The sequence below is a fragment of the Aquabacterium sp. OR-4 genome (assembly GCF_025290835.2).
Taxonomy (GTDB): domain Bacteria; phylum Pseudomonadota; class Gammaproteobacteria; order Burkholderiales; family Burkholderiaceae_C; genus Pseudaquabacterium.
In genome coordinates this window covers 794310-909652 of record NZ_JAOCQD020000001.1, presented here as the reverse complement: position 1 = coordinate 909652, position 115343 = coordinate 794310, and the positions used below count along the sequence as shown (strand labels likewise).

Genomic DNA, 115343 nt, shown 5'->3' with positions numbered 1-115343 from the left:
ACGCCGTTGGCCTGGGCGGTCGACTCCATGTAGATCATGCCCGGCGCGCCGTTGAGCTCCTGCTCCAGCACCGACAGCACGCTGTCTTCGAGCACCTTGGCCGAGGCGCCGGGGTAGACCACCGCCACCTGCAGCGCCGGCGGCGCCACCGAGGGGTACTGCGACACCGGCAGCTGGGTGATGGCCGCGGCGCCCAGCACCGCGATGAAGAGCGCGATCACCCAGGCGAAGACCGGGCGATCGATGAAGTATTTCGAGAACATGGTGTGTGCGGCTCCGGGCGATCAGCGGCTGGCCGCGGCCGTGGCCGAGGCGGCGGCCGGGGCGGCCGTGGCGGCGCCACCCGCCCCGGAAGCCCCCCCGGGGCCCGCGGCAGGCTTGGCCGCAGCCGGCGCCCAGGGCACCGGCGTCACCGGCGCGCCGGGCACGAACATCTTCTGGAAGCCGTCGACGATGACCCGCTCGCCGGCCTTCAGGCCGCCGGTCACCACCCAGTCGGCGCCCATGGCGCCGGCGATCTGGATCGGGCGCTTCATCGGCTTGTTGCCCTCGCCCACCACCAGCACGGTGTCGCCCGAGGTTTCGCGCGTGACGGCCTGCTGCGGCAGGCGGATGGCCTGCTCGCTCACCGCCTGCGTGACCCGCACCTTGACGAACAGGCCCGGCAGCAGCACGCCGTTGGGGTTGGGCAATTCGGCGCGCAGGCTCACCTGGCCGGTGGCGGCATCCACCGTCGGGTCGGCAAACAGCAGCTTGCCGGGCAGCGGGTACTCGCTGCCATCGTCGAGCACCACGCGCACCTCGGCGGCAGCGCCGGCGGCGGCGCGCTTGAGCTGCCCGCCGTCGAAGGCGCGGCGCAGGCGCAGCGCCTCGGCGGCCGACTGGGTGAAGTTCACGTACAGCGGATGGGTCTGCTGCACCACGGCCAGCGCGGTGGCGTCGGTGGGGCCCACCAGCGCGCCCTCGCTCACCTGGGCACGGCCGATGCGGCCGGCGATCGGCGACTTGATCGCCGTGTAGTCGAGGTTCACGCGCGCCGCCTGCACCGCGGCCTTGGCCGCCGCCACATCGGCCACGGCGGCCTTGGCGGTGGTCTGCGTGGCCAGCCACTCCTGCGCGCTGATGGCCTTGCCCTCGGCCAGCGGCCGGTTGCGCTCGAGCTGGGCGTTGGCCTGGGCCAGCGCGGCCTCGGCGCGGGCCTGGCTGGCCTCGGCACTGGCCAGCGCGGCGCGGAAGGCATCGGCATCCAGCGTGAACAGCGGCTCGTTGGCCTTCACGGTGCCGCCTTCGGTGAACTGGCGCTTCTGCACGATGCCGGCCACGCGGGCGCGCACCTGGGCCACGCGCCAGGCCTCCAGCCGGCCGGGCAGCTCGGTGGGCAGGGCCACGGCGCCGGGCTGCACGGTGAACACGCCCACCTGCGGCGGCGGCGGCATGCCGCCGGCCCCGGCGCCGGCCTTGGCGCCGGCGTCACCGCCGCCGCAGCCGGCCAGCGTCAACACCGTGGCGGCGGCCAGGGCGGTCAGGGCCACCGAAGGAAACATGAACAGGGGACGAGGGTTGTGCAGCGGCATGGCAGATCGTGCGCGTGGAAGGTTTCTGCGGGGCGGGCGCAACGCCGGATCACGGCGCCGGCCCGCACGGGCGGGGCAAGGCGGGTTGGGGTGGCGTCCGGCGCAAGCGGGTGGCCCGGCGCGCCGGAACCGCCCGGCGCGGCCGGACAAACGGACAACGAAGCACAGGGGCTCGTTTCGACGCGATCTTACATACAATCGCGAATGTATGTTTTGAACCGCCATGCCCTCCAGCGAATACAGGGTTATGCCTTGCATTCGCTGCGCCGATACTGACATCAGTCCCGCCCTCCCACGTTTCCAGCCACCATGCGACGCACCAAGGAAGAAGCCCAGGCCACGCGCGAGCAGCTGCTCGAGGCGGCCGAGCGCCTGTTCCTCGAGCGCGGGCTGGCCGCCACCTCGCTGCAGGACATCGCCCGCGCGGCCGGCGTCACCCGCGGTGCGGTGTACTGGCACTTTGCCGACAAGGTGGCGCTGGCCGAGGCGTTGTTCGAGCGCGTGGACCTGCCGATGGAGCAGGTGATGGCCGAGGCCGAGCGCGATGGGGCGGCCGATCCGCTGGCCCAGCTGCGCAACCTGGCCGGCTCGGCCATCCGCCTGATCCGCGACGACGCGCCGGCGCGCCGGGCCTTCACCATCTTGCTGCACAGCGGCCCGTTCATCGGCGAGCTGGCGCCGCTGGCGCAGCGCCACGATGAATCGCTCAACGACTGCAGCGGCCGCATGGAGCGGCTGTTTGCCGCCGCCATGGCCGCCGGCCAGCTGCGCCGCGACATCACGCCGCGCCAGGCCGTGACCGCGCTGTTCGGCCTGGTGGACGGCCTGCTGCGCCTGTGCACCCTGAACGAGGCCGGCGTGAGCCGCTGCGCCGAGGCCGAGCGCGCCATCGAGCTGCTGTTCGACGGCCTGCTGCCGCGCGCCGCCGCCAGCGGCGCTTGATTCAGCCCAAGCTCGGTGCTGGCACGCTTGCGCGCCGGCGCCGTCCGGCATAGGCTGCCAGCCACCCAAAGCCACACGACGCCCGGCCGCCTCCCGGCCGGTGCTGGGCGCCATGGCCTGTTTGACCGGGGCTCGCCAACAGCCTGAGGAGAACAGCCATGCCAAGCCCACAATCAGCCGGCGCGGTGCCGGTGCACGCCATTCGCACCCTGGCCCTGGTGGGGCCCGCCGCCGCCGGCAAGACCACCTTGGCCGAGCAGCTGCTGCTGGCCAGTGGCGCCATCGCCAGCGCCGGCAGCCTCGAGCGCGGCAGCACGGTGAGCGACTTCGACCCGCTCGAGCGCCGGCTGCAGCACTCGCTCAACTCGGCCGTGATGCACACGCGCTGGCGCGACAGCCGCATCCACTTCATCGACACCCCGGGCGCGGCCGATTTTGTCGGCCAGAGCCTGCCGCCGATCGAGGCGGTGGAAACCGCCGCGGTGGTGATCAGCGCGGTCAACGGCATCGAGCCGATGGCCGTGCGCATGATGCAGTACGCCGCCGACCGCGGCCTCGACCGCCTCATCATCGTCAACAAGATCGACGCGCAGGGCGTCGACCTGGCCGGCCTGCTGGCCCAGATCCAGGCCACCTTCGGCAAGGAGTGCCTGCCGCTGAACCTGCCCGATGCCGGTGGCAGCCAGGTGGTCGACTGCTTCTTCGCGCGCAGCGGCCACAGCGACTTCGGCAGCGTCGAGGCCGCCCACCGCGCGCTGGTGGAGCAGGTGGTGGAGGTGGATGCCGCGTTCGTCGAGCGTTACCTGAACGACGGCGACATCGACGCCACCGAGCTGCACGCCCCGCTCGAGCAGGCGCTGCGCGAGGGCCACCTGATCCCGGTGTGCTTCGTCTCGGCGCGCACCGGCGCCGGCGTGGGCGAGCTGCTCGACATCATCGACCGCCTGCTGCCCCACCCCGGCGAGGGCAACCCACCCGACTTTCTGCGCGGCGAGGGTGACGCCGCGGTGCGCATGCACGCCACGCCCGACCCCGCCCTGCATGTGCTGGCCCATGTGTTCAAGGTGACGGTCGACCCCTATGTGGGCAAGCTGGGCGTGATGCGCGTGCACCAGGGCAGCATCACACCCGGCACCCTGCTGTACGTGGGCGACGCGCGCAAGCCCTTCAAGGTGCAGCACCTGTACATGCTGCAGGGCAAGGAGCATGTCGAGGTGCCGCGCGCGGTGCCCGGCGACATCTGCGCCATCGCCAAGGTGGACGAGCTGCACTACGACGCGGTGCTGCACGACGCGGCCGAGGACGACCACATCCACCTCGCCCCGCTGGCCCTGCCGCGGCCGGTGCACGGCCTGGCCATCGCGCCCAAGCGCCGCGGCGACGAGCAGCGCATGTGGGAGATCCTGGCCAAGCTGGTGGACGAAGACCCCTGCCTGCGCGTCGAGCAGGACGCGGGCACGCACGAATCGGTGGTGTACGGCCTGGGTGAGCTGCACCTGCGCATCCTGCTCGAGCGGCTGCGCGAGCTGCACCGCTTCGAGGTCGAGACGCAGCCGCCGCGCGTGGCCTACCGCGAGACCGTCACCGCCAGCGCCGAGGGCCACTACCGCCACAAGAAGCAGACCGGCGGCGCGGGCCAGTTCGGCGAGGTGTATCTGCGGGTCGAGCCGCTGCCGCGCGGCGCCGGCTTCGAGTTCGTGGACGCGGTCAAGGGCGGCACCATTCCGGGCCAGTTCATGCCGGCGGTCGAGAAGGGCGTGCGCGAGGTGCTGGCGCTGGGCGCCATCTCGGGCCACCCGGTGGTGGATGTGCGGGTGGTGGTCTACGACGGCAAGCACCACAGCGTGGACAGCAAGGAGATCGCCTTCGTCACCGCCGCACGCATGGCCTTTCTGGGCGCAGTGCGCGAGGCCCGGCCAGTGGTGCTGGAACCGATCGTCGAGGTCGAGATCCAGGCGCCCACGCCGGCCATCGGCGACATCACCGGCGATCTGTCGGCGCGCCGCGGCCATGTGGTGGGCACCTCGGGCGCCGGCTCGGGTGGTGCCGCCGGCCCGGGCGTGACCGGGCTGTCGCTGGTGCGGGGCCTGGCCCCGCTGGCCGAGCTGACCAGCTACCAGAACCGCCTCAATGCCCTAACCAGCGGCCAGGGCCGCTTTGCGCTGGCGCTGTCGCACTACGAGCCGGCGCCGCCGGCCGTGCAGCAGCAGCTGATGGCCGCCTGGCGGCCTGCCGAAGACCACTGAGCCGCTGAGTCGCCCCGTGCGGGGCAGGGCCGCTGCCACGGCACGCGGCGCCCCCCCCCCCCCGCGCCCGTTGCCCCCCGCCCGTTGGCACCGGCGCACGCTGCTCTGGCGCTGCCCGGGCGCCACCAGGGCTGGCGCCGCACACCTCGCAACACGTTTCACGCCCGGCGCAGCCACATCGGCACGCCGGGCGTTTTTTCCTCCGCGCAAACCCGACTAAAAAACAACAAATGTCGGAATTATTGCGAATTACTCGCATTCACTCTAGCATTCAGTTGTCGTTGGATACAGCCGCCCACCACCATGAACAGCCCCGCCCTGCCCTTGCCGTCCGGCCAGATGCTGGGTTCGCGCCGCAGCGATGCCCGGCGCAACGCCGCGCCCGCAGGTGCGCCGCCACGGCCACCCGAAGCGCACTCGCGTGCGGACGCGGCCGGCTCGCGGCTGGGCATGACGCCCTACCAGGGCAGCACCCAGCGTCCGCTGGGCCTGGTGGTGGTGGCCCTGCACGTGGCGGCGCTGTGGGGCCTGACGCAGATGGCGCCGGTGCGCCAGGCGCTGCTGAAGGTGGCCCCGGTGGTGGTCAGTCTGGTCGAGGCGCCGGCCACCACGCCCGCCGCGCCACCGCCCATGCCGGCACCGCCCAAGCCGGCCCGCCCCGAACCCATGCCCCTGATGCCGCCGCCCCCGGTGGTGATCCAGACCGCGCCACCGGCGCCCGCGCCGCCGCCGGTGCTGCCATCGGTGCAGCCTGCGGTGGCGGCCGCGCCCACGACGGCTGCGGTCACCGCCACGGCCGCGGCGCCCGCCGCGGTGGCGGTGGCCAATGTGGCGCCGGCCCCCACCGGGCCGCGCATGCTGCCCAGCGCGGCCGTGCAGTACCTGGTGGCGCCGGTGGTGGAGTACCCACGCGCCTCGCGCCGCCTGCAGGAGACCGGCCGCGTGATCGTGCGGGTGCTGATCAGCGAGACCGGCATGCCCGAACGCCTGTCGATCGAACGCTCCTCGGGCCATCCACGGCTTGACGAGGCGGCCCTGGCCGCCGTGCGCCAGGCGCGCTTTCGCCCGTATGTCGAAAACGGCCAGGCGCAATCGGGTTGGGCGCAGGTGCCGGTGAGCTTCGAACTCGATCCCTGACGCCGCGGCGCACGGCGCCCGCCCCTCCAACAAGGCGCTTCGGCGCAACAGGCCGCCCCCCGGCGTGCGCCAGGCCATGCCGGGGGAGCGGCAGGCGCCGCCCCGATCCAGTTACCAATTCCAACAACCCCACTGACTGAGGAAGTTCCCGCCATGAGCAAGCCCACCCAAGACGCCGGCATTCGACGCCCGGCCAGCCTGCGCACCCTGGCCACGCCGGCCGCAAGCCCGGCCCTGCGCAGCGGCCTGGCCCTGGGCCTGAGCGCGGCCATGCTGGCTCCGCTGGCCGCCACCGCGCAGACCGCCGCGGCCACGCCCGGCGCCGCCACGGCCAAGAAGGACGAGACCCAGCTGCCCGAGGTGAAGACCCGCGCCCAGGTGATCGACCCCAACCCGAATGCCCAGACCGGCGTGCCCTACAAGGCCCGCACCTCGGGCGATTCGCGCCACACCCGCCCGCTGGCCGAGACGCCGCAGACCATCACGGTGATCACCAAGGCGGCGATCGACGAGTCGGGCGTGTCCGACCTGCGCAGCCTGCTCGACGCCCAGCCGGGCATCACGCTGGGCACCGGTGAAAACGGCAACGCCTTCGGCGACCGCTACATCATCCGCGGCCAGGAGGCACGCAGCGACGTGTTCGTCGACGGCCTGCGCGACCCCGGCATGACCACCCGCGAAAGCTTCGCGCTGGAGCAGATCGAAGTCTCCAAGGGCCCGAACTCGAGCTTTGCCGGCCGCGGCACGGTGGGTGGCGCGGTCAACGCGATCACCAAGCAGGCCACGCTCGACTATGACTTCAAGCGCCTGTCGGCCAGCGTCGGCAGCGACGGCGCCCTGCGCGGCACGCTCGACCTGAACCACATCTTCAGCGACCAGATGGCACTGCGCATCAACGCGCTGCATGGCCAGGAAGACGTGCCCGGCCGCGCCCCGTCGGAGCGCCGCCGCCAGGGTCTGGCGCTGTCGGGCGTCTACGAGTTTGGCAAGGACCGCCAGGTCACGCTCGACTACTACGGCCTGCGCGCCTACGACCGCCTCGATCTGGGCAGCTACCTGGTGGGCACGGTGCCCAACCGCGGCCCCGCCAACCCGGTGCCGCCGGCGTATGCGCAGGAGCAGGACTTCCTCAACTCCAAGGTCGACACAGTGACCGCCCGCGTCAAGTGGCGCCTGGACGACAACCGCGTCATCACCAGCCTGACCCGCTACGGCACCACCGACAACGGCTACATCGTGACCGGTGCGCGCAGCGCCACGGCCTACAGCGGCACCGGCACCACGGGCGCCTACACCACCGCCAGCCTGAGCACGCACAACGCCTGGCAAGAGGTGGAGTACTTTGCCCACCAGACCAATCTGCAGTGGAACAACCAGCTCTTCGGCCTGAAGAACGAGCTGATCCTGGGCGCCGAACTGAGCGACCACAAGGTGGAGCGCGGCACCTACGCCATCACCAACAGCGGCGCGTTCAACTGCCGCACCAGCGGCACCGCCACGGCCAACAACGGCTACTGCATCTACGACAGCACCGGTGCCGTGGTCAGCGGCCTGAGCAACCTGATGGGCCGCGGCTACACGCAAAACATCTGGGCCTCGCATTGGCAGGTCAAGACCCTGGCGCTGTCGGCCATGGACACGATGGACTTCACCGACAAGCTGTCGGGCTTTGCCGGCCTGCGCGTTGACCGGTTCGACTTCGACTTCACCACGCGCAACATCACCACGCTGGCGGTGGTGGACTACCGCTACAACGACACGCTGTTCAACGGCCACCTCGGCCTGACCTACAAGCTCAAGCCCAACCTGATTGTCTACGGCACCGTGTCCAGCGCGTCCGACATCAACGGTGGTGAATCCGACGTGGGCACCAACAGCGGCTACGGCGGCCTGATCATCGACCCCAGCAACGGCGCCATCAACGCCCAGCCCGAGAAGTCGACCAACCTCGAGGTCGGCACCAAGTGGGACCTGATGGACGGCAAGCTGCTGGCCAGCGCGGCGGTGTTCCACACCGTCAAGCGCGGCGTCATGGAAGGCAGCGGCTACGCCAGCGCGGGCACGGCCAACAGCGGCAAGAACCGGGTCTACGGCCTCGAGCTGAGCCTGGTGGGGGCCCTCACCGACAAGCTCAGCGGCCAGCTGGGCCTGACGACGATGAAGTCCACCGTGCTGGCCTCGGCCACCGCGGCCAACGTGGGCCTGCCGCTGAGCAACTTTGCCGACCATTCGGCCAGCGCCCAGCTGAAGTACCAGGCCAATGACGCCATCGCCTTTGGCGGCATGGTCAAGTACGAGAGCGCGCGCTGTGCCGGCCAGCCCGACACCGCGGCCGGCTACACCAATGGCACCTGCGGCCAGCCGGTGCCCGACTACACCACGCTCGACCTGTTTGCCAGCTACCGCTTCAACCGCGCGCTGGAGGCCCGCGTGAACGTGCTCAACGTCACCGACAAGGACTACTACCTGGCGGCCTACCGCTCGGGTTCGTTCCTGTACAAGGGTGACGCACGTGCCGTGCGCGTGACGGTCGACTACAAGTTCTGACCTGCAGCGCCCCGGCCCCGGGGCTGCTCGTTCGCGGGCGGCCCCGGGGCCGGCAGGCCGATCATGGCCTGCCCCCCCCCGCCACGGCCCAGCCCGACGCCAACCCACCGTGCGCCAAGAATCCAGCCCCGCCAGCGTGCAGCCGCCGCTGAGCCAACTGCCCGCCGGCCTGTGCGCGGCGGCCGACTACGCGCGCCTGGCGCCGCAGTTCATCGCCGCGCCGCTGCTGGCCCACATTGACGGCGGCAGCGGCCGCGACCGCACCGCCACCGCCAACCTGGCCGCGTTCGAACGCTGGCAGATCCTGCCGCGCCTGCTGCGCGACCTGCGCCACGGCCACACCCGGCGCACCCTGGCCGGCACCGCACTGCGCCACCCGCTGATGCTGGCCGCCGTGGCCCAGCTGGGCGCGGTGCATCCGCAGGCCGAGCGCGCGGTGGCCCAGGCGGCCGAAGCCACGCAGACCCCGATGGTGCTGAGCACGCTCTCCAGCCTGTCGCTGGAAGACGTGGCCGCAGCCGGTGGCGCCACGCGCTGGTTCCAGCTCTACCTGCAACCGCAACGCGCGGCCACGCTGCAGCTGGTGCGGCGTGCCGAGCAGGCCGGCTACCAGGCCCTGGTGCTGACCCTCGACACCCCGGTGCAAACGCCCAGCCACCGCGCCCTGCGGGCCGGCTACCGCGCGCCGCAGGCACTGCCGCCCAATCTGCAGCCGATGGCCGGGCTGCCCGCGGCACCCACGGCGCCTGCGCCGGCCCTGGGCGCCGATGACAGCCGCATCTTCCAGGGCGCGATGCAGGCCGCACCGCGGCCTGAAGACCTCGACTGGCTGCTCGGCCAGACCCGGCTGCCGCTGTGGATCAAGGGCGTGCTGCATCCCGACGATGCGCGCCTGCTGGCCGGGCACGGCGTGGCCGGCCTGGTGGTCTCCAACCATGGCGGCCGCAGCCTGGACGGCGCGCCCGCCAGCCTCGACTGCCTGCCCGCCGTGCGCGCCGCCGTCGGCCCCGCCCTGCCGCTGCTGCTGGATGGCGGCATCCGCAGCGGCGACGACGCGTTCAAGGCCCTGGCCCTGGGCGCCGACGCGGTGATGCTGGGCCGCCTGCAGGCCCATGCGCTGGCGGTGGCCGGCGCGCTGGGCGTGGCCCACATGCTCAAGCTGCTGCGCGAGGAGCTTGAGCTCACGATGGCCCTGGCCGGCTGCGCCACGCTGGCCGACATCGGCCCGCACTGCCTGGTGGCCGCGCCCGGTCAGGCCCACTCCAGCCCTGTTGTCTGAGTTTTTCTCATCATGCTGATCATTCTGGAATCCGTGCTCGACGGCGCCACGCTGGCCCAGTTTCGGCAGTTGCTGGCCGACGCCCGCTGGCAGGACGGCAGCGCCACCGCCGGTACGCTGGCGCGCAGCGTCAAGCGCAACCACCAGCTGGCCGACAGCGACCCGCTGGCCGTGCGCCTGGGCGAGCAGATCCTGCAGGCCCTGGGCCGCAACCCGCGCTTCATCTCGGCCGCGCTGCCGCGCCGCATCTACCCGCCCAAGTTCAACCGCTACGCCGAACAGGGCAGCTACGGCGTGCACGTCGACAGCGCCATCATGGGCGTGCCCGGCAGCGGCCAGAGCCTGCGCACCGACCTGTCGGCCACGCTGTTTCTGGCCGAGCCGGCCGAGTACGAAGGCGGCGAGCTCGAGATCGAGACGCCCTTCGGCGCCCAGGTGGTCAAGCTGGCGGCCGGTGACATGGTGCTCTACCCGTCCACCAGCCTGCACCGCGTGGCGCCGGTCACGCGCGGCGCGCGCGTGGCCTCGTTCTTCTGGATCGAGAGCATGGTGGCCGACGAGGCCGCCCGCAGCCTGCTGTTCGACCTCGACCAGGCCATCCAGGGCCTGACCCCCGGCCTGGCCGCCGATGACGACCGCCTGCTCAAGCTCACCAGCGTTTATCACAACCTGCTGCGGCGCTGGGCGCAGGCCTGACGCGCCGGCTCAGGCCACCCGCACCGGCCCCGCATCCATCCATCCTCGCTACAAGGAGCCTCTCGATGACCCGCACCCCCATGCTGCGCGCAGCCGCACCGCTGCTGCTGCTGACCCTGGCCACCTGGCTGCTGCTGGTGCCGCTGGGCGCGCGCGCCCATGGCGACGTGAAATGCGCCCCGGTGCCCAAGGCCGAATGGCGGCCGCACACCGAGCTGGAGCGCAAGCTCACCGGCGAAGGCTGGGTGGTGCGCCGCATGGTGGCCACCGACACCTGCTACGAGGTGTATGCCAAAGACCCGCAAGGCAAGCGCATCGAGGCCTTCTTTCACCCCAAGACCTTCGAGCGCGTCGACCCGAAATGACCGCCGACGCCAGACCCGCCACCGTGCCCGTATGGGACCGCGCGGTGCGCGGCCTGCACCTGGCGCTGGCCGGCGGCACGCTGGCCACCTGGGCCACCGGCCAGTGGTGGCACGACAGCCACGAATGGCTGGGCTACGGCGTGGGCGGCGTGATCCTGCTGCGCCTGGCATGGGGCTTTGTCGGCAGCCCGCCGGCGCGGTTTGCGCGCTTCGTGCGCGGCCCGCGCAGCACCTGGGCCTATGCCCGCGCGGTGGCCGGCGGGCAGGCCCTGCGCCATCTGGGCCACAACCCCCTGGGCGGCTGGATGGTGCTGGCCCTGCTGGGGTGCGCCGCGGCCACCGTGGCCACCGGCATCCTCTACACCACCGACTGGCTGTGGGGCTTCGAGTGGCTGCACCGCCTGCACCAGGCGCTGGCCTGGACGATGCTGCTGCTGGTGCTGCTGCATGTGGCCGGCGTGGTCTTCACCAGCCTGCAGCACCGTGAGTCCCTGGTGGCCGCCATGTGGCACGGCCGCAAGCGCGCACCTGCCGAGCACGACCTGCCGGCCTGAGGCCGCTCGGGCCGCCCAGGCCGCCCAGGCCGCCAAGGCCGCCAAGGCTGCGATACGGCCCGTCGGCCTGGGCCTGACTCGGGCGGCGGCGAGGCTGTACCTGGGTTGCGCCTGGGCAGCACCTGGGCAAGACCGGGCGCCTGGGCGGCAAGGGGCCACCCGGGCCACAACCAGCCGGCATCCGGTGCGGCTTCGGGCCGCGCGCAAATCCCGCCAGGCCCCGCTGCTGGCCGAGCCGGCGCGATGGCCCTGCGTCACTCGTGCGGGGCATCGAAGCTTTACCATGCCGCATGTCCGAACCTGTCGATCTGGCGCGCGTCCGCCATGACAACGCGCTGCGCCTGTTCGACGAATTCGTGCATGCGCATGTGCGCTCGGCCGATGCCGCCACCTTGCGTGGTCTCGAACGCCGTTTCGCCGAACGCCTGCAGATCCAGCCCAGCTACTGGAGCCAGATCAAGGCCCGATCACGACAAATCGGCGAGCGCCTGGCGCGCCAGTTCGAGCAACTGTGCCGCAAGCCGCCAGGCTGGATGGACCAGCCGCACGGCGAACCCGCCGCAGCAACGTCAGACAGGCGATCCAGTGCGACGGTCGGCAGCACCGTCTCGCCGTCGTTGCCCCTCGCCATCCCCATGCCCGGCGCGGGCCTTGCCGAGCCGCTTCCCGACAATGCCCCGATCGACGACGACGAGCGCTTCATTGTCGGCCTGGTGCTCACCTACTACCGCCGCCATCCGCAGCGCGCACGCGTCAGACTGCTCGACCTGCTGGGCGAGGTGCTGTCACCGGCGGCCGCCCCGCCGCCGGCCCCGGCCGCGGCACTGTCTGGCAAGCCCAGACCGGTGCCCGGTGCCGGGTCATCCAGCGCTGCCGCCAAGGCCCCGGCCGGTAGCAAGCCGGCCCCGGCCGACGACGACCTGGCCCTCTGGCAACGCAGTCAGGCCGGCGTCGCCCCACTGCCGCGCAAGCGCTGAGCGTGCGCTCCGTCGGGCGTGCGCACGGACGTGCGGCGGTCGGAGATGCGGCGTGCGGCGTGCGGCGTGCGGCGTGCGGCGTGCGGCGTGCAGCGTGCAGCGTGCGGTGTGGTGCGTGGGGCGTGCCGCGTAAGGCGCACGGCGAAGGGCGCAGGACGCAGGACGCAGGACGCAGGACTCAGGACTCAGGACTCAGAGCCTGCGGACGTTAGGCGCTAGACGTTCGGCTTTCCGCGCTCGGCGCTCGGCGCTCGGCGCTCGGCGCTTGGCATGCGGCGAGGGACACGGGCATACCCCATCCCTAGATTGCGGTACTTGCCTTTGATAAACAATTGTTTATCATCGCACCCAAGCAAGCTGATTCAAGCGTCCGCCGCGGGCGGCCACCTTCGGATCCCGCGCTTGCGACACCCTGCGTTTCAACCCCAACGATCGCGCCGTACCTGCCATGTTCCGCTCCGCTCACCTACGCACCACCGCCCGGCCAGTTGGCCTGGCGCCGCTGCACATCGGTGGTTCGGCGTTGAATTCGCTGCCGGTGCTGCACGCCCCATTCGCAGGTGCTCCGCCCGGCACCGCGGCAGGTTGAGGCTCTCGCCCGTCGAGCCAGCCTCTTCCCACCCGGCCCGGAGCGCGCACCGCACTCCGGGCCGTTTTGTTTTGTGGCGCTGCCTTGGCGCCAAGGAGATCTCTGATGACCCATCGCCCCATGTCCCTCAAGCCGCGCAACCCGCTGGTGGCCGCAGCCCTGCATCGCCAGGCGGGCGCCCATCGCAAGAGCCCAGGTGCGCTGCGTCAGCAAGCGCACCGCACACTGCGCCGCGAACTGCGACACGAACACCCCCCCTCGCCCTGAACGCGCCGAGGGCGAGTACCGGCCTGGTCCGGTGACGTCCTCCCGGAGAAGAACATGTCCGACAGCCTCCTGGGCTTCCACGGCCCTCTCGCCGACCGCTACAGCCATCCGCTGCTGGCCGCCGCCGCCCTTCGTCAACTCAGCCGCTTGCTGGCGCGCCTGGCACGCCGGCTTGAATCCCGCCACCGCTCGCGCGCACGCCGCGCATCCGAGCTCGAGTTCTACGCCGACTCCTGCGCCCCCGAAGGCGCGCTGTACGCCGATGGTGAGTTGGTCGGCTACCTGCCGGGCATCAGGCGCCTTTGAAGCGGAAGACCGGCGCTTCGGCGCCGGTCTCTCCTCAAAAGAGAAGCGGTCAAGCACTGTCATCGTTTGGCTGCTCGCTTCCGGGCGAAGAATCTTCCGGTTGCCTTGCCCCCACCGCATCACCGCCCGCCGTTGGTTCTCCTGCGCATTGCGCGCTGCGGTGGGCGGATTTGCACGACCGGCAGCGCGCATCGGCAGCGCGCATCGGCAAGCATGCGGCGGGGCAGGAGCAGACCAGCTCAAGCACCGCCGATCTGCGTCCGATATGCCTTAGGACGACACAGCGGGAGCCAGCCGATGCAGCCCTCCACCACCAGCGCCGCAGCGCCGCCCTTTCTTACTCGTGCACCAGTGGACGTGGCCGGGTGGGTGCGCGCGTTCGACAGCCGAGAACTGCCCGTTCTGGCTGACAGCGCGCGATTGCTCGACGACCTGCGCAGCATCGAGGACGACGTCGACGCGCACATGATTGCCGAAGGCATCGCCGAGGATCCGTTGATGATCCTGAAGCTGCTGCGCCACGTGGCGCTCCTGCGCCGCACGACCACACGCGAACACACCGACGCAGAGACTGCCACCGAGGCACTGGTGATGCTGGGCATCACCCCGTTCTTTCGCGACTTCGGGCCTCAACCCACACTGGAAGATGGCCTGGCCGGCCATCCCCTGGCCATGCTCGGACTGCGTGAGGTCATCCGCCGGGCGCGCCGCTCCGCCCGCTTCGCACTGGCGTTCGCGGTCCATCGGCAAGACCATGACGCTGCAGTCATCCACGAAGCCGCGCTGCTGCATGACTTTGCCGAGATGCTGCTGTGGGTCCACGCGCCCGCCATGGCGCTTGACATCGCCCGCTACCAGCACCAAGACCCGAACCTCCGATCAGTCGACGCTCAACGCGCAGTCTTGAACGTGCCCTTGTCCGAAGTGCAGCAAGCCTTGATGAAGGCCTGGCGCCTGCCTGAACTGCTGGTGCGCATCAGCGACGACCAGGCCAGCGATCAAACCCAGGTGCGCAATGTGCAGCTCGCCATCCGCGTCGCCCGGCACAGTGCCCACGGCTGGGCCAACCCTGCACTGCCAGACGATGTCGACGAAATTGCGTCGCTGCTTACCCTCGGCACCACCCCCACCTGGACATTGCTGCACGAAATTGACGGCTGAGTACAGCACCATATCCCGAACATCCCACTGGGCACGGATTCACTGCCTCACACCGTCATCACGTCCGCAGGCCCTGCGCCCGGCTGGCGACTGAATAGCGCTGAAACCAACACACACCTGCGCTGACTAACACGCGAAGACGGAAAACAAAAAGCCCCTGTTGAACAAATCAACAGGGGCTTTTTTTATTAGCCTGACAATGTCCTACTTTCACACGGGAATCCGCACTATCATCGGCGCAGAGGCGTTTCACGGTCCTGTTCGGGATGGGAAGGAGTGGGACCACCTCGCTATGGTCATCAGGCTTAACTTGTTGCCGAACTGACTTTGCCTTTGCGGCGTCAGCCCGACCAATTCACAGAGTATCGAATCAGCTTTTTGATTGCGTTTGCCAGATACGGCACAACGTCGTTTGACGTATTGTACAGCATATTTGCTGTACCGTCAAAATTATAGGGTCAAGCCTCACGAGCAATTAGTACTGGTTAGCTTAACGCATTACTGCGCTTCCACACCCAGCCTATCAACGTCCTGGTCTTGAACGACTCTTCAGGGGGCTCAAGGCCCCGGCAAGACTCATCTTGAGACGAGTTTCCCGCTTAGATGCTTTCAGCGGTTATCTCTTCCGCACTTAGCTACTCGGCAATGCCACTGGCGTGACAACCGATACACCAGAGGTGCGTCCACTCCGGTCCTCTCGTACTAGGAGCAGGCTCTCTCAATCTTGCAGCGCCCACGGAAGATAGGGACCAAACTGTCTCACGACGTTTTAAACCCAGCTCACGTACCTCTTTAAATGGCGAACAGCCATACCCTTGGGACCGGCTACAGCCCCAGGATGAGATGAGCCGACATCGAGGTGCCAAACACCGCCGTCGATATGAACTCTTGGGCGGTATCAGCCTGTTATCCCCAGAGTACCTTTTATCCGTTGAGCGATGGCCCTTCCATACAGAACCACCGGATCACTTTGTCCTACTTTCGTACCTGCTCGACTTGTCAGTCTCGCAGTCAAGCACGCTTATGCCAATGCACTATCACCACGATTTCCGACCGTGGCTAGCGTACCTTCGAACTCCTCCGTTACGCTTTGGGAGGAGACCGCCCCAGTCAAACTGCCTACCATACACTGTCCCCATCCCGGATAACGGGACAAGGTTAGAACCTCAAACACACCAGGGTGGTATTTCAACGTTGGCTCCACCAGAACTAGCGTCCTGGCTTCAAAGCCTCCCACCTATCCTACACAGATCTGTTCAAAGTCCAATGTAAAGCTACAGTAAAGGTTCATGGGGTCTTTCCGTCTTTCCGCGGGGAGATTGCATCATCACAAACATTTCAACTTCGCTGAGTCTCTGGAGGAGACAGTGTGGCCATCGTTACGCCATTCGTGCAGGTCGGAACTTACCCGACAAGGAATTTCGCTACCTTAGGACCGTTATAGTTACGGCCGCCGTTTACTGGGACTTCAATCAAGAGCTTGCACCCCATCATTTAATCTTCCAGCACCGGGCAGGCGTCACACCCTATACGTCGACTTTCGTCTTTGCAGAGTGCTGTGTTTTTATTAAACAGTCGCAGCCACCGATTCTCTGCGGCCTCATTGGGCTCCCCCTGTACGGGTTCACCTACTAAAGGCACACCTTCTTCCGAAGTTACGGTGTCAATTTGCCGAGTTCCTTCTCCAGAGTTCTCTCAAGCGCCTGAGAATACTCATCACGCGCACCAGTGTCGGTTTGCGGTACGGTCGTCTATAGCTGAAGCTTAGTGGCTTTTCCTGGAAGCAGGGTATCACTCACTTCGACGGCAAGCCGTCTCGTTATCACCCCTCATCTAAGCCTGGCGGATTTGCCTACCAGGCACGACTACAGGCTTGAACCGGGACATCCAACACCCGGCTGAGCTAACCTTCTCCGTCCCCACATCGCACTATAGATCGGTACAGGAATATTGACCTGTTTCCCATCAGCTACGCATCTCTGCCTCGCCTTAGGGGCCGACTCACCCTACGCCGATGAACGTTGCGTAGGAAACCTTGCGCTTACGGCGAGGGGGCTTTTCACCCCCTTTAACGCTACTCATGTCAGCATTCGCACTTCTGATACCTCCAGCAGACCTCACGATCCACCTTCACAGGCGTACAGAACGCTCTCCTACCACTCACACTTGCGTGTGAATCCGCAGCTTCGGTTACTGGCTTAGCCCCGTTACATCTTCCGCGCAGGACGACTCGATCAGTGAGCTATTACGCTTTCTTTAAATGGTGGCTGCTTCTAAGCCAACATCCTGACTGTTTTAGCCTTCCCACTTCGTTTCCCACTTAGCCAATATTAGGGACCTTAGCTGGCGGTCTGGGTTGTTTCCCTCTTGTGTCCGGACGTTAGCACCCGGTGCACTGTCTCCCAAGCTGTACTCATCGGTATTCGGAGTTTGCAATGGTTTGGTAAGTCGCCATGACCCCCTAGCCATAACAGTGCTCTACCCCCGATGGTAATACTTGAGGCACTACCTAAATAGTTTTCGGAGAGAACCAGCTATCTCCAGGTTTGTTTAGCCTTTCACCCCTATCCACAGCTCATCCGCTAGTTTTGCAACACTAGTCGGTTCGGACCTCCAGTGCGTGTTACCGCACCTTCATCCTGGCCATGGATAGATCACCTGGTTTCGGGTCTACACCCAGCGACTGAAACGCCCTATTCGGACTCGGTTTCCCTGCGCCTTCCCTATTCGGTTAAGCTTGCCACTGAATGTAAGTCGCTGACCCATTATACAAAAGGTACGCCGTCACCCTTTCGGGCTCCGACTTTTTGTATGCATGCGGTTTCAGGATCTATTTCACTCCCCTCCCGGGGTTCTTTTCGCCTTTCCCTCACGGTACTTGTTCGCTATCGGTCGATTACGAGTATTTAGCCTTGGAGGATGGTCCCCCCATGTTCAGACAAGGTTTCACGTGCCCCGCCCTACTTGTTCCGCACCTAGTACCACCACCGACTTTTTCCATACGGGACTATCACCCTCTTTGGTCGGCCTTTCCATGCCGTTTTGATGAATCGATGGCTATCTTGCGCAGGCTGTTCCGATTTCGCTCGCCACTACTTTCGGAATCTCGGTTGATGTCTTTTCCTCGAGGTACTGAGATGTTTCAGTTCTCCCGGTTCGCCTCGCACACCTATGTATTCAGTGTGCGATACCCTTGCGGGTGGGTTTCCCCATTCGGAAATCTTCGGATCAAAGCTAATTTGCCAGCTCCCCGAAGCTTATCGCAGGCTATCACGTCCTTCATCGCCTGTAATCGCCAAGGCATCCACCACATGCACTTAGTCACTTGACCCTATAATTTTGACGCCTTCTGACAAAGGCATCGTCAAGGACTGCATTTGATCTTTCGATCAATTGAGTATTTACGCGTTATGCCGTTCTTCAATCTTCCCAATCTTGCGATTGCGATATTGAATATCTGGTGACGCAATCAAAATGTTGCCGACGGCACGGTTCCTGCGACCCCTATACGAGCCTCAAGATTTCCGTCGACAACGCTGATTCGACTCTATGAATTGTTAAAGAACAACAGCCGACTTACGACGACTGACTCAAGCACCCGCACATGGCAGATGCTTGAGTCAGTATCGAACAAATGGATTGGTGGAGGATGACGGGATCGAACCGACGACCCCCTGCTTGCAAAGCAGGTGCTCTCCCAGCTGAGCTAATCCCCCAACGAATAGTGCCTTCGAATGGTTGGTGGGTCTGGTTGGATTCGAACCAACGACCCCCGCCTTATCAAGACGGTGCTCTAACCGACTGAGCTACAGACCCGCGCATTCGCTGTGGAAGCGCCAGGCCATCAATGCAGCGTCACTGGCGATGCACATCGCTTGTCGACGCTCACCAGACTCACGCTCCACTTGTCACTGTTGCCAAGATACAGCCGATAAGTGTGGGTGCGAGAATTTGAGTGCTTTTTCCAGAAAGGAGGTGATCCAGCCGCACCTTCCGATACGGCTACCTTGTTACGACTTCACCCCAGTCACGAACCCTGCCGTGGTAATCGCCCCCCTTGCGGTTAGGCTAACTACTTCTGGCAGAACCCGCTCCCATGGTGTGACGGGCGGTGTGTACAAGACCCGGGAACGTATTCACCGCGGCAAGCTGATCCGCGATTACTAGCGATTCCGACTTCACGCAGTCGAGTTGCAGACTGCGATCCGGACTACGACCGGTTTTCTGGGATTGGCTCCCCCTCGCGGGTTGGCAGCCCTCTGTACCGGCCATTGTATGACGTGTGTAGCCCTACCCATAAGGGCCATGAGGACCTGACGTCATCCCCACCTTCCTCCGGTTTGTCACCGGCAGTCTCATTAGAGTGCCCTTTCGTAGCAACTAATGACAAGGGTTGCGCTCGTTGCGGGACTTAACCCAACATCTCACGACACGAGCTGACGACGGCCATGCAGCACCTGTGTCCAGGTTCTCTTTCGAGCACTCCCACATCTCTGCAGGATTCCTGGCATGTCAAGGGTAGGTAAGGTTTTTCGCGTTGCATCGAATTAAACCACATCATCCACCGCTTGTGCGGGTCCCCGTCAATTCCTTTGAGTTTCAACCTTGCGGCCGTACTCCCCAGGCGGTCAACTTCACGCGTTAGCTACGTTACTGAACAGCAAGCCGTCCAACAACCAGTTGACATCGTTTAGGGCGTGGACTACCAGGGTATCTAATCCTGTTTGCTCCCCACGCTTTCGTGCATGAGCGTCAGTACAGGCCCAGGGGATTGCCTTCGCCATCGGTGTTCCTCCGCATATCTACGCATTTCACTGCTACACGCGGAATTCCATCCCCCTCTGCCGTACTCCAGCTGTGCAGTCACAAGTGCAGTTCCCAGGTTAAGCCCGGGGATTTCACACCTGTCTTGCACAACCGCCTGCGCACGCTTTACGCCCAGTAATTCCGATTAACGCTTGCACCCTACGTATTACCGCGGCTGCTGGCACGTAGTTAGCCGGTGCTTATTCTTCAGGTACCGTCATCCTCCCGAGGTATTAACCCAGAAGATTTCTTCCCTGACAAAAGCGGTTTACAACCCGAAGGCCTTCTTCCCGCACGCGGCATGGCTGGATCAGGCTTTCGCCCATTGTCCAAAATTCCCCACTGCTGCCTCCCGTAGGAGTCTGGGCCGTGTCTCAGTCCCAGTGTGGCTGGTCGTCCTCTCAGACCAGCTACAGATCGTCGGCTTGGTAGGCCTTTACCCCACCAACTACCTAATCTGACATCGGCCGCTCCAATAGCGAGAGGTCTTGCGATCCCCCCCTTTCACCCGTAGGTCGTATGCGGTATTAATCCGGCTTTCGCCGGGCTATCCCCCACTACTGGGCACGTTCCGATGCATTACTCACCCGTTCGCCACTCGTCGCCAGGTTGCCCCGCGTTACCGTTCGACTTGCATGTGTAAGGCATGCCGCCAGCGTTCAATCTGAGCCAGGATCAAACTCTTCAGTTCGATCTTGAAATTTTGCTCAAAACGGAATTGAAGTGAACATTTCACTTCTCTTACCGTGAGCATCTGATAAGCCTTGCGGCCTCGCTAAATGACTTTCGCCATCCAGCAAATTCGCACTCGCCTTCAAACACCCACGCTTATCGGCTGTATGTTGTTAAAGAACTCGAGCAATCAGCTCGCTTAGCTTTCGCTAAAGGCTGCAATCCAAAACAAGGATCACACTCTTTAGAGAAGAAAACGCCCGGCGATCACCGGGCGTTTCTCACTCAATATTAGCCTGACAATGTCCTACTTTCACACGGGAATCCGCACTATCATCGGCGCAGAGGCGTTTCACGGTCCTGTTCGGGATGGGAAGGAGTGGGACCACCTCGCTATGGTCATCAGGCTTAACTTGTTGCCGAACTGACTTTGCCTTTGCGGCGTCAGCCCGACCAATTCACAGAGTATCGAATCAGCTTTTTGATTGCGTTTGCCAGATACGGCACAACGTCGTTTGACGTATTGTACAGCATATTTGCTGTACCGTCAAAATTATAGGGTCAAGCCTCACGAGCAATTAGTACTGGTTAGCTTAACGCATTACTGCGCTTCCACACCCAGCCTATCAACGTCCTGGTCTTGAACGACTCTTCAGGGGGCTCAAGGCCCCGGCAAGACTCATCTTGAGACGAGTTTCCCGCTTAGATGCTTTCAGCGGTTATCTCTTCCGCACTTAGCTACTCGGCAATGCCACTGGCGTGACAACCGATACACCAGAGGTGCGTCCACTCCGGTCCTCTCGTACTAGGAGCAGGCTCTCTCAATCTTGCAGCGCCCACGGAAGATAGGGACCAAACTGTCTCACGACGTTTTAAACCCAGCTCACGTACCTCTTTAAATGGCGAACAGCCATACCCTTGGGACCGGCTACAGCCCCAGGATGAGATGAGCCGACATCGAGGTGCCAAACACCGCCGTCGATATGAACTCTTGGGCGGTATCAGCCTGTTATCCCCAGAGTACCTTTTATCCGTTGAGCGATGGCCCTTCCATACAGAACCACCGGATCACTTTGTCCTACTTTCGTACCTGCTCGACTTGTCAGTCTCGCAGTCAAGCACGCTTATGCCAATGCACTATCACCACGATTTCCGACCGTGGCTAGCGTACCTTCGAACTCCTCCGTTACGCTTTGGGAGGAGACCGCCCCAGTCAAACTGCCTACCATACACTGTCCCCATCCCGGATAACGGGACAAGGTTAGAACCTCAAACACACCAGGGTGGTATTTCAACGTTGGCTCCACCAGAACTAGCGTCCTGGCTTCAAAGCCTCCCACCTATCCTACACAGATCTGTTCAAAGTCCAATGTAAAGCTACAGTAAAGGTTCATGGGGTCTTTCCGTCTTTCCGCGGGGAGATTGCATCATCACAAACATTTCAACTTCGCTGAGTCTCTGGAGGAGACAGTGTGGCCATCGTTACGCCATTCGTGCAGGTCGGAACTTACCCGACAAGGAATTTCGCTACCTTAGGACCGTTATAGTTACGGCCGCCGTTTACTGGGACTTCAATCAAGAGCTTGCACCCCATCATTTAATCTTCCAGCACCGGGCAGGCGTCACACCCTATACGTCGACTTTCGTCTTTGCAGAGTGCTGTGTTTTTATTAAACAGTCGCAGCCACCGATTCTCTGCGGCCTCATTGGGCTCCCCCTGTACGGGTTCACCTACTAAAGGCACACCTTCTTCCGAAGTTACGGTGTCAATTTGCCGAGTTCCTTCTCCAGAGTTCTCTCAAGCGCCTGAGAATACTCATCACGCGCACCAGTGTCGGTTTGCGGTACGGTCGTCTATAGCTGAAGCTTAGTGGCTTTTCCTGGAAGCAGGGTATCACTCACTTCGACGGCAAGCCGTCTCGTTATCACCCCTCATCTAAGCCTGGCGGATTTGCCTACCAGGCACGACTACAGGCTTGAACCGGGACATCCAACACCCGGCTGAGCTAACCTTCTCCGTCCCCACATCGCACTATAGATCGGTACAGGAATATTGACCTGTTTCCCATCAGCTACGCATCTCTGCCTCGCCTTAGGGGCCGACTCACCCTACGCCGATGAACGTTGCGTAGGAAACCTTGCGCTTACGGCGAGGGGGCTTTTCACCCCCTTTAACGCTACTCATGTCAGCATTCGCACTTCTGATACCTCCAGCAGACCTCACGATCCACCTTCACAGGCGTACAGAACGCTCTCCTACCACTCACACTTGCGTGTGAATCCGCAGCTTCGGTTACTGGCTTAGCCCCGTTACATCTTCCGCGCAGGACGACTCGATCAGTGAGCTATTACGCTTTCTTTAAATGGTGGCTGCTTCTAAGCCAACATCCTGACTGTTTTAGCCTTCCCACTTCGTTTCCCACTTAGCCAATATTAGGGACCTTAGCTGGCGGTCTGGGTTGTTTCCCTCTTGTGTCCGGACGTTAGCACCCGGTGCACTGTCTCCCAAGCTGTACTCATCGGTATTCGGAGTTTGCAATGGTTTGGTAAGTCGCCATGACCCCCTAGCCATAACAGTGCTCTACCCCCGATGGTAATACTTGAGGCACTACCTAAATAGTTTTCGGAGAGAACCAGCTATCTCCAGGTTTGTTTAGCCTTTCACCCCTATCCACAGCTCATCCGCTAGTTTTGCAACACTAGTCGGTTCGGACCTCCAGTGCGTGTTACCGCACCTTCATCCTGGCCATGGATAGATCACCTGGTTTCGGGTCTACACCCAGCGACTGAAACGCCCTATTCGGACTCGGTTTCCCTGCGCCTTCCCTATTCGGTTAAGCTTGCCACTGAATGTAAGTCGCTGACCCATTATACAAAAGGTACGCCGTCACCCTTTCGGGCTCCGACTTTTTGTATGCATGCGGTTTCAGGATCTATTTCACTCCCCTCCCGGGGTTCTTTTCGCCTTTCCCTCACGGTACTTGTTCGCTATCGGTCGATTACGAGTATTTAGCCTTGGAGGATGGTCCCCCCATGTTCAGACAAGGTTTCACGTGCCCCGCCCTACTTGTTCCGCACCTAGTACCACCACCGACTTTTTCCATACGGGACTATCACCCTCTTTGGTCGGCCTTTCCATGCCGTTTTGATGAATCGATGGCTATCTTGCGCAGGCTGTTCCGATTTCGCTCGCCACTACTTTCGGAATCTCGGTTGATGTCTTTTCCTCGAGGTACTGAGATGTTTCAGTTCTCCCGGTTCGCCTCGCACACCTATGTATTCAGTGTGCGATACCCTTGCGGGTGGGTTTCCCCATTCGGAAATCTTCGGATCAAAGCTAATTTGCCAGCTCCCCGAAGCTTATCGCAGGCTATCACGTCCTTCATCGCCTGTAATCGCCAAGGCATCCACCACATGCACTTAGTCACTTGACCCTATAATTTTGACGCCTTCTGACAAAGGCATCGTCAAGGACTGCATTTGATCTTTCGATCAATTGAGTATTTACGCGTTATGCCGTTCTTCAATCTTCCCAATCTTGCGATTGCGATATTGAATATCTGGTGACGCAATCAAAATGTTGCCGACGGCACGGTTCCTGCGACCCCTATACGAGCCTCAAGATTTCCGTCGACAACGCTGATTCGACTCTATGAATTGTTAAAGAACAACAGCCGACTTACGACGACTGACTCAAGCACCCGCACATGGCAGATGCTTGAGTCAGTATCGAACAAATGGATTGGTGGAGGATGACGGGATCGAACCGACGACCCCCTGCTTGCAAAGCAGGTGCTCTCCCAGCTGAGCTAATCCCCCAACGAATAGTGCCTTCGAATGGTTGGTGGGTCTGGTTGGATTCGAACCAACGACCCCCGCCTTATCAAGACGGTGCTCTAACCGACTGAGCTACAGACCCGCGCATTCGCTGTGGAAGCGCCAGGCCATCAATGCAGCGTCACTGGCGATGCACATCGCTTGTCGACGCTCACCAGACTCACGCTCCACTTGTCACTGTTGCCAAGATACAGCCGATAAGTGTGGGTGCGAGAATTTGAGTGCTTTTTCCAGAAAGGAGGTGATCCAGCCGCACCTTCCGATACGGCTACCTTGTTACGACTTCACCCCAGTCACGAACCCTGCCGTGGTAATCGCCCCCCTTGCGGTTAGGCTAACTACTTCTGGCAGAACCCGCTCCCATGGTGTGACGGGCGGTGTGTACAAGACCCGGGAACGTATTCACCGCGGCAAGCTGATCCGCGATTACTAGCGATTCCGACTTCACGCAGTCGAGTTGCAGACTGCGATCCGGACTACGACCGGTTTTCTGGGATTGGCTCCCCCTCGCGGGTTGGCAGCCCTCTGTACCGGCCATTGTATGACGTGTGTAGCCCTACCCATAAGGGCCATGAGGACCTGACGTCATCCCCACCTTCCTCCGGTTTGTCACCGGCAGTCTCATTAGAGTGCCCTTTCGTAGCAACTAATGACAAGGGTTGCGCTCGTTGCGGGACTTAACCCAACATCTCACGACACGAGCTGACGACGGCCATGCAGCACCTGTGTCCAGGTTCTCTTTCGAGCACTCCCACATCTCTGCAGGATTCCTGGCATGTCAAGGGTAGGTAAGGTTTTTCGCGTTGCATCGAATTAAACCACATCATCCACCGCTTGTGCGGGTCCCCGTCAATTCCTTTGAGTTTCAACCTTGCGGCCGTACTCCCCAGGCGGTCAACTTCACGCGTTAGCTACGTTACTGAACAGCAAGCCGTCCAACAACCAGTTGACATCGTTTAGGGCGTGGACTACCAGGGTATCTAATCCTGTTTGCTCCCCACGCTTTCGTGCATGAGCGTCAGTACAGGCCCAGGGGATTGCCTTCGCCATCGGTGTTCCTCCGCATATCTACGCATTTCACTGCTACACGCGGAATTCCATCCCCCTCTGCCGTACTCCAGCTGTGCAGTCACAAGTGCAGTTCCCAGGTTAAGCCCGGGGATTTCACACCTGTCTTGCACAACCGCCTGCGCACGCTTTACGCCCAGTAATTCCGATTAACGCTTGCACCCTACGTATTACCGCGGCTGCTGGCACGTAGTTAGCCGGTGCTTATTCTTCAGGTACCGTCATCCTCCCGAGGTATTAACCCAGAAGATTTCTTCCCTGACAAAAGCGGTTTACAACCCGAAGGCCTTCTTCCCGCACGCGGCATGGCTGGATCAGGCTTTCGCCCATTGTCCAAAATTCCCCACTGCTGCCTCCCGTAGGAGTCTGGGCCGTGTCTCAGTCCCAGTGTGGCTGGTCGTCCTCTCAGACCAGCTACAGATCGTCGGCTTGGTAGGCCTTTACCCCACCAACTACCTAATCTGACATCGGCCGCTCCAATAGCGAGAGGTCTTGCGATCCCCCCCTTTCACCCGTAGGTCGTATGCGGTATTAATCCGGCTTTCGCCGGGCTATCCCCCACTACTGGGCACGTTCCGATGCATTACTCACCCGTTCGCCACTCGTCGCCAGGTTGCCCCGCGTTACCGTTCGACTTGCATGTGTAAGGCATGCCGCCAGCGTTCAATCTGAGCCAGGATCAAACTCTTCAGTTCGATCTTGAAATTTTGCTCAAAACGGAATTGAAGTGAACATTTCACTTCTCTTACCGTGAGCATCTGATAAGCCTTGCGGCCTCGCTAAATGACTTTCGCCATCCAGCAAATTCGCACTCGCCTTCAAACACCCACGCTTATCGGCTGTATGTTGTTAAAGAACTCGAGCAATCAGCTCGCTTAGCTTTCGCTAAAGGCTGCAATCCAAAACAAGGATCACACTCTTTAGAGAAGAAAACGCCCGGCGATCACCGGGCGTTTCTCACTCAATATTAGCCTGACAATGTCCTACTTTCACACGGGAATCCGCACTATCATCGGCGCAGAGGCGTTTCACGGTCCTGTTCGGGATGGGAAGGAGTGGGACCACCTCGCTATGGTCATCAGGCTTAACTTGTTGCCGAACTGACTTTGCCTTTGCGGCGTCAGCCCGACCAATTCACAGAGTATCGAATCAGCTTTTTGATTGCGTTTGCCAGATACGGCACAACGTCGTTTGACGTATTGTACAGCATATTTGCTGTACCGTCAAAATTATAGGGTCAAGCCTCACGAGCAATTAGTACTGGTTAGCTTAACGCATTACTGCGCTTCCACACCCAGCCTATCAACGTCCTGGTCTTGAACGACTCTTCAGGGGGCTCAAGGCCCCGGCAAGACTCATCTTGAGACGAGTTTCCCGCTTAGATGCTTTCAGCGGTTATCTCTTCCGCACTTAGCTACTCGGCAATGCCACTGGCGTGACAACCGATACACCAGAGGTGCGTCCACTCCGGTCCTCTCGTACTAGGAGCAGGCTCTCTCAATCTTGCAGCGCCCACGGAAGATAGGGACCAAACTGTCTCACGACGTTTTAAACCCAGCTCACGTACCTCTTTAAATGGCGAACAGCCATACCCTTGGGACCGGCTACAGCCCCAGGATGAGATGAGCCGACATCGAGGTGCCAAACACCGCCGTCGATATGAACTCTTGGGCGGTATCAGCCTGTTATCCCCAGAGTACCTTTTATCCGTTGAGCGATGGCCCTTCCATACAGAACCACCGGATCACTTTGTCCTACTTTCGTACCTGCTCGACTTGTCAGTCTCGCAGTCAAGCACGCTTATGCCAATGCACTATCACCACGATTTCCGACCGTGGCTAGCGTACCTTCGAACTCCTCCGTTACGCTTTGGGAGGAGACCGCCCCAGTCAAACTGCCTACCATACACTGTCCCCATCCCGGATAACGGGACAAGGTTAGAACCTCAAACACACCAGGGTGGTATTTCAACGTTGGCTCCACCAGAACTAGCGTCCTGGCTTCAAAGCCTCCCACCTATCCTACACAGATCTGTTCAAAGTCCAATGTAAAGCTACAGTAAAGGTTCATGGGGTCTTTCCGTCTTTCCGCGGGGAGATTGCATCATCACAAACATTTCAACTTCGCTGAGTCTCTGGAGGAGACAGTGTGGCCATCGTTACGCCATTCGTGCAGGTCGGAACTTACCCGACAAGGAATTTCGCTACCTTAGGACCGTTATAGTTACGGCCGCCGTTTACTGGGACTTCAATCAAGAGCTTGCACCCCATCATTTAATCTTCCAGCACCGGGCAGGCGTCACACCCTATACGTCGACTTTCGTCTTTGCAGAGTGCTGTGTTTTTATTAAACAGTCGCAGCCACCGATTCTCTGCGGCCTCATTGGGCTCCCCCTGTACGGGTTCACCTACTAAAGGCACACCTTCTTCCGAAGTTACGGTGTCAATTTGCCGAGTTCCTTCTCCAGAGTTCTCTCAAGCGCCTGAGAATACTCATCACGCGCACCAGTGTCGGTTTGCGGTACGGTCGTCTATAGCTGAAGCTTAGTGGCTTTTCCTGGAAGCAGGGTATCACTCACTTCGACGGCAAGCCGTCTCGTTATCACCCCTCATCTAAGCCTGGCGGATTTGCCTACCAGGCACGACTACAGGCTTGAACCGGGACATCCAACACCCGGCTGAGCTAACCTTCTCCGTCCCCACATCGCACTATAGATCGGTACAGGAATATTGACCTGTTTCCCATCAGCTACGCATCTCTGCCTCGCCTTAGGGGCCGACTCACCCTACGCCGATGAACGTTGCGTAGGAAACCTTGCGCTTACGGCGAGGGGGCTTTTCACCCCCTTTAACGCTACTCATGTCAGCATTCGCACTTCTGATACCTCCAGCAGACCTCACGATCCACCTTCACAGGCGTACAGAACGCTCTCCTACCACTCACACTTGCGTGTGAATCCGCAGCTTCGGTTACTGGCTTAGCCCCGTTACATCTTCCGCGCAGGACGACTCGATCAGTGAGCTATTACGCTTTCTTTAAATGGTGGCTGCTTCTAAGCCAACATCCTGACTGTTTTAGCCTTCCCACTTCGTTTCCCACTTAGCCAATATTAGGGACCTTAGCTGGCGGTCTGGGTTGTTTCCCTCTTGTGTCCGGACGTTAGCACCCGGTGCACTGTCTCCCAAGCTGTACTCATCGGTATTCGGAGTTTGCAATGGTTTGGTAAGTCGCCATGACCCCCTAGCCATAACAGTGCTCTACCCCCGATGGTAATACTTGAGGCACTACCTAAATAGTTTTCGGAGAGAACCAGCTATCTCCAGGTTTGTTTAGCCTTTCACCCCTATCCACAGCTCATCCGCTAGTTTTGCAACACTAGTCGGTTCGGACCTCCAGTGCGTGTTACCGCACCTTCATCCTGGCCATGGATAGATCACCTGGTTTCGGGTCTACACCCAGCGACTGAAACGCCCTATTCGGACTCGGTTTCCCTGCGCCTTCCCTATTCGGTTAAGCTTGCCACTGAATGTAAGTCGCTGACCCATTATACAAAAGGTACGCCGTCACCCTTTCGGGCTCCGACTTTTTGTATGCATGCGGTTTCAGGATCTATTTCACTCCCCTCCCGGGGTTCTTTTCGCCTTTCCCTCACGGTACTTGTTCGCTATCGGTCGATTACGAGTATTTAGCCTTGGAGGATGGTCCCCCCATGTTCAGACAAGGTTTCACGTGCCCCGCCCTACTTGTTCCGCACCTAGTACCACCACCGACTTTTTCCATACGGGACTATCACCCTCTTTGGTCGGCCTTTCCATGCCGTTTTGATGAATCGATGGCTATCTTGCGCAGGCTGTTCCGATTTCGCTCGCCACTACTTTCGGAATCTCGGTTGATGTCTTTTCCTCGAGGTACTGAGATGTTTCAGTTCTCCCGGTTCGCCTCGCACACCTATGTATTCAGTGTGCGATACCCTTGCGGGTGGGTTTCCCCATTCGGAAATCTTCGGATCAAAGCTAATTTGCCAGCTCCCCGAAGCTTATCGCAGGCTATCACGTCCTTCATCGCCTGTAATCGCCAAGGCATCCACCACATGCACTTAGTCACTTGACCCTATAATTTTGACGCCTTCTGACAAAGGCATCGTCAAGGACTGCATTTGATCTTTCGATCAATTGAGTATTTACGCGTTATGCCGTTCTTCAATCTTCCCAATCTTGCGATTGCGATATTGAATATCTGGTGACGCAATCAAAATGTTGCCGACGGCACGGTTCCTGCGACCCCTATACGAGCCTCAAGATTTCCGTCGACAACGCTGATTCGACTCTATGAATTGTTAAAGAACAACAGCCGACTTACGACGACTGACTCAAGCACCCGCACATGGCAGATGCTTGAGTCAGTATCGAACAAATGGATTGGTGGAGGATGACGGGATCGAACCGACGACCCCCTGCTTGCAAAGCAGGTGCTCTCCCAGCTGAGCTAATCCCCCAACGAATAGTGCCTTCGAATGGTTGGTGGGTCTGGTTGGATTCGAACCAACGACCCCCGCCTTATCAAGACGGTGCTCTAACCGACTGAGCTACAGACCCGCGCATTCGCTGTGGAAGCGCCAGGCCATCAATGCAGCGTCACTGGCGATGCACATCGCTTGTCGACGCTCACCAGACTCACGCTCCACTTGTCACTGTTGCCAAGATACAGCCGATAAGTGTGGGTGCGAGAATTTGAGTGCTTTTTCCAGAAAGGAGGTGATCCAGCCGCACCTTCCGATACGGCTACCTTGTTACGACTTCACCCCAGTCACGAACCCTGCCGTGGTAATCGCCCCCCTTGCGGTTAGGCTAACTACTTCTGGCAGAACCCGCTCCCATGGTGTGACGGGCGGTGTGTACAAGACCCGGGAACGTATTCACCGCGGCAAGCTGATCCGCGATTACTAGCGATTCCGACTTCACGCAGTCGAGTTGCAGACTGCGATCCGGACTACGACCGGTTTTCTGGGATTGGCTCCCCCTCGCGGGTTGGCAGCCCTCTGTACCGGCCATTGTATGACGTGTGTAGCCCTACCCATAAGGGCCATGAGGACCTGACGTCATCCCCACCTTCCTCCGGTTTGTCACCGGCAGTCTCATTAGAGTGCCCTTTCGTAGCAACTAATGACAAGGGTTGCGCTCGTTGCGGGACTTAACCCAACATCTCACGACACGAGCTGACGACGGCCATGCAGCACCTGTGTCCAGGTTCTCTTTCGAGCACTCCCACATCTCTGCAGGATTCCTGGCATGTCAAGGGTAGGTAAGGTTTTTCGCGTTGCATCGAATTAAACCACATCATCCACCGCTTGTGCGGGTCCCCGTCAATTCCTTTGAGTTTCAACCTTGCGGCCGTACTCCCCAGGCGGTCAACTTCACGCGTTAGCTACGTTACTGAACAGCAAGCCGTCCAACAACCAGTTGACATCGTTTAGGGCGTGGACTACCAGGGTATCTAATCCTGTTTGCTCCCCACGCTTTCGTGCATGAGCGTCAGTACAGGCCCAGGGGATTGCCTTCGCCATCGGTGTTCCTCCGCATATCTACGCATTTCACTGCTACACGCGGAATTCCATCCCCCTCTGCCGTACTCCAGCTGTGCAGTCACAAGTGCAGTTCCCAGGTTAAGCCCGGGGATTTCACACCTGTCTTGCACAACCGCCTGCGCACGCTTTACGCCCAGTAATTCCGATTAACGCTTGCACCCTACGTATTACCGCGGCTGCTGGCACGTAGTTAGCCGGTGCTTATTCTTCAGGTACCGTCATCCTCCCGAGGTATTAACCCAGAAGATTTCTTCCCTGACAAAAGCGGTTTACAACCCGAAGGCCTTCTTCCCGCACGCGGCATGGCTGGATCAGGCTTTCGCCCATTGTCCAAAATTCCCCACTGCTGCCTCCCGTAGGAGTCTGGGCCGTGTCTCAGTCCCAGTGTGGCTGGTCGTCCTCTCAGACCAGCTACAGATCGTCGGCTTGGTAGGCCTTTACCCCACCAACTACCTAATCTGACATCGGCCGCTCCAATAGCGAGAGGTCTTGCGATCCCCCCCTTTCACCCGTAGGTCGTATGCGGTATTAATCCGGCTTTCGCCGGGCTATCCCCCACTACTGGGCACGTTCCGATGCATTACTCACCCGTTCGCCACTCGTCGCCAGGTTGCCCCGCGTTACCGTTCGACTTGCATGTGTAAGGCATGCCGCCAGCGTTCAATCTGAGCCAGGATCAAACTCTTCAGTTCGATCTTGAAATTTTGCTCAAAACGGAATTGAAGTGAACATTTCACTTCTCTTACCGTGAGCATCTGATAAGCCTTGCGGCCTCGCTAAATGACTTTCGCCATCCAGCAAATTCGCACTCGCCTTCAAACACCCACGCTTATCGGCTGTATGTTGTTAAAGAACTTCGCTTTGCAGCGCGCTGACTTGTTATCAGCAAAGAAGCGGGATTATGCGTCGAAATAAAGACCCTGTCAACCGCTTGGTTTCTTCCGGCTGCTGCGCTGTTTGCTTTCGCGGTTTGCGCTGCGTCCTGAAGAGCCTTCTATTCTGGCATGCGTTTTGGGCGGTGTAAACCCTTGCCTGGAAAAAAGTTGTCATGGGCCTGTCATCACATCCGCCCGCCTACCGCCTACCGCCTACCGCCTACCGCCTACCGCCTACCGCCTGTGCACTGAAAGGCATGCCTGGGCATCTTGAACGCGCTTCTGGTTCCTACGTCTTCCGCCCGCAACCGCCGTGGGCCTCGTCACGGGTGACTGTCAGGGGCATGGAGCCCGGCTTTGCCCGCGGGCTGGTGTCGCGTTTGGGCAGGCGGTGGCCGGTGGTACTGGAATCGCCGTCAGCACGCAGCGGTGTGGCGCTTGCTGAGTGGTGGCCCGCAGTTGTCGTGCAGGCACAGCACTCTGGTCGCGCTTCAGTGCGTGCTGCTTTTGGGGTTGGGGCCGGTCATCGCGGCTTGCCAGGCCTGAGCAGGATCCTCGGCCTGCAGCGCGCTGGGCAGCAATCGCGCAACGCGCTGGCTGTCGGTGCGCAGTACCCGCTGCTTGACCGATGCCATCTGGCTGGGGTGCATGGACAGGCTGCGCAGGCCCATCGCCACCAGCATCTCGGTGAAGGCGGTGTCGCCCGCCATCTCGCCGCACACCGAGACATGCTTGCCAGCGCTGTTGGCGGCGCTGATGACGTTGGCGATCATGGTCAGCACCGCGGGGTGCCAGGGGTCGTAGAGATGGGCCACGCTCTCGTCGGCGCGGTCGATGGCCAGCGTGTACTGGATCAGATCGTTGGTGCCGATCGAGACGAAGTCGAAGTGCTGCATCAGCATCGGCATGGCCAGCGCGGCGGCCGGTACTTCGACCATCGCCCCCAGCTCGACGTTGTTGAAGGGCACTGCGTGGTCTTGCAGGTGCTGCTTGGCGCGGTTCAGTGCGTCGACGATAGCCAGCACCTCGCGCCGGTGCGCCACCATGGGCACCAGCACCCGCACCTTGCCGTAGGCGCTGGCGCGCAGGATGGCGCGCAGCTGCTGGCGGAACATCGCCGGCTCGGACAGGCTCCAGCGGATCGCCCGCAGGCCAAGCGCCGGGTTGAGGGCGTGCTCGTGGCGCAGCTCATTCACCGACATGCGGTCCAGCGGCTTGTCGGCGCCGATGTCGACCGTGCGGATGGTGACCGGCAGGCCCTTCATTGCCTCGACGGCGCTGCGGTAGGCCTCGAACTGCTCATCTTCGTCGGGCAGGTCGCCGCCGCGGTTCATGAACAGGAACTCGGTGCGGAACAGGCCGACCCCGACCGCTCCGGCTTCTAGCGCGGCCGGTGCGTCGCCCGGCAGCTCGATGTTGGCCAGCAGCTCGACCTGCACGCCATCGAGCGTGACGGCCGGCGTGTGGCGCAGCCGGTGCAGGCGCGCCCGCTCGAGCTCGCTCTGGCGTTGGCGGAAGCGGTATTCCTCGAGCACGATCGGCGACGGGTTGATGAGCACCGCGCCGGTGTCGCCATCGATGATCAGCCAATCGTCCTGGCGCACCAGCCGGCTGGCTTCGCGCGCGCCCACGACGGCCGGGATGTCCATGCTGCGCGCCACGATGGCCGTGTGCGAGGTGCGTCCGCCCACATCGGTGACGAAGCCGGTGAAGACGCTGCCCTTGAACTGCAGCATGTCGGCCGGGGCGATGTCGTTGGCCACCAGCACCAGCGGGTCTTCGCCGGCAAAGTCGCGCGGGTGAGCCACCACCGGCAGGGTGTTGCCCTCGCGGGCCAGCGCGCGCAGCAGGCGTTCGGCCACCTGCTCGATGTCGGCCTTGCGTTCGCGCAGATAGGGATCGTCCATCTCGTCGAACTGCCGCACCAGCACCTCGGTCTGGGCGCTGACGGCCCATTCGGCGTTGTAGTGCCGCACGTCGATCCACTGGCGCAGCGCGTCGGTGATCATCGGATCGTGCAGCAGCATCAGGTGCACATCGAGCAGGGCTGCCAGCTCGGACGGCGCCTCGGCGGGCAGGTCGCGCTTGAGCGTACCCAGCTCCTCGGCCACCGTGTTGCGCGCCTGGCGCAGCCGGTCGATCTCGCCGGACAGGCGCTCGGGTTCGACGAAGTAGTGCGCCACGTCGACCCGGCTGGAATCAACCAGCACGGCGCGGCCGATGGCCACGCCGCGTGAGACGGGAAGCCCGAACATCTGGATGCTCATGCTGGCAATGTAGCAGCGCGGCCCCGTCGCCGCGCGGCGGTGGCCTTGGGGGCTTTCGCGGGGGGCTGGCCGTCCGGCCATCACGCAATGGTCATGCAGGGGTCATGGGTCGGTCACAGCGCGGCCGCAGCATTCGCGGCGAGTCCAACACCTGATCGACCGCGCCATGGAACTGATGCTGCACGCCCCGGTGATGCCCAGCCACGCCAAGCCCGCCGCGCTGGCCGAGCCGGCCCAGCCCGTGCCGGCCCGGATGCCGACGCCGGATGCCGAGCCCGCCATCGAGGTGACCTGGGCCCGCCATGACGAGGATGTGCGCGCCGCGCAGCGTCTGCGTTACCGGGTGTTTGCCGAAGAACTGGGCGCGCGCCTGTCGCCGCCCAGCGGCACGCCGGCCGGGCACGATGCCGACGCGTTCGATGCCCATTGCGAGCACCTGCTGGTGCGCTCGGTCGGCAGCGAGACCCGCGCGCCCGAGGTCATCGGCACCTACCGTGTGCTGACGCCCGCCGCCGCGCGCCGCGCCGGTGGCCTGTACAGCGAGTCAGAGTTCGACCTGGCGCCGTTGGCCCATCTGCGCAACGACATGGTGGAGCTGGGCCGCTCCTGCGTGCACCCCGACTGGCGCGCCGGCGGCGTGATCATCGCGCTGTGGGCCGCATTGGCGGCCTTCATGCAGCGCAACGCGCTGGGCACGATGGTGGGTTGCGCCAGCATCGGCATGCGCGATGGCGGCCACGCCGCGGCCAGCCTGTGGGATCAGCTGCGCCAGCGCCACCTGGCCGCCCCGGAGCTGCAGGTCAGCGCCAGGCTGCCGCTGCCGGTGGCGCAACTGGCGCAGGATGGCCATGCGGCCGACATGCCGCCGCTGATCAAGGGCTACCTGCGCTGCGGCGCCCATGTGCTGGGCGCGCCCGCCTGGGACCCCGACTTCAACACCGCCGACCTGCCGATGATGATGCAGCTGGCCAACCTGCCAGCGCGTTATCGCCGCCACTTCCTGGGCTGAGCCGCGGCTGCCGCGGCGGCACCCCTTGGCCCGATGCGCGCCGCGGGACGCCTGGCGTTTATTCGCCTTCGCCGAACTTGTCGTTGATCAGCGCCAGCAGGCCATCGATGGCGGCCTGTTCGTCGGCGCCGTCGGCTTCGATCTCAACCTCGCTGCCCAGTCCGGCGGCCAGCATCATCACGCCCATGATGCTCTTGGCGTTGATGCGCCGGCCATTGCGGCTGAGGTGGATTTCGCAGCGAAAGCTGCCGGCCAGCTTGGTGAGCTTGGCCGAGGCCCGGGCGTGCAGCCCGAGCTTATTGCTGATGGTGACGGTCGTTCGGAGCATGGGCGCTGGCCTTCTGGGCCTGGTTCTGGGGCGGCGGGGTGCTCACCGGCTGCACGGCGGCCAGGGCGCCGTCGCGCGCCTTCGACCACAGTTCGTCCAGTGGCAGGTGGGCATTGGCATGGGCGCGCCACACCATGGGCACGTTGACGCCGGCCAGGGCGCGGCGGCGGCCCTGCTTGACCAGCTGCGCGGCCAGGTTGGCCGGTGTGGCGCCAACCACATCGGTGAGGATCAGCGTTTCGGGCCAGGGCATCGCGGCCACCAGCGCCTCGGCTTCACCCAGGTAACGCTCGGTATCGCAGCCGGCCGGCACGTCGTAGACCGCGATCGCGGCGGCGCTGTCGGGAAACGCATGCAGGGCCGTTGACCGCAGCGCAGTGGCCAGCGGCTGGTGAGCGATGATGAACAGACCGGTGGGCATGCGGGGTGTCGGGTTGCCGGCCATTATCGGCCGGCGATCCCTGCCGTGGCGGCCCGATCCGCACGCCAACGCAACAGGTTGAGCCACAAGCCGGCCAGCACGCACAACACCAGGAACACGCCAAACGCCAGGCGGTGGGCCTGCGCCACCGGCCAGCCGGCGGCACGCAGCGCGTCGATGAGCAGGCCGATGCCCCATTGCACGGCGAACACGCCGCTGAAGATCATCAGGTTGAAGGCCGACAGCGCGCGCCCGGCCAGCGCCGCAGCAAAGGCCTGGCCCACGGCCGGCTGGCTGAGCGAGATGACGCTGGTCGACACGCACCACAGCGCCCACGAGAACGCGCCCGCCTCGCTGCCGCGCCACAGGATCCAGGCCAGGCACAGCGGGCCCAGCGGCCAGGCCCAGGCGATCAGGCGCTCGCCGGCCCAGCCCGCGCGGGTCAGGCGTGGCATCGCCAGGCCCCAGCACAAGAAGGCCAGCAGCATGGCCAGGTTGACGATGAACAGGCCCCGCGCCGCGTCGCCCGGCGACTGGCCGCCCACCTGGGTGAGCCACGGGCCGATCCACAGCGACTGCATGGCCACCATGCCGCCATACACCACCAGGCCCAGCGGCGCCACGCGCACGAAGGCCGGATGACCGAACACCGTGCGGTAGCCCGCCGTGGCGGGCGGGGGCGAGCCCGGGGTCGCGGGTTCCGGTGCGCTGCGCGGCGCATCGGCCGGCACGGCCAACGCCAGCGCCGCCATGGCCAGCAGCAGCAGCAGCCCGACGATGGCGAACAGCCCGCGCCAGCCGATGAGCGGCAGCAGCCACTGCACCGGCAGGGTCGAGGCCAGCATGCCCAGCGAGCCGGTCATCAGCATCCATGAATTGGCGCGCAGCTGGGCCGCCGTCGACATGCGGTGGCGAAAGCAGGTCAGCGGCGCCATCAGGCAGGCCGCGACGCCCACGCCGATCAGCAGCCGCGCGAGCAGCAGCTCGACAAAGCCGCGGGCCAGCGCGAAGGCCCCGCAACCCAGCACGGCCACGGCCAGAAAGCACAGCAGCACCCGCCGAGGGCCCCAGCGGTCCAGCGCGCTGCCCAGCGGCAGCTGCATGCTCGAAAAGCCCAGGAAGTAGGCACCGGCCAGCAGGCCCAGCTGGCCGGCCGCCAGCTGCAGCTCGGCACTGAACACCGGCGCCAGCGTGGCCGTGACGGCACGCAGCAGGGCCGAGAAGAAGTAGGCGAACGCAAAGGCCAGGAACATGGCCACGGCGGCACCCGGGCCCATCGGACGCACCGGGTGCGCCACGCCGGCAGCCAGGGCAGCTGCGCTCAACGCCGCACCTGCAGTGCATCAAACAAGGGGCGCGCCAATGCCGGGCTGGCCTGCGGGCCGAGCACCGTGGCCTGATAGACCCGCGTGCCATACGCAAACACCAGCACCTCGGCGCGCAGCGGCTGGCCGTCGGGCCGGCGCCCGGCCAGTTGCAGCTGGCGCGCGGCGGCATGCGGGGTCATGCCGGGCACGCTGGCCGCCAGGCCGGGCTCGGCCGGGGCTGCGAGGTTGGCGCTGGCCGCAGCGGCCAGCGCCTGCAGCGCGGGGCCCACGCGGGTCGGATCGGCCAGCTCGGCCGACGCGATGGCGTACAGGTGGCCATCGACGCTGCACGACCACAGCATCAACAGCACCGGTGCGCCGGCCAACGGCACCGGGCGCTCGGCGGTGTCGGGCCGGCAGGGCAGCGCGGCCACCAGCGACCAGCCGGGCGGCTGCACCTGGCGCCAGTCAAGCGCCGGCGAGCAGGCCATCAGCCCGACCGGCAGGGCCAGCCACAGGGCGCTGCGGCGGGTGGCGCGCCCGCCGCGTTGCAGGATGTCAGAGAGCATCGCCCGGATTATCCCGGCCTGGCTTCAGCGCCCAGGGTGTGACAGGCATCACGGTCTGCGGCACCCCGCTCGCCCCGCCTTCGCCCTCGCCTTCACCGTCACCTGCCAAGGTAACCGTAAATAAGCTTTTACCTCGTCGACACCAGCCCCCGCCGGTGGCGTGCTAGTGTCATTGGTTGGTGATTCCCGCAGCCGCCGCAGACCGGGTCTGGAGGTGCTGCACCCGACGCTGCACCGAGCTTCTGCCGATCCCGGACCCTGCCGACATGACTGCCGCCCCCCGCCCTGCCGTCGAATCCGCCAACCCCGCCACCGCGGCGCATGACACGCCCACACTGGGCGATGTGGTGGCGCGCCTGGCGGCCGAGGTGGCCGTGCCGCTGACCCAGGCGCTCGAGCGCGTGATGCAGCTGGCCCACAGCGGCAAGATCGACCGGCTGGGCGTGCAGGCGCTGCGCGACGAAATCGACCTGGCGCGCACTGCCGGCCTGCGCGGGCAGCAGATCGCGCGCTTCATCGATGGCCAGGCGCATCCCTCGGTCGAGCGCGTGTCGCTCACCGAGGTGCTGGGCGCAGTGATTGCCGAACGCGCCAGCGACGCCGGCCCGCAAGGCCCCGGGCAGCGCCAGCTGCTGGCCGACCTGCAGGTGATGGGCGACGCCACGCTGATCCACCGCCTGCTGCGCGCAGCGGCCGACTGGGCCGGCGGAGCCACGCGCTCGGCGCTTGACTGGCGGCTCGACCTCAAGTCCTGGCCGGTGCGCGCGCGCGTCACCTGCCAGTTCGACCACCGCCCGGTCGACCACGCCGAGATGGCCGCCACGGCGCAGGAGCTTGAGGCGCTGGACACTCTCGACTGGCTCTTGCTGCAGTACGCCGCCCATGTGGCGGGCGTGCTCGTGCTGCGCGAGCTGGGCGCGGTGCATTGCACGCTGACGCTCGAGTTTCCGCACACGGTGGGCGACACGGTCGAGCACAGCGAGGCCCAGCCCGCGGCCCGCACCAGCCACGCCACGTTGACGGCCGGTGGCCAGGTGCTGGTGCTGGCGGCCCGGCGCGAGGCGCGCCAGCTGGTGCGCGAGGCCTTGCGCGGCCACGACCTGTTCATCGACTACGTGGCCACCGTGCTGGCGGCGCGCGAGTACTGCGCCGACGGCACGCCGCAGGTGCTGATCTACGAGGCCGGTTTTGCCGGCGACGGGCTCAAGACCCTGCTGGGCGCGCTGGCCGCCGCCCCCCGGCCGGTGGCCCTGGTGGAAATTGCGCCGGACGGCCAGGACTACGAGATGGGCGCCCAGGGCGCGCGCGTGGGCGCCGACGGCCTGCGCCACACCCTGCCGGCAGTGCTGATGATGGAGCTGGCCCGCGCCCGCTGAACACCGCTCAGCCTCTCAGCCGAACACCTTCTTGAGGATCGCGCTGCCGGTGCCGGTCGGGTCGCGGCGGATCTTCTTCTCCTCCTCGCCGATCAGCCGGTACAGGCCATCCAGCGCCTTGCCGGTGACATAGCGCTGGATGTTGGTGTCGTCGCCCTTCAGCAAGCCCAGCTGGCTGGCCTTGCCGGCCACCGCGTTGTACTTGTCGGCCAGCGAAACCTTCTCGGTGGCCTGGGTGACGATGGGCAGGAACTGCTCGCCCAGCGGCGTGCGCGTCTTGCCCGAGAAATAGTCGGTGACCGAGGTCTCGCCGCCGCGCACGATGCGGATCGCATCCTCCACCGACACCGCCTTGGCGGTGTTCACCAGCAGGGTCTTGGCCTTGGGCACGGCCTGCTCGGCAGCGCGGTTCATCGCGGTGACCAGTTCGTCCACGCGCTTTTGCTGGCCGGTGGCCTTGAGCAGCTTGGCCGCGTCGTGAAGGATACCCGGCAGCGGAATCTTCACCAGCGGGTTGCCCAGAAAGCCGTCGGGCTTGCCCAGCGAGGCCACGGCCAGCTCGGCGCCGCGCTGCAGCGCACTGCGGATGCCTTGTGCCGCCTCCGATTCACTGAACCCGCCGGCCCGGGCGGGATCCCACAGCAACACACCGGGCAGCACCAGCCCAACCGTAAACTCACGCCGTTTCATACGAGGCCTCCCATGTCGATTGCCCGCCGCCATCTTGCCACCGCTGCCTTGCTGGCCACCGCTGCCGTTGCCGGCTGGCTGGTCTGGGGCGGCAGCGCCGGCGAACGCCAGCCCGCGCCCGCCGTGAGCTACACCCTGCTCGATGGCCAGCAGCAGGCGCTGTCGCAGCTCAAGGGCCAGGTGGTGCTGGTGAACTTCTGGGCCACCAGCTGCAGCACCTGCGTGGCCGAGATGCCCGAGATCGTGGCCACCTTCGAGAAGTACAAGGGCCGCGGTTACCAGACCGTGGCCGTGGCCATGAGCTACGACCCGCCGGCCTACGTGGCCAACTTCGCCAGCTCGCGCAAGCTGCCCTTCGGCGTGGCCATCGACAACACCGGCGCGGTGGCGCAGGGCTTCGGCCAGGTGCAGCTCACGCCCACCACCTTCTTGATCAACAAGCGCGGCGAGATCGTCAAGCGCTACGTGGGCAAGCCCGACTTCGAGGCGCTGCATGCGCTGGTGGAGAAGCTGCTGGCCGAAGCCGCCTGAGCGGGCGCGGGCCACCCGCGGGCCTGGCAGCGGGCCTGGCAGCAAAAAAGCCGGCACCCCTTGGCGGGGTGGCCGGCTTTTGTCATGGCGGGTGGCGGGTGACTCAGCCGGCGTCGCCCACGCCGGCCTGGGCCGCCTGCTTGTCGGCGTGGTAGCTGCTGCGCACCATGGCGCCCACGGCGGCATGGGTAAAGCCCATGGCCTGCGCCTCGGCCTCGAACATCTTGAAGGTGTCGGGGTGCACATAGCGCCGCACCGGCAGGTGGTGGCCGCTGGGCGCCAGGTACTGGCCGATGGTGAGCATGTCGATGTCGTGCGCGCGCATGTCGCGCATCACCGCCAGGATCTCGTCGTCGGTCTCGCCCAGGCCCAGCATCAGGCCACTCTTGGTGGGCACGTCGGGGTGCAGGGCCTTGAACTTCTTCAGCAGGCTCAGGCTGAACTGGTAGTCGCTGCCCGGGCGCGCCTCTTTGTACAGGCGCGGCACGGTCTCGAGGTTGTGGTTCATCACATCGGGCGGTGCGGCCTTCAGGATCTCGAGCGCGCGGTCGTCGCGGCCGCGGAAGTCGGGCACCAGGATCTCGATGCGCGTGGCCGGTGACTGCGCGCGCACCTGGCGGATGCACTCGACAAAGTGGCCGGCGCCACCGTCGCGCAGGTCGTCGCGATCGACGCTGGTGATGACCACGTACTTGAGCTTCAGTGCGGCAATCGTCTTGGCCAGGTTGGCCGGCTCGTCCACGTCCAGCGGGTCGGGGCGGCCATGGCCCACGTCGCAGAACGGGCAGCGCCGCGTGCACTTGTCGCCCATGATCATGAAGGTGGCCGTGCCGTGGCCGAAGCACTCGCCGATGTTGGGGCACGAGGCTTCCTCGCACACCGTGTGCAGCTTGTGCTCGCGCAGGATCTGCTTGATCTCGTAAAAGCGCGTGCTGGGGCTGCCGGCCTTGACGCGGATCCACTCGGGCTTTTTCAGCACCTCGGCAGGCACCACCTTGATCGGGATGCGCGCCGTCTTGGCCTGCGCCTTCTGCTTGGCGCTGGCGTCGTAGGTGGCGCTGTCCTGCGCCTGGTGCACGACCTTGTCGGTGGCCATCGGATTGCTCTCGGGGATGAACGGAAGGCGCGGCGGGCTCAGGCGCTGCGCGGCAGGAACTGCGTGGCCAGCCGCTCGCCCAGCAGGGTGGCAACCGCCGCCCAGTCCGCGGGGACGCCGAGTGTAGCGAGGTCGACCGTGACCAGCCCGGCATAGCCGCAGGGGTTGATGCGCGAAAAGGGCGACAGGTCCATGGCCACGTTCAGCGACACGCCGTGGTAGGTGCAGTGCCGGCTCACCTTGATGCCCAGCGCGGCAATCTTGCCCAGCCCGCGAAACGGGTCGGTCGCCGGCATCGGCCCGCTCAGCGCGGCATGGCCGAAGGGGTCGTCCAGGCGCACATAGATGCCCGGCGCGCCGGCCAGGCGGTGGCCGGTGACGCCCTGAGCCTGCAGCACCTTGAGCACCGCGCTCTCGAGCCGGTAGACGTATTCCTTGACGTAGATGCCCAGGCGCTTGAGGTCGATCAGCGGATAGGCCACCACCTGGCCGGGGCCGTGGTACGTGACCTGGCCACCGCGGTTGGTGGGCACCACCGCGATGCCGCCGGCATCCAGCACATGCTCGGCCTTGCCCGACAGGCCCTGCGTGAACACCGGCGGGTGCTCGACCAGCCAGATTTCGTCGGGCGTGTCCGGCGTGCGGGCCTCGGTGAAGGCGCGCATGGCGTCCAGCGTGTGGGCATAGGGCTGGCGGCCCAGGTTCTGGATCAGCATGGGCCGGCCGACGGGCGCCGCCGCCCCGAGGGCATGGCGCCGCCGGTGCTTCGGGGCGGGGTCATAGGACGATCTTGACCATCGGGTGCGTGGACAGCGTGCGGTACAGCTCGTCAAGCTGCTCGCGGCTGGTGGCGGTGATGGTGATGGTCAGGCCCAGGTACTTGCCGCTGCTGCTGGGCCGGTGCTCGATGGTGGCGGGGTCGAAGCCGGGGTCGAAATGCAGCGCCACCGCGGTGATGGCCTCGACATAGCCTTCGACATGCGGGCCCATCACCTTGATCGGAAAGGCGCTGGGGTACTCGATCAGCGATTGTTCGGGCGGGATGTCGGGCATGGGGCACCTGGGCTTGTTCTGGCGGGGCAAGCGGCGCAGATCGGGGCGGCTGGGCCGATCTCAAGCCGGCAGCACCTAGATGGACTGTTCACGCTTGGCGCGCTGGTAGGCCTCGTACAGGCGGCCGTACACCGGGCCGGGCTTGCCGCGCAGCGCGCCGTGGCCCACCTGCTCGCCGTCCAGCCGGGTGACGGGCAGCACCTCCTTGCTGGCCGAGCTGAGCAGCAGCTCGTCGGCGGCCCGCACATCGGCCTCGGCGATGGGGCGGCGGTTGAAGGCGATGCCGACCTCCTCGCACAGCTCGCGCAGCAGCTCGGCCCGAATGCCTTCGAGCAGCAGCTCGCTCCTGGGCGGGCCGAGCAGCGCGCCTTCGTGCACCACCCACACATTGCTTTGCGAGGCCTCGGTGAGCCAGCCGTCGCGCAGCATCACGGTTTCCACCGCGCCATGGTCGGCGGCTTGCTGGCGCGCCAGCACATTGCCCAGCAGGCTGGTGCTCTTGATGTCGCCATGCTGCCAGCGCAGGTCGCGCGCGGTGATGCAGACCACGCCATGGTGGCGCTGCTCGGCTGTGGGGGCCTTCAGCGGGTTGGCCATCGCAAACACCGTGGGCACCAGGCCCTCGGGCATCACATGGTCGCGCAGGGCCACGCCGCGCGTGACCTGCAGGTAAACCATCTGGTCGTCGGCCGGCTGCGCCGCCACCAGCTCACGCAGCAGGGCCAGCCACTGCTCGGGCGTGTGCGGGTTGGGGATGCGCAGTTTCTCGAGGCTGCGCGCCAGCCGCGCCATGTGCTCGTCAAAACGAAAGAAGCGCCGGCCATAGACCGGCAGGCCCTCGTAGGCGCCGTCGCCGAAGATGAAACCGCGGTCGAGCACCGACACGGTGGCCTCGCGCAGCGGCAGCAGCCGGCCGTTCAGGTGGCACAGGGTGGCGGGCAGTTCGGTCATGGCGATCCTCTGGGCAGCATCCGGACGGATGCAGGCAGATTAGCCCAAGCCGGCAGCACGCGGCTTGATCCGCCTGCAACTCGGCATAAGGTGGGCAGAAACCGTCGCGAGCGGGCTCAGGTTGGGTCGAGCAGCGCCGCCGTACACCCGTACGGCGAGCAGCGCAGGCCCGAGATGTGCCCGCGCAGCAGGTTCATGCCCGCCTTGTCATTTGATCCACAGACGGATCGCATCCCAGGCGCGGCCGACGATGCCGGCCTCGGGCACGCTGTCCATCACCACCAGCGGCACGCTGGCCACCTTGGCGCCGCCGGCGGTGCTGACCTCGAGCGTGCCCACGCGCTGGCCCTTGGCCAGGGGGGCCACCAGCGGGTCGGTGCGCTGCACCACGGTCTTGAGCTTGTCGCCCTCGCCCTTGGGCACGGCCACCACCACGCCCTGCGCCGCCCCCAGCGCGGCGGTGGGCGCCTTGCCCTTCCACACCGGCACGCTGGCCGCGGCCTTGCCGGGCTCGAACAGGCGCACCGCGTCCCAGGCGGTCCAGCCCCAGTTCAGCAGCTTCTGGCTCTCGGCGGCCCGCGCTTCGCGCGAGACCGTGCCCAGCACCACGCTGACCAGCCGGCGCTTGCCGTTGGTCATGTCGCGCTGGGCGCTGGCCACCAGGCAATAGCCGGCGGCATCGGTGTAGCCGGTCTTCATGCCGTCGACCGTGGGGTCGCGGCCGAGCAGCATGTTGCGGTTGTCCTGCTTGATGTTGTTGAAGCTGTAGTTGCGCTGCGCATAGTAGGCGGCGTACTGCTCGGGAAAGTCGCGCACGATGTGCGAAGCGATCGTGGCCAGGTCGCGTGCGCTGCTGTGGTGGCCGGCCTCGCTGAGGCCGGTGACGTTCTTGAACTGGGTGTTCTTCAGGCCCCAGGCCTGGGCCTGGCGGTTCATCATCGCGACAAACTGCTCCAGCGAGCCGCCCACGCCCTCGGCCAGCGCCACCGCGGCGTCGTTGCCCGAGACGATGATCATGCCGCGCAGCAGCTCGTCGACCGTGGGCGACATGGTGGTGTCGATGAACATCAGCGAGCCGCCGCCCTTGCGCTCGGCCCAGGCGCGCAGCGAGACCGGCAGCGTCTGCGTGGGCGACAGCTTCTTGGCCTTGATCGCGTCAAAGGCCAGCCAGGCGGTCATCAGCTTGGTCAGCGAGGCCGGGTCGACGCGGGCATCGGCATCGCGCTCGCCCAGCACCTGGTTGGCGGTGACATCCAGCAGCAGCCAGTTCTTGGCCGCCACCTCGGGCGGGGCGGGGGTCTGCGCCTGTGCGCAGGCCATGCCCAGGCAGGCCAGCAGGGTGACGAGGAAACGTTTCATCGGGATCGGCAGCAAGAAGAGGAAAAAAAGACGAAGCGGGCCGCCGGTGTGCGGCCGCCCGTCCTGGAGTGATCCGCCGCGGCGGCGGGAAGTTCAGCGCAGCGCCTGCACCAGCACGTGTTTCAGCAAACCGAGCTGGCCGTGGAAAAAATGGCCGACGCCCGGCAGCACGGTGACCGGCAGGGTCTGCGGCCGCGCCCAGTCGAAGGTGGCCTGCAGCGGCACCACCTCGTCGGCCTCGCCATGCACCACCACCGTGTCGGGCGGCACGGCGGGCAGCGCAAAGCGGCTGGTGGCCGGCCCCACCAGCACCAGCCGGTCGGCCGGCGTGCCGGCCTCGGCCAGGCGGGCAGCGGCCTGCGCCGCGCAATAGCTGCCGAACGAGAAGCCGGCCAGCCACAACGGCAGCGCGGCGTCGCGGTGGGCGGCCACCGCGGCCAGCGCGTCGTCGGTCTCGCCGCGGCCGTCGTCGTAGGTGCCGGCGGATTCACCCACGCCGCGGAAGTTGAAGCGCACGGTGCGAAAACCCAGCTGCAGCGCCGCCCGTGCCAAGGTGTGCACCACCTTGTTGTCCATCGTGCCGCCATGCAGCGGGTGCGGATGGCAGATCACCGCCACGCCGCGCGGCGCGCCGGCGGGGGTTGCGCTGGCCGGCGGCTCGTCGATGGCGCAGGCCAGCGCGCCGGCCGGGCCGGCAATGCTCAGCAGTTGGGTGTCGCGGTTCATTGCACCGGGTGCCGCCTCAGCGCCCCACCTCGGCGGGCAGCACCAGGCGCTCGACGATGCGGCCGTTCTTGAGGTGCGACTCGACGATCTCGTCGATGTCGGCGTTGTCGACGAAGGTGTACCAGACCGCCTCGGGATAGACCACCGCCACCGGGCCGCCGGCGCAGCGATCCAGGCAGCCGGCCTTGTTGACGCGCACGCCGCCGGGGCCGGCCAGGCCCTCGGCCTTGACCTTGGCCTTGCAATGATCGAACGCCGCCTGGGCGCCCATCTGGGCGCAGCATGATTCGCCGTTGCTGCGCTGGTTCAGGCAGACGAACAGATGGTGGCGGTAATAGCTCATCGCCTGATTTTAGGCGGCCCCGGCCGCCGCGCCGGCGGCTGGCCGAGGTTCAGGGCCGCCTCACACCCGCCGCGTGCCGCCCAGGCGCACCAGCAACCAGGCCAGCGCGCCATAGGGCCACAGCCAGCCCAGCCACTGCGCCAACCCGTGAAAGCGGATGAAGCGGCCCTGCTCCCAGCCCTGCAGGCTTTGCGCAAAGTACGGATCGCTGGGCGCCTGGTGCACCAGCATCACCAGGCCGGTGAACGCCACCAGGGCCAGCGCCGCGGCCGCGCGGGCCCCCAGCCAGGCCAGCATCAGCGCCAGCACCAGGCCCACGGCCATCGGCACCAGCGTGTCGGGCACGGCCCAGGCCAGCGCATGGTCGGGGCCGAAGTTCAGCGTGGTCGACAGCGTGGTGGCCAGCAGGGCCAGCAGCGTGGCCCCCAGGGCCAGACCCAGGCGCCGCCAGCCGCGGCGCGAGGCGGCATAGGCCAGCAGGCACGGCGCCAGCAGGCCCAGCGCCACGGCCAGGCCCTCGGCCAGCGGCGACAGCCGCTCGCTGGGCACCGGGGCTGAATCAAGCCACAGCGTCACCGACTGCGCCCAGGGCACGTCCAGCAGCAGCACGAACAGCCAGTCGCGCAGCGCGCCACCCACCTGGCCCAGCCCCAGCGGCACCGGGGTGGGAAACAGCAGCGCCACCGGCCACAGCAGCAGCAAGGCCACCGCGCCCGACTGCCCACCCTCCAGCCAGCGCTCGCGCGTGGCCTGCCAGCCGCGCAGCAGGCCCAGCAGGGCCGCCAGCACCGCCAGCAGCGCGCCGGCCAGCGCGCCCAGGCTGTTGAGCAGCCAGTCCAGCAGCGAGGGCACGCGCTGCGACAGCAGATGCTGGCTCACTTCGAGCCCGTACGACAGGGCCGCTCCGGCCAGCACGCCCCCGGCCAGCGCCGACCAGCGCCCCGCGCCATGGCGCAGCCGCGCCAGCGCCACCAGCAGGCCCAGCGGCAGGTAGCCGCCCAGGTTGCTGGTGATGTCAAAGGGGATGAAGTACTGGGGCCAGGGCAGGCGCAGCATCTCGGCCACACCCAGGCCCACCGGCCAGCGCCAGCCGGTGAACGGAAACAGGCTGGCGTAGACGATGGTGGCCGCCCAGGCCAGGGCCAGCGGCACCGCCGTGCTGGCATGGCGGCCACGCGGGCCTGGCACGGCGGGCACGCTAGAACGGCCGCACCACCGCCAGCACCACGATGGCGGCAAACAACAGCACCGTCAGCTCGTTGAACACCCGGTACCAGCGGTGGCTGCGGCGGTTGTTCATGGCCTCGAACTGGCGCAGGTGCGCGCGGCACATGTGCTGGTAGCCGATGGCGCCCAGCACCAGCAGCAGCTTGGCATGCAGCCAGTACTGCCCGGCCAGGCGCTGAACGCCGAAGCCCAGCCACAGCCACACGCCCAGCAGCAGCGCGGCAACCATCAGCAGGTTGGAGAAGCGGTAGAGCTTGCGCCCCATCAGCAGCAGGCGTTCGCGCTCGGCGTGGCTGTCGGCCGGCACCATGGCCAGGTTCACGAAGATGCGCGGCAGGTAGAACAGACCGGCAAACCAGCTGGCAACAAAAACGATGTGGAAGGCCTTGACCCAGAGCAGCGCAGAACTCATCGCGCGATTATGGCGGCCACAAAAAAAAGAACCCCGGCCAGGGGCCGGGGTGGTAAGCCTTGTCATTGTGTTCAACGCCAAGGCACCTGCTCAGGGAGGAAAAGCAGGGAGACGACACCTCGCGGCATCGCCTCGCTTTCAATATTAGCAAATTGAAACGTCGCGCGAGCACGAGACCCTGAAAAGTTCGTGTCATCTGCACGACGCGTGCGGCCCGCCCGGCCGGCCATGCGCCACGGCAACGGCCGGAAAGCGCCCGATTTGCCGCTACGCTGCGCGCCTGAACAAGACCTGCCTGGAGCGCCCGCCATGCACACCCCGCCGCCCTTTCCGGCCAGCCGGCCGCGCCGCCTGCGCCGCGACGCCTTCACCCGTGAGCTGGTGCGCGAGCATCGCCTGCACCCGTCGGACCTGATCTACCCGGTGTTCATCCTGGATGGCCACAACCAGGTGCAGGATGTGGCCAGCATGCCCGGCGTGCAGCGCCTGTCGATCGACCGCCTGCTGGGCGTGGCCGAGCAGTGCGTGGCACTCGGTGTGCCGGTGATCGCGCTGTTTCCGGTGATCGACACCGGCCTGAAGACGCCCGACGGCATCGAGGCCACCAACCCCGACGGCCTGGTGCCGCGCGCCGTGCGGGCACTGAAGGACCGCTTTCCGCAGCTGGGCGTGCTCACCGACGTGGCGCTCGACCCCTTCACCAGCCACGGCCAGGACGGCCTGCTGGACGACAGCGGCTACATCCTCAACGACGCCACCGTGGCCATGCTGACGCGCCAGGCCCTGGTGCAGGCCGCCGCCGGCGTGGACATCGTGGCGCCCAGCGACATGATGGACGGCAGGATCGGGGCGATCCGCTCGGCGCTCGAATCGCAGGGCGCCATCCACACCCGCATCATGGCTTACAGCGCCAAGTACGCCAGCGCCTTCTACGGCCCCTTCCGCGACGCCGTGGGTTCGGCCAAGAACCTGGGCAAGGCCGACAAGAAGGTCTACCAGATGGACCCCGGCAACAGCGACGAGGCGCTGCGCGAGGTGGCGCTCGACCTGGCCGAGGGCGCCGACATGGTGATGGTCAAGCCCGGCATGCCCTACCTCGACATCGTGCGCCGCGTGAAGACCGAGTTCCGCGTACCCACCTTCGCCTACCAGGTGAGCGGCGAGTACGCCATGCTCAAGGCCGCCGCCGCCAACGGCTGGCTCGACCACGACGCGGTGATGATGGAAAGCCTGCTGGCCTTCAAGCGCGCCGGCGCCGATGGCGTGCTGACCTACTTCGCGCTCGACGTCGCGCGGCTGCTGCGCCAGGGCTGACCGGCCGCCGCCAGCCATGCGCATCTTCCACATCCACGGCGAACGCTTCACCGAGCTGCCGCACCTGCCCGAGGCCCTGCCCGACGAAGGCTTCATCTGGGTGGGCAGCTCGCGCCGGGTGTTCGAGCTGTCGGTGCCCAAGCTGCAGCAGGCGCTGCAGCGCTGGGGCGCCGGCACGCTGGTGGATCTGCATGTCTCCGATCTGCTGAACAACCAGCTGCCCAGCCAGTTCGACTACACCTCTTGGTACGACCTGCTGGTGTTTCGCCGTCTGGCCGCCAGCCCCGGCAGCGCCGACCTGTTTGTCGACGAGCACCACGGCACGCTGGCCGGCGCCCGGCGGGCGCTGGCCGCCATCGACACCAGCCCGGTGGGCTTTGCGGTGTTCGACCGCATCCTGATCACCGTGCACCCCGCCGACTGCGCGGTGCGCGACCACTTCGCGCAGCGCCTGTCGGCGCTGGCCCAGGGCGCCGGCACCGGCACCGACGCCCGCGGCGCGCGCCTGCCCAGCAACCCGGCCGACCTGATGCTGCGCATGGCCAACCACATGGTCGACAGCTACCTCGACCTGCGCCGCCTGCTCACCCGCCAGCTCGGCTACCTGCAGCAGCTGCTGCTCGACCCGCACAGCCGCTTCACCGACTGGCAGGTGCTGCTGGATTCGCGCAACAGCCTGCACCTGCTGGAAGACACCTGCGAAGACCAGCGCAGCGCGGTGCAGGAGTGGATCGACGCCCTCGACGACTGGCCCGACGAAGGCGGTGCCGCGGCGCGGCGCGAGCGCGAGCTGCTGCGCGTGCGCTCGCGCGACGTGCTCGAGCACATCGAGCGCGTGCTGAGCCATGTGCGGCGGCTCGAGCACTCGGCCGAAACCGCCGTGCAGCTGCACTTCTCGGCACTGGGCCACCGCACCAACGACATCATGCGCACGCTCACCGTGCTGACCGCGGTGTTCATGCCGCTGAACCTGATCACCGGCTTCTTCGGCATGAACTTCGAAGGCCTGCCGCTGATCCACTCGGCCACCGGCGTGTGGTTTGCCGCCGGCATGATGGCCGTGGTGGCCCTGGCGCTGGGCGCGTTTTTCTGGCGCCGGCGCTACATCGACACTTCGCGACGGTAAGCAGAGCATCCGGCCCCGCAGCGCCGCCCTGCGCTGCTCGATCAGCCGGCGTCGAACAGCCCGCCGGCCGATTGCGGCGGCGCCACGCCCAGGTGGCGGTAGGCGGCCAGTGTGGCCACGCGGCCGCGCGGCGTGCGCTGCAGAAAGCCCTGCTGGATCAGGTAGGGCTCGATCACGTCCTCGATGGTGCCGGGCTCCTCGCCGATGGCGGCAGCCACGTTGTCCAGGCCCACCGGGCCACCGTCGAAGCGGTGCACCACGGCCTCGAGAAACTTGCGGTCCATCAGGTCGAAACCCTCGGGGTCGACATCCAGCATCTTCAGCGCCAGGTCGGCGATCTGGCGCGTGATGACGCCGTCGCCCTTGACCTCGGCGTAGTCGCGCACCCGGCGCAGCAACCGGTTGGCGATGCGCGGCGTACCGCGCGAACGGCGTGCGATCTCGAACGCGCCCTCGGCCTGGATCGGCACGCTGAGCAGGCCGGCCGAGCGCTTGACGATGGTGCCCAGCTCGGCCGGCGTGTAGAACTCGAGCCGCGCGACGATGCCGAAACGGTCGCGCAGCGGGTTGGTGAGCATGCCCGCGCGCGTGGTGGCGCCCACCAGCGTGAAGGGCTGCAGATCGAGCTTGATGCTGCGCGCGGCCGGGCCCTCGCCGATCATGATGTCGATCTGGTAGTCCTCGAGCGCCGGGTACAGGATCTCCTCGACCACCGGTGAGAGCCGGTGGATCTCGTCGATGAAGAGCACATCGTTCTTCTCGAGGTTGGTCAGCAGCGCGGCCAGGTCCTTGGGCTTCTCGAGCACCGGGCCGCTGGTCTGGCGCAGGTTCACGCCCAGTTCGGCGGCGATGATGTGGCTCAGCGTGGTCTTGCCCAGGCCCGGCGGGCCGAACAGCAGCACGTGGTCGAGCGCCTCCTCGCGCTTGCGCGCCGCGCCGATGAAGATCTCGAGCTGCTCGCGCGCCTTGGCCTGGCCGATGTACTCCTGCAGCAGCTTGGGCCGCAGCGCGCGCTCCAGCGCTTCTTCCTGCGGCGAGGCGCGGCTGGCACTCACCACGCGCGGTGCGGGCGGTGCGGCAAAGTCGTCGGTCTGGATGCCCATCCAGTCATTGTGGCTCAAACCACCCGCCCTGACCCCAGCCCGCGCCGGGTCGCCTCAGGCGGCTGGAGGCCGGCCGTACAGACGGCTGGCGGCCGGCCGCTCAGGTGGCTGGCGGCGCGCACCGGTCATGGCGGGCGCGCCGCTGCGTCAGGACAAGGCCTTCAGCGCGGCCTTGATGCCCTCGGACACGCCAATGTCGGGCGGCAGGGTCTTGAGCACGGCGCCGGCCTCCTTCTCGCTGTAGCCCAGCGCGATCAGCGCCTGCACGATGTCGGCCTGGGCATCGCTGGCCGCCGCGGCGCCACCGGCCAGGGCCAGCTCGGGGCCCAGCTTGCCCTTCAGCTCGAGCAGCAGGCGCTCGGCGGTCTTCTTGCCGATGCCCGGCACCTTAACCAGCCGCCCGGCCTGCTGCTGGGCCACGGCCTGGGTGAGCTCGGCCACGCTCAGGCCCGACAGCAGGCTGAGCGCCATCTTGGGCCCGACGCCGGTGATGCGGATCAGCTGGCGAAAGGCCGCGCGCTCTTCATGCGTGAGAAAGCCGTAGAGCAGCTGCGCGTCCTCGCGCACCACCTGGTGCGTGAGCAGCACCACGCGCTCGCCCAGCGGCGGCAGGTTGTAAAAGCTCGACATCGGCACGTCGACCTCGTAGCCGACACCGTTGACATCGATGAGTACCTGGGGCGGAGCCTTCTCCGCCAGCGTGCCGCTGAGCCGTCCGATCATGGACGGCGATTGTGGCCTATCGCCTGAACAGACCCAGGCGCTGCGCTTCGAGCGCGGCCTCGGCGCGCGAACTCACGTTGAGCTTGCGGTAGATCTGCTTGACGTAGTCGGCGATGGTGTGGCGGCTCAGGCCCAGCTGCACGCCGATCTCGGGCAGCGTGAAGCCCTTGGCCACGCGCAGCAGCACCTCGCTCTCGCGCTCGGTGAGCTGCACGTCGGGCATGGCATTGGCCTGCGGCTTGGCCTGGGCGGCAAAGTACTTGATGACCTTGCGTGCGATCGACGGCGACAGCGGCGGCTCGCCCTGGCTGATGCGCTGCAGCTGCTCGGTGATCAGTTCGCGCGGCTGCTCCTTCAGGATGTAGCCGTAGGCGCCGGCCTGCAGGGCCGGGAACAGGTGCTCGTCGTCATCGTGGATCGTGACCACCACGCTTTGCGCGTCGGGCTGCAGGTCGCGCAGGCGGGCCACCACATCGGTGTCGCTGCCATCGGGCAGGCCCAGGTCGATCAGCGCGAGGTCGAAGCGCAGCTGCTGCACCTGCTGCAGCGCGTCGTGCACGCGCGAGCATTCGGTGATGCGCCCGGCAGGAAACACCTGCAGCACCAGGCTCTTGAGCCAGGCGCGGATTTCAGGCAGGTCTTCGAGCAGCAGGATCTGATTCATGACGGGTCCGTCGGCAACATCTCAACACGGGATCCCGCAGGCGGGAATCCCATCGTAACAGCGGGTTCACACGGACGCGAGCTGGCGCTCCAGCGGCAATGTGAGGCGTATCACGGTTCCATAGCCGGGGCTCGACTCGACCAGGCACTGGCCCTGCAGCTGCTTGGCGCGGCCCTTCATGCTGGCCATGCCGTGGCCCTTGTCGAGCCGGCCGTCCAGTTCGACCGGAATGCCCTGGCCGTTGTCCTGGATCAGCAGCTGGAAGTCGCCGTCGGCGATGGCGCAGCGCACGCTGCACTGCGAGGCGCCGCTGTGCTTGATGATGTTGCTGATGGCCTCGCGCAGGATGCGGGTGGTCTGCACATAGGCGCGCGACGACAGCGTCTGCGGTGTCTCGTCGTCGGTGGGGGCGCTCCATTCACCCTGGATGCCCGACTGGGTGAGCCGCGACATGACCTCGGCGCGCCAGTCGCCAAAGGCATCGGCCAGCTTCACCGGCTTGCCGGTGAGGCCGCGCACCGACAGGCGCATTTCTTCCAGCGCCTCGCGGGCCAGCGTGCTGATGCGGTCGTTGTCGCTGGTGTGCACGATGGTCAGCAGCTTGGCGCCCAGGTCGTCGTGCAGGTCGGCGGCGATGCGCTTGCGCTCGCGGTCGGTGACCTGCTCGACCTTCAGCTCGGCCAGCTGCGAGAAGTTGCGCTCGATCTGCGCGGTGGCCTCGCGGATGCGCACCTCGAGCTCGGCGCGGCTTTGCTCGCTGGTCTGGAAGGCGCGGCCGAACTGTTGCACCAGACGCAGGCCCATGGCGATGAAGGCCAGCGGCGGCACCAGCTCGGCCACGTAGCCGATGCGGCTGTCCAGCTGCGCCAGGATGGTGGTGGCCTGCACCAGCAGGGCCAGGCCCACCACCACCAGCAGCCCGGCCATGGGCCACAGCTGGCGGCTGCGCTGGCGCCGCGCGCGGGTGAGGTAGAACACCGCCGCGGCCACCGCCTGGGCCGCCAGCAGCACGAACCACAGGCCCGACACCCAGTGCAGGTGCCGGGCGTCGGCGGCCAGCATCGAGCCCAGCATCACCAGCAGCTGCAAGGGCAGTGCCAGGCTCACCCACGGCAGCTTGCGGTTGGCGTGGCGCAGCAGGAACTGCACCGCGGCCCAGGTGAGAAAGCCCACCAGCGCGGCCAGCGTGACCTCGGTCAGGCGGTTGCTGACCGGCAGCTCCGAGGCCCACAGCCGCGCCAGCAGCACCGCCCAGCCGACCATCAGCGCCCCGAAATAGGCCAGGTAGCTCTGCGCGCGGTTGAACCAGCCCATCACGAACATCAGCCCGCCCATCAGCAGCAGCGTGCCGCTCATCACCTCGGGCAGGCGCACCGCAAACAAGGCACGCCGGGCGTGGTGATCGGCCAGCACCGCATGGCTGCCGAACTCGACCACCGACAGCCCGCCCACCCGCTGGCGCGAGCTGACCAGCGGCAGGTCGTAGCCCTTGACGCGCAGCTCGACGATGTTGGTGCCCGGCAGCAGCAGCGCATCGGGCACGGCCACCAGCTGGGGGTGGTGGCACAGGCGGCTGACCGGCTCGGCAAACTGGCCGCCGTCGTGCACCAGCTGGCCGTTCACGCGCACCTGCAGCACGCTGCAGGCCCGCTCGACATACAGCGCATGCAGCGCGCCACTGCCGGGCACGCTGGCCGCTGCATTGGTGGCACTGGCGGCACTGGCGGCACTGGCGGCACTGGCGGCACTGGCGGCACTGGCTGCACTGGCTGCAGCCGCTGCGCTGGCGGCACTGGCTGGGCTGGCCGCCGGCGCTGCGACGGGCACGGGCCGCTGCAGGCGGGCGCCGCTGAAGCTCAGCCGGTACCAGCGCTCGCCGGCCGCGCCCACCGGGTGCACGGCCCAGTCGTCGGGCAGCACCACGGTCTTGGCGCCGGTCCAGTCGGGCGGGCGCTCGCCCTGCCCCGGCGCGGCCAGGGCCTCGCGCAGCACCAGCACCTCGGCACGCAGGCCGGGCGTGGCCAGCAGGCCCAACAGGCACAGCAGCAGCAGGGCCAGCGCAGGCCACGGCCTGGTGGCGATGCGGCGCGCACGCGCCGCGGTTCCAATGTCAGACAGGCACGGGGCGGGCGCCCGGTGCGGCAGGGGCACGGCGAACATGCACCGATTGTGGGGCCGGCCTGCCGGGCCTCCGGCGCAGCCCGGGCTGCCGGCGCGGCCGGTTCGTTGGAGAATCCGCAACCCGGCGCGCCCGCCCGGCCCACCCGCCCCCAGCCTGCCCCACTGCACCGTGATCCTGCGCCACGTCTTCGAACCCACCGACAACGCCCGCCTGGCCCATCTGAGCGGCGCCTTCGACGAGCACCTGCGCGCCATCGAAGACGCGCTGACGGTGCGCATCAGCCGCCGCGGCGGCGCGTTCCGCGTCGAAGGCGACAAGGCGGCCGCCGGCCGCGCACTGGCGCTGCTGCAGGCACTGTACGAGCGTGCGGCGCGGCCGATCGCGGTCGAGGCCCTGCAGCTGGCGCTGGTGGAGGCGCATGCGCAGGGTCTGGCGCCGCGCGCCGGGGGCAGCGCCGCGGCCGACACGCCGGTGGTGACCACACCCGACGCCGAGGCCATCGTGCTGCACACCCGGCGCAGCGACCTGCGCGGCCGCACACCCAACCAGGTGCAGTACCTGCGCAACATCCTCAGCCACGACATCACGCTGGGCCTGGGCCCGGCCGGCACCGGCAAGACCTTTCTGGCCGTGGCCTGCGCGGTGGATGCGCTCGAGCGCAGCGGCGTGCAGCGCATCGTGCTCACCCGCCCGGCGGTGGAGGCCGGCGAACGCCTGGGGTTTCTGCCCGGCGATCTGGCGCAGAAGGTCGACCCCTACCTGCGCCCGCTGTACGACGCGCTGTACGACCTGATGGGCTTCGAGCGCGTGCAGGCGGCGTTCGAGAAGGGCCAGCTCGAGATCGCGCCGCTGGCCTTCATGCGCGGGCGCACGCTCAACCATGCCTTCGTGATCCTCGACGAGGCCCAGAACACCACGCCCGAGCAGATGAAGATGTTTCTCACCCGCATCGGCTTCGGCAGCCGCGCGGTGGTCACCGGCGACACCAGCCAGGTCGATCTGCCCAAGGGCGTGACCAGCGGCCTGAGCGACGCCGCGCGGGTGCTGGACGGCGTGCGCGGCATCGCGTTCTCGCGCTTCACCGCCGCCGATGTGGTGCGCCACCCGCTGGTGGCCCGCATCGTCGAGGCCTACGAGGCCGCCAAGCCCGGCGCCGGCGATCGGGGTGCGGCATGACGCGCACGCCCCGGCCCGAGCTGAGCCTGTCGCTGCAGTTTGCCGATGCCAGCCTGCGCGCCCTGCTGCCGCGGCACAAGGTGATGCGCTGGATTCGCGCGGCACTGGACGCGCCGGCCGAAATGACGGTGCGTTTTGTCGGCGATGAGGAAGGCCGCGCGCTCAACCGCGACTACCGCGGCAAGGACTACGCCACCAACGTGCTCACCTTCGACTACGCGCAAGAGCCGCTGGTGATGGCCGACCTGGTGCTGGCCGCCGGCGTGGTGGCGCGCGAGGCGGCCGAGCTAGGCCTGTCGCCCGCCGATCACGTGGCCCACCTGCTGGTGCACGGCACCCTGCACGCCCAGGGCTGGGACCACGAGACCAGCGACGAAGACGCCACCGAGATGGAAGCGCACGAGTCGCAGATCCTCCTCGGCCTGGGACTGCACGACCCCTACACGCGCTGACCGCCCGGGGCCGCGCCGACAGCGGTGCCCGTGGGCCCGGCCTTGAGCTTGCCGGCCACCAGCACCGCAGCCCAGGCCTGGGCCTCGGCCAGCAGGGCCTGGCGGTAGCCCTCGGGTGTGCCGCCGGACGCCGGCTGGCGCATGCCGATGCGCTGCAGCAGCTCGCGCAGCCGGCCTTCGGTCTGCAGCGCGCGCACGGCGGCGGCCAGCGCCTCGAGCTGGCCGGGCGCGGTATCGCCATGCATGAACAGGCCCAGGGTCTCGACCACCGGCACCTCGAACAGACCCAGTTCGGCCAGCGTGGGCCAGTCGGGCACCGAGGGCCAGCGCGCCTCGCTGGTCACCGCCAGGCCGCGCAGGCGGCCTGAGGCAAAGGCCTCCGGCGCCGCGCCCACGATGACCAGCGCACTGGCGATCGCGCCCGACAGCAGATCAGCCACCAGCGGTCCGGTGCCCTGGAAGGTGACGAAGTTGAAGGTTGCGCCCGCGCGCCGGCCGATCGCGCTGGCCAGCACATGCGCGCCGGTGTTGAGGCCCGGCACGCCCACGGTGGCCTGGTCGGGGTTGGCCTGCATCCAGGCCAGGTAGTCGGCCATGCTGCGCACACTGGCCGGCACCCGGGGCCCGACCGCCACGCAGAAGGTGATGGCGGCCACCGACGCCACCGGCGCCAGCTCACGCAGCACGCCCTCGCCCTTGCTGCCGCCCAGCTGCGGCAGCAGGGTCAGCAGCGAGCTGGGCAACAAGATCATCTGGCTGCCGTCGGCCGGGCCGCGGCGCAGCGCGTCGATGGCCACCCGCCCGGCGTTGCCCGGCAGGTAGCGAACGGGGCCCTTCAGCTCGGGCTGGTAGCGGCCCGCCAGGCCGGCCACCAGGGCGTCAAGCACCGGCGAGATCGGCCCGCCGTTCGGAAAGCCGTACAGCAGCGAGGCCGGCCCGCCGGCCGGGGCCTGCGCCCAGGCCGGGCCGCCGCCCAGCAGGCCGCCCAGGCCGCCCAGGCCCAGGGCACCCAGCAGGCGGCGACGGCTGGGGCTGTTGCGCCGGCGCGCCGGCGTGGCAGTGTCGGTTGCGGCCATGGCTCACTCCTGTGCCGAGAAGCGGGTCTTCTGCACCACCTGGGCCCAGCGGGCCGAGTCGCTCTGGATGTACTGCTGGAAGGCCTCTGGCGCCAGCGCGATCACCTTCAGCGATTGCGCCGTGGCCTCGCGCTGCATCGCCTCGCTGGCCATGAAGCGCGCCACGCGTTGCTGCAGCGCCTGAGCCACCGGCAGCGGCAGGGCCGCGGGGCCTAGCAGGCCATGCCACTCGACGATGGCGCAGTCGGCAACGCCCTGCTCCAGCAGCGTGGGCACGCCCGGCAGCGAGGGCCAGCGCTCGGCGCTGGACACGCCCAGGCTGCGCAGCCGGCCGCTGCGGAAGTCGTCCAGGTTCTGGCCCACGATGGTCAGGCCGGCCGCCAGGCTGCCGCTGACCAGGTCCTTGATCAGCGTGGCCGAGCCACGGTAGGGCGTGGGGCGCAGCGTGACATCGCGGGCCCGGGCCACCAGCATGCCGGCCAGGTGCGCCGCCGAGCCGATGGCCGGCACGCCGTAGGCGGCCTGCGCCGGGTCCTGCATCACCCAGCGCACATAGTCGTCCAGCGTGCGCACCGCCTCGGGCACCCGCGGCCCCACCGTGAACGAGCGCGTGAACTCGTACAGCGGCGACACCGCGCGGTAGTCGTCCAGCGCATAGCCCAGCTTGCGGTACAGGTGCGGCATCAGCGTCAGCGAACTCGATGAGGCATACAGCAGCGTGCGCCCGTCGGGCGCGGCGCGGCGCACCTGGTCATGGGCCAGCTTGCCGCCCGAGCCCGGGGTGTGGCGAAACACCATGCGCCCCTGCGACGTGCCCGACAGGGCCTCGGCCAGGGCCAGGCCCACGGTGGTGGCCACGCCACCCTCGCTGAACCCGTAGATGATTTGTCCGGCCTCGCTGCCGGCGGCGGCCTGGGCAGCCGCCCAGCCTGGACAGGTGCCCGCGGCCAATGCCGCCAGGCGACCCAGCAGGCTGCGCCGATCTGTGTCGGTCATGCCTCGTCTCCATCAAAAAAAGGGGTTTGGCAGGTCCTGGGCTAGATGCGGCTGAGCCGTGCCTGCCGCACGGCTTGCGCGTACTGCGTCGTCTCGGTGGCGATGCGCTCCCGCAGTTGCTCGGGCGTCTCGCGCAAGGGGCGCATCGACAGGCGCTCGAGCGCCTGGGTCAGTTCGGGCGTGGCCATGGCCTCGCCGATGGCCGCGCGCAGGCGCTGCACCACCGGCTCGGCCATGCCGGCCGGGCCGAACCAGCCGTACCAGCCGGTCATGGCCATGCCGCTCAGGCCGATCTCGTCGAAGCAGGGCGTGTCGGGCAGGCCCAGCCAGCGCTGGGGGCTGCTGACCGCCAGCGCACGCAGGCGGCCGTCGGCCAGGGCCTCGCGCGCATTGCCGGTGACCACGATGCCGGCCGCCAGGCCGCCGCCCAGCAGCTCGTTGACCACCGGCGTGGTGCCGGCATAGGCCACCGGCTGCAGCGGCGCGTCGCGGTCGCGCACCAGGTGCTGCGCCATCAGCCAGCCCTGCGAGCCCTTCAGCACCACCCCCACCTGGCGTGCCGCGGGGTTGTCGCCCACCCAGCGCAGGAAGTCGTCGAGCGTCCTGACGCTGGCCGGCACGCGCGGCCCCACCAGCAGCATGAAGGCGTACTCGGACAGCGAGGCCAGCGGCGTGAAGTCGGCCTGCGGCGCATAGCCCAGCTCGCGGTAGACGGACGGAAACAGCGTGATCAGCGCCGACTGCGCATGCAGCAGGGTGTTGCCGTCGGGCAGCGCCGACTTCACCACCTCGGCCGAGCGGCGGGCTTCACGGCCCAACACATGCTCGATCTTGATCGGCGGCGTGTAGCGCGACACCATCTGCCCGATCAGGGCCTGGGCCAGCGTGGTGCCGGCCGCGCCGGGCGGAATGCCGAACAGCAGGCGCGCCGAACCATCGGCCGCCGAGGCCGCCGCCGACGGGACCTGCTGGGCCAAGGCCGCCGGCACGCCCGAGGCGCCCAGGGCGCCCAGGCCGATCCGGCGCAAGGCCTGCCGTCTCGCCAAATGTGTCATCGCCCATCCTCTCGTCGGTTGAACACCGCCCGCCGGGCGGCATCGGTCACAGGCCGGCTGGCCTAGCCCTGCAGTTCGCGCAGCAACAGCTGCCACATGCGCCGGCCCGACTGCACCGCCAGACTCTCGGGCTCGGCCTCGATCTGCACCTGCCCGCGCAACAGCCGCGACGCCAGTGGCGCCCCGGCCTGCATCACCTCGAAGCGCGCCCGGTGCACCGGCTGCTGCGGCACGGCACGGCCGCGCTTGTCCAGCACCGTGGGCACGCTGCCGCCGTGCACCGAGGCCAGCAGCTCGGGCGTGACCTGCTCGGCCGTGGCCTGCTCCACCGCGCTCAGGCGCAGCGTGACGGGCGCCAGGCTCAGGTCGTCGGCCAGAAACACCGCCGGCGCGCCGGCCTGCAGGCGCCGCAGCGCGGCGTCGTCGACATAGCCCTGCACCTCGAGCCGCTGGCCCAGCAGCACGCGGCCCAGGGTGCGCTCGGGCCGCACCCACTGGCCCGGCTGCAGCCAGGCCGGCATGTCGACCAGGTGGCCGTCGGCCTGGGCGCGCAGCTCGAGCTGCGCCACGCGCAGACGCAGGCCCTGCACCGCGGCATCGGCCTCGGCGCGCTGCTGCTCGAGCACCAGCAGGTCGTTGCGGTCGCGCGCGTCGCCGGCAATGCGCGCCAGGCGCTCGAGGGTCAGCACGCGCTGGTTCTCGGCCTCGGCCAGGCGGCGTTGCAGCTCGGGCGAGCGCAGGCGCAGCAGCAGCTGGCCGGCGCGCACCGGCTGGCCATCGCGCACCAGCAGCGCATCCACCGTGGCCACCTCGGGCGCCTGCAGCAGCTGCTCGTGCTGCCAGCCCAGCACGGCGGCGCCGCGCACCCGCTGGTCCAGCGGCGCCTGCACGACCCAGCCCAGGCCGGCCAGCAGCAGCGCCAGGCCCAGCCAGCGGCCCATGCCCACCGCGCCGCGCAACTGCCACCAGGCGGCCAGCTGGCGCAGCAGCGGCGCCAGCAGCAGCCACCACAGCGTGGCCGCGGCCAGCACCAGGCCGGCCAGCTGGAACAGCAGCGCATACGCCAGCCCAGCCGCGGCCAGGCCCAGCGACAGCCGGAACAGCCACACCCCCGCGCCAAACACGATCAGGCCGGCGCGCCGCGCGGGCCCGGCCGGCTCGGGCGCGGCCATCACCGGCCCCAGCAGCAGGCGCCCGGCGGCCCAGCCGGCGTGGTCGAGCGCACGCTGCTGCAGATTGGCCAGGCCCAGCGCGTCGGACAGCATGTAGTAGCCGTCAAAGCGCCCCAGCGGGTTGAGGTTGATGGCCAGCGTGGTGAGCCAGCTCGAGGTGGCCACGACGAAGCAGGCCGAGCGCAGCGGCCCGTCGGCCAGCAGCGCCCAGGCCAGCGTGCACAGGCCGGCCAGCATTGATTCGGCCAGCATGCCGGCGCCGCCGATCCACAGCCGCGCAGCGCGCCGCGGCAGGCGCACGGCGCCGCTGGTGTCGGTGTAGAACATCGGCACGCCCATGGCCACCGACAGGCCCATGCTGGGCACCTGCACGCCGTGCTGCACGGCGGCATAGGCATGGCCCAGCTCGTGCAGCAGCTTCAGCGCCAGCAGCACCAGCGCATAGGCCAGCCAGCCCTCGGGCTGGTTGAACTGCGCAAAACTGCCGATGAAGGCATCCCACTGGCGCGACACCAGGTACAGGCCCAGCAGCGTGCACAGCGCCCACAGCAGCAGCGCCGGCCAGGTCCACAGGCCGCGCACCAGCGGCAGGGTGGCCTCCAGGAAACCCTGAGGCCGCAGCAGCGGCAGCTGCCAGCCCATCCAGCGGCCGAACCAGCCGCGCAGGCCCGGGTGGGCCTGGCGTGCGGCCTGCTCGGCCAGCGCCGTGCTGTCGCGCCCCGGCTGTGCCACCAGCAGGTGGTGCTGGCGCAGAAAATCCATCAGGCCGCCCAGCTGCTGCTCGAACTGGCTGTCGGGCCCGGCCAGGCTGCGCTGCCAGGCCGCACGCAGCGCCCCCACGCGGCCCAGCGGCCACAGCGCCAGCAGGCGCAGATCGCCCTCGGCGAGCAAGAAGCTGCGCTGGCGCAGCGGATCGTCGAGCCGCCAGCGGGCCGCACCGCCGGGCTCGGGCGGCGCCTCGGCCAGCTGCAGCTCGGGGCGCAGCGGCGGCAGCGGCAGGGCGTCGTCCAGCGCTTGCATCTCGGGCTCTGTGGCGTCAGACGCCGACGAACTGGCGCACCGCCGACAGCGGCCGGCGCAGCAGCTGCACCACCAGCGGCACCTCGTCGCCGTACAGCCGCGCGGTGCCGCGCGCGCCGATGCGCGGCAGATGGCCCGGTTCGGCCGCCAGCATCACGGTATAGGCGGTGTCGCCACCCGGCAGCGTGCGCGGCGTGTACGAGGCATGGCGCACCCGGGCCGGAATGCCGCCGAAGGGCACGTTGTCGAGGTACACGTCACCGCGCCCGCCGGTGGCCAGCGGCAGGCTGTTGCCGGTGGGCACCTCCACGCGCAGGGCAATGCGCTGCGGATCGGCCACCTGCACGATCTCCTCGCCCACCTGCACGGCGCGGCCCTCCCAGTCGCGCCGGTCGGTGTAGATCACCACGCCGGCCTGCGGCGCGCGCACCGCGGTGCGGGCCAGCACCTCGACCGCATAGTCGTGGTTGACGCGCGCCAGCTCGTACTCGGCGCGTGCGGTGGCCAGCTCGTGCGCGGCCTCGGGGTTCTGGAAGGCGGCCGCCGCGGTGCGCGCGTCGCGCGCCTGGGCCACCGCCAGACGCTGCTGCGCCAGCAGCATCTCGTTGCGCGGCTGGATGTCGTCGAACTGCACCACCACCTCGCCCGCCGCCACCGTGGCGCTGGGCGCCACGTTGATGCGGCGCACCACGCCGTTGATCGGCGCGGTCAGCACCTGCGGCTCGGCGGCCACCACCTCCACCGGCGCCATCACGCTCAGGCGCACCGGCATGGCACCCAGCGCGGTGAGCAGCAGCAGCGCCGCCAGCACCAGCCAGGGCGTGCGCGCCTGGCCCAGGGTGCGCCGGCGCGGGCCCGACAAGGCCGTCCACGCATGGGCATAGGTCTGGCCCAGGCGGCGCAGCAGCACCGTGGCGCCGGGGTTGAAGGGCGCCTCGCGCAGGAACAGCACGCCGGCATCCACCCGGTCGGCCGCATCGGGCAGCGGCACCCACAGGCCCTGCGGCAGCGCAAAGCCGCGCAGCGTGCCGCGGCTGCGCTCGTCCAGGCCCGGCCAAGCGCTGGCCGACTGCAGGTCGAGCGACTTCATGTCCTGCAGCGTGCTGCCGGTCTGCCGCGCCAGGCCGCGGCCCAGCGCCACCAGCAGCGGCGAGTTGGCATCCACCGAGGGCAGGCCCGACACCGCCACCGGGCGCCAGCCGCGGCCGCCGCCACGGCGCCGGAAGACGATGGCCTGGCCATAGGGCACCAGGCTGCGGGCCTCGTTGACCAGGTGCATCAGCAAGGCCTGCTCGCCCTGCACGCGGCGCACCTCGGCCTCGTACTGCAACAGGCGCAGCGCCGACGAGGACGAGCCCGGCGGCGGCGACGGCGCCGCCGTGCCCGAGCGCGGCAGGCTGCCGGGCGGCGCGGGCTCGGCCGCCGCTGCCGCGGCGCTGCGCGCCAGCAGATCGGCGGCCAGCGCGCCGGGCGACCGCTCGAGCGTCAGCTCATCGCTGCCGCTCATCGTGGCACCCGCCAGCCGGCACCGGTGCCGCTCATGCCGGGCAATACGCGCGCGGCGGCATCGTCAAAGCTGGCGGTGATCTTCATCGTGCGGCTGACCGGATCGACCGTGGCCGACAGGCGCTGCACCTTGGCCGGCAGCTGGGCGCCGGTTTCGTCGATGCGGAACACGAAGGCGGTGCCGGGTCGCAGCCAGGCCAGCCACTGCGAGGGCACGATCAGGTCGACCTCGATGGCGCTGGTGTCGACGATGCGCAGCAGCGGCGCGCCGGCCTGCACCGATTCATGCTGGCGCGCCTGGCGCGTCATCACCCGGCCGGCAAACGGCGCCTGCAGGCGGCACTCGCGCAGCTGGGTGTTCAGCGCATCGGCCTCGGCCTGCGCCTTGTCGAGCTGCGACTTCGACACCAGCAGGTCGTTCTTGCCGATGGCGTTGAAGCGGTCGAGCTCCTCGTTGGTCTCGACCTGCTTGCGCTGGGCGGCCAGGGCCGCTGCCGCGGCGCGGGCCTCGGCCTGCGGCCGCTCGCACTCGAAGGCCACCAGCAGATCGCCCTTGGCAAAGGTGGCGCCCTCGGCCAGCGGCATCTCGGTGATGCGCGCCGACAGGCGGGCGGTGAGCGTGGCCTCGGCCGTGGCGCGCACCACGCCGCGGGCGATGCCGCTGCTGCTGCCCGGGTGGCTGCGCACCACGGCGGCGCCGCTGCCCACCGGGGCGGGTGCAGGGCTGGCCACCACCGCCGCCGCTGCGGCCGCCGGCGTGGGTGCCGGGCGGGTCTGCGCCTGGCTGAGCGTGGCGGCGCAGGCCAGCAGCAAGGCCAGCGCGCCGGCCGGCCGGGGCTTGGATTGGCGTGGGATGCTCATGAAGTCAGGGGTTCAGGACAGTTTTGTCAGGAGCTCTTGTCCGGCATGGCCGGCAAGCTCAGGGCACGTTCCGTCCAGTGTTCTTCGAGCGTTTCGGTCAGCTTCTTGAGCGGCACTTCGGCCCCGGCGTCGATGTCGAAGTTGTCCAGGCCCATGGACGCGTACAAATTCGCATAGGCGTTCTGAAGATCGGAGTAGGCGACGTCGTAGCGCACCTCGGACAGCACGCCGTTCATCTCTTCGCGAACCAGCTGCTGCTGGCTGATCGCGCGGGCCTTGAAGGCGCCGCGGGCCTGGGCCAGCAGGCGCTCCTGCACCCCCTGCGAGCGCTGCACCGTGCTCAGCTCCTGCGACAGGCGCACGAAGCGCACGCGCGCCACGTAGACCTGGGTCATCACCGCCATGGTGAGGGCCAGGTCGCGCTGATCGAGCGTGGCCACCTCGGCGTCGAGCGCACGCTTGTTGGCCGGGTAGCGGAACACGTCCAGCAGGTTCCAGCTGAGCCGCGCGCTCAGGTTCAGCCACTGCGGGTTGTAGAGGAACTCGTTGCTGTCGTGGTTGAGGCCCAGCACGGTGCGCACCGTGGGCAGCGCGCGCAGGAAGGCGGCATCGAACTCGCCGCGCAGGATGCGCTGGCGGTAGGCCGCCTCGCGCACCTCGGGCCGGAAGCGCAGGCCGGTGAGCACCATCTCGTCGGCCGAGCCCGGCAGCTCGGGCACCACGTCGGTCCGGTCGGGCAGCACCAGGCGGAACGCGGCATCGGGGCGCAGGTTCATCAGCGCGGCCAGCTGGCTCTTGGCCAGCGACAGCTCGCGCTGCAGCTTCTGCACATCGGCCTGCACCTGCAGCAGGTCGCGCTGGTAGGCCAGCACCATGTTGGGCGAGGCCACGCGGCGCTGCTCCAGCTCCTCGGCCTGGCGCATCGCGCGGCCGGCCAGCACCTCCAGGTCGGCCAGCTTCTTGGCGGTGCGGTCGGCACTGACCGCGCGCCAGTAGGCGGTGCGCACATCCTCGAGGATGCGGTTGATGACCTTGCGCCGGCGCTCGGCCGAGATCAGGCGCTCGTCGGCCTGCTGGCGGTGGCGCACCCGGGCCAGGCCGAAGTCGAGCACGTCCCAGCTCAGCGCCAGCTCGGAGGTGGTGCTCTGCCGCTCACTCGAGCTGGAAGGTTCCAGCGATTCGCGGCCGGTGAGCAGCGAGCGGCTGCGCGAGCCGGCGTCGTTGTTGCGGGCACTGAAGCCCGAGCCGGCCACCAGGGTGGGCAGCTGGTCGGCGCTGCGGGCCTCGAACTGGCGCTCGCGCAGCACCACTTCCATCATCTCGATCTTCTGGTCGAGGTTGTACTTCAGCGCCCGCGCCATGGCCTCGTACAGCGAGATCGGGCCTTCGACCCGGTCTTCGCCGGAGATCTGGCGTTCGAGCTGGCCGCGCAGCTTCACCGCGTTGGCCGGGGCGTCGATGGCCTGCGGGCGCGAGGCGCAGCCGCCCAGGCCCAGGGCAGCGCCCAGCGCCGAGGCGCCGGCCAGGCCGCCCAGGCACTGGCGGCGCGTCATGCTCGGGATTTCTGGGCGCTCGTCTTGCAGGTTGGGTTTTGACATCGCCAGGGGCTCCCTGATGCTGCGGGCCACGGGCATCAGCCCAGTGCGCGGCCCAGTTCGTCGACTTCGGCGGCGCGGCGCTGCAGCGCGTCCAGCAGTTGCTGCTGCACCGGCTGCGGTGCCAGGCCGGCATCGGCCACCACGCGCGGCAGGGCGCGGTTGTCGGGCAGGCCGGCCAGGGTGTCGGTGCCGCCCAGCATGCCGGGCGGCAGGGCCGCGCCGGCCGAGATGCCGAACGGGCCGCTGCCGATCTCGTCGAGCCGGGTGGGCTCGCGAAAGCCGGCGCTGAGGTCGCCCACGGCGGTGGCCATGGGCGGGGCATCGGCCGCGATCTCGGCCGGCCGGCCCAGCGACTGCACGCCGCCGATGGCCGCCACCAGGGGCGAGTCGCCACTGATGTCGGCCACGCTCTCGAGCGACTTCACGGCATTGATGGCCTTCAGCAGCACCGGCTCGATATCGCGCTCGGTGGGCGGCTCGCCCGGATCGCTGCCGAGCTGGCCCAGCAGGCCATTGCCATCGCGGTCGGCCAGGGCGGCATCGGCCTGGGTGAAGCCACCGGTGTCGAACACCGGCGGCGCCAGCGGCTCTTCGGCCGGCGTGCTGGGCTCGGCCACGCTGGCGGCGGCCACCTCGATGCGCAGCGCCACGTCCACCACCGCGCCGGCGGGGTCGGTGGCGCGCACCACCACGTCAAAGCTGCCGGGCTGCGTGGGCGTGCCGCTGATCTCACCGCTGACCGGGTCGATCACCAGGCCCGGCGGCAGGTTGATGGCGCCAAAGCCGAGCGCGTCGCCGTCGGCGTCCTGCACCAGCGGCGCCATGGCCAGCGGCGTGGCGGCGCTGCCGGCGGTCAGGCTGGCCGGCGGGCTGGCACTGGCGGTGGGGGCGTCGTTGCCGGGCGTGACGGTGAGCGTGACCGTGGCCGTGCTGCTGCCGCCGTCGGCATCGAGCACGCGGTAGCTGAAGCTGTCGCTGCCGGCAAAGTTGGCGTCGGGCGTGTAGGTGAAGCTGCCGTCGGCATTGAGCACCAGGCTGCCGTTGGCCGGGCCGGCCACCGGCGTGGTGTCGACGCGCAGCGCGTCGCCATCGGCATCGCGGTCGTTGGCCAGCACGTTGCCGCTGGCGGCGCTGTCTTCGGCCAGGGTCAGGCGGTCGTCGGCGGCGGCCGGGCCGACATTGCCCACGCTCAGCGTGAAAGCCTGGCTGACCTGGCCGCCGCGGCCGTCGCTGGCGGTGACGGTGACGGTGTACACGCCGCCCGGCACGGCGGCCGAGGCGCCGCTGCCCAGCGTGCCGCTGATCACGCCGGTGGCGGCATCGATGGCCAGGCCGGCCGGCAGGCCGCTGGCGCTGTAGGCCAGGGCGTCGCCATCGGCATCGCTGAAACCGCCGGCGGTGGCCAGGCTGATCGTCTGGCCGTCGCTGGCCGTGCCGGTGGGCAGGCTGCCCACGGTGTCGGGGCCGTTGTTGGCGGCGGCGGCCACGCTCCACTGGAAGCTCTGGCTCACGCTGCCGCCGTTGCCATCGGCCGCGCTGAGGGTCACCGCAAAGCTGCCGGCGGTGCTGGGCGTGCCGCTGATCAGGCCGGTGGCCGCGTCCAGGCTCAGGCCCGGCGGCAGGCCGGTGGCGCTGTACTGCAGTGCGTCGCCATCGGCATCGGCAAACACCGCGCCGGCATTGAAGTTCACCGCCGCGCCGATGGCATTGCTGCGGTCGGCCAGCGCCGCGGCGCTGGGGGCGTCGTTGCCCGGCGCGACGCTGATGTTGACCGTGGCCACGCTGCTGCCGCCGTCGGCATCGATCACGCGGTAGCGGAAGCTGTCGCTGCCCGAAAAGTTGGCCTCGGGCGTGTAGACGAAGCTGCCGTCGGCGTTGAGCACCAGCGTGCCGTGCGCCGGGGCAGCCACCGGCGTGGTGTCGACCCGCAGCGCGTCGCCGTCGGCGTCGCTGTCGTTGGCCAGCACGTTGCCGCTGGCGCTGGTGTCTTCGGTCAGGCTCAGGCTGTCGTCGGCCGCCTGCGGGCCGAGATTGCCCACGCTCAGCGTGAAGGCCTGGCTGACCTGGCCGCCGCGGCCATCGTCGGCCGTGACGGTGACGGTGTACACCCCACCCGCCACGGCGCCCGAGGCGCCGCTGCCCACGGTGCCGCTGATCACGCCGGTGGCGGCATCGATGGCCAGGCCGGCCGGCAGGCCGCTGGCGCTGTAGGCCAGGCCGTCGCCATCGGGGTCGTTGAAGCCGGCGGCGGTGGGCAGGCTCACGGCCTGGCCGTCGCTGGCCACGGCCAGCGGCAGGCTGCCCACGGTGTTGGGGCCGTTGTTGGCCGCCACGGCCACGGCCCACACAAAGCTCTGGCTGACGCTGCCGCCGTTGCCGTCGGCCGCGCTGAGCGTCACCGCAAAGCTGCCCGGGGTGCTGGGCGTGCCGCTGATCAGGCCGGTGGCGGCATCCAGGCTCAGGCCCGGCGGCAGGCCGGTGGCGCTGTACTGCAGGGCATCGCCATCGGCATCGGCAAACACGGTGCCGGCGTTGAAGTTGACCGGCACGCCGGTGGTGTTGCTGCGGTCGGCAATGGCGCCGGCACTGGGGCCGTCGTTGCTGGCCTGCACCGTGACATTGACGGTGGCGGTGCTGCTGCCGCCATCGGCATCGACCACGCGGTAGCTGAAGCTGTCGCTGCCCGAGAAGTTGGCGTCGGGCGTGTAGACGAAGCTGCCGTCGGCGTTGAGCACCAGCGTGCCGTGCGCCGGGGCGGCCACCGGCGTGGTGTCGACCCGCAGCGCATCGCCATCGGCGTCGCTGTCGTTGAGCAGCACATTGCCGCTGGCGCTGGCGTCTTCGGCCAGCGTCAGGTTGTCGTTGGCGGCGCTGGGGCCGACATTGCCCACGCTCAGCGTGAAGGCCTGGCTGACCTGGCCGCCGCGGCCGTCGCTGGCGGTGACGGTGACGGTGTACACGCCGTCGGGCACGAGCGCCGAGGCGCCGGCCGCCACGGTGCCGCTGATCACGCCGGTGGCGGCGTCGATGGCCAGGCCGGCCGGCAGGCCGCTGGCGCTGTAGGCCAGGGCATCGCCATCCGGATCGCTGAAACCGCCGGCGGTGGCCACGCTGAACGTCTGGCCATCGCTGGCGCTGGCGGTGGCCAGGCTGCCCACGGTGTTGGGGCCATTGTTGGCGGCCGCCGCCACGGCCCACTGGAAGCTCTGGCTCACCGTGCCGCCATTGCCGTCGGCGGCGCTCACCGTCACGCTGTAGCTGCCGGGCGTGCTGGGCGTGCCGCTGATCAGGCCGGTGGCCGCGTCCAGGCTCAGGCCCGGCGGCAGGCCGGTGGCGCTGAACTGCAGCGCGTCGCCATCGGCATCGGCAAAGGCCGCCGCGGCGTTGAAGCTCACCGCCGCGCCGGTGGCGTTGCTGCGGTCGGCCAGCGCGCTGGCGGTGGGGGCGTCGTTGGCGGCGTTGACCGAGAGGTTCACCGTGGCGGTGCTGCTGCCGCCATCGGCATCGATCAAGCGGTAGCTGAAGCTGTCGCTGCCCGAGAAGTTGGCATCGGGCGTGTAGACGAAGCTGCCATCGGCGTTGAGCACCAGCGTGCCGTGGGCCGGGGCGGCCACGGGCGTGGTGTCGACGGTCAGCGCGTCGCCATCGGCGTCGCTGTCGTTGGCGCGCACATTGCCGCTGAGGCTGCCGTCTTCGGCCAGGCTGGCGCTGTCGTTGACGGCACTGGGGCCGACATTGCCCACGCTCAGCGTGAAGGCCTGGCTGACCTGGCCGCCGCGGCCGTCGCTGGCCGTGACCATCACGGTGTACACGCCGCCGGGCACCGCGGCCGAGGCGCCGCTGCCCAGCGTGCCGCTGATCACGCCGGTGCCGGCATCGATGGCCAGGCCGGCCGGCAGGCCGCTGGCGCTGTAGGCCAGGGCGTCGCCATCGGCATCGCTGAAACCGCCGGCGGTGGCCGTGCCGGTGGGCAGGCTGCCCACGGTGTCGGGGCCGTTGTTGGCGGCGGCGGCCACGCTCCACTGGAAGCTCTGGCTCACGCTGCCGCCGTTGCCATCGGCCGCGCTGAGGGTCACCGCAAAGCTGCCGGCGGTGCTGGGCGTGCCGCTGATCAGGCCGGTGGCCGCGTCCAGGCTCAGGCCCGGCGGCAGGCCGCTGGCGCTGAACTGCAGCGCATCGCCATCGGCATCGGCAAACACCGCGCCGGCATTGAAGTTCACCGTCGCGCCGATGGCATTGCTGCGGTCGGCCAAAGCGGCGGCGCTGGGGGCGTCGTTGGCGGCGGTGACGGTGAGGGTCACGGTGGCCGTGCTGCTGGCACCGTCGGCATCGACGATGCGGTAGCTGAAGCTGTCGGTGCCCGAGAAGTTGGCGTCGGGCGTGTAGACGAAGCTGCCGTCGGTGTTGAGCACCAGGCTGCCATGCGCCGGGCCGCTGAGCGCGGGCGTGTCCACGGCCAGCGCATCGCCATCGGCGTCGCTGTCGTTGGCCAGCACATTGCCGCTGACGCTGCCGTCTTCGGCCAGGCTCAGGTTGTCGTTGGCGGCCTGCGGGCCGACATTGCCCACGCTCAGCGTGAAGGCCTGGCTGACCTGGCCGCCGCGGCCATCGCTGGCCGTGACGGTGACGGTGTACACCCCACCCGCCACCGCGCCCGAGGCGCCGCTGCCCAGCGTGCCGCTGATCACCCCGGTGGCGGCGTCGATGGCCAGGCCGGCCGGCAGGCCGCTGGCGCTGTAGGCCAGGGCATCGCCATCGGCATCGCTGAAGCCGCCGGCGGTGGCCAGGCTGAGCGTCTGGCCATCGCTGGCGCTGGCGGTGGCCAGGCTGCCCACGGTGTTGGGGCCGTTGTTGGGCGCGGCAGCCACGGTCCACACAAAGCTCTGGCTGACGCTGCCGCCGTTGCCGTCGGCCGCGCTGACCGTCACCGCAAAGCTGCCCGGGGTGCTGGGCGTGCCGCTGATCAGGCCGGTGGCAGCATCCAGGCTCAGGCCCGGCGGCAGGCCGGTGGCGCTGAACTGCAGCGCGTCGCCATCGGCATCGGCAAACACCGCGCCGGCATTGAAGCTGACCGGCGTGCCCACGGCGTTGCTGTGGTCGGCCAGCGGGCCGGCGGTGGGCGCGTCGTTGCTGGGCGCCACGCTGAGCGTGACGGTGGCGGTGCTGCTGCCGCCATCGGCATCGACCACGCGGTAGCTGAAGCTGTCGCTGCCCGAGAAGTTGGCGTCGGGCGTGTAGACAAAGCTGCCGTCGGCGTTGAGCACCAGCGTGCCGTGCGCCGGGGCGGCCACCGGCGTGGTGTCCACGCGCAGCGCATCGCCGTCGGCGTCGCTGTCGTTGAGCAGCACATTGCCGCTGGCGCTGGCGTCTTCGGCCAGCGTCACGTTGTCGTTGGCCGCGCTGGGGCCGACATTGCCCACGCTCAGCGTGAAGGCCTGGCTGACCTGGCCGCCGCGGCCGTCGCTGGCGGTGACGGTGACGGTGTACACGCCGTCGGGCACGAGCGCCGAGGCGCCGCTGCCCAGCGTGCCGCTGATCACGCCGGTGGCGGCATCGATGGCCAGGCCGGCCGGCAGGCCGCTGGCGCTGTAGGTCAGGGCATCGCCATCCGGATCGCTGAAACCACCGGCAGTGGCCAGGCTGAATGTCTGGCCATCGCTGGCGTTGGCGGTGGCCAGGCTGCCCACGGTGTTGGGGCCGTTGTTGGCGGCCGCCGCCACGGTCCACTGGAAGCTCTGGCTCACCGTGCCGCCGTTGCCGTCGGCGGCGCTCACCGTCACGCTGTAGCTGCCGGGCGTGCTGGGCGTGCCGCTGATCAGGCCGGTGGCCGCGTCCAGGCTCAGGCCCGGCGGCAGGCCGGTGGCGCTGAACTGCAGCGCGTCGCCATCGGCATCGGCAAAGGCCGCGCCCGCCTGCAGGCTGACCGCCGTGCCCACGGTGTTGGCATGGTCGGCCAGGGGCCCGGCGGTGGGCGCATCGTTGACGGCCACGACCGTGACGCTGACCTGCGCCGTGCTGCTGCCGCCCTGGCCGTCGCTGACCGTGTAGGTGATCGTGTCGCTGCCGTGGAAGTGGGCCGCCGGGGTGTACTGCAGCACACCGCCCGGGCCGATGCTGACGCTGCCATGGCCGGCACTGGCGGCGCTGACGCTGAGCGTGTCGCCATCGGCGTCGCTGTCGTTGGCCAGCACCGCGATGCTGACGGCGGTGTCCTCCTGCGTGCTGACGCCGTCGTTCACCGCCACCGGCGCATCGTTGACCGGGCTCACGGTGATGTGCACCGTGGCCACGGTGACGCCGCCATCGGCGTCGATCAGGCGGTAGCTGAAGCTGTCGCTGCCGTGGAAGTTGGCCACCGGCGTGTAGGTGTAGCTGCCATCGGCGCGCAGCACCAGGCCGCCATGCGCCGGGCCGCTGACCGGCGTGGTGTCCACGCGCAGGCTGTCGCCGTCGGGGTCGCTGTCGTTGGCCAGCAGCTGGTCGTTCAGCACGCCGTCTTCGGCCACCGTGGCGCTGTCGTCGCCGGCCAGCGGCGGCGGGTTGGCCACGGTCAGCTCGAAGGCCCGGGTCACCGTGCCGCCGCGGCCGTCGCTGGCGGTGATGACCACGGTGTACACGCCGCCCGGCACGGCGCTGGAGGCATGGCGGTCGAGCGTGCCGCTGATCACGCCGCTGGCGCTGTCGATCTGCAGCCCGGCCGGCAGGCCGCTGGCGCTGAACTGCAGCGCGTCGCCATCGGCATCGGCAAAGGCGGCAGAGAGGTTCAGCGACACGCTGGCGCCGTCGTTGCGCTGCAGGTCGGACAGGCTGGCACCGGTGGGGGCCTGGTTGGGCGCCGCGCCGATGCTCACCGTGACCGTGGCGGTCTCGGTGGTGCCGTTGCTGGTGACGGTGTAGGTGAAGCTGTCGGTGCCCACATAACCCGCCACCGGCGTGTACACCGCCTGGCCCTGGGCATTGATGCTCACCGTGCCGTGCGCCGGCGTCTGGTAGGCGCTGACCACGCGCCCGGCGTGCTCGAAGCTGTCGTTGTCCAGCACATTGAAGCCCACCGCCTGGCCGGCCACGGTGCTGACGCTGTCGGCCACGATGTCGGCCACCGCCACGATGCCCAGCGGCAGCGTGGCACTGACCCCCAGCGTCTGCCCCAGCGGGCCGAGCGAGACGCTCAGCGTGAGCGGGCCGTTGTAGTCGGCCCCGGGCAGCAGCTGCAGCTGCTCGAGCGCGGCCTGCAGGTTCACCGCCGTGCCCGACATGCGGATCAGGCTGTCGTCCACGCCATCGCCCTGGCTGATGTTGACGCCGGCCGTCTGCCCCAGCGTGAGCAGGCCGCCGGGCACCGAGAGCTCGATCTCGAGCACCTGACCGTCCACATCGCCGACCGCGATCTGGGTGCCCAGCAGCGAGGCAAAGATGATCGGCGTGTCTTCGACAAAAACCGGGATCGTGGGCAGCTGCAGCGTGGGCAGATCGGCCACCGCGGCCACCGTGACGGCGATGCTGCCGGTGGCGGTGCCGCCATCGGCGTCGAGCACCGTGTAGGTGATGGTGTCCAGGCCGTTGAAGTGCGCCGCCGGCGTGTAGCTCAGCGACCCGTCGGGGTTGATCGTCACCGTGCCGTTGAGCGCTGCCGCGGCGGCGATGCTCAGCGCGTCGCCGTCGGCGTCGCTGGCATTGAGCAGCGCCTCCACGCGCAGGTTGCTGTCTTCCTGGCCCGCGGCCACGCCGGCCACCACCAGCGGCGCCGGGTTGCTGACGTTGATCTGCAGCGTGGCGGTGGCGCTGAGGCCGCCGCTGTCGGTGGCCGTGACCTGCACCGCATAGCTGCCGCCCTGGGCCTGCGAGGCATGGCCGCCCAGCTGGCCCGAGATCAGGCCGGTGGCCGCATGGATCGACAGCCCGGCCGGCAGGCCGGTGGCCGAGAAGCTGAGCGTGTCGACCAGGTCGCTGTCGCTGAAGCCGGCGGCCACCGAGGCCGAGACCAGGGCCGCATCCTGCGTGCTGATGCCGCCCAGCGAGCCGCTCAGCACCGGTGCATGGTTGATGCCCACGGTGACGGCCACGGTCTGCGTCTCGATCACGCCGCCGGCGCTCACCGCCACGGTGAAGCTGTCGCTGCCGCGGTAGCCGGCATCGGGGGTGTAGGTCACCGCGCCGCCCAGGCCCAGCAGCAGCGTGCCATGCGCGGCACCGGTGGCCGAGACGATGCTGGCGGCACCGTCGAAACCGTCGTTGGCCAGCGGGTAGAGGGTGACCGGCGTGAGCACGTCGGTGATCACGCTGTCGGCCACGGCATCGGCCTGGGCGCCCAGCGTGATGGCCACGCTGGCCGACTGGCTGGCCTGGCCGTCGCTGGCCGCCAGGCTGAGCGTGGCGCTGCCGTGGTAATCGGCCGTGGGCGTGTAGCGCAGACCTTCCAGCGCCTGGTTGATGGCCGCCGCGCTGCCGCTGAACACCAAGCTGGCATCGGCCGTGCCGTCGCCGCTGCTGAAGCTCAGGCCGCTGGTGCCGGCCAGCGACAGCGTGCCCTGGCTGACCGACAACGTGGCGGTGAGCGTGCCGCCGTCCACATCGGCCACGCTCAGCGCATTGCCCTGGGCGCTGGCAAACACCAGGTCCTGGTCTTCGCTGCCGCTGGCGGTGGCGGGGGCCCCCACGCTGGGCGGCGTGTTGGGCACGGCCACGGTCAGCGCCACGGTGGTGGTCTCGCTGACCGAGCCACTGGTCACGGTGTAGCTGAAGCTGTCGGCGCCGGTGTAGCCGGCCGCCGGCGTGTAGGTGGCCACGTTGCCGACCAGGGCCACCGTGCCATGCGCCGGCTGGGTGACGCTGCTGACCGCGGCGCTGCCACGCTCGAAATGGTCGTTGGCCATCAGGTTGACGGCCACCGCCTGGTCGCGCAGCGTGCTGGCGCTGTCGGCCACGATGTCGGCCACCGCGCCGATCTGCAGCCCGAGGTTGATCGGCGCCGAGATGCTCAGGATGCCCAGCACAGTCTGGCGCACCACCAGCTGCAGCGTGTCGCTGCCGTGGTAATCGGGGTCGGCGTTGTAGAGCAGGCCGCTGAGCACGCTGTTGATCGCCGTGGCGCTGCCGCGCAGGGTCACGGCGGTGTCGGCGCTGCCATCGCCCTCGGTGACCGTGACACCGGCGATCGAGCCGAAGCTCACCGTGCCGTGCTGCACCGTCAGCCGCACCTCGGTGCTGGTGGCCAGGATGTTGGACAGCGAGATCTGCAGCAGGTTGCTGCCGGTGAAGGCCAGCGTCGAATCCTCGGCCACGGTGAGCGGGGTGTTGACGTTCAGGCTGATGCCCACCGATAGCAGCGCCAGCGTGCCGAACCAGTCGCCGCCCTCCAGCACCATGGCCTCGATGGCGCCGCTGCGCTGCTCGAGCTGCCAGTCGGCACCCAGCGCCGCGGCGCCGGTGGCGTCGTCCGAGGCGGCCAGGTCGGCATCCAGCGCCAGCGCCAGGCGCTCCATGCCGGCCACCGCGGCGGCCGAGCCGGCCGCCTGGCAGCCATACAGCAGCACATCGGCGCCGCTGGCCAGGTGCTGGCCCAGCGTGGCCAGGGCCTGGGCATGGTCCTCGGCGGCGCTGGCCAGGTCGAGCCGGGTGCTGCCCAGCATCACCGCGCCCAGTTCGCCATGGGTGATCAGGTGGATGGCCTGCACCTCGGTCTGGCCGGCCAGCGCCTCGTTGACCTGGGCCAGCCCGTCGCGCGCGGGGTCCAGCAGCACCAGCTGGGCGCCCGGCGGCAGCTGCTGCAGCAGTTGCGGCAGCTGCGGCAGGTCGCGGTCGACAAACGCGAACTCGCGCACGGCGGGTGCGGCATCGGCGCCATCGCCCGCGCGCAGCGGGTCGGCCTCGCCCAGGCCGTGGGCGGTGGCCCCGTCGGCCGGCACGTTGTCACTGCCTTGCGGGCCCGGGCCGTTGGTGCCGGCGCCGTCCGGCGTGCAGGCCGCTGCGGCGGATTCAGCGGTGGTGGTGGCGGTTGGGGTGGCCGCGGCGGCCGTGGCCGCCTGGCCGATGCCGGCGGCCAGCGCCGCATCGGCCAGCATGGCGCCATCGAACATGATGCGTGGCTCGAGCGCCAGACGGGGTTCGCGGGGCAGGGGCAGGGGCGCCCGACGCGGTGTGCGTCGGCGGAGCAGCGAGAACATGGTGCGTCCTGGACAGGTTGCGACTGCCGCGAAACTGCTCGGCAACCGGCATGGCAGGGCCATTCCGGTACGGGTTGTCACAGTCTTCGGACGCGCCCCGCGCCGCTTGAGGGACTTGAGTCGGGGAGTTCTTGACCCGCCGCGTCAGGGCTTCTGGATACCGGCGTGTCCGGCCCGGCGCAGCAGGCTCACGGGCGTTCGCCCGGCAGGGCGGCGTCGGCCCCGGCCCGCTCGCCGGTGAGCCAGCCGGCCAGCACCAGCAGCAGCAGCACCACCGCCGCGCCGGCCAGCAGCCGCGGCGTGGACAGGCCGTGCGCCTGCCACAGCAGCGCCGCCACCAGCGCCAGCGCGCCCAGCCACAGCAGCAGCGCGCCGGCCTGGGCGCCGGGCGACGGCTGCGGGTTCCAGCGCCGCACCTGGGCCAGCGCAAAGGCCGGCCGCGGCAACCGCGCCGCCACATCGGCCGGCCGCCAGCCCGGCGGCTTGAGCCACACGCGCAGCTTGTCGGCCCAGTGGCGGGTGTGCCAGCTGTCGTGGGCCAGCGCGGCATACACCTGCAGGTTGGCGCGCAGCGGGTTCCAGCTGCGCAGCGGCAGGCGCGTGCCGTAGACGCAGGGCTCGTCGTCGCGCTCGTCGGCAAAGCTGCCGAACAGGTGATCCCACAGCATCAGGATGCCGCCGTAGTTGCGGTCGACATAGGCGTCGTTGACGGCATGGTGCACGCGGTGGTTCGACGGGCTGCAGAACCAGCGGTCAAACCAGCCCAGCCGCCCCACCTGCCGGGTGTGCACCCAGAACTGGTACAGCAGATCGACCAGCGCCACCGTGCCCACCACCAGCGGCGGGTAGCCCAGCAGCGCCAGCGGCAGGTAGAACAGCCAGCCCAGCAGCCAGTTGCTGCCGGTCTGGCGCAGCGCGGTGGAGAGGTTGTAGTCCTCGCTCTGGTGGTGCACGGCATGCGCCGCCCACAGCACCGCCACGCGGTGGCCCAGGCGGTGGTGCCAGTAGTAGGCCAGGTCGTACAGCAGCAGCGCGCTCAGCCACACCCAGGCGGCGTCGGCGGCCAGGCGCCACGGCGCCCAGCGCTCGAACACCAGGATGTACAGGCCCATGCCGCCCAGCGTGGCGATCACCCCGGCCAGCTGGTTGAGCATGCCCAGGCCGATGCTGGCCATGGCGTCGTGCAGGCGGTAGGTGTCGCGGCCGCGGCGCCGGCCCAGCCACCATTCAAAGGCGATCAGGCCCAGGAACACGGGCGTGGCCAGGACGATGATCTGGGCGGGCTGCAGCATGCGGTGGAGGGCTCCTCGCGCGATGCTGCCGCAGCGCCGTGCGGGTGGCCAGCGCAGGGATTCCCGGGGTGGGCCGGTTTCGGCCCGGCGGCGGCCGCGGGCTGCTCAGCTCACTGCCAGCACTTGCCGGCGCTGAGCGTGGCGGCGCTGCTCACCGTCTGCTCGCCCAGGTGGTTGTAGCCGAAGGCGGCGCAGGCGTCGCCCGTCTGGCTGCCGGTGGGCGTGGCGGTGATGGTGAAGCCGTCGGCCGACTGCGAGCCGATGGCCAGCGTGTAGTGGCCGGCCTGCGAGGTGGTGGGGTAGAGGCCGCTGCCGCCGCCCAGCGTGGCGCCGGCATAGGTGCCGCGCTCGGTGTAGAAGCGCTCGAGCCGCTGCGCCAGATCCAGCAGCGACTGCTTGGCATCGGCCCGGCGGCTGCGCGCCACATGGCCGTGGTAGCTGGGGTAGGCAATGGCCGACAGCAGCGCCACCACCACCAGCACGATGCAGACCTCGATCAGCGTGAAGCCGCGGCGCCTGGCGGCAGGCCGGCGGGTGAAGTGGACACGGCGCATGGGCAAGACCTCGGGGGGCATCGGTCAGCGGTCGATGAAGATGAGCACGATGCGGCGCTCAGGCGCCGTGCCGGGCTCGAGGGCGAAGCGCAGCGTCTGCCCGGCCGCCAGCGCGCTGGCACCCGACATCGGCTGCCCGGCCGGGCCGAACACCCGCAGCGCCGTGGGGTGCAGCGTGGCGCTGCGGCCATTGACCACCACGCGGCCGGTGGCCAGGTTCAGCGCGTCCAGCCGCGCGCCCACCAGCTCCAGCGTGGCGCTGGCCGCGGCCGGGGCGGGTGCGCTCAGCACCGTGCGCCGGCCCTGCTCGAGGGTGCCGCCGGGGCCGTCCTGCAGGATGGCCTGCGCGGCCAGCGGCAATGCCAGCAGGCTGCCGGCCAGGGCGCAGGTGAGTGCGCGACTGAAGGTGCGGCTGAAAGCGCGGGGCACGGCACGGGGCACGGCACCAGCAAGGGCGCAGGCCGGCGCGCTGTGGCGCCCGGTGCCTGCCGGGGTGTGGCAAAGGTGGCTCACTGCAGTTGCTCCCAGGCGGCGCGGCGCGAGCGCTCGGCATTGGATTTCTCGTCGATCAGCACCAGCGCACCCGACGAGGTGTTGCCGAACTTGCGGTCGCGTTTCTTGACCTTCATGATCGTCACCGCCGCCGGCACCGAGCCCACGTTGACGGCCGAGGCCCAGCTGCCGTTGATCTTGTCGCGGTCATCGATCACCGCATCGCCGTTGGTGTCCAGCGCCTCGGCGCGGTTGCCGGTGATCACATCGACATCGATGATCCAGCCGTCGCCACCGAAGGCGCACACCGCCGTGCTGGGCACCAGTGACGACAGCACCAGCCGGCCGCCGCGCACCGTGGCCTGCGACACCACGCGCTCGCCGCTGCTGGGCAGGGCCAGCTTCCAGCCCTTCTTGGTGAGGTAGTAGTTGGCCAGGGTGATGGCGTTGTCGCCGGTGATCAGCGTGTCCTTGGGCACGCCCACCGCATGCGTGCTCATGCGGTAGGACTTGCCGTCGCTGCCGCTCACCGTGGTGCTGCCAAAGCTCTGCGTCTGCAGGTCGCCCAGGGCCACCGGGGCGCCGTTGTCCCAGATGCCGTAGACCGACTGCCCGCTGCCGGCGCTGTTGTCGGTGATGTCGATGTAGCGGCCGGTGCCGAAGCTGATCATCCAGCCGCCACTGGGAAAGCGCGTCACGTCGGGCCGCGCGGTGATGGGCTGGCCGCTGGCGGCGGTGAACAGCGGCTGCGCCACGTTGCTGGCGTTCTTGTAGGCCACCGTCCAGGCGCTGCTGCTGGCCGAGGACAGATCAAACTTCCACAGGTTGCCGCGCAGGTCGCCGGCGTAGACGATGTCGACCACGCCGTTGTCGGCCGTGGACACCGCGGTCACCGACGACAGGCCGTTGGGGTTGTCGGCGGCGCCCACGCCGGTGTCGATCTTGGTGATGGCGCCGTTCTCCAGATCCACCAGCATCAGCACGGCGCGGCCGTTGGCGCTGTTGTAGCCGTTGCCGACGATGGCGCGCCAGCGGCCGTCGCGGGTCTTGCTGAGGATGGCGCGGCCGAAGATGTGGCCCACGTCGGCATCGCTGTCGCCGATCTCCCAGCGCACCACCTGAGCGGCCTTGGCCTCGGTGAAGTTGCCGGGGTTGGACACGTCCAGCGCAAACAGGCCCGGTGCGCCGGCGCTCATGCCGCTGACCAGCAGCGTCTTCCAGCTGCCGCCCACCGAGACATCGCCCACCGCCGGCGAGCCGTCCACGCTGAAGTAGTGGGTGTAGGGGTTGCTGGTCAGGGCCGACAGGCGGTTGCGCACCGCATAGGGCACATAGGCGAACACCTCGCCACCGGTGCTGGCGTTGAAGGCATGCAGCATGCCGTCGTTGGCGCCCACGTAGATCATCGGCGTCTGGCTGGCGCGGCTGTTGGCGTAGGTGCTGTAGCGCGCGGTCTCCATGGTGTCGCGGTAGTCGCCGGTGGGCCCGCCCACGTACACCGGGGCCGAGTTGACGATGTCGCCCAGCACCGAGATCGGCCGGTCGCGAAAGGTCGGTGCGCTGCAGCCGGCGCAGTTGCGCACCTCGCGCGCAGTGTTGCCGCGGATGTACTCCAGGCGCTGGCTGCCGTAGCCGTCGGCCGTGCCGCTGCCGTTCTTGTTGAGGGCGGTCACCACGGCCAGGTCCATCTCGCCGGCGGCGGGCGCGGCGGCATTGGCCGGCCAGCGGAAGGGCACGCCGCGGCTGCCAAGGGCGGCCGAGGGCTTGTAGGTGAGGATCTGGCGGCCGGTGCTCCAGTGCTGGGCATTGAGCTTCTGGCCGGCGTCCCAGTCGGGCGTGCTGCCGGGCGTGCCGTCGCCGCCGATGGGCAGCGACAGCAGCTGGCCCGACCAGTCGCCGCTGGAGAAGCGGCCCTGGTAGACCTTGGCGCCGGTGTTCCACGAGCCGGCGTTGAGCGACACCGACGAGGCCGCCGCGGTGCGCGAGATGATGTCCACGCTGATCGCGCGAAAGGCCGCGGCCAGCGCGTTCTGGTCGCTCGCCAGGTAGGCCGCATCGGTGCCGCCCAGGCTGGCCATGCGGTTGAGCGTGGCCACCGAGCTGGCATTGGCCACCGAGTCGCCCAGGCCCACCACGTAGGTCTGCACGTCGTAGGTCTTGGTGTTGTAGCTGGTGCTGCGCAGGTTGGTGATGCGCGTGAACACGTCGTTGGCCGCGGTGCCGAAGCTCCAGGTGCCGGTGGCCGGGTTGTAGGTGTTGACCTGGTCGGCCAGCGCGTACATGTTGCCGTCGGTCTTGCCGGTCGGGTTGCCGTCGGTGGCCAGCAGCACGAAGTTGCGCTGGCAGCTCTGCGTGATCGGCGTGGCCTTGCCGCTGAGGGTGTTGCCGAAGTAGTCCTTCACCGTGCCCAGCGTGCCGGCCAGCGGCGTGAACACGGCGGCGTTCTTCAGCTCGCCGGTGGTGTTGTCGCCGGTCTCCCTGGCCAGCAGGGCCATCAGCGCGTTGTACTGGGTGTCGCTGTCGGCGGCCACCGACTGGTTGATCTTGCCCTTGCCGGAGATGCCGGCGTAGTAGCCCCAGGCCCGTTTGACGAACACCAGGCGCCGGTTGGGCGGCGTGGCCGGCAGGTAGCCGGCGTCGGTGGCCGAGAAGCTCCAGGGGCTGCCGTACTTCTCGCCGGTGAAGTCGCCGTCGTTCCAGCCGCTGGTGTTGCGGTGGTCGCCAAACACCTTGTACTTGGTGCTGCCGTTGACGCCGATGCCCCAGATCTGCGTGCCGTTGTCGCCGGCGTAGAGCACGTCGTTGATCGCCGGGTCGTCGCCCGAGAGCTTGTAGGTCAGGAAGTTGAAGCCGTTGGCCGGCTGCGGGTTGGGCATGCAGCGCAGGTTGGCGTTGCTGGCCGACAGGCCGTTGACGCAATCGTTGGTGAACAGCACCTCGGCGTCGGCGCCGAAGAAGTAGGCGTAGGTGGTGTAGACGCTGGACGACTGGATGTCGAAGCTGGCCAGACCCCAGTTGAACGAGTTGCGGTAGCTGGCGATGGTGGAGCGCAGCACGCTGCGCGCGATGTTGCCGCGCGTGGTGTCGTCGTTGCCGGCGATCAGCTTGCCGGCCATGGTGCCGTCCATCGACTGCGAGTTGTCGTAGACCACCAGCACGTTCGGCTTGACCGTCGTGCCCAGGAACAGCGGCGTCTGCGCAAAGTTCAGCGCCTGGGCGCTGGCGCCCGGTGGCAGCCAGGCCAGGCAGGTCAGCAGGCCCAGCAGGGCCGGGCGGGGGGCGTGCGCGCGGCGCAGCGCCGCAGCCATGGCAGAGAGCGGGTTCATTGCTTGACGTAGACCGATTGAAGCATCACCAGCGTGCTGGCTCGCACCCCCGAGGCCCGCGCGGTGATGCGGTACGCGCGCGCCTTGTCGGTGGGGGCATTGCCGCAGCCGCCGCCCACGCAGGCGCTGTCGCCGCTGCGCGGTGGCAAGGTGGGCAGGCGCTCGATGACGTAGCGCGGCTGGCTCGACAAGGCCTCGTTGCCCGGGCCCAGCAGGGCCGGCGCGCCGGTGCGGCTGCCGTAGGCGCGGGCCTGGGTGGCCCAGTCGAGGGTCTGCCAGATCGGCGCCGAGGTCGGGCCGCTGGCGGTGTCGGACGGCGGAATGCACAGGCCGGTGCTGCAGTCTTCGGTGAAGCCGTTGGCCGAGTTGGGGTTGGCCTCGATCTCGGCCTCGGCATCGCGCAGCGCGGCCTCGGCGGCCTGCAGCGCCACGTTGCGGTCGCGCGCATTGCCGGCCATGCGCTCCTGCACGATCGAGCTGTTCATCGCGCCCAGCGCCAGAAACGACAGCACCAGCATCGTCAGCAGGATGACGATCAGCGAGAAGCCGCGCGCGGGCCGGCCGCGCCGCAGCCTGGCGGCCGCGGCGGGCCGGCAATGCCCCGCGGCGGGGGGGCGCACGAGGCGCAGGGCGCGTGGGAGGTGGGTCATGGCATCGCGTTGCGCAAGGTCACCAGCGTGGACATCACGGCGCGCGGGCGGCCATCGGTCGGCGTGGTGGTGGCGCCGTTGAAGGTGTAGGGCTGGGCCGTGCTGGTGCGGGTGTCGCGGCTGCCGGCCAGCAGCAGCTCGACCCGGGCGTTGACCACCTGGGCCCAGTTGGGCACCGTGTCGGCGCCGGCAAAGCGGTCGGCCGACAGGTCGCCGTCGGTGTCCAGCCCGTAGCGGATGGCCATGCGCTCGACGCCGGTGACCAGCTCGGTGCGCTGCGCCTCGCCATAGGTGGGGTTGCGGTAGACCCACAGCGCCACCTGGCCGGTGTGGCGGGCGCTGGCCGCCAGGTAGTACACCAGGGTCTGCATCCGCCACACGCGGGCGTCGTGGGCGTAGGTGCGGCCCAGGCTGTTTTGCGCCAGGCCCGGCACCAGGCCGCCGCCCATCACATGCTCGATCGTGCCCGACGGGCCCGGCGTGGCATTGCTGGCCTGCAGCACGCTGGCGCCCACGCAATCGGCCACCACCAGCAGATCACCCTGCGCAAAGGCGGCGGTGGGCGTGATCGGCAGCGCGGCGTTCACGCTGGCCATCTCGCCCACCAGGGCCCAGGCCACGCCGGCCGGGCGGCGCACCACCAGCACGTCGCCACCGGCATGGGGCGCCAGGCCGTTGACCGGTGCGCCCAGCACCGGCGTCCAGACCCCGGCCACGCTGCGGCTGCCCCACACCGGCTGGGCAAAGTCGTAGAGCACGCCCTGCGGCGTGTTGAGGGTGTTGACCACCGCGTTCTGGCCCAGGCAGCCGCGAAAGCCCGACATGCGCAGGTCTTGCGTGATGGTGTCCATCGCGAAGCGGCCGTTCTCCTGCATGCGGCCGGTCGACTCCTGGGCCATGAAGGTGCTGCGGCTGCCCACGTACACGGCCCCCATCACCGCCACCACAAACAGGCCGATGACCATGCCGATCATCAGCTCGACCAGGGTCATGCCACGCGCCGGCGGGTGTCTCATGGCCGCACCGCCACGGTCAGGCGCGAGGCTTCGCCGCGCTCGCGCCAGAACACCTTGACGGCAAACACCGCGCCGGCGCCGTCGCAGGCCGGGCTGTCGACCTGGCCGTCGTCGGGGGTGGCGTCCAGGCAGACCACGCCGCGGCCCTGCGGCAGGTCATTGGCCAGGGCCGCCGACCATTGCACATGGTCCAGCCGCGCCATGTTGGCCGGCGTGCAGGCGCTCGCCTCGCCGCAGGCCGGAGCCTCGGCGCTGCTCAACGCGGCGTAGCGGCCCTCGGCCACGCCGGTGGGGTTGGCGCGCAGGCGGTCGGCCATCTCGGTGGCCAGCAGCGTGGCCTTGCTGCGCCACATGGCGCTGGCATTGCCGGTCAGGCCGCGCACCTGAAGCGCGGCATAGGCCAGCGCTGCCATCGACAGCAGCAGCACGCCGATCAGGGCCTCCATCAGCGCGACGCCGCGGCTACGGCGCCACCGCGCTCGAGCCCGGGGCTGCGGCGGGCGGGCCGGGGTACGGGTCGGCGCGCTCATGTGGCGCAATCGTCGATGCTGGCCACATCGGCCAGGCCACTGGGCGTGACCGTGACGCTGTAGCCGCGGGCGCTGCCGCTGGCGCGGCAGACGGTGAACACCTGGTCGCTGGCAGCAGACAGCGCGCCGCTGGCCCGAAAGCTCAGGCTGGCGTCACCGGCCACGCGCACCGCCGCCGGCAGCGCCGCCACGCGGCGGATGCGCGGCTCGCTGTCGCCGGCGCTGCCGTTGCTGTCTTCATCGACCACCACCTCCCAGCCATTGGCGTACTCGTTGCCGTCGCTGCCACCGGCCAGCGGCTGCACGATCACCGGGCGGCTGCGCTTGGCGGCCTCCGAGCGTGCCAGCGCCAGCGTGGCCGACAGCGACGAGCGCGCCGCCACCACCTGGTTGTTGGCGGTGAACTCCGACATCGCCGGCGCGGCCACCGACATCAGCAGCAGCATCACGACCAGCACCACGGCCAGTTCGACCAGCGTGACGCCGGCCGCCACGCGCCGGGGTGGCGCACGGCGTCGGCTGACGTTCGGCAAGGACAGGGATGACTTCATGGCGGCACTCGTGACGGGGGGTCTGCCACCGGTTTATCGGCAGGGCAGGCCCGCCGCCATAGGGCGCGGCCTCGTAACGCTTTGCGTCAGGCGTGTGGACTTGCACGCCCTTCGCGCGCCGCGCGGCTCAAGTTTTGGCTCGCGCTGCCGCCGGCCCCATGCGGGGGTGCGCGGCCCCCTCGGGGCGCCGAAGCGACGTGCGGGCGCCGCCCTCAGCTGGCGGCTTCGTCGCGCGCCAGGCTGTCCAGGTGCGACTGGTCGTTCCAGCCCACCAGCGTGAGGCCCTGCGGCGTGTGCAGCAGGCGGTTCACCGCCGCATTGCCCAGCTGCCAGGTGCGTGGCGCGTCCAGCGGCAGGCGGGTGGCGGCGCGGTACAGGCAGTCGAGCACGCCGCCATGGCACACCAGGGCCACGGCCTGGCCGGCATGGGCCAGCGCCACGCGCTCGACGGCGGCCACGCAGCGTGCGTAGAAGCCGGTCAGGCTCTCGCCACCCTCGGGCGCGGCAAAGCCGGCATCGCGCGCCTTCCAGCGCGCCGACCAGTCGGGCCAGCGAGCCTCGATGTCTTCGTAGGTGTGGCCTTCCATCGCCCCGAACGCCCGCTCGCGCAGCCCGGGCTCGGCCGCCACCGGCAGGCCCAGCGGCGCGGCCAGGGCCTGGGCGGTCTGCCAGGCGCGGCCCAGGTCGCTGGCCACCACGGCCTGCAGGCCCTCGTCGCGCAGGGCTTCGGCCAGGCTGGCGGCCTGGCGCTGGCCCAGCGCGTTGAGCGGGATGTCGAGCTGGCCCTGCAGCCGGCGCTCGACGTTCCAGGCCGTCTCGCCGTGGCGGATGGCGATCAGGCGGGTGGGGTCAGACACCGGCGCGGGCCCTCATGGGCGCAGCCGGCGGTTGAGCGTGTAGGTGCCCGACAGCGTGGCCGCGTCCAGCACATGGCCGGCCAGCGCGCCGCGCAGCGCGCCGCCGTCGAACGGGCCCTCGACGGCCAGGCGCGGCACGTCCAGCGCATACAGCGCAAACAGGTAGTGGTGCACCAGCGAGTCGTTGAACGGCGGAAACGGGCCGTCGTAGCCGAAGTAGCAGCCGGCGAGTTCGGCATCGGCGGCGAACCAGGCGGTGTAGTCGTTGCGGCCGTGGCGCACGCCCTCGCCCAGGCCCATGGCCGGTGCCGCCGCCGGGCCCGGCTTGCCGCGTGGCGTGAAGCCGCGGCTGCACTGGCCTTCGGCCAGCCCGGTCAGCGTGGGCGGCAGATCGACCAGCAGCCAGTGGAAAAAGTCGATGCGCGGCAGGTCGGCCGGCACTTCGCGGTCGGGCTGGTTCACGTCGTCGGGCCGGCTGGGCACGTCGAAGTCGTGGCACATCAGCACCAGCGAGCGGGTGCCCGCCGGCAGATCGGCCCATTGCAGCGGCGGGCTCAGGTTGTCGCCGAACAGCACGCTGCCGTCGGCGGCCAGGCGGCCGGCGGCAAAGCGCTCGGGAATGCTTTCGCCGTTGGCCCAGGCCTCGCTCCAGAGTCTCATGGTCGGTACTGCCTTCGTGATCTCAGCGCCGGCATGGCCGCGCGGCCCTCAAACGCCCCACACCACCGGCACCTCGGCGGCGGCGGCGCGGCGCAGCATGTCGACCATCGGCCACATGCGCTGGCGCAGGCCCACGCCCTCGGCGGGCGCCAGGCTCTCGCCGCGGGCCTCGGCCTCGCGTTCGGCCTGGGCGCGTGCGGCCTCGGCGGCCAGCACCGCCTGCTCGATGGCGGCCATGGCTGCGGCCATGGCCGCCGGCTCGACGATGCCCTTGGCCGCCGGCTCGCGGCCCAGCAGGCGCAGCAGCGCGTCGCCATGCGGCGCCAGCATGATCAGGTCGGGCGTGGCCTGGCTCTTGAACTTGTAGATCACGCGGTGGGCTGCGGTGGTGGCGGTCGGGTGTGACATTCTGCCCCGCCCGGGCCGCCTGTGCCCGGCCGGTCAGCGCATCAGCGCACCAGGCTCAGGCGCGGCCGGGTGCGGTCGCGGCTGGCGCGCACGCGGTCGACAAAGGTCTCGGCGTCCAGCGCCGGGGCATACAGGAAGCCCTGAAACTCGTCGCAGCCGGCATCGGTGAGGAACATGCGCTGCGGCTCGGTCTCCACGCCTTCGGCAATCACCGTCAGGCCCAGCGCCTGGGCCATCTGCACGATGGCGCGCACGATGGTGGCATCGCTCTCGTCGGCCGGCAGGGCCTTGACGAAGCTGCGGTCGATCTTGAGCCGGTCGATCGGGAAGCGCTTCAGGTAGGCCAGGCTGGAATAGCCGGTGCCGAAGTCGTCGATGGCCATGCGCACGCCCAGCGCCGACAGCTGCGACATGCGCGCCAGCGCCTCGTCGGCGTCGTGCACCAGCAGGCTCTCGGTGAGCTCGAGCTCGAGCAGCTCGCCCGGCAGCTCGTGCTCGCGCAGCACGGCACCCACCCGCTCGATGAAGTCGGCCTGCTGGAACTGCAGCGCCGAGACATTGACCGACACCGGCAGCTCGAGCCCGGTGCTGCGCCAGGCCGCGGCCTGCTGCACCGCCTGGGCCAGCACCCAGTCGCCGATGGCGATGATGAAGCCGGTTTCTTCGGCCACCGGAATGAACTGCCCGGGCGAGACCTCGCCCAGCTCGGGATCACGCCAGCGGATCAGCGCCTCGGCGCCGATCACGCGGCCGGTGGTCAGCTGCACCTGCGGCTGGTAATGCAGGCGAAAGCGGTGGCTGGCCAGGGCCTGGCGCATGGCATGGTCGATGCGCATGCGCTGGCGCAGGTTGGCGTCGTGCTGCGGCTGGTGGAAGCGGAAACACGCGCGCCCGCCCTGCTTGGCGCGCAGCATGGCGCTCTCGGCATGGCGCAGCAGGTGGTCGGCGTCGTTGGCATCGCCCGGAAACAGCGCCACGCCCACGCTGCAGGTCTGGGTGAACTGCAGGCCGTCCACCGCCATCGGCTGGGCCACCACCTCCAGCGCACGGCGCGCGGTGGCCTCGGCGGCCCGGCTGTCGGCCTCGTGCACCAGCACGGCAAACTGGTCGCCGCCCACGCGGGCCACCAGGTCGCCCTGGCGCAGGCAGCCCTTCAGGCGCTCGGCGGTCTCGCCCAGCACGCGGTCGCCCACCTCGTGGCCGAGGCTGTCATTGATCTGCTTGAAGCGGTCCAGGTCCAGCAGCAGCAGCGCCAGCGAGCCCCCCGCGCGGCGCGCCTGGCGCAGCGACTCGGTGATCGTGGCCACCATCTGGCGGCGGTTGAACAGGCCGGTCAGTGCGTCGGTGGTGCTCAGCGCCTCGATGCGCTGGCCGGCGCTGACCAGCTCGGTGTGGTCGCGAAAGCTCCACACCCGGCCGCAGGGCCGGCCATGGCAGTGCTGCGGCCGCGTGACGCGCTCGATCACCTGGCCCGAGTGCAGCGTGATGCGCTCGGTGGCCTGCAGCAGCGTGGCCTCCTGGATCGCACCGATGCGGCGCTGGTAGGCCTCAGGCTCGTCGACGCTGCGGCGCATCCAGTCGTACACCGCCTCGTCCTGGCGCTCGGTGAGCAGGCTCTCGGGCAGGCCCCAGATCTGCGCGAAGCGGCGGTTGAAGGCGCGGATGCGGCCGGCCAGGTCGGTGACCAGGATGCCGTCGGCGGTGGATTCAAGCGTGGCCTGCAGCTCCGACAGCAGCAGCTCGCGCTCGTCCTGCTGGCGCTGGGCCTCGCTGCGGTCGTGCACCACCACCAGGTAGTGCGTGGCCCGTGCCGCGGCGGGCTGGACGGCGGGGTCGGGTCCGGGTTCGGCGCCGTGCCCGGATGCGTGCGCGGCGTCGGGCTCGGCCAGGATCGGCTGCACGCGGCGCGTCACCTGCACCAGGCGGCCGCTGGCATCGACCAGCACGGTGTCCGAGGCCAGCGCATCGGCATGGCCGTGCTGCACCTCGTCCCAGAAGGCCTGGTCTTCAGGCGTGGCAATCAGCGCCTGGGCCCGCTGGCCCAGCACGCCGGCCGCCGCACGCCCCAGCAGCCGCAGGGCGGCCGGGTTGGCGGCGCACACGGTGAGGCCCGAGGCCTCGACCAGCCAGGCCGCATCGGGCAGCGCGGCGAGCACCGCGGACCACGACGCGCCGGCAGGCGCGGCGGTACCCGTGTTTGCGCCGGCAGGCGCGGCGGTGCCCACGCTGGCGCCGGCAGGCGCGGCGGTGCCCGTGTTTGCGCCGGCAGGCGCAGCCACCCCCGCGCCCGGCGGCGCCGCCGCGCCACCGCCCGACGCGTCAGGCGACTGGTAGGGAACGAGGGCGCGACTCACGCAGCCAGCTCCTCCGCCGCGGCACCGTTGGCAGCAGCCAGCGGCTCGAAGAAGTACACCATGCGCTGGCGCGGCGACAGGTAGTCGCGCACCGCCGCGGGCAGCTGCAGCGGCTTGAGGCTGCGGCGGATGCCCAGGTTGTGCTCGCGGTCCAGGCTCAGCAGCAGCGCCTCCTCGGGCGGCACGGCCGGATCGCACACCAGCACCCGCGGCTTGAGCGGGCGGGTGGAGTTGACGCTCACCACGGTGGCGTAGCGGTCGTCGGTGAGCTGCACCACCGAGCCCGGCGGGTAGACCCCCATCATGCGCACGAAGGCATTGAGCATCGACGCGTCGAACTTGGTCTTGCACTGGGCAAAGATCATCGACAGCGCCTCGTGCGGCGTCAGCGCCTGCGCCGCGTGGCGCGGGTTGCACAGCTTGTCGTAGCGGTTGACCAGGGCCACGATGCGCGCCGGCCCGCCCATGCGGTCGAGGATCAGGCGCTGCGGAAAGCCGCTGGCGTCGGCCATCTCGTGGTGCTGGGCAATGACCTGCAGCGCGCCCTCGCTCAGGCCCATGCGCCGGCCCTGGGCCACGCCCAGGCCCACATGCTCGCGGTACAGCGCCTGCTCGCTGGGGCCGCAGCGGTCGTCGTCGTGGCGGGCGCGCTCGGGCAGCTCGAGCTTGCCGATGTCGTGCATCAGCGCGCCCACGCCCATGTCGAGCATGTCCTCGGCCGGAAAACCGAACACCCGGCCCATCAGCAGCGAGACCACGGCCACGTTCAGCGCATGGCCGGCCACGGGGTCGCAGCCGTCGTCGGACAGCACGCGCACGCACATGTCCTGGTCGACCATCATCTTGTCGAGCAGCGCGCGCGTCAGGCCCTCGGCGATCTCGCGCGACTGCTGCGGCGTGCTGCTGACCAGGCGCGCGGCCTCGGCCCAGGCATCACGCGCCTCGCCCACCTGGCGCTGGCACAGGGCCTGCGCCTCGCGCTGCGCCGCCAGCGCCACACGCTGGCGCGCGCGCTCAAGGGCCACCGGCGCGCCGGCGCCCGGCGCCGCAGGGCCGGCCGCAGCGGCGCCCCGCGGGCCGCCGGGCGGGGGCGTGCCGCCCGCGGCGCTGGCGTTGCCGGCCGCGCTGGCACCGGCTTGGGCCGGTGCGGCGCCCCCCGTCGCGGCGCGCGGGCTGGATGCGCTGGGGGATGGCGCCTGGCCCGCGCCCGCCACGGCGGGCGGGCGGCCGGGCGCCAGGCCCTTCTGGGCGGCAAGCGCGGGGGCGGCAGGCTTGGCGGCGGATGTGGCGGCGGCGGCCTGGGCGGCCGGCGGCACCGGCGCCGCATTGACGGTGGTGGCCGGCGCAGCGGTGGCCGGATGGACAGGCGCGGTGGTGACTTCGGTGGTGGCCGCAGGGGTGGCCGCCGTGGTGGCCGCAGGGGTCGCCGCCGTAGTGGCCGCAGGGGTGGCCACACTGTCGCTGTTGGCCGCCGTGTCGGCCGGCGCAGCCGGGCTGGCTGCGGCCTGGGCCGGTTCGGCCGCGGTGGCCGGCAGCGTGCTCGGCCCATCTTGCGGCCGGCTCTTTTCAGGGCTCCAGCGGAACTGGCGTTTGCCCAGCGCGCGGATCTGCTCGATCTGCTCGGGGCTGGTGATCATGAAACTCGAGAGCGCAAAGGGATGCGCCCACCACCCCAGATCGAGGTGGATGAACATCCCGACCCGCAGGCCCCCAACGTCGACCATCGTCGCCATGCTGATTGATCTCTCGCGAATGCACACTGCCACGGGCCACGCCCGCTTGTGCTGCTGTTTCGGCAGACCTGAGGCCCGACTTGAACGCCAGGGCGAGTGACACGCCCTGGCGTGCATTGCGTCACGCCGACGCGGCCGGTCCGGTGCCGGCGGCCGCGCTCAGCGCGCGCCAGCGGCTGGGTGCATGCCCTGTGTGGTGGCGAAAGAAGCGGCTGAAATACCCGGCATCCGCAAAGCCCAGGCCCAGCGCCACCTGCTTGATGCTGAGCGTGGTGTAGGCCAGGTCGCGCTGCGCCTCGAGCAGCAGGCGGTTGTGCAGCACCGCCAGCGCCGCATGGCCCAGCACCTGGTGGCACACGCGGTTGAGCTGGGTGGGCGTGATGCCCACCTCGGCCGCCAGCGCGGCCAGCGCCGGCTGCTGGCGGAACTGCGCCTCCACCAGCGCGCGGTAGCGCCGCACATGGGCCGTGGCACGGGCCGGACCGGTGGCGGATTCGGCACTGCGGCCCGGCAGCGCCGGCGCGGCGCGGCCCAGCGCCACCGCCAGCTGCAGCAGCGCGGCGTCGAGCATCAGGTCGCGCCAGGCCTCGGCCGCGCGGAACTCGGCCTGCAGCCGCGCCAGCGCCTCGGCCACCGCGCGCGCGGCCGGCGCCTGCGCGCTGGGCCAGGCCAGGTGCCGGGCCTGCATCAGCGCGGCGGCCAGTGCCGGCGTGGCGGCCAGGCGCTGCGCCAGATGCGCCTCGAGCACGGTGAGCACCAGACCGTCGATGCCGGGCTCGAAGCTGAAGCCATGCGGCACCAGCGCCGGCACCAGCAGCACGCAGGGCCCGCGCAGCGCCAGCGCCCGGCCCTCCAGCTGGGCCTGGGCGCGGCCGCGGGCGATGTACAGAATTTGAAACAGCACCGCATGCCGGTGCGGGCGGATCTCCCAGTCGTGGCGGCTGCTGCGGCTGGCGATGTCTTCGCAGTGCAGCCAGTCCACCGCCTCGGTGCGCCCATGCTCGCCATAGAGCGCATAGCTGGGCAAGCCGGGTGGCGCGGCGGCGGCGGGGCTGGCCGGCGGCCCGGCCTGGGGGCCCGGCAAGGCATCTTCGGCGGCATGGGATGGGCGCTGGGGCATGTTCGAATTGTTCAAGTGCTGGCCGATTGTGTCCATTGCCGGCCCGGCCCCTGCGCGCTGACACTCTTGAGCATCGTCAAGCAGCACAACGGAGACATCGCCATGCAGACCACCCAGGTTGCCATCGTCGGCGCCGGCCCCTCGGGCCTGCTGCTGGGCCAGTTGCTGGCCCGCTCGGGCATTGCCAATGTGGTGATCGAGCAGCGCAGCGCCGACTACGTGCTGGGCCGCATCCGCGCCGGCGTGCTGGAGCACACCTGCACCGATCTGCTCGAGGCCGCCGGCGTCTCGGCCCGCCTGCACGCCGAGGGCCTGCCGCACGACGGCGTGTGCCTGTCCTTCGACGACCGGCTGCACCGCATCGACCTGCTGGGCCTGACCGGCAAGCGCGTCACGGTCTACGGCCAGACCGAGGTCACGCGCGACCTGATGGACGCCCGCCGTGCCGCCGCGCTGAGCACCGTGTACCAGGCCGACGAGGTGCGCGTGCACGACTTTCTCGATGGCAGCGCACCGCGTGTCACCTGGGTGCAGGACGGCCAGGCCCACGAGCTGCGCGCCGACTTCATCGCCGGCTGCGACGGTTTTCACGGTGTCTGCCGGGCCAGCGTGCCGGCCGAGAAGATCGCGCTGCACGAGAAGGTCTACCCCTTCGGCTGGCTGGGCGTGCTGAGCGACACGCCGCCGGTGCACGAGGAGCTGATCTACGCCCACCACCCGCGCGGCTTTGCGCTGTGCAGCCAGCGCAGCCACACGCGCAGCCGCTACTACGTGCAGTGCAGCCTGGACGACAAGGTCGAGAACTGGAGCGACGAGGCCTTCTGGAACGAGCTGCGCCTGCGCCTGCCGGCCGAGGTGGCGGCGCGGCTGGTCACCGGCGCGTCGATCGAGAAGAGCATTGCGCCGCTGCGCAGCTTCGTGGCCGAGCCGCTGCGCTTTGGCCGCCTGTTCCTGGTGGGCGATGCCGGCCACATCGTGCCGCCCACCGGGGCCAAGGGCCTGAACCTGGCCGCCAGCGACGTGGGTTATCTGTGGCAGGCGCTCGAAGGCTTCTACGCCGGCCGCCGCGGCGAGATCGACCATTACTCGCAGCGCGCGCTGGCGCGCATCTGGAAGGCCGAGCGCTTCTCGTGGAGCATGACGCTGCTGCTGCACAGGTTTCCCGAGAACGGCAGCTTCGGCGCCAGGATGCAGCGCGCCGAGCTCGACTACCTGTTCAGCTCGCAGGCCGCCATGACGGCACTGGCCGAAAACTACGTCGGCCTGCCGATGTAGTGCCCTGCCGCTGGCTGGCAGGCCGCATGCGACAGGCGGCGGGAACTCCCTGCGCGCAGCGGGGTCGGTGAGCTCATGCTCTCATCGCGCGATGCCCGCCATGCCCACTGAACCCCGCCCCGCCATGCCGCCACGCTGGCGCGCCCGCACCGCCCTGGCCACGCTGGCGCTGGCCGGCGCCGGCCTGCTGGGCGGCTGCGCCACGCTCGACGAGAAGCAGCGCGAGTGGATCTTCCAGCCCGGCGCGCGCACCTGGGCCGGTGGCCAGGCCGCCGCCCAGGGCATGCAGGACGTGTGGATCGACTTCCACAGCGCCGAGGCCGGCCAGGCGGCGCGCCTGCACGGCCTGTGGCTGGCCCAGCCGCAGGCCGACGCGCCGGTGCTGCTGTATCTGCACGGCGCGCGTTTTGATGTGCGCGGCAGCGCGCCGCGCATGCGCCGGCTGCACGAGCTGGGGTTTGCCGTGCTGGCGGTCGACTACCGCGGCTTCGGCCAGAGTACGCCCGCCCTGCCCTCTGAAACCCTGGCCCACGAAGACGCCCAGGCCGCCTGGCGCTGGCTGGCGGCGCAACACCCGCAGGCCCGGCGCTACCTGTTTGGCCACTCGCTGGGTGGCGCCATCGCGGTGCGCCTGGCCGCCGAGACCGCCGACGTGGCCGGCCTGATGGTCGAAGGCAGCTTCACCTCGATCCCCGACGTGGTGAAGAACTTCGAGTACGGCTGGCTGCCGCTGGCGCCGCTGATCACCCAGTGCTTCGACGCCGCCGAGCGCATTGCCGCGGTCAAGGCGCCGGTGCTGGTGGTGCATGGCAGCGCCGACCGGCTGATCCCGCCGGCGCTGGGCCAGGCGCTGTTCGAGCGCGCCACCGCGCCCAAGCGCTTCGTGCTGGTGGAAGGCGGCTCGCACCACAACACCAACAGCGTGGGCCTGGCCCAGTACCGCGAGGCGGTGGCCGGGCTGTTCGGCATCGGCCTGCGCGCCACCAGCCCGGGCCCGTGATCGGCCGCCGCGCGGCGGCCATCAGGTGCTGCCCCGATGGCAAGCCGGCCGGGCCGGGCTAGCGTGGCGGCAACCCCTGTTGCCACCCGCCGGAGCCCCGCCATGCTGCCCCCTGCCCTGCGCCGCCACACCCTGGCCGACCTGCTGCGCCGCACCGCGGCGCGCCACCCGCACAAGCCCGGCATCGTCTGCGGCGAGGTGGCCTGGACCTGGGCGCAGTTTGCCGATGTGGTCGAGCGCCTGGCCGCCGGCCTGCACCGCCAGGGCGTGGCCCAGGGCGAGCGCGTGGCCGTGCTGGCGCGCAACTCGCACGGCTTTGCCGCGCTGCGTTATGCGCTGGCGCGGCTGGGCGCGGTGCTGGTGCCGGTGAACTTCATGCTCACGGCCGACGAGGCGGCATACATCCTGCGCCACAGCGGCGCCCGCCTGCTGGCGGTGGACAGCGGCCTGGCCGCACTGGGCCGCGCCGCCGCCGCGCGCGACACCGGCGTGGTGCAGCTGGTGTGGATTCCCGGCGAGCAAGGCAGCGCCTGCCCCGACGACTGCCTGGACTTCCACGCGCTGGCCGACACCGACGCCGCCGCCCATCCGGCGCCCGAGATGGCCTTCGACCGCGATCACCTGCTGCAGATCGTCTACACCAGCGGCACCGAGAGCCTGCCCAAGGGCGCCATGCTGACCCACGGCGCGGTGATCGACCAGTACCTCAGCTGCATCGTCGATGGCGAGATGGCGGCCGGCGATGTGGTGCTGCACGCGCTGCCGCTGTACCACTGCGCGCAGCTCGACGTGTTTCTGGGCCCCAGCGTGTACCTGGGCAGCACCAGCCACATCACCAGCCAGCCCACGCCCGACAACCTGCTGACGCTGATCGCCCGGCACCGCATCACGCAGTTCTTCGCGCCACCCACGGTGTGGATCGGCCTGCTGCGCCACCCGCTGTTCGACGAGGTCGATCTGCGCTGCCTGCGCAAGGGCTACTACGGCGCGTCGATCATGCCGGTGGCGGTGATCGAGGAGCTGATCCGCCGCGTGCCGCAGATGCGGCTGTGGAATTTTTATGGCCAGACCGAGATCGCGCCACTGGCCACCGTGCTGGGCCCGGACGACCAGCTGCGCAAGCCCGGCTCGGCCGGCCGCGCCGCGCTGAACGTGGAAACCCGCGTGGTCGACGACGACATGAACGACCTGCCGCCGGGCACCGTGGGCGAGATCGTGCACCGCAGCCCGCAACTGCTGCAGGGCTACTTCAACGACCCCGAGCGCACGGCCGCGGCCTTTGCCGGCGGCTGGTTTCACAGCGGCGACCTGGGCGTGCTGGACGCCGACGGCTACCTCAGCGTGGTCGACCGCAAGAAGGACATGATCAAGACCGGCGGCGAGAACGTGGCCAGCCGCGAGGTGGAGGAGGCGCTGTACCGCCACGACGCGATCAGCGAGGTGGCCGTGGTGGGCCTGCCGCACCCGCGCTGGATCGAGGCCGTCGCCGCGGTGGTGGTGCGCAAGGCCGGGCGCGGGCTGGGCGAGGCCGAGGTCATCGCCCACGCCGCCCAGCACCTGGCGCCGTTCAAGTGCCCCAAGGCCGTGCTGTTTGTCGACGCCCTGCCCAAGAACCCCAGCGGCAAGCTGCTCAAGCGCGAGCTGCGGCTGAAGTTCGAAGGGCATTTCGGTCATTGACGCCCTCCCCCGAAGCGGCTTCGCCGCCGCCCCCCAGCGGGCGCCGCCAGCGAACCGGCAAAGCCGGATCCGCGGCGACCGCTGGGCTGCGCCTCGATGACGCCCACGTGCTTGGCGCTGGCATCATCAGACGATGCTGATCACCATCGCCCCTGACGTCCGCCTGTTCGTCGACATCGAAGGCCCGGGCTGGGTACCCGACGGGCCCCGCCTGCGCGAAAAACCCACGCTGATCCTGCTGCACGGCGGGCCGGGCTACGACCATTCCAGCTTCAAGCCGATCTTCAGCCAGCTGGCCGATGTGGCGCAGATCGTCTACGTGGACCACCGCGGCCATGGCCGCGGCAGCCGCCGCCCGGCCGACGAATGGACGCTGGACACCTTTGCCGACGACGTGGTGCGCCTCAGCGACGCGCTGGGCATCGAGCGGCCCATCGTGCTGGGCCAGAGCTTTGGCGGCATGGTGGCGCAGCGCTACCTGGCGCGCCACCCGGGCCACCCGGCCAAGGTGGTGCTGTCGTCCACCGCGGCGCGCTTCAACCTCGGGCGCAAGCTGGCCATGTTCGAGCGCCTGGGCGGCCCGGCCGCACGCGCGGCGGCTGAAGCCTTCTGGACGGCGCCGGGCGAGGCCAGCTGGGCCGCCTACCAGGCCGCCTGCATGCACCTGTACAACCCCACGCCCGGCAAGCCCGAGGCGCGCCAGCGCAACCTGTTCAACGAGCAGATCCTCTACACCTGGTCGGCTGCCGAGTTTCCGGTGATGGACCTGCGCCCCGGCCTGGCCAGCGCCACATGCCCGGTGCTGGTGATGGCCGGCGCACTCGACCCGGTGACCCCGATCGACGACGCCCGCGAGATCTTCGACGCCCTGCCCGCCGCCCACCGCCAGTGGGCCGAGTTTGCGCAGGCCGGCCATGGCGCCTGGCGCGACATGCCCGAGGCGGCGATGGCCGTGCTGCGCGGCTTCATCCAGGGCTGAACCGGCCTGGCGGCGGCCGCGGATACACGGCGGCGGCAGCAGCGGATACACGGCGGCAACATGCCCCGCCTACATTGCGCCGCCTGTGCACCGCCCCGCCACCACCATCTCTCCCGCCGCGCCCCGGCGCTGCCTGCTGGTCGATGACGACCCGGTGATCCGCACCGAGCTGGCCGCCTACCTGCCGCGCTTCGGCCTGCAGCTCGACACGGTGGCCCATGGCCAGGCCATGCGCATGGCGCTGGCCGCCGCGCCGGTGCAGGCCCTGCTGCTGGACCTGATGCTGCCCGGCGAGGACGGGCTCAGCCTGTGCCGCTGGCTGCGCCGCCAGGCGCCGCCGCTGCAGAACCTGCCGGTGCTGATGCTCACCGCCCAGGGCGACGCCACCAGCCGCGTGCTGGGCCTGGAGCTGGGCGCCGACGACTACCTGCCCAAGCCCTTCGAGCCGCGCGAGCTGGTGGCGCGCCTGCAGGCGCTGCTGCGCCGCGCCCATGGCCAGCTGGGCCAGGGCGGGCTGCAGCAGGCCACCCATGTGGCGGTGGGCGGCTGGCTGTTCGACCGGCTGAACCGCACACTGCGCACGCCGCAGGGCCTGAGCCTGGCGCTGTCGGCCGCCGAGAGCCGGCTGTTCACCGCCTTTGTGGCCCATCCGCGCCTGCTGCTCACGCGCGACCGCCTGCTGCAGCTGACCCGCAGCGAAGCCGGCGATGCCGGCGACAGCCGCGACGCCGCCGAGCCGCGGCTGCGCGCCGTCGATCTGGCGGTGTCGCGCCTGCGCGCCAAGCTCGAGGCCGGCGCCCAGGCCGCGCCGATGATCCTGACCCTGCGCGGCCAGGGCTACCTGCTGGATGCCGACATCACCCGCGCCTGAGCTGCCGCTGCCCGAGCGCGGGCCCGGTGACCCGCCCGAGCCGCCGGCACGCTGGTGGAGCGACACCCTGGCCAAGCGCCTGTTCGCCTGGCTGTGGGTGGCGCTGGTGGTGAGCCATGTGGTGGCCATCGTGCTCACGCATGCGGTGTTCGGCTCGCCGCACCGGCTGCGCCTGGCCAGCATGCCGGTGCTGCCGGCCCTGCCCCCCACGCCGGGCCTGCACGACACGCCGCAACGCCTGGGTGCGCAGCTGGCCGCGCAATGGCAGGCCCCGGCCGGGCCCGCCACGGCCGCCATGGCCGCCGCGGCAGCGCCCGCCGGCCCGCCGCCGCTGCCCACCCGGCACCTGCTGCTGGACTACCTGCTGCGCACCCTGCTGCTGGCGGCCTTTGCCTGGGCCGGCGCGCGCTGGCTGGCGAGGCCGATGGGCCAGTTGTCACAGGCCGCGCGGCGCCTGGCCGCGGCCCCCGGCAGCGCCACGCCACCGCGCCTGGCCGAGACCGGCATGGCCGAGGTGCGGCGCACCGCGCATGCCTTCAACCGCATGGCGCAGCAGCTCAACCGCCATGTGCGCGAACGCGAGCTGACCATGGCCGCCATCTCGCACGACCTGCGCACGCCGCTCACCCGCATGCGCCTGCGGCTCGAGCGCCTGCGTGCCCAGCCCGGCGCCGAAGCCTGCATTGCCGATGTGCGCGAGATGGACGCGCTGATCGGCCAGGTGCTGGCGCTGCTGCGCGACGCCCAGGCCGCCGAGCCGGCCACGCTGCTCGACCTGCCGGCGCTGCTGCAGGCCCTGCTCGACGACCGTGCCGAGCTGGGCGCCAGCGTCAGCCTGCAGCACGGGCCGCCCGGCGCGCCGCCGGATGCACCCAAGCACCCAACACCAGAACTGCGCGACTCGGCAAGCACCAGCGGCCACAGCGGTACCACCGACACCACCGACACCACCGACATCACCGGCACCTTCGGCACCCTCGGCACCCCCGGTGCCGTGCTGGCCCCGCCGCTGAGCCTGCGCCGCCTGCTCGACAACCTGCTCGACAACGCCATCCGCCATGGCAGCCGGGCCGATGTGCGGCTGTGGCGCAGCGGGCCGGCGCACTGGACCGTCCGCATCGACGACCGCGGCCCGGGCCTCAGCGCCACCCAGCTGCACCGCGCCCTGCAGCCCTGGCAGCAGCTGGGTGCCGGTGCGCCGGCCGATGCCCGTGGCGGCAGCGGCCTGGGCCTGTACATCGCCGACCAGCTGGCGCGCGGCCTGGGGGCCACGCTGCAGTGGCGCAACCGCGCCGGGGGCGGGCTGAGCGTCAGCCTGTGCCTGCCGCTGGGCGTGGCGGGTGCGGCCCCGGTGGCCTCACAGCGGCACTGAGGTTTGCACTTCGCCGGCAAACATGTCGGCCCCGACACGGGCACGCAGCCCGCGCGCAAAGAACGGTTTCCAGAATGCGGCGCAAGGCGAAGCGCCGTTGCCCTGGGTCAAGCCCGGTTCCGATGGCGGCTGCGCCTGCCACCGGTCCACCTTGTCCAGCCTTTCGGAGCCACGCCCCGCCATGAACCCGCGCGTCCCATCCCGCAGCACCGCCCTCGCCGCGGCTGCCTCGCTTTGTCTGCTGGCCCTGGTGGCCGCCTGTGGCGGCGGCAGCGGCGGCAGCACCTCCAGCGCCTCGGCCGACAGCAGCACCAGCGCCGCCGCCGCCGCGGCCGAAACCGCCACCATGAGCGCCACCGCCGCGCGTGGCGCCACCACCAGCGCACCGGTGATCGGCACCCAGCCGGCATCACAGGCGGTGGCGGCGGGCGCCAGCGTGAACCTGCGCGTGGCCGCCTACGGCGCCGCCACGCTGAGCTACCAGTGGTTCAAGGACGGCGCGGCGATCAGCGGCGCCACCGCCGCCACCTACACCCTGGCCGCAGCGGCCACCGAGCATGCCGGCAGCTACCACGTGGTGGTCAGCAATGCCAAGGGCACGGCCACCAGCGCCAGTGCCACGCTCAGCGTCACCGCCAACCTGGCCGCCGGCGGCCTGGGCGCCGCCACGCTGAGCGCGGCACAAGGCTTCATCGCCACGCTCAGCAGCAGCCAGCAAGCCAGCGCCGTGCTGGCCTGGAACCTGGACACCGCACGCCACTGGTCCAACCTGCCGGCGGCCATGGTCTCGCGCAACGGCCTGGCCTGGTCGGGCCTGAGCACGGCGCAAAAGACCGCCGCCCGCAACCTGATCGCCACCGCGCTGGGCAGCGCCGGCGCGCAGCTGCTGATCGGCATGCAGGCGGCCGACAACTACCTCTACAGCATCGGCGGCGGCTCGACCTACGGCGAAGGCAACTACTACCTGTCGTTCCTGGGCACGCCCTCGGCCAGCGGCTTCTGGATGCTGCAGGTCACCGGCCACCACCTGACCTACAACGTGGCCTTCAACGGCAGTGTCAAGTCGACCACGCCGATGTTCCTGGCCATCGAGCCCAAGGCCACGTTCAGCCATGCGGGCGTGAGCTACGACCCGATGCTGGCCCAGCGCAGCGCCATGGCCAGCCTGGGCACGGCGCTCACCGGCTACGGCGCGGCCAAGCTGGCCGGCACCTATGGCGACCTGCTGTTCGGCGCCAACGGCACCGGTGGCATCGACGGCAGCTGCCCGCATGCGTACGGCGGCGTCACCGAGCGCGGCCTGCCGTTCAGCAGCCTGTCGAGCGCGCACCAGGGCCTGGCCAAGGCGGTGATCGAGGCCTATGTGGCCACCCAGGCCAGCGAGCATGTGAGCGAGCTGCTGGCCGCCTACCTGAGCGACGCGGCCCTGGCCCAGACCTACGTGGCCTACGCCGGCAACGGCACGGTCAGCACGCGCGGCGACTACTTCCGCATCGACGGCCCGCGGGTGTGGATCGAGTTCTCGGTGCAGAACGGCGTGATCGTGGCCAACGACATCCACTTCCACACCATCTGGCGAGACAAGACGGCCGATTACGGCGGCCTGTGCACCAGCGCTGCCAGCGCAACCACTGCGGCCACGGCGGCCACGGCGGCCACTGCGGCCACCGCAGCCGCCGCCACCTCCTGAGCCCCGGCGCTTCAACCCCCTTTTTCAGACGAGTTCATCCATGCGCTTGACACCCACTCTCCTGGCCCTGGCGGTCGCCGGCTTTGCGCTGCAGGCGCAGGCCCAGTTCGCCCCTGGCGGCCCCACGCCCGGTGGCACGCCGCCTGGCGGCACCACCCCCGGGGGCGGCACGCCACCCGGCGGCACCACACCCGGCACCGGCACGGCCGCGGCCACGCTGGTGGGCAGCACCGTGACGGTGAGCTACCTCTACCCCGACACCGCCAGCGCCCTGGTGGCCAGCAGCGCCACGGTGGATGCCAGCGCGGTGGAGTTCGCCTGCCCCGACACCACGCTGGCGCTGTGCGACTCGACCTCCGGCCTGGGCGCCGGCCTGGTGGATGGCGAAAGCCTCGACATCGGCGCCACCACCCTCACCGGCACCCTGCTGGCCAGCTTTGACGCCAGCGCCGGCACCAGCTTCAACGGCCTGGTGTTCAGCGGCCTGAGCCTGGGCAGCGGCTACACGTTGGCCGGCTTCACGCTCAGCACCAACATCGTGGGCCTGGACAGCAGCGACATCAGCTACACCGCCAGCAGCCTGTCACTCAACCTGATGGGCCTGGACCCCAGCGTCACCACCGACGGCTCGGCCGTTGGCAGCTTCACCATCACGCTGCTGGCCAGCGCGGTGCCCGAGCCCGAGCCCGCCGCCCTGCTGGCCGCCGGCCTGCTGACGCTGGGCCTGCTGCGCCGCAAGGGGGGGCAGGCACGCAGCAACGTGGCGGCGGCAGTTCGCTAGCGCTGCACCCACACCACCGCACTGCGCCCCGGCACCTCGAAGCGGCCGCGGGCCGCGTCCACCGTGGCCTGGCGGCGCAGCCGTGCGTCGGCGGCGCCAGGCGCGGCCAGTACCGGGTGCAGCTGCCAGCGCTGGCCGGCGGCGCCGGGCAGCTGGATGGCCTGCGCCTCGGGGTGGGTGTTGAGCAGCAGCATCAGCCGCCGCCAGCCGGCGCCGGCCAGGCCGCGGCCATCGAGCTCGGCCACCACCAGGGCAGGGTTCTGTGCCGGGCCGGTGTCGTGAAACACCAGCCGCTGCTGCACCGCGTCGGCCGTGCGCAGGCGAAACAGCGTGCTGCTGCGGCGGATGGCCAGCCAGTCGCGCAGCGCCTGGCGCGCCAGCGCAATGTCGGCCGGCTGCGCCTTCAGCGCCGCATCGGCCAGGCGCGGTGCCATCAGCGCATGCAGCGCGGCGTTGTCGGCCGCCGGTGGCAGGCCGCTGCCGAAGTGGTGGGTCTGGCCGCTCCAGTCGAGCCGGTTGAACCAGTCGCCCGAATCGAAGCTGTTGCCGTCCAGGCTCTTGCTGCGCAGCAGGTCGACGCCGGCATGAAAGTAGGGCACGCCCTGGCTGATGGCGGTGATGGCCAGTCCCAGCACCTGCACCCGCGCGCGCTCGGCCGACGCGGTGGCCAGCGGCAGCTTGAAGGCGTTGCTGTCCCACAGCGTGGCGTTGTCGTGGTTCTCCACGTAGTTCACCACCTCGTCGGGCTGGGCCGCGTAGCCGGCGCCGGGGCGGCCGGCGTACAGCATCTCGGCGCCGCTGCGCCGCACGCCGTCATGGCCGGTAAAGCGGTAGCCGGCCAGCGTGCCGGCCAGGCCCAGGCGCAGCAGGTCGGCGGCGGCCAGCAGCTCGCGGCGCTGCGCCTCGGCACCCTGGCGCGCCGACACCGCGTTGGGCGCCGTGCCCAGGCCGTTGAGCCAGCCCTGGCGGCCGATCACCGCCTCGCCGGCATCGCCCACGCCGCCGCCGCGCAGTGCGTCGCGGGCGCGGTCGCTGAAGGTGGCGATGGCGGTGCCGGCCAGGCGGCCCTGGGCGGCCTGCACGAAGCGTGCGCCGTCGGCCACCTCGCCAAAGTTCCAGCCCTCGCCCAGCAGCTGGATGTCGCGGCCCAGCTCGGCACGCAGCTCGGCCTGCAGGGCCAGCATCTGCTCGCGCGGCTGGTGGCCCATCAGGTCAAAGCGGAACGAGTCGATGCGGTGGTGGCGCGCCCACAGCCGCACCGAGTCGCGCATCAGCCGGCCCATCATCGCGTGCTCGGTGGCGCTGTTGTCGCAGCAGGTGCTGCGCTCGACCACGCCCTTGGCGTCGAGCCGGTGGTAGTAGCCGGGCACGATGCGGTCGAGCACCGAATGCGGCTGCTGGCCGCTGGCCGACAGGTGGTTGTAGACCACGTCCATGCCCACGCGCAGGCCGGCGGCATGCAGCGCCATCACCATCTGGCGGAACTCGCGGATGCGCACCGCGCCATCGCCGGCACTGCTGGCGTAGCTGCCCTCGGGGGCATTGAAGTGCAGCGGGTCGTAGCCCCAGTTGAAGCAGTCGCGCGCGGCCGTGGCCATCACCGCGGCCTGCTGGGCCAGGCTGTCGGGCGGCGCCTCGGGCACGGCGGGCGTGACGCAGCCCTGCTCGGGCACGGTGGCCAGGTCGAACACCGGCAGCAGGTGCACATCGGTCAGGCCGGCGCGGGCCAGGGCCCGCAGGTGGCGCATGCCGGTGCTGCCGGGGTGCGCAAAGGCCGCGTACTTGCCGCGCTGGGCGGCGGGCACGCCGGCATCGTCGCGCGAGAAGTCGCGCACATGCAGCTCGTAGACCGCCATCTCGGTGTTGGCCGCCAGCGGCCGGCCCCGCGGCGCGCTGGCCCAGCCACGCGGCGCCAGCTGCGGATCGTCGAGCCGGCCGATCCAGCCGAGCTGTGAATCGGCCGACAGGCTCAGCGCGTACGGATCGGTGACCCGCTGGCGCAGCAGGCCGTGGCCGGGCACGTACACATCCACCAGGTAGCGGTAGTTGCGGCCGCGGTGGTCGCCAGGGGCCGTGAGCTGCCAGACGCCGCTGCCGGCCTGCAGCGCCAGCGGCTGCACGGCCTGCGCCGCGGCCTGCGGGCCGGCATGCAGGCACACCGCCACCTGGCGCGCCGTGGGTGCCCACAGCGCAAAACGGGTGGCAAACGGCGTGCGCAGCGTGGGCGTGGCGCCCAGTGCGGCGGCCAGGTCGGGCGCACCGGCCCTGGCGGCCGTTGGCGCGGCGGCAACGGGCGGGCTGGCCGTTGCCGCGCTGGCATACAGCGCGTCCAGCGCGCCGGCGGCCTGCAGGCGGGTGGCCGCCAGGATGCGGCCGGCGGCGTCTTCCAGCACCAGGCGCAGCTGGCCGCGGTGCAGGCTGCGCAGCGCCTCGGGCGTGGCGGCCTCGGGCGGCAGCTGCCAGCGCGCGCCAGGCAGCAGATGGGCAAAGCGGGTGGCCAGCGCGGCCGGCAGCGCCGTGCGGTCGGGCTGCAGCACCCAGGCCAGATCGGCCCCGCCGGCGCTGCCGCCGGGCTCGGTGTGCAGCGTGGGCCCGGCGGCCCACAACAGGCGGGCGCGGCCCTCGCCGGCGGCGGCGGGTGCCGTGCCGGGCCATTGCAGGCGGGTGGCATCGAGCCAGATGCCGCGCGCCTCGGGCAGGGCCTGGGCTTCGGGCTGCAGCGTGCCGGCGATGCCGGGGGCATCGCAATCGGCCAGGCTCATGGCCGGCAGCGTGGGCAGCGCGGGCAGGGCCTGGCCCTGCGCGCTGGCCACCGCCAGGGCCCCGCCAAAGCTAGCAAAACTACGAACCCATGCACCCAAACCAAACACTGCCATAGAGACTTTCTCGGAGAGCCGTGGAAGGCCGCGACCGATAAAGTGTAGTTTCACTACAAACCAGAGTCTCTCCATGCGAACACCAAGTCGCCTGTGCCGGGCCGCCGCCGGGGCCCTGGCCCTGCTGTGGGTGGCTGGTGCCGCCAACGCCAACGCCGGCACCAGCGCCGCCACCAGCACGACCACCAGCACGACCACCAGCACGGCCACCAGCACGGCCACGCCGCCCTGGCCCGACACCCGCCCGGTGCCGGCACGCAGCGCCGAGCGCGGGCTGAAGCCGCTGCCGCCGCACTGGCAGCACGGCGCGTTCATGGAGATCTTCGTGCGCGCCTATGCCGACAGCAACGGCGACGGCATCGGCGACCTGCGCGGCCTCATCGGCAAGCTTGACGAGCTGCAGGCGCTGGGCATCCGCGGCATCTGGCTGATGCCGATCACCGCCAGCGGCGACCACGACCACGGCTACGCCACCACCGACCACCGCGCCATCGAGCCGGCCTACGGCACGCTGGCCGATCTGGACGAGCTGGTGCGCCAGGCCCGCCAGCGCGGCATCGGCATCATCATGGATTACGTGGTCAACCATGCCGCGGCGGCGCATGCGTTTTTCGTGGCGGCGCGCGCCAATCCGGCCAGCCGCTGGCGCGACTGGTTCGTGTGGGCCGACGGCGAGCGCCCGCGCGGCTGGGACATCTGGGGCCAGGACCCCTGGTACCACCTGGCCAGCGCGCCCTGGGATTTCAACGGCGATCCGAAAGCCCTGCCGCGCCCCGACGACACGGCACGCGGCTTCTACTTCGCCACCTTCGGGCCGCACATGCCCGACTTCAACCTGCGCCACCCGGCCGTGCTGCGCTACCACCGCGACAGCCTGCGCTTCTGGCTCAACCGCGGGCTGGCCGGCTTTCGGCTGGACGCCGTGCCGCACCTGATCGAGAACAGCGCCAAGGACTGGAACGACCAGCCCGAAAGCCGGCGCATCACCAAAGGCCTGCAAGACCTGATCCGCGCCTACCCGCGCCGCCATGTGGTGTGCGAGGCCACCGCACAGCCGCAGGCCTGGGGCGACCCGGCCGTGTGCGGCGGCGCGTTTGCGTTCGGCTACACCCAGCACTTCGTGGGCGCGGCCATGGGCCGGCCCGAATCGGTGGCCGAGCTGGCGCGCTACTACCGCAGCGCGCGGCCCGGCATGGCCAGCTTTGTCTCCAACCACGACATCTTTGCCGGCCAGCGCCTGTGGGACCAGGTGGGCGGCGGCACGCCCGGCTGGCAGGCCCGCTACCAGCTGGCCGCCGCCGGCTACCTGCTGCAGCCCGGCACACCCTTCATCTACTACGGCGAAGAAGTGGGCCAGGCCGGCGTGGCCGAGCTGCCCGGCGATCTGCCGCTGCGCGCCCCCATGAGCTGGACGGCCGACACCGCCGACGGCCGCAACACCGGCTTCAGCACCGGCACGCCCTTCCGCCCGCTGGCACCCAACCGCGCCACGCACAACCTGCAATCGCAGCGGCAGCAGGCCGACTCGCTGTGGCACTTCTACCGCGCCATGATCGGCCTGCGCAACACGCTGCCCAGCATCGCCCGCGGCCGCTTCGAGCACAGTTTTGCCGACGGCCTGCTGCTGGGCTGGCAGCGCGCGCTGGGCCGCGAGCGCACGCTGGTACTGATGAACTACGCCACCACGCCCGGCCAGGCCCGTGTGCCCGGGTTGCCGCGCGGCGCACGCCTGCAGGCGCTGTGGCCGGCCGATGCGCCGCCCGCCGCGGCCGATGGCAGCGGCCAGGCCCAGGTGGCGCTGCCGGCGCAAAGCCTGCGCGTGTACCGCGTGATCGGGCGCTGAGCCCCGCGGGCCGCGCCCGGCTACATCAGCGCCACGCCCTTGATCTGGGCATACAGCACCTCACCGGGCTGCAGCGCCAGCGTCTCCAGGCTGCGGCGGGTGATGCGGGCCAGCAGGTGCACCGGCCCGGCCACCGGCGCGCCCTGGGCCGCATCGGCGCACACCGCCAGGCGCAGCAGCGCGGTGCTGCGGTCGGTGTGCAGGCTTTGCAGCACCACCGGCAGCACGTTGAGCACGCTGGTTTCCTGCGGCGGCTGGCGCGTCACGCTCACGTCGCGGGCCAGCACGCGGGCGCGCACACGCTGGCCCAGCGGCACGGCGGCCTGGCCCAGCCACAGGCCGCCACCGGCAAAGCCGATGCGGGTGAGGCCGTAACGCGCATCGTGCTCGGCCACCGCAGCGTCGATCACCACGCCGGCCTCGTCGTGCCGGGCCAGCGGCAACTCGGGCCGGGCCAGCAGCTCGGCCAGCGGGCCGGCGGCCAGCACCTGGCCGCGCGCCATCAGCACCAGGTGATCGGCCAGGCGTGCGGCCTCGTCGATGGCATGGGTGACCAGCACCACCGGCAGTGCCAGCTCGCGGTGCAGGCGCTCGAGGTAGGGCAGGATCTCGGCCTTGCGCGCGGCGTCCAGCGCGGCCAGCGGCTCGTCCATCAGCAGCAGGCGCGGGCCGGTGGCCAGCGCGCGGGCAATGGCCACGCGCTGGCGCTCGCCGCCCGACAGCGTGGCCGGCCGCCGCGCCATCAGCGCACCGATGCCCAGCAGATCGACCACCGCATCCAGCGCGATGCGCTGCGCATCGGCGCGGCTGCGCTGGCGGCCATAGGCCAGGTTGGCGGCCACGTCCAGGTGCGGGAACAGCGCCGCCTCCTGGATCACATAGCCCAGCGGCCGCTGGTGCGTGGGCACGAACACGCCCGCGGCATCGTCCTGCCAGACCTGGCCATCGACCACGATGCGACCGGCCGCGCGCTCCAGCCCGGCCAGCGCGCGCAGCACCGTGGTCTTGCCGCAGCCCGAGGGGCCGAACAGGGCGCTGACGCCCTGGCCCGGCAACGCCAGATCGACCGCCAGCGTGAAATCACGCCGCGGCAGGCGCAGCGTGGCAACGATGTTGCTCATTGGACGCCCCTCCGGTCGCTGCGCGACCACCTCCCCGCGGGAGGAACGCGCGCTCCTCGGAGCGGCCGGGCGGGAGCGCTCATGGCGCCTCCGGCGTCACGGCCTTGCGCCGCTGCGCCCACTGCAGGCCCAGCAGCACGACCAGCGAGAACAGCACCATCATCAGCGACAGGCGGTGCGCAGCGCCGAATTCGCCGGCTTCCACATGGTCGTAGATGGACACCGAGAGCACGCGGGTCTGGCCGCTGATGTTGCCGCCCACCATCAGCACCACACCGAACTCGCCCACGGTGTGCGCAAAGCCCACCACGCTGGCGGTGAGAAAGCCCGGCCGCGCCAGCGGCAGGGCCACGGTGACGAAGCGGTCCCAGGGACCTGCGCGCAGCGTGGCCGCGGCTTCCAGCGCGCGCTCGGGAATGGCCTCGAAGGCCTGCTGCAGCGGCTGCACCACGAAGGGCATGGAGTACAGCACCGAGGCCACCACCAGGCCGGTGAAGGTGAACGGCAACCGCCCCAGGCCCAGCGCCGTGGTGAGCTGGCCCAGCGGCCCCTGCGGCCCCATCAGCAGCAGCAGGTAGAAGCCCAGCACCGATGGCGGCAACACGATGGGCATGGCCACCAGCGAGGCCACCAGCAGCTTGGCCGGCGAGCGCGTGCGCGCCAGCCACCAGGCCACCGGCGTGCCCACCAGCAGCAGCAGCACGGTGGTCAGCGCGGCCAGCCGGGCGGTCAGGCCGATGGCCGTCCAGTCGTCAGGCGTCATCACGTGGCGACCCCCGGCAGCTCAGTGGCGGTAGCCATAGGCCTGGATCACGGCCTGGGCCGGCGCCGTCTTCAGATAGGCCAGCAGCGCCTTCGCGCCGGCACTCCTTTCGCCGGGCTTGAGCAGCACGGCGTCCTGGCGGATCTCACCGTACAGCGACTGCGGCACCTTCCACATCGAGCCCGTGGCGGGCTTGCCCGGCACCTGCACCTGGGACAGCGCCACGAAGGCCAGCTCGGCATTGCCCGTCACCGCGAACTGGTAGGCCTGGGAAATGGACTCGGCCGTCACCAGCTTGGGCGTGATGGCCTCGGTGTGGCCCCTGGCCTTGACCACCTCCAAGCCCGCGACGCCATAGGGCGCGATCCTGGGGTTGGCGATCGCCAACTTGCTGAACCTGGCCGCGGCCGCCAGCACCGCGCCCTGCTCATCCACCAGGTCCGGCGTGGCGCTCCACAGCACCAGCTGGCCGATGGCATAGGTGAAGTTGCTGCCGGCCACCGCGTGGCCTTCGGCGACCAGCTTCTTGGGCGTCTCGTCGTCGGCGGCGATCAGCACCTGGAAGGGCGCGCCGCCGGCCACGATCTGCGTATAGAACTTGCCGGTGGCGCCGGCCGAGGGCTTGATCACATGGCCGGTGGCAGCGGCAAAGCCTTCGGCAATCTTCTGCAGCGGCGCGGCGAAGTTGGCGGCCACGGCCACCAGCACTTCGTCAGCATGCGCCGGCAGCGCGGCCAGGCTGGTGACGGTGGCCAGCGCAGTCAGCCAGATGCGGCGCGGAGCCATGTGGGCAGGTTGCATGTCGGGTTCCTCTCGATGCTTGAACTTCAATCGATCACGGCCAGGATCACGCTCGACACCTTGAACGCCGCGCAGGCGCGCACGCCCTCGGCCAGGCCCAGCGCGGCCACCGAATCGCGCGTGAGCACCGCCACCGCGCTGCGGGCGCTGCCCAGATCGATCACCACCTCGGCGTTCACCGGCCCATCGACCACGCGCGCCACCGTGCCCCACAGCTGGTTGCGGGCACTGACACGCAGCGCCGCGTCGGTGAACACCAGCAGCGACGAGGCCTTGACCAGCGCGATCACCTCGCTGCCGATGGCCAGCCCCAGCGTCTCGGCCGATTCACGCGTGACCACCGCGGCCAGCTCCAGCGATTCATCGAGCCGCAGGCGCACCTCGAAATCCACCGGCCCCTCGCGCAGCGCGCACACCGTGCCGACGAACTGGTTGCGCGCGCTGGTGCGCACCGCCATGCGCCGCAGCAGGCGCTGGAAGCTGCGCGCATCGCCACCGGGCAGCGCGCTGAACTGCGCAGCCAGCCGGTCGAGCGCGGCCTGGTACTCGGCCTGCATCGCGCGGTACAGCGCGATGACACGCCGGCCATGCTCGGTGAGCCGCGTGCCGCCGCCGGCCTTGCCGCCGGTGCTGCGCGCCACCAGCGGCTGGTCGGCCAGGTTGTTCATCGCGTCCACCGCGTCCCAGGCGGCCTTGTACGACAGCGGCACATGCTTGGCCGCCTGCGAGATGGAGCCGTGCACATCGATGGCTTCGAGCAGGCGCACGCGGGTGTCGCCGAGAAAGCTGCCCAGGTCGGTGTCCACCTCCAGCCGGCCGGTGAGCCGCGGCACCCCCTGGCGCGGCTTGGGCGGCGCCGACGGAAGCGCGGGCTCAGCCATGCCAGGCTCCGTCAGGGTTGTATGGTTCACAACATAACGAACGGCTGGGCCAAGCGCTCAAGCCTGCGCCGAGGCTGGTTGCGCACCGTTGGAGGGCAGGCGTTATGGTTGCGGCGTGCACGGGGCTGGGCATAGGCTGGCTCTGTCAGAAAGCCGACAAGCGTCGTATCTTGAACGATACAACGCAATCGGCGTGCCAAGCCTCCCCACTCTCCCGATGTCAGGAAGCGCCATGCCCAATCTCCTGCCCCGCACAGGCCTGCAAACCAGTGCCCGCAACCAGTTCGACGGCCTCGTCGGCGCCCTCACCGCCGGCCCGGTGAACTGCGAGGTGCGGCTGCAGCTGCCCGGCGGCGATGCGCTCACCGCCGTGATCACCCAGGCCGCCGCCCGCGAGTTGGGCCTGGCCGTGGGCGGCCGCGCCGTGGCCATCGTCAAGGCGCCGTGGGTGATCGTGGCCACGGCTGGGGCAGACAGCGGGGCCGACGCCGGCCTGCGCGACTCGGCCCGCAACCAGCTCAGCGGCACCGTCAGCGCCCTGACCCTCGGCCCGGTGAATGCCGAGGTGGCGATCACCTTGCCGGGCGGCAGCGTGGTGCATGCGGTGATCACGCAAGAAGCGGTGGCCGATCTGGGCCTGGCCGTGGGCCAGGCGGCACGGGCCATCATCAAGGCAAGCCACATCGTGCTGGCGGCGTGAAAGCAACTTGCCGCAATCAGGTTCGCAGTAAAGTACGCAAGCGACAAAGCAGTCTGACTACTTAATCCATTGATGACAATGGGTTATGGCAGCATCTGAGTTCGCAAGAGCGTACATGTACAACGCCCCCCACCAGTTTGAACCCCTGCTGCCTTCTGCCGCGCGGCAAGAGCCGCTGCTGGCTAAGGCGCATGACCTGGCGCTGGCGGCCACCTCGCTGGCCAGCCAGCCGCTGGGCACCGAATTGCGCACGCTGCTGCGGGCCATGAATTCGTACTACTCCAACCGCATCGAGGGCCAGCACACGCGCCCCTACGAGCTGGAGCAGGCGCTGCACAAGGATTTTTCGCAAGACGCCCAGCTGGCCGCGCGCCAGCGCCTGGCCATCGCGCACATCGACACGGAGGCCGATCTGGAGGCGCGCTTTGCCGGCCCGGACGGCATGGCGGCGCTGTACACGCCCGGCGCCGTGCAGCACATCCACCGCGCGCTGTTTGCCAGGCTGCCCGCCGCCGATCTAAACACCGATGAAGGCACGCCCATCGAGCCCGGCCAATGGCGCACACGCGAGGTGAGTGTGGGCCAGCATGTGGCGCCCACCGCCGCCAGCCTGGGCGAGTTTCTGGCGCGCTGGGCGTCGTTCTACGGTGGCGTGCGGCGGGGTGACGCCACGCTGGTGGCGGTGGCCGCGGCGCACCAGCGCCTGGGCTGGATTCACCCTTTCGTTGATGGCAACGGACGGGTGATGCGCCTGCACACGCATGCGGCCCTCAATGCGCTGGGCTACACCGGTGGCCTGTGGTCGCCGCTGCGCGGCTTTGCACGCAGCGTGGACCGGTACTACGCGCTGCTGGCGGCTGCCGACGAGCCACGCCGCGGCGACCTGGATGGCCGCGGCAACCTCAGCGAAGCGGCGCTGGTGAGCTGGATCGACTATGTGCTCGATGTCTGCCTGGATCAGGTGGCCTTCATGCGCGGCATGCTGAACCTGGGCGCCATCGATCAACGAATCGCCGCCTGCCTGAGCTTCGAGCAGGAGGTGCTGAAAAACGGCGTGCGCCTGGAAGCCTTGCGGCCGCTGCACTACCTGTTCGTCACCGGCCTGGAAATCGAGCGGGGCGAGTTCAAGCGCATGACCGGCCTGGGTGACCGCACGGCGGTGAACCTGCTCACGGCCCTTGTCAAGCGCGGGCTGCTGGTCAGCGACAGCGTGCAGGGCAAGGTCAGGTTCGGCCTGCCGCTGCACGCGCTGCGCTTTTACTTTCCGGCGCTGTGGCCGGAGGCGGAGGCCGACAGCGCCTTGCCGATGCGGGCCGGCTGAAGCTCAGTAAGAAGCCGGCGGCGGCCGCTTCTCCGGCACGCCCACGCCCAGCAGCTCGAACGCGCCACGGCCGCTGGCGGCGGTCAGCAGGCCCAGCACGCGGCCGGGCTCGTCGCCCACCATGGGCCAGTCGAAGCGCCAGGTCCAGTTCGGGTCGCCCAGGGTGCCGGGCACGTTCATGCGGTGGGCGCTGGGCAGGCCCAGCACGTCCTGCAGCGGAAAGATGGCCAGGTTGGCCACCGAGTTGAGCGCGGCGCGGATCATGGCCCAGTGCACATCGTGCGCGCCGCAGGCCAGGTAGGTGCCGGCATAACGCCGCTCGCGCTCGGGCGCGGCATGCCACCAGCCGTGGGCGGTGTCGTTGTCGTGCGTGCCGGTGTACACCACCACGTCGCGGCGCCAGTTGTGCGGCAGAAACTCGTGCTCGCCGTCGCCGCCAAAGCCGAACTGCAGGATCTTCATGCCGGGGTAGCCCAGCGCATCGCGCAGTTCGTGCACGTCGGGCGTGATGAAGCCCAGGTCTTCGGCCACGATGGGCACATCACCCAAGGCCTTGGAAATGGCATCGAACAGCGCCTTGCCCGGGCCCTTCTTCCACTGGCCGGTGCGCGCATCGGGGCTGCTGGACGGGATCTCGTAGTAGCCCGCAAAGCCGCGGAAGTGGTCGATGCGGAAGGCATCGGCCTGGTGCAGCATGCGTTTCACGCGCGCCGTCCACCAGGCCCAGCCCTCGGCGGCCATGCGCTCCCAGCGGTACATGGGGTTGCCCCAGCGCTGGCCTTCGGGGCCCAGGTCGTCGGGCGGCACGCCGGCCACCACGGTGGGCTGGAAGTGCGCGTCCAGCTCGTACAGGTCAGGGCGTGCCCAGCAGTCGGCGCTGTGGTGGGCGATGAAGATGGGCAGGTCGCCCAGGATGCTCACGCCCTTGCTGTTGGCATAGGCCTTGAGCGCCACGCACTGGGTGTCAAAACACCATTGCAGCCATTGCCAGAAGGCGATCTCGGTGGCGTGCTCGGCGCGCGCGGCGCTCAGCGCTGCGGCGTCGCGGGCGCGCAGCGGCGCCGGCCACAGCCACCAGGGCTGGCCGCCGTGGGCGGTCTCCAGTGCCATGAACAGGCAGTAGTCGTCCAGCCAGTCGCCGGTTTCAGCCTGGGCCTGGGCCCAGGCCGCCAGCGCCACGCGCTCGGCCGGCGTGCTGCGCGCGCTGTAGCCGGCAAAGGCCTCGCGCAGCTGGGCCATGCGCCAGGGAATCACGGCGCCGAAGTCGACGCGCGCAATGCCCAGCGCGTCGCGGTGCGGTGGCGGCACGGTGGCCGGTGCGGCCAGCCAGCCGGCCGCGATCAGCGGCTCCAGCGCCACCATCAGCGGGCTGCCGGCAAAGGCCGAGACGCTTTGGTAGGGCGAGTTGCCGGGGCCGATCGGCGTGGTGGGCAGCCATTGCCAGATGCGCTGGCCGCAGCCGGCCAGCCAGTCGACGAAATGCCGCGCCGCCGGGCCGAAGTCGCCAATGCCATGCGGGCCGGGCAGCGAGGTGATGTGCAGCAGCACGCCCGAGGCGCGTTGGTGGAGGTTCATGGCGCGTTGTCTCTCGTGTTCGCGGTTCGTGGTGCCGTGGCCGGGCGGCGATCAGGGGTTGAGCTGCCGCAGCACCACCACCGACTGCGGCGGCACGCGCAGCACCTCGCCCGCGCCTTGCGGATGGGCGGCGCGGTGAGCGGCGCTCAGGTCGCCGCTGCTGTCGAGCAGCAGCGTCCACGGCCCGGGCGCGGGCAGCGTGAAGGGCAGCGCCAGGGCCTCGGGGTTGAAGGCCAGCAGCAGCGCATGGTGGCCCACGCGCTCGGGCGGCTCGCCGTTGATGCGGCAGGCCAGGGCCTGCTGCTGGGCGTCGTGCCAGTCATTGACCTGCATCTCGTGGCCGCTGGGCGCAAACCAGCTCAGCGAGCGCTCGTCGGGCCCGGTGCTGCGCGCCTGAAACCAGCGGTCGTGGCGCAGCGCCGGCTCGGCCCGGCGCAGGGCCGCCAGCTCGCCCACAAACGCGGCCAGGTCGGTGTCGGCGCCGGCCCAGTCGAGCCAGGTGGTCGGGTTGTCCTGGCAGTAGGCGTTGTTGTTGCCGCCCTGGGTGTTGCCGATCTCGTCGCCGGCGCACAGCATCGGCGTGCCCTGGGCCAGCATCAGCGTGGTCAGCATGGCGCGGCGCACGCGCTGGCGCAGCGCCACCAGGCCGGGCTCGGCGGTGGGGCCCTCGGTGCCGAAGCCGGTGGCGGGCTCGTCGTTGCGGCCGTCGCGGTTGTCTTCGCCGTTGGCCTGGTTGTGCTTGCGGCTGTAGCTCACCAGGTCCATCAGCGTGAAGCCGTCGTGCGCGACGATGAAGTTCACGCTGGCGCTCGGCCGCCGCTGGCCGTGGTGGAACAGGTCGCTGCTGGCGGTGAAGCGCCGCGCAAACTCGCCGCGGCTCACGCCCATGCCGTTGCTGCGGCCGATCCAGTAGCGGCGCGCCGTGTCGCGGAACTTGTCGTTCCACTCCAGCCAGCGGCCCGGAAAGCGGCCCACCTGGTAGCCGTCGGGGCCGATGTCCCAGGGCTCGGCGATCAGGTGCGCGCGGTTGAGCACCGGGTCCTGCTTCAGCGCGGTAAAAAACGCGGCATGCGGGTCGAAGCCGTGGCGGGTGCGGCCCAGCACCGGCGCCAGGTCGAAGCGAAAACCGTCCACGCCCATCTCCTGCACCCAGTAGCGCAGCGAGTCCAGCACGAACTGCGACACGCGCGGATGCGCGGTGTGCACGGTGTTGCCGCAGCCGGTGAGGTTTTCGCAGCGGCTGTGGTCGCCCGACACCAGGCGGTACCAGCTGGCGTGATCCAGCCCGCGAAAGCTGATCGTCGGGCCGGCCTCGCTGCCCTCGGCGGTGTGGTTGTAGACCACGTCCAGCAGCACCTCCAGGCCATGGTCGTGCAGCGTGGCCACCATGGCGCGGAACTCGTCGTTCACCGCACTGGGGTCGTCGGGCCGCTGGGCAAATCGCGGGTCGGGGCAGAAGAAGCCCAGCGTGTTGTAGCCCCAGTAGTTGACCGCGCCGCGCGCGGCCAGGCCGGCTTCATCGAGGTGGTACTGCACCGGCAGCAGGCTCAGGCTGGTGACGCCCAGGCGCTTGAAGTGGGCAATGGCCGCCGGATGCGCCAGGCCGGCATAGGTGCCGCGCAACTCGGCCGGCACACCCGGCAGCTGCATCGAGAAGCCACGCACATGCACCTCGTAGAGCACCAGGTCGGCCGGCGCCACGCGCGGGTGGTGGTTCACCGCCGGCAGCGGCGGCGGTGGCACGCGGGCCTTGAGCGCCTGCGCCGCGTTGTCGCGCTTGTCGAGCGAACGTGTGCCCTCCGGGTGGCCCACCTCGTAGCCGTGGTGCTCGGGCGCCCAGCGAAAGCGGCCGACGATCTCGCGCGCGCAGGGGTCGAGCAGCAGCTTGTGCGGGTTGAAGCGGTGGCCGTGCTCGGGCTGGTAGGGGCCGTGCGCGCGCAGGCCGTACACCAGGCCCGGGCCCACGCCGCGCAGAAAGCCGTGCCACAGCCCGTCGTGCGGGCCATGCAGCGGGTAGCGGCGCAGCTCGCGCACGCCGTCGCCATCAAACACGCACAGGTCGATGCGCTGGGCATGCTGCGAGAACACCGCGAAATTGACGCCACCGTCGCGGGCCAGCGCGCCCATGGGTTCGTGGCGGCCTTCTTCGATCGTGTCGGGCAATGCGGTCATGTCGATTCAACAGGGGCAGGAACCAGAAACAGCGTGGCCAGCGGCGGCAAGGTCAGCGTGATCGACTGCATGCGCCCGTGCGCCGGCTGCGGCCGCACCCGCAGCGGCGCGCCGCCATTGCCCAGGTTGCTGCCGCCGTAGTGGGCCGAGTCGGTGTTGAGCACCTCCTGCCAGGCGGCGACACCCTCCGGAACCCCCAGGCGAAAGCCCTCGCGCGGCACCGGCGTGAGGTTGCTGAGCACGATCACCTGACCCCCCTGGCCGTCGCGCCGCACCCAGGCCAGCACCGATTCGTCGGCCGCGTCGGCGCTGACCCATTCGAAGCCGCTGGCCTCGGCATCCAGCCGGTGCAGCGCGGGCTGGGCACGCATCAGGCGGTTCAGGTCGCCCACCAGGCGCTGCACGCCGGCGTGGCGGGCATCGCCCAGCAGCTGCCAGGGCAGCTCGGTGTCGTGGTTCCACTCGGTGGGCTGCGCAAACTCCTGGCCCATGAACAGCAGCTTCTTGCCGGGGTGGCCCCACATGAAGCCGTAGTAGGCGCGCAGGTTGGCAAAGCGCTGCCAGTCATCACCGGGCATGCGGCCCAGGATGCTGCGCTTGCCGTGCACCACCTCGTCGTGCGAGAGCGGCAGCACGAAGTTCTCGCTGAACGCGTAGACCATGCCGAAGGTCATGCGGCCGTGGTGCCAGCGGCGGTTGACCGGGTCTTCGGCCATGTAGGCCAGGGTGTCGTTCATCCAGCCCATGTTCCACTTGAAGTGAAAACCCAGGCCGCCGGCAAAGGTGGGCGCGCTGACGCCCGCAAAGGCCGTGCTCTCCTCGGCCACG

At 69.2% G+C, this 115343-nt stretch carries 80 protein-coding genes, 6 tRNA genes, 9 rRNA genes and 1 pseudogene (2 of these 96 cut by a window edge); 30 read left to right on the top strand and 66 right to left on the bottom strand.

The genetic code is table 11. The features are described 5' to 3' along the window. Both N4G63_RS03785 and N4G63_RS03780 read right to left on the bottom strand, forming a co-directional pair. Window positions 1-263: the beginning of an efflux RND transporter permease subunit gene (locus N4G63_RS03785; protein WP_260790242.1), read on the bottom strand. The gene continues 2947 nt to the left of window position 1, outside the view; only the first 263 of its 3210 coding nucleotides appear in the window; the start codon lies at window positions 261-263; its stop codon lies beyond the left edge, outside the window. 21 nt (window positions 264-284) lie between these two features. Next, on the bottom strand, window positions 285-1574 hold the full coding sequence (locus N4G63_RS03780; RefSeq protein ID WP_314599360.1) for an efflux RND transporter periplasmic adaptor subunit: 1290 nt from the start codon (window positions 1572-1574) through the stop codon (window positions 285-287). Window positions 1575-1883: 309 nt separating this feature from the next. On the opposite strand from N4G63_RS03780, the gene N4G63_RS03775 reads away from it, so the two are divergent. The 12 genes from N4G63_RS03775 to N4G63_RS03720 all read left to right on the top strand — a co-directional run bounded on the left by N4G63_RS03775 (window position 1884) and on the right by N4G63_RS03720 (window position 14640). Continuing rightward, on the top strand, window positions 1884-2516 hold the full coding sequence (locus tag N4G63_RS03775; protein WP_260790241.1) for a TetR family transcriptional regulator: 633 nt from the start codon (window positions 1884-1886) through the stop codon (window positions 2514-2516). A gap of 158 nt (window positions 2517-2674) precedes the next feature. Then, the gene (gene fusA, locus N4G63_RS03770) at window positions 2675-4762 is read left to right on the top strand and encodes an elongation factor G (RefSeq protein ID WP_260790240.1); all 2088 of its coding nucleotides are present in this window, start codon (window positions 2675-2677) and stop codon (window positions 4760-4762) included. Window positions 4763-5065: 303 nt separating this feature from the next. After that, window positions 5066-5899: an energy transducer TonB gene (locus tag N4G63_RS03765; protein WP_260790239.1), complete on the top strand. Its 834-nt coding sequence runs from the start codon at window positions 5066-5068 to the stop codon at window positions 5897-5899. Between the two features lie 153 nt (window positions 5900-6052). After that, entirely contained in the window at window positions 6053-8446 is a 2394-nt protein-coding gene (locus tag N4G63_RS03760; RefSeq protein ID WP_260790238.1) for a TonB-dependent receptor, read from the top strand. Window positions 8447-8555: 109 nt separating this feature from the next. Continuing rightward, a complete protein-coding gene (locus N4G63_RS03755; RefSeq protein WP_260790237.1) occupies window positions 8556-9725 on the top strand; it encodes an alpha-hydroxy acid oxidase in 1170 nt (389 codons plus the stop codon). A gap of 12 nt (window positions 9726-9737) precedes the next feature. Continuing rightward, window positions 9738-10421 (top strand): Fe2+-dependent dioxygenase, encoded by a 684-nt coding sequence (locus N4G63_RS03750; RefSeq protein WP_260790236.1) that lies wholly within the window; start codon window positions 9738-9740, stop codon window positions 10419-10421. Between the two features lie 65 nt (window positions 10422-10486). Further along, window positions 10487-10786, top strand: coding sequence for a PepSY domain-containing protein (locus N4G63_RS03745; RefSeq protein WP_260790235.1), 300 nt, complete (start codon window positions 10487-10489; stop codon window positions 10784-10786). After that, window positions 10783-11340 carry a cytochrome b/b6 domain-containing protein gene (locus tag N4G63_RS03740; RefSeq protein WP_260790234.1) on the top strand — a complete coding sequence of 186 codons (558 nt, stop codon included), beginning with the start codon at window positions 10783-10785 and terminating at the stop codon, window positions 11338-11340. Before N4G63_RS03745 ends, N4G63_RS03740 begins: the two co-directional genes overlap by 4 nt. A gap of 290 nt (window positions 11341-11630) precedes the next feature. Beyond that, a complete protein-coding gene (locus N4G63_RS03735; protein ID WP_260790233.1) occupies window positions 11631-12317 on the top strand; it encodes a hypothetical protein in 687 nt (228 codons plus the stop codon). A gap of 694 nt (window positions 12318-13011) precedes the next feature. Next, window positions 13012-13173: a hypothetical protein gene (locus N4G63_RS03730; RefSeq protein ID WP_314599359.1), complete on the top strand. Its 162-nt coding sequence runs from the start codon at window positions 13012-13014 to the stop codon at window positions 13171-13173. Window positions 13174-13227: 54 nt separating this feature from the next. Beyond that, window positions 13228-13479, top strand: coding sequence for a hypothetical protein (locus N4G63_RS03725; RefSeq protein ID WP_260790231.1), 252 nt, complete (start codon window positions 13228-13230; stop codon window positions 13477-13479). Between the two features lie 297 nt (window positions 13480-13776). Beyond that, window positions 13777-14640: an HDOD domain-containing protein gene (locus N4G63_RS03720; protein WP_260790230.1), complete on the top strand. Its 864-nt coding sequence runs from the start codon at window positions 13777-13779 to the stop codon at window positions 14638-14640. Window positions 14641-14831: 191 nt separating this feature from the next. Here the strand turns inward: N4G63_RS03720 and rrf (N4G63_RS03715) are convergent. The 16 genes from rrf (N4G63_RS03715) to ptsP form a co-directional block, all read right to left on the bottom strand. Then, window positions 14832-14944 (bottom strand): 5S ribosomal RNA (gene rrf, locus N4G63_RS03715). Between the two features lie 150 nt (window positions 14945-15094). Further along, window positions 15095-17971, bottom strand: a 23S ribosomal RNA gene (locus N4G63_RS03710). 309 nt (window positions 17972-18280) lie between these two features. Continuing rightward, window positions 18281-18356: transfer RNA gene (locus tag N4G63_RS03705), tRNA-Ala, on the bottom strand. A gap of 23 nt (window positions 18357-18379) precedes the next feature. Then, window positions 18380-18456, bottom strand: a tRNA-Ile gene (locus N4G63_RS03700). Window positions 18457-18608: 152 nt separating this feature from the next. After that, a 16S ribosomal RNA gene (locus N4G63_RS03695) occupies window positions 18609-20137 on the bottom strand. Between the two features lie 275 nt (window positions 20138-20412). Next, window positions 20413-20525: ribosomal RNA gene (gene rrf / locus N4G63_RS03690) — 5S ribosomal RNA — on the bottom strand. Window positions 20526-20675: 150 nt separating this feature from the next. Next, a 23S ribosomal RNA gene (locus N4G63_RS03685) occupies window positions 20676-23552 on the bottom strand. Window positions 23553-23861: 309 nt separating this feature from the next. After that, window positions 23862-23937 (bottom strand) — tRNA-Ala (locus tag N4G63_RS03680). Between the two features lie 23 nt (window positions 23938-23960). After that, window positions 23961-24037: transfer RNA gene (locus N4G63_RS03675), tRNA-Ile, on the bottom strand. A gap of 152 nt (window positions 24038-24189) precedes the next feature. Beyond that, window positions 24190-25718 (bottom strand): 16S ribosomal RNA (locus N4G63_RS03670). Window positions 25719-25993: 275 nt separating this feature from the next. Then, window positions 25994-26106: ribosomal RNA gene (gene rrf / locus N4G63_RS03665) — 5S ribosomal RNA — on the bottom strand. A 150-nt stretch (window positions 26107-26256) separates the two neighbouring features. Then, window positions 26257-29133 (bottom strand): 23S ribosomal RNA (locus N4G63_RS03660). 309 nt (window positions 29134-29442) lie between these two features. Further along, window positions 29443-29518, bottom strand: a tRNA-Ala gene (locus tag N4G63_RS03655). A 23-nt stretch (window positions 29519-29541) separates the two neighbouring features. After that, window positions 29542-29618, bottom strand: a tRNA-Ile gene (locus tag N4G63_RS03650). Between the two features lie 152 nt (window positions 29619-29770). Further along, window positions 29771-31299, bottom strand: a 16S ribosomal RNA gene (locus N4G63_RS03645). Together the 16S, 23S and 5S rRNA genes with 6 tRNA genes alongside form the textbook arrangement of a ribosomal RNA operon. Window positions 31300-31973: 674 nt before the next feature. Then, window positions 31974-33749: a phosphoenolpyruvate--protein phosphotransferase gene (ptsP, locus tag N4G63_RS03640; RefSeq protein ID WP_260788729.1), complete on the bottom strand. Its 1776-nt coding sequence runs from the start codon at window positions 33747-33749 to the stop codon at window positions 31974-31976. A gap of 175 nt (window positions 33750-33924) precedes the next feature. Between ptsP and N4G63_RS03635 the strand changes: the two genes are divergently transcribed. Beyond that, complete coding sequence (locus tag N4G63_RS03635; RefSeq protein WP_443112035.1) at window positions 33925-34758, top strand: GNAT family N-acetyltransferase; 834 nt, start codon at window positions 33925-33927, stop codon at window positions 34756-34758. Between the two features lie 58 nt (window positions 34759-34816). Here the strand turns inward: N4G63_RS03635 and N4G63_RS03630 are convergent, their stop codons facing one another. From N4G63_RS03630 to N4G63_RS03615, 4 genes are read right to left on the bottom strand one after another with little or no spacing between them, the layout of a single operon-like run. After that, entirely contained in the window at window positions 34817-35086 is a 270-nt protein-coding gene (locus N4G63_RS03630) for an HPr family phosphocarrier protein (protein WP_260788730.1), read from the bottom strand. Next, window positions 35055-35507 carry a PTS sugar transporter subunit IIA gene (locus N4G63_RS03625; RefSeq protein WP_260788731.1) on the bottom strand — a complete coding sequence of 151 codons (453 nt, stop codon included), beginning with the start codon at window positions 35505-35507 and terminating at the stop codon, window positions 35055-35057. Before N4G63_RS03625 ends, N4G63_RS03630 begins: the two co-directional genes overlap by 32 nt. A gap of 23 nt (window positions 35508-35530) precedes the next feature. After that, window positions 35531-36784: an MFS transporter gene (locus N4G63_RS03620; protein WP_260789521.1), complete on the bottom strand. Its 1254-nt coding sequence runs from the start codon at window positions 36782-36784 to the stop codon at window positions 35531-35533. 44 nt (window positions 36785-36828) lie between these two features. Continuing rightward, window positions 36829-37383, bottom strand: coding sequence for a hypothetical protein (locus N4G63_RS03615; protein ID WP_260788732.1), 555 nt, complete (start codon window positions 37381-37383; stop codon window positions 36829-36831). A 266-nt stretch (window positions 37384-37649) separates the two neighbouring features. Between N4G63_RS03615 and N4G63_RS03610 the strand changes: the two genes are divergently transcribed. Next, the gene (locus tag N4G63_RS03610; protein ID WP_260788733.1) at window positions 37650-38759 is read left to right on the top strand and encodes a hypothetical protein; all 1110 of its coding nucleotides are present in this window, start codon (window positions 37650-37652) and stop codon (window positions 38757-38759) included. A gap of 15 nt (window positions 38760-38774) precedes the next feature. On the opposite strand, the gene N4G63_RS03605 is transcribed toward N4G63_RS03610, so the two are convergent. Further along, window positions 38775-39449, bottom strand: coding sequence for a DUF4197 domain-containing protein (locus N4G63_RS03605; RefSeq protein ID WP_260788734.1), 675 nt, complete (start codon window positions 39447-39449; stop codon window positions 38775-38777). A 12-nt stretch (window positions 39450-39461) separates the two neighbouring features. Here N4G63_RS03605 and N4G63_RS03600 point away from each other — a divergent pair, with 12 nt between their 5' ends. Continuing rightward, entirely contained in the window at window positions 39462-39980 is a 519-nt protein-coding gene (locus N4G63_RS03600) for a TlpA family protein disulfide reductase (protein WP_260788735.1), read from the top strand. 103 nt (window positions 39981-40083) lie between these two features. On the opposite strand, the gene lipA is transcribed toward N4G63_RS03600, so the two are convergent. The 9 genes from lipA to N4G63_RS03555 form a co-directional block, all read right to left on the bottom strand. Next, window positions 40084-41076 carry a lipoyl synthase gene (lipA, locus tag N4G63_RS03595; RefSeq protein ID WP_260788736.1) on the bottom strand — a complete coding sequence of 331 codons (993 nt, stop codon included), beginning with the start codon at window positions 41074-41076 and terminating at the stop codon, window positions 40084-40086. A gap of 38 nt (window positions 41077-41114) precedes the next feature. Next, window positions 41115-41792: a lipoyl(octanoyl) transferase LipB gene (lipB, locus tag N4G63_RS03590; RefSeq protein ID WP_260788737.1), complete on the bottom strand. Its 678-nt coding sequence runs from the start codon at window positions 41790-41792 to the stop codon at window positions 41115-41117. A 61-nt stretch (window positions 41793-41853) separates the two neighbouring features. After that, window positions 41854-42129 carry a YbeD family protein gene (locus tag N4G63_RS03585; protein WP_260788738.1) on the bottom strand — a complete coding sequence of 92 codons (276 nt, stop codon included), beginning with the start codon at window positions 42127-42129 and terminating at the stop codon, window positions 41854-41856. A 75-nt stretch (window positions 42130-42204) separates the two neighbouring features. Then, window positions 42205-43080 carry a D-amino acid aminotransferase gene (locus N4G63_RS03580; protein WP_260788739.1) on the bottom strand — a complete coding sequence of 292 codons (876 nt, stop codon included), beginning with the start codon at window positions 43078-43080 and terminating at the stop codon, window positions 42205-42207. Window positions 43081-43287: 207 nt separating this feature from the next. Continuing rightward, entirely contained in the window at window positions 43288-44439 is a 1152-nt protein-coding gene (locus N4G63_RS03575; protein ID WP_260788740.1) for a D-alanyl-D-alanine carboxypeptidase family protein, read from the bottom strand. Between the two features lie 93 nt (window positions 44440-44532). Further along, window positions 44533-45165 (bottom strand): alpha/beta hydrolase, encoded by a 633-nt coding sequence (locus tag N4G63_RS03570; protein WP_260788741.1) that lies wholly within the window; start codon window positions 45163-45165, stop codon window positions 44533-44535. Window positions 45166-45181: 16 nt separating this feature from the next. Further along, on the bottom strand, window positions 45182-45508 hold the full coding sequence (locus N4G63_RS03565; RefSeq protein WP_260788742.1) for a (2Fe-2S) ferredoxin domain-containing protein: 327 nt from the start codon (window positions 45506-45508) through the stop codon (window positions 45182-45184). Between the two features lie 60 nt (window positions 45509-45568). Then, window positions 45569-46696: a VanZ family protein gene (locus tag N4G63_RS03560; protein ID WP_260788743.1), complete on the bottom strand. Its 1128-nt coding sequence runs from the start codon at window positions 46694-46696 to the stop codon at window positions 45569-45571. Window positions 46697-46706: 10 nt separating this feature from the next. Beyond that, window positions 46707-47135, bottom strand: coding sequence for a CopD family protein (locus N4G63_RS03555; RefSeq protein WP_260789522.1), 429 nt, complete (start codon window positions 47133-47135; stop codon window positions 46707-46709). 321 nt (window positions 47136-47456) lie between these two features. Here N4G63_RS03555 and hemB point away from each other — a divergent pair, with 321 nt between their 5' ends. Further along, complete coding sequence (gene hemB / locus N4G63_RS03550) at window positions 47457-48461, top strand: porphobilinogen synthase (RefSeq protein ID WP_314599357.1); 1005 nt, start codon at window positions 47457-47459, stop codon at window positions 48459-48461. 16 nt (window positions 48462-48477) lie between these two features. Next, on the top strand, window positions 48478-49587 hold the full coding sequence (locus N4G63_RS03545) for a magnesium transporter CorA family protein (RefSeq protein WP_260788744.1): 1110 nt from the start codon (window positions 48478-48480) through the stop codon (window positions 49585-49587). 41 nt (window positions 49588-49628) lie between these two features. Here the strand turns inward: N4G63_RS03545 and ruvB are convergent, their stop codons facing one another. The 4 genes from ruvB to N4G63_RS03525 all read right to left on the bottom strand — a co-directional run bounded on the left by ruvB (window position 49629) and on the right by N4G63_RS03525 (window position 54237). Then, window positions 49629-50690: a Holliday junction branch migration DNA helicase RuvB gene (gene ruvB / locus N4G63_RS03540; protein WP_314599356.1), complete on the bottom strand. Its 1062-nt coding sequence runs from the start codon at window positions 50688-50690 to the stop codon at window positions 49629-49631. Window positions 50691-50837: 147 nt separating this feature from the next. Then, window positions 50838-51413 (bottom strand): Holliday junction branch migration protein RuvA, encoded by a 576-nt coding sequence (gene ruvA / locus N4G63_RS03535; protein ID WP_260788746.1) that lies wholly within the window; start codon window positions 51411-51413, stop codon window positions 50838-50840. A gap of 16 nt (window positions 51414-51429) precedes the next feature. Next, entirely contained in the window at window positions 51430-52077 is a 648-nt protein-coding gene (locus N4G63_RS03530; RefSeq protein WP_260788747.1) for a response regulator, read from the bottom strand. A gap of 66 nt (window positions 52078-52143) precedes the next feature. Continuing rightward, window positions 52144-54237, bottom strand: coding sequence for a sensor histidine kinase (locus N4G63_RS03525; protein ID WP_260788748.1), 2094 nt, complete (start codon window positions 54235-54237; stop codon window positions 52144-52146). A 130-nt stretch (window positions 54238-54367) separates the two neighbouring features. Here N4G63_RS03525 and N4G63_RS03520 point away from each other — a divergent pair, with 130 nt between their 5' ends. Both N4G63_RS03520 and ybeY read left to right on the top strand, forming a co-directional pair. Then, the gene (locus N4G63_RS03520; protein ID WP_260788749.1) at window positions 54368-55375 is read left to right on the top strand and encodes a PhoH family protein; all 1008 of its coding nucleotides are present in this window, start codon (window positions 54368-54370) and stop codon (window positions 55373-55375) included. Then, window positions 55372-55827, top strand: coding sequence for an rRNA maturation RNase YbeY (gene ybeY, locus N4G63_RS03515; protein ID WP_260788750.1), 456 nt, complete (start codon window positions 55372-55374; stop codon window positions 55825-55827). Before N4G63_RS03520 ends, ybeY begins: the two co-directional genes overlap by 4 nt. Here the strand turns inward: ybeY and N4G63_RS03510 are convergent. From N4G63_RS03510 to N4G63_RS03405, 22 genes and pseudogenes are all read right to left on the bottom strand, one after another. Then, window positions 55815-56903: a tripartite tricarboxylate transporter substrate-binding protein gene (locus N4G63_RS03510; protein ID WP_260788751.1), complete on the bottom strand. Its 1089-nt coding sequence runs from the start codon at window positions 56901-56903 to the stop codon at window positions 55815-55817. The genes ybeY and N4G63_RS03510 overlap by 13 nt on opposite strands. Window positions 56904-56906: 3 nt before the next feature. Continuing rightward, a complete protein-coding gene (locus N4G63_RS03505; RefSeq protein WP_314599355.1) occupies window positions 56907-57899 on the bottom strand; it encodes a tripartite tricarboxylate transporter substrate-binding protein in 993 nt (330 codons plus the stop codon). A 41-nt stretch (window positions 57900-57940) separates the two neighbouring features. Further along, complete coding sequence (locus N4G63_RS03500) at window positions 57941-58954, bottom strand: tripartite tricarboxylate transporter substrate-binding protein (protein WP_260788754.1); 1014 nt, start codon at window positions 58952-58954, stop codon at window positions 57941-57943. A 62-nt stretch (window positions 58955-59016) separates the two neighbouring features. Next, window positions 59017-61146, bottom strand: coding sequence for an efflux RND transporter periplasmic adaptor subunit (locus N4G63_RS03495; protein ID WP_314599354.1), 2130 nt, complete (start codon window positions 61144-61146; stop codon window positions 59017-59019). 16 nt (window positions 61147-61162) lie between these two features. Beyond that, on the bottom strand, window positions 61163-62653 hold the full coding sequence (locus N4G63_RS03490) for an efflux RND transporter periplasmic adaptor subunit (protein ID WP_260788757.1): 1491 nt from the start codon (window positions 62651-62653) through the stop codon (window positions 61163-61165). Beyond that, window positions 62650-63513: an efflux RND transporter periplasmic adaptor subunit gene (locus N4G63_RS03485; protein ID WP_260788758.1), complete on the bottom strand. Its 864-nt coding sequence runs from the start codon at window positions 63511-63513 to the stop codon at window positions 62650-62652. The genes N4G63_RS03490 and N4G63_RS03485 overlap by 4 nt, the downstream gene beginning before the upstream one ends. Before the next feature lie 26 nt (window positions 63514-63539). Continuing rightward, entirely contained in the window at window positions 63540-65111 is a 1572-nt protein-coding gene (locus tag N4G63_RS03480; RefSeq protein WP_260788759.1) for a TolC family protein, read from the bottom strand. Window positions 65112-65146: 35 nt separating this feature from the next. Beyond that, window positions 65147-75274, bottom strand: a complete 10128-nt coding sequence (locus tag N4G63_RS03475; RefSeq protein WP_314599353.1) for an Ig-like domain-containing protein — start codon at window positions 75272-75274, stop codon at window positions 65147-65149. Window positions 75275-75692: 418 nt separating this feature from the next. Next, window positions 75693-76566 (bottom strand): annotated as a pseudogene (locus N4G63_RS03470) (sterol desaturase family protein); the annotation flags it as partial. A gap of 110 nt (window positions 76567-76676) precedes the next feature. Continuing rightward, the gene (locus tag N4G63_RS03465; RefSeq protein WP_260788762.1) at window positions 76677-77120 is read right to left on the bottom strand and encodes a type IV pilin protein; all 444 of its coding nucleotides are present in this window, start codon (window positions 77118-77120) and stop codon (window positions 76677-76679) included. 24 nt (window positions 77121-77144) lie between these two features. Then, window positions 77145-77549 (bottom strand): hypothetical protein, encoded by a 405-nt coding sequence (locus N4G63_RS03460; protein WP_260788763.1) that lies wholly within the window; start codon window positions 77547-77549, stop codon window positions 77145-77147. 80 nt (window positions 77550-77629) lie between these two features. After that, complete coding sequence (locus N4G63_RS03455; protein ID WP_260788764.1) at window positions 77630-80938, bottom strand: pilus assembly protein; 3309 nt, start codon at window positions 80936-80938, stop codon at window positions 77630-77632. Beyond that, window positions 80935-81588 (bottom strand): pilus assembly PilX family protein, encoded by a 654-nt coding sequence (locus tag N4G63_RS03450; protein ID WP_314599352.1) that lies wholly within the window; start codon window positions 81586-81588, stop codon window positions 80935-80937. Before N4G63_RS03450 ends, N4G63_RS03455 begins: the two co-directional genes overlap by 4 nt. Beyond that, window positions 81585-82604 (bottom strand): PilW family protein, encoded by a 1020-nt coding sequence (locus N4G63_RS03445; protein WP_260788765.1) that lies wholly within the window; start codon window positions 82602-82604, stop codon window positions 81585-81587. Before N4G63_RS03445 ends, N4G63_RS03450 begins: the two co-directional genes overlap by 4 nt. Then, on the bottom strand, window positions 82601-83134 hold the full coding sequence (gene pilV, locus N4G63_RS03440; RefSeq protein WP_260788766.1) for a type IV pilus modification protein PilV: 534 nt from the start codon (window positions 83132-83134) through the stop codon (window positions 82601-82603). Before pilV ends, N4G63_RS03445 begins: the two co-directional genes overlap by 4 nt. Continuing rightward, window positions 83131-83685, bottom strand: a complete 555-nt coding sequence (locus tag N4G63_RS03435; protein WP_260788767.1) for a GspH/FimT family pseudopilin — start codon at window positions 83683-83685, stop codon at window positions 83131-83133. Before N4G63_RS03435 ends, pilV begins: the two co-directional genes overlap by 4 nt. Window positions 83686-83897: 212 nt before the next feature. Further along, window positions 83898-84542 carry a histidine phosphatase family protein gene (locus N4G63_RS03430; protein WP_260788768.1) on the bottom strand — a complete coding sequence of 215 codons (645 nt, stop codon included), beginning with the start codon at window positions 84540-84542 and terminating at the stop codon, window positions 83898-83900. Between the two features lie 12 nt (window positions 84543-84554). Continuing rightward, window positions 84555-85202 (bottom strand): YbhB/YbcL family Raf kinase inhibitor-like protein, encoded by a 648-nt coding sequence (locus N4G63_RS03425; RefSeq protein ID WP_260788769.1) that lies wholly within the window; start codon window positions 85200-85202, stop codon window positions 84555-84557. Window positions 85203-85250: 48 nt separating this feature from the next. Beyond that, a complete protein-coding gene (locus N4G63_RS03420; RefSeq protein WP_314599351.1) occupies window positions 85251-85610 on the bottom strand; it encodes a DUF1840 family protein in 360 nt (119 codons plus the stop codon). A gap of 41 nt (window positions 85611-85651) precedes the next feature. Further along, window positions 85652-87964 carry a putative bifunctional diguanylate cyclase/phosphodiesterase gene (locus tag N4G63_RS03415; protein ID WP_314599350.1) on the bottom strand — a complete coding sequence of 771 codons (2313 nt, stop codon included), beginning with the start codon at window positions 87962-87964 and terminating at the stop codon, window positions 85652-85654. Beyond that, window positions 87961-89688, bottom strand: coding sequence for a cyclic di-GMP phosphodiesterase (locus N4G63_RS03410; RefSeq protein ID WP_314599349.1), 1728 nt, complete (start codon window positions 89686-89688; stop codon window positions 87961-87963). Before N4G63_RS03410 ends, N4G63_RS03415 begins: the two co-directional genes overlap by 4 nt. Before the next feature lie 130 nt (window positions 89689-89818). Continuing rightward, complete coding sequence (locus N4G63_RS03405; protein ID WP_314599348.1) at window positions 89819-90817, bottom strand: helix-turn-helix domain-containing protein; 999 nt, start codon at window positions 90815-90817, stop codon at window positions 89819-89821. 102 nt (window positions 90818-90919) lie between these two features. Here N4G63_RS03405 and pobA point away from each other — a divergent pair, with 102 nt between their 5' ends. The 8 genes from pobA to N4G63_RS03365 all read left to right on the top strand — a co-directional run bounded on the left by pobA (window position 90920) and on the right by N4G63_RS03365 (window position 100462). Next, complete coding sequence (pobA, locus tag N4G63_RS03400) at window positions 90920-92092, top strand: 4-hydroxybenzoate 3-monooxygenase (protein WP_260788773.1); 1173 nt, start codon at window positions 90920-90922, stop codon at window positions 92090-92092. Window positions 92093-92192: 100 nt separating this feature from the next. Beyond that, entirely contained in the window at window positions 92193-93092 is a 900-nt protein-coding gene (locus N4G63_RS03395; protein WP_314599347.1) for an alpha/beta hydrolase, read from the top strand. A 102-nt stretch (window positions 93093-93194) separates the two neighbouring features. Further along, entirely contained in the window at window positions 93195-94769 is a 1575-nt protein-coding gene (locus N4G63_RS03390; RefSeq protein WP_260788775.1) for an acyl-CoA synthetase, read from the top strand. Window positions 94770-94902: 133 nt separating this feature from the next. Beyond that, window positions 94903-95748, top strand: coding sequence for an alpha/beta fold hydrolase (locus N4G63_RS03385; protein WP_314599346.1), 846 nt, complete (start codon window positions 94903-94905; stop codon window positions 95746-95748). Window positions 95749-95833: 85 nt separating this feature from the next. Further along, window positions 95834-96619, top strand: coding sequence for a response regulator transcription factor (locus N4G63_RS03380; RefSeq protein WP_260788777.1), 786 nt, complete (start codon window positions 95834-95836; stop codon window positions 96617-96619). After that, the gene (locus N4G63_RS03375; RefSeq protein WP_260788778.1) at window positions 96597-97991 is read left to right on the top strand and encodes an ATP-binding protein; all 1395 of its coding nucleotides are present in this window, start codon (window positions 96597-96599) and stop codon (window positions 97989-97991) included. Before N4G63_RS03380 ends, N4G63_RS03375 begins: the two co-directional genes overlap by 23 nt. A 181-nt stretch (window positions 97992-98172) precedes the next feature. Continuing rightward, window positions 98173-99681 (top strand): DUF3500 domain-containing protein, encoded by a 1509-nt coding sequence (locus tag N4G63_RS03370; RefSeq protein WP_260788779.1) that lies wholly within the window; start codon window positions 98173-98175, stop codon window positions 99679-99681. Window positions 99682-99727: 46 nt separating this feature from the next. Further along, entirely contained in the window at window positions 99728-100462 is a 735-nt protein-coding gene (locus tag N4G63_RS03365) for a hypothetical protein (protein ID WP_314599345.1), read from the top strand. Here the strand turns inward: N4G63_RS03365 and N4G63_RS03360 are convergent. Continuing rightward, window positions 100459-103338 (bottom strand): alpha-1,6-glucosidase domain-containing protein, encoded by a 2880-nt coding sequence (locus tag N4G63_RS03360; protein WP_314599344.1) that lies wholly within the window; start codon window positions 103336-103338, stop codon window positions 100459-100461. The genes N4G63_RS03365 and N4G63_RS03360 overlap by 4 nt on opposite strands. Before the next feature lie 73 nt (window positions 103339-103411). On the opposite strand from N4G63_RS03360, the gene N4G63_RS03355 reads away from it, so the two are divergent. After that, window positions 103412-105181 carry an alpha-amylase family glycosyl hydrolase gene (locus tag N4G63_RS03355; RefSeq protein ID WP_314599343.1) on the top strand — a complete coding sequence of 590 codons (1770 nt, stop codon included), beginning with the start codon at window positions 103412-103414 and terminating at the stop codon, window positions 105179-105181. A 20-nt stretch (window positions 105182-105201) separates the two neighbouring features. On the opposite strand, the gene modC is transcribed toward N4G63_RS03355, so the two are convergent. The 4 genes from modC to N4G63_RS03335 all read right to left on the bottom strand — a co-directional run bounded on the left by modC (window position 105202) and on the right by N4G63_RS03335 (window position 108747). Continuing rightward, a complete protein-coding gene (modC, locus tag N4G63_RS03350) occupies window positions 105202-106302 on the bottom strand; it encodes a molybdenum ABC transporter ATP-binding protein (RefSeq protein WP_260788783.1) in 1101 nt (366 codons plus the stop codon). A 79-nt stretch (window positions 106303-106381) separates the two neighbouring features. Beyond that, window positions 106382-107065, bottom strand: coding sequence for a molybdate ABC transporter permease subunit (modB, locus tag N4G63_RS03345; protein ID WP_314599342.1), 684 nt, complete (start codon window positions 107063-107065; stop codon window positions 106382-106384). 21 nt (window positions 107066-107086) lie between these two features. Continuing rightward, entirely contained in the window at window positions 107087-107866 is a 780-nt protein-coding gene (modA, locus tag N4G63_RS03340; RefSeq protein ID WP_260788784.1) for a molybdate ABC transporter substrate-binding protein, read from the bottom strand. A gap of 26 nt (window positions 107867-107892) precedes the next feature. Continuing rightward, a complete protein-coding gene (locus tag N4G63_RS03335) occupies window positions 107893-108747 on the bottom strand; it encodes a TOBE domain-containing protein (RefSeq protein ID WP_260788785.1) in 855 nt (284 codons plus the stop codon). A 232-nt stretch (window positions 108748-108979) separates the two neighbouring features. Between N4G63_RS03335 and N4G63_RS03330 the strand changes: the two genes are divergently transcribed. Both N4G63_RS03330 and N4G63_RS03325 read left to right on the top strand, forming a co-directional pair. Further along, window positions 108980-109447, top strand: coding sequence for a TOBE domain-containing protein (locus N4G63_RS03330; RefSeq protein WP_260788786.1), 468 nt, complete (start codon window positions 108980-108982; stop codon window positions 109445-109447). A 115-nt stretch (window positions 109448-109562) separates the two neighbouring features. Further along, window positions 109563-110768, top strand: coding sequence for a Fic family protein (locus N4G63_RS03325; RefSeq protein ID WP_314599341.1), 1206 nt, complete (start codon window positions 109563-109565; stop codon window positions 110766-110768). Window positions 110769-110771: 3 nt separating this feature from the next. Here N4G63_RS03325 and malQ read toward each other — a convergent pair whose 3' ends face one another. The 3 genes in view from malQ to glgB are tightly spaced (at most 51 nt apart) and all read right to left on the bottom strand, a layout consistent with a single transcriptional unit that may run on beyond the window. Further along, window positions 110772-112343: a 4-alpha-glucanotransferase gene (gene malQ, locus N4G63_RS03320; protein ID WP_314599340.1), complete on the bottom strand. Its 1572-nt coding sequence runs from the start codon at window positions 112341-112343 to the stop codon at window positions 110772-110774. A gap of 51 nt (window positions 112344-112394) precedes the next feature. Beyond that, window positions 112395-114515 (bottom strand): glycogen debranching protein GlgX, encoded by a 2121-nt coding sequence (glgX, locus tag N4G63_RS03315; RefSeq protein ID WP_314599339.1) that lies wholly within the window; start codon window positions 114513-114515, stop codon window positions 112395-112397. After that, on the bottom strand, window positions 114512-115343 hold the 3' end of the coding sequence (gene glgB / locus N4G63_RS03310; RefSeq protein ID WP_314599338.1) for a 1,4-alpha-glucan branching protein GlgB. The gene runs 1430 nt beyond the window's last position; the window shows 832 of its 2262 coding nt (coding positions 1431-2262); its start codon lies off the right edge, out of view — the gene reads right to left on this strand; its stop codon occupies window positions 114512-114514. The genes glgX and glgB overlap by 4 nt, the downstream gene beginning before the upstream one ends.

What these genes read in the sequence shown, in the direction of transcription:
- N4G63_RS03780 (WP_314599360.1), bottom strand. Translation starts at nt 1,574, where the DNA reads ATGCCGCTGCACAACCCTCGTCCCCTGTTCATGTTTCCTTCGGTGGCC.
- N4G63_RS03775 (WP_260790241.1), top strand. Translation starts at nt 1,884, where the DNA reads ATGCGACGCACCAAGGAAGAAGCCCAGGCCACGCGCGAGCAGCTGCTC.
- fusA (WP_260790240.1), top strand. Translation starts at nt 2,675, where the DNA reads ATGCCAAGCCCACAATCAGCCGGCGCGGTGCCGGTGCACGCCATTCGC.
- N4G63_RS03765 (WP_260790239.1), top strand. Translation starts at nt 5,066, where the DNA reads ATGAACAGCCCCGCCCTGCCCTTGCCGTCCGGCCAGATGCTGGGTTCG.
- N4G63_RS03760 (WP_260790238.1), top strand. Translation starts at nt 6,053, where the DNA reads ATGAGCAAGCCCACCCAAGACGCCGGCATTCGACGCCCGGCCAGCCTG.
- N4G63_RS03750 (WP_260790236.1), top strand. Translation starts at nt 9,738, where the DNA reads ATGCTGATCATTCTGGAATCCGTGCTCGACGGCGCCACGCTGGCCCAG.
- N4G63_RS03745 (WP_260790235.1), top strand. Translation starts at nt 10,487, where the DNA reads ATGACCCGCACCCCCATGCTGCGCGCAGCCGCACCGCTGCTGCTGCTG.
- N4G63_RS03740 (WP_260790234.1), top strand. Translation starts at nt 10,783, where the DNA reads ATGACCGCCGACGCCAGACCCGCCACCGTGCCCGTATGGGACCGCGCG.
- N4G63_RS03735 (WP_260790233.1), top strand. Translation starts at nt 11,631, where the DNA reads ATGTCCGAACCTGTCGATCTGGCGCGCGTCCGCCATGACAACGCGCTG.
- N4G63_RS03730 (WP_314599359.1), top strand. Translation starts at nt 13,012, where the DNA reads ATGACCCATCGCCCCATGTCCCTCAAGCCGCGCAACCCGCTGGTGGCC.
- N4G63_RS03725 (WP_260790231.1), top strand. Translation starts at nt 13,228, where the DNA reads ATGTCCGACAGCCTCCTGGGCTTCCACGGCCCTCTCGCCGACCGCTAC.
- N4G63_RS03720 (WP_260790230.1), top strand. Translation starts at nt 13,777, where the DNA reads ATGCAGCCCTCCACCACCAGCGCCGCAGCGCCGCCCTTTCTTACTCGT.
- ptsP (WP_260788729.1), bottom strand. Translation starts at nt 33,749, where the DNA reads ATGAGCATCCAGATGTTCGGGCTTCCCGTCTCACGCGGCGTGGCCATC.
- N4G63_RS03635 (WP_443112035.1), top strand. Translation starts at nt 33,925, where the DNA reads ATGCTGCACGCCCCGGTGATGCCCAGCCACGCCAAGCCCGCCGCGCTG.
- N4G63_RS03630 (WP_260788730.1), bottom strand. Translation starts at nt 35,086, where the DNA reads ATGCTCCGAACGACCGTCACCATCAGCAATAAGCTCGGGCTGCACGCC.
- N4G63_RS03625 (WP_260788731.1), bottom strand. Translation starts at nt 35,507, where the DNA reads ATGCCCACCGGTCTGTTCATCATCGCTCACCAGCCGCTGGCCACTGCG.
- N4G63_RS03620 (WP_260789521.1), bottom strand. Translation starts at nt 36,784, where the DNA reads ATGGGCCCGGGTGCCGCCGTGGCCATGTTCCTGGCCTTTGCGTTCGCC.
- N4G63_RS03615 (WP_260788732.1), bottom strand. Translation starts at nt 37,383, where the DNA reads ATGCTCTCTGACATCCTGCAACGCGGCGGGCGCGCCACCCGCCGCAGC.
- N4G63_RS03610 (WP_260788733.1), top strand. Translation starts at nt 37,650, where the DNA reads ATGACTGCCGCCCCCCGCCCTGCCGTCGAATCCGCCAACCCCGCCACC.
- N4G63_RS03605 (WP_260788734.1), bottom strand. Translation starts at nt 39,449, where the DNA reads ATGAAACGGCGTGAGTTTACGGTTGGGCTGGTGCTGCCCGGTGTGTTG.
- N4G63_RS03600 (WP_260788735.1), top strand. Translation starts at nt 39,462, where the DNA reads ATGTCGATTGCCCGCCGCCATCTTGCCACCGCTGCCTTGCTGGCCACC.
- lipA (WP_260788736.1), bottom strand. Translation starts at nt 41,076, where the DNA reads ATGGCCACCGACAAGGTCGTGCACCAGGCGCAGGACAGCGCCACCTAC.
- lipB (WP_260788737.1), bottom strand. Translation starts at nt 41,792, where the DNA reads ATGCTGATCCAGAACCTGGGCCGCCAGCCCTATGCCCACACGCTGGAC.
- N4G63_RS03585 (WP_260788738.1), bottom strand. Translation starts at nt 42,129, where the DNA reads ATGCCCGACATCCCGCCCGAACAATCGCTGATCGAGTACCCCAGCGCC.
- N4G63_RS03580 (WP_260788739.1), bottom strand. Translation starts at nt 43,080, where the DNA reads ATGACCGAACTGCCCGCCACCCTGTGCCACCTGAACGGCCGGCTGCTG.
- N4G63_RS03575 (WP_260788740.1), bottom strand. Translation starts at nt 44,439, where the DNA reads ATGAAACGTTTCCTCGTCACCCTGCTGGCCTGCCTGGGCATGGCCTGC.
- N4G63_RS03570 (WP_260788741.1), bottom strand. Translation starts at nt 45,165, where the DNA reads ATGAACCGCGACACCCAACTGCTGAGCATTGCCGGCCCGGCCGGCGCG.
- N4G63_RS03565 (WP_260788742.1), bottom strand. Translation starts at nt 45,508, where the DNA reads ATGAGCTATTACCGCCACCATCTGTTCGTCTGCCTGAACCAGCGCAGC.
- hemB (WP_314599357.1), top strand. Translation starts at nt 47,457, where the DNA reads ATGCACACCCCGCCGCCCTTTCCGGCCAGCCGGCCGCGCCGCCTGCGC.
- N4G63_RS03545 (WP_260788744.1), top strand. Translation starts at nt 48,478, where the DNA reads ATGCGCATCTTCCACATCCACGGCGAACGCTTCACCGAGCTGCCGCAC.
- ruvB (WP_314599356.1), bottom strand. Translation starts at nt 50,690, where the DNA reads ATGGGCATCCAGACCGACGACTTTGCCGCACCGCCCGCACCGCGCGTG.
- ruvA (WP_260788746.1), bottom strand. Translation starts at nt 51,413, where the DNA reads ATGATCGGACGGCTCAGCGGCACGCTGGCGGAGAAGGCTCCGCCCCAG.
- N4G63_RS03530 (WP_260788747.1), bottom strand. Translation starts at nt 52,077, where the DNA reads ATGAATCAGATCCTGCTGCTCGAAGACCTGCCTGAAATCCGCGCCTGG.
- N4G63_RS03525 (WP_260788748.1), bottom strand. Translation starts at nt 54,237, where the DNA reads ATGTTCGCCGTGCCCCTGCCGCACCGGGCGCCCGCCCCGTGCCTGTCT.
- ybeY (WP_260788750.1), top strand. Translation starts at nt 55,372, where the DNA reads ATGACGCGCACGCCCCGGCCCGAGCTGAGCCTGTCGCTGCAGTTTGCC.
- N4G63_RS03510 (WP_260788751.1), bottom strand. Translation starts at nt 56,903, where the DNA reads ATGGCCGCAACCGACACTGCCACGCCGGCGCGCCGGCGCAACAGCCCC.
- N4G63_RS03505 (WP_314599355.1), bottom strand. Translation starts at nt 57,899, where the DNA reads ATGACCGACACAGATCGGCGCAGCCTGCTGGGTCGCCTGGCGGCATTG.
- N4G63_RS03500 (WP_260788754.1), bottom strand. Translation starts at nt 58,954, where the DNA reads ATGACACATTTGGCGAGACGGCAGGCCTTGCGCCGGATCGGCCTGGGC.
- N4G63_RS03495 (WP_314599354.1), bottom strand. Translation starts at nt 61,146, where the DNA reads ATGCAAGCGCTGGACGACGCCCTGCCGCTGCCGCCGCTGCGCCCCGAG.
- N4G63_RS03490 (WP_260788757.1), bottom strand. Translation starts at nt 62,653, where the DNA reads ATGAGCGGCAGCGATGAGCTGACGCTCGAGCGGTCGCCCGGCGCGCTG.
- N4G63_RS03485 (WP_260788758.1), bottom strand. Translation starts at nt 63,513, where the DNA reads ATGAGCATCCCACGCCAATCCAAGCCCCGGCCGGCCGGCGCGCTGGCC.
- N4G63_RS03480 (WP_260788759.1), bottom strand. Translation starts at nt 65,111, where the DNA reads ATGTCAAAACCCAACCTGCAAGACGAGCGCCCAGAAATCCCGAGCATG.
- N4G63_RS03475 (WP_314599353.1), bottom strand. Translation starts at nt 75,274, where the DNA reads ATGTTCTCGCTGCTCCGCCGACGCACACCGCGTCGGGCGCCCCTGCCC.
- N4G63_RS03465 (WP_260788762.1), bottom strand. Translation starts at nt 77,120, where the DNA reads ATGCGCCGTGTCCACTTCACCCGCCGGCCTGCCGCCAGGCGCCGCGGC.
- N4G63_RS03455 (WP_260788764.1), bottom strand. Translation starts at nt 80,938, where the DNA reads ATGAACCCGCTCTCTGCCATGGCTGCGGCGCTGCGCCGCGCGCACGCC.
- N4G63_RS03450 (WP_314599352.1), bottom strand. Translation starts at nt 81,588, where the DNA reads ATGACCCACCTCCCACGCGCCCTGCGCCTCGTGCGCCCCCCCGCCGCG.
- N4G63_RS03445 (WP_260788765.1), bottom strand. Translation starts at nt 82,604, where the DNA reads ATGAGACACCCGCCGGCGCGTGGCATGACCCTGGTCGAGCTGATGATC.
- pilV (WP_260788766.1), bottom strand. Translation starts at nt 83,134, where the DNA reads ATGAGCGCGCCGACCCGTACCCCGGCCCGCCCGCCGCAGCCCCGGGCT.
- N4G63_RS03435 (WP_260788767.1), bottom strand. Translation starts at nt 83,685, where the DNA reads ATGAAGTCATCCCTGTCCTTGCCGAACGTCAGCCGACGCCGTGCGCCA.
- N4G63_RS03425 (WP_260788769.1), bottom strand. Translation starts at nt 85,202, where the DNA reads ATGAGACTCTGGAGCGAGGCCTGGGCCAACGGCGAAAGCATTCCCGAG.
- N4G63_RS03420 (WP_314599351.1), bottom strand. Translation starts at nt 85,610, where the DNA reads ATGTCACACCCGACCGCCACCACCGCAGCCCACCGCGTGATCTACAAG.
- N4G63_RS03410 (WP_314599349.1), bottom strand. Translation starts at nt 89,688, where the DNA reads ATGGTCGACGTTGGGGGCCTGCGGGTCGGGATGTTCATCCACCTCGAT.
- N4G63_RS03405 (WP_314599348.1), bottom strand. Translation starts at nt 90,817, where the DNA reads ATGCCCCAGCGCCCATCCCATGCCGCCGAAGATGCCTTGCCGGGCCCC.
- pobA (WP_260788773.1), top strand. Translation starts at nt 90,920, where the DNA reads ATGCAGACCACCCAGGTTGCCATCGTCGGCGCCGGCCCCTCGGGCCTG.
- N4G63_RS03395 (WP_314599347.1), top strand. Translation starts at nt 92,193, where the DNA reads ATGCCCACTGAACCCCGCCCCGCCATGCCGCCACGCTGGCGCGCCCGC.
- N4G63_RS03390 (WP_260788775.1), top strand. Translation starts at nt 93,195, where the DNA reads ATGCTGCCCCCTGCCCTGCGCCGCCACACCCTGGCCGACCTGCTGCGC.
- N4G63_RS03385 (WP_314599346.1), top strand. Translation starts at nt 94,903, where the DNA reads ATGCTGATCACCATCGCCCCTGACGTCCGCCTGTTCGTCGACATCGAA.
- N4G63_RS03375 (WP_260788778.1), top strand. Translation starts at nt 96,597, where the DNA reads ATGCCGACATCACCCGCGCCTGAGCTGCCGCTGCCCGAGCGCGGGCCC.
- N4G63_RS03370 (WP_260788779.1), top strand. Translation starts at nt 98,173, where the DNA reads ATGAACCCGCGCGTCCCATCCCGCAGCACCGCCCTCGCCGCGGCTGCC.
- N4G63_RS03360 (WP_314599344.1), bottom strand. Translation starts at nt 103,338, where the DNA reads ATGGCAGTGTTTGGTTTGGGTGCATGGGTTCGTAGTTTTGCTAGCTTT.
- N4G63_RS03355 (WP_314599343.1), top strand. Translation starts at nt 103,412, where the DNA reads ATGCGAACACCAAGTCGCCTGTGCCGGGCCGCCGCCGGGGCCCTGGCC.
- modC (WP_260788783.1), bottom strand. Translation starts at nt 106,302, where the DNA reads ATGAGCAACATCGTTGCCACGCTGCGCCTGCCGCGGCGTGATTTCACG.
- modB (WP_314599342.1), bottom strand. Translation starts at nt 107,065, where the DNA reads ATGACGCCTGACGACTGGACGGCCATCGGCCTGACCGCCCGGCTGGCC.
- modA (WP_260788784.1), bottom strand. Translation starts at nt 107,866, where the DNA reads ATGCAACCTGCCCACATGGCTCCGCGCCGCATCTGGCTGACTGCGCTG.
- N4G63_RS03335 (WP_260788785.1), bottom strand. Translation starts at nt 108,747, where the DNA reads ATGGCTGAGCCCGCGCTTCCGTCGGCGCCGCCCAAGCCGCGCCAGGGG.
- N4G63_RS03330 (WP_260788786.1), top strand. Translation starts at nt 108,980, where the DNA reads ATGCCCAATCTCCTGCCCCGCACAGGCCTGCAAACCAGTGCCCGCAAC.
- N4G63_RS03325 (WP_314599341.1), top strand. Translation starts at nt 109,563, where the DNA reads ATGTACAACGCCCCCCACCAGTTTGAACCCCTGCTGCCTTCTGCCGCG.
- malQ (WP_314599340.1), bottom strand. Translation starts at nt 112,343, where the DNA reads ATGAACCTCCACCAACGCGCCTCGGGCGTGCTGCTGCACATCACCTCG.
- glgX (WP_314599339.1), bottom strand. Translation starts at nt 114,515, where the DNA reads ATGACCGCATTGCCCGACACGATCGAAGAAGGCCGCCACGAACCCATG.